Genomic DNA, 109950 nt, shown 5'->3' on the forward strand with positions numbered 1-109950 from the left:
GGGGCTGAAGCCTTTACCACGCCGTGGACCCACGACCCCCGCATCCGCGCCGTCGTCTCGGCCGCTCCTGCGCTTGGCTATACCTTCAAGGCCGAAAGCCTCAAGGCGCTCACCCAGCCCGTGCAGCTATGGCGCGCCGCCGATGACGAGATCCTGCCCGATCCGTTCCATGCCAGCGCCGTCAAGGCCGCCCTGCCCGCCAGCGTCGACTATCACGTCGTGGCCAAGGCTCGGCACTTCGACTTCCTGACGCCGTGCGACGACTACGCGCGCAAGAACCTGCCGGTTCTGTGCGCCAGCAATCCCGACTTCGACCGTGCGGCGTTCCACCACACCTTCAATGCCGCGGTCACGGCGTTTTTCACCGCCAGGCTCGCCCTAACACATCCCTAATTTCATGGCTGGTTAACGCTGAAGGTCGAGGATGGAACCTCACCATCGAGAACCGATTTGCGTAGCCTGATCGCCGCCATCGAACGTATCGACCCGCTGACCATTTCCGGTCGCGTCGCCGCCGTGAACGGCCTCCTGATCGAGGCTCGCGGCGGTCTGACGCGCCTGGCGGTCGGGGCCCGGGTCGAGATCGACCGGTTGGGCCTGCCGGTCCTGCCGGCCGAGGTCGTCGGCTTCCGCGAAACCCGCGCCCTGCTGATGCCCTTCGGTCCCGTCGAAGGCGTGGCCCCCGGCGCCGAGATCCGCATCATGCCCGAAGGCGCCGCCGTGCGCCCGACCAAAGCCTGGCTTGGCCGGATCATCAACGCCTTTGGCGAGCCCATCGACGGGCTTGGCCCGCTGCCCCAGGGCGAAGTGCCCTACCCCCTCAAGACCTCGCCCCCTCCCGCCCACGCGCGCGGCCGGGTCGGCGAGCGCCTGGACCTGGGCGTGCGGTCGATGAACGTCTTCACCACCACCTGCCGGGGCCAGCGCCTGGGCATCTTCGCCGGCTCGGGCGTCGGCAAGTCGGTGCTGCTGTCCATGCTCGCCAAGGAAGCCACCTGCGACGCCGTCGTGGTCGGGCTGATCGGCGAACGGGGCCGCGAGGTGCGCGAGTTCATCGAGGAGACCCTCGGCGAGGAAGGCCTCAAGCGGGCCATCGTCGTGGTCGCCACCTCGGACGAGCCCGCCCTGACCCGGCGCCAGGCCGCCTACATGACCCTGGCGGTCAGCGAATATCTGCGCGACCAGGACCTGGAAGTGCTCTGCCTGATGGACTCGGTGACGCGCTTCGCCATGGCCCAGCGCGAGATCGGCCTCGCCGCCGGCGAGCCGCCGACCACCAAGGGCTATACGCCCACCGTCTTCACAGAACTGCCCAAACTTCTTGAGCGGGCTGGACCTGGACCGATCCGCCCCGACGGCAGCACGGCCGCGCCGATCACCGCCCTGTTCACCGTGCTGGTGGACGGCGACGACCACAACGAGCCCATCGCCGACGCCACGCGCGGTATTCTCGACGGCCACATCGTCATGGAACGGGCCATCGCCGAGCGCGGCCGCTTCCCGGCGATCAATGTGCTGAAGTCGATCAGCCGGACCATGCCGGGCTGCCAGTACGACCACGAGCGCATGATCGTCAAAGGCGCCCGCCAGGTGATGGCCGCCTACGCCAACATGGAAGAGCTGATCCGCATCGGCGCCTATCGCGCCGGGGCCGATCCGATCGTCGACCGCGCCATTCGGCTCAATCCGGCGATCGAAGAGTTCCTCAGCCAGGACAAGGACGAGGCCACCAGCCTCGACGATTCCTTCGCGCACCTGGGTAGTATCCTCGAGAGTGACTACGCATGACCAAGTGGGCCGCTTCCCTGATCCGCATCTCGACCCACGAGGTCGAGACCCTGCAGAAGCGACTGGCCGACGTCGTCGAGCGCCGGATGGCCGCCGAGCTGCGCGTGGCCATGCTGGACGCCGAAGCCGAAGCCGAAGCCAAGCTGGCCGAGGCCTGCAGCGACACAGCCTGGATGATGACCAGCTACCGCGAAGGCTCCAAGCGCCTGCGCGCCCACATGATGCTGCAGATTGAGCAGTGCCAGATCGAGGAACAGGGCGCGCGCGATGCGCTGTCCGTCGCCTTCGAGGCGCTGAAGAAGTACGAGCACGTGGCCGAGGCGGCCAAGGTCCTGCAGACCAAGAAGATGGACAAGTATGAGTCCGCCCAGCTGGACGAACTGGGCCTGCGCCGGACCGGGACGTACCGGCGGTAGGCACGGCTCCCGAAAAGCCTGATCCGTATGCGCTCTTAAACCGTCATCGCCACCGCAAGGGCGGAAGTTCACCGGACCGACAATTTCTGACGGTAGATATCTGAAGGTCAGCTTTCGGCAAGGTCGCCCATTTTCGCTCCCGACCCATAGCGGCCCTTGAACATCGCAACACCTGACAGCGCGTTTCACTGCAATCGGTTCAGGTCTCGCGGCTTTTCAGGAGCTTTGATTGCTCTTAGGGCTCATCGACCGAAAATCATAAAAATCGCGGCGAAGGCGCCCATGCCGCAAACTACCGCGACCCCGTTCACGTAATTAACCGAATCCTTGAAAAAACGGCTGCGCCTTTCCGATAAATCTGCCGCTTGAGCCGCTTTTCGCGTCTCAAGTGCGACAATCTCAGGGCGGGGCTTGCTGAATAGGGAGGGCTTCGGATTTGGCCAGATCGGTTGATGCTTCATGCTCGCTCCAAGTGCTCGCGCGGCAGGGTGGATCAATATCACCATCTACTTCCCCGTCACGTTACGCACGTGACAAATGTCATGTCGCCAAGCGTATCTTGGGACGACAGCCACAGTCATGGCCAACGTGGCGGGGAGCGGCGATCCACCCTGAACAGACGATCAGCAGGTCCGCTCTCGCCGGCGGCACTTGCCAGCGCCGGTTTATCCCCGCCGTTTCAGGGCGTGATGACGGAGATCTGGTCTGGCTCAGTCCTGCCGAGGCGCCGGCGGGCGGGGACGGATCGCGGCGTGATCGGCGTCGCTGGTTTGGCGCAGGGCGCGCAGGTCTTCGCTGATCCGGAAGATCGCCACGTAGAATTCGCAGAAGGCGCGCCACAGCAGCACCATGGCGCCGGCGACCAGCAGGCCCGCGATCAGCACTGGGAAGGCCAGAAGGAGCGAGCCGATGCCGGGCTCCTTCAGCGCCAGGCCGACGGCCGCGCCGACCACCGAAAAGCCGAACAGGGCTACGACGCCCAGGCCGGCCCAATAGATCAGGTGAATCACCGGGCCCGTCACGAGCCGGTCGAAGGTCAGGAGGTCCCAGAACAGGGCGCCGCTGGATTTTGTCTTCTTGGCCGGAGGCATACGAACATACCCAAATCGGCGAAAAAACCGCCGCCTTGGCGCATCGCTAGCAGCGCGAAGCCCGCTCGGCAATGCCGAGCGGGCCACAGCTTTCAAAGGAATGAAGTCGTTACCGGGGCTTGGCGCCCGCCAGGGTGGCGTCGATCTGGGCCTTGGTGGCGGTGGTGCTCAGCACGCCGGCTTTGGAAGACAGGCTGGCGCTGGGCAGGGCGAACTTCACCGCGCCATGGGTGATCACCACATTGACCGAGCCGTCGGCGGCGGCGCTGGTGCCGGAAATCGTGCCGATGCTCAGGCCGGCCGGATCCATGACTTCCGAGCCGACCTTGAAGTCGCTGGCGACGACCGCCGAGGCGGGTGCGGCGCCGGTGTCGGCATTGGGCGCGGCGGGTGGCGTGGTCGCCGTGGCCGCCGGCGCCGAGGTCGTCGTGGTGGTGGTGGTCGATGCTTCAGCCGGCGGAACCGGGGTCGTCATCGGCGCGGTCGGTGTGGCCATGGGCGAAGCGGTTTGCGGAACTTGCTGACCGGGGGTCAGAGTGGTTTGCGCGAAAGCCGCCCCGGCGAAGGTCAGGGTTGCGGCGGCGGCGAAAAAAGCGATTCTGTTGCTGTTCATGTGAAGGCTCCGTCGGTGTCGTCAGCCCCTACCCTGGGAAACTAACGTCGTCGCGCGGGGGCGGTTCCGACCGGTAGCCGACACTTCAGGTTGTTGCGACAGTCGGGCGGCGAGCCGTCAGACCATGCCCACGGTCTTCAGACGGGCGCGCGGGTGGATCTCGTTCTGGCTCATCACCACCGTCTGGCCCCGGAAGCGCTCGATGATCGAACGCACATAGGGGCGCACGCCGGGGCTGGTGAGCAGGACGGCGGCCTCGCCTTGCAAAGCGGCGCGCTCGAAGGCTTCGCGGACGCCGCGGATGAACTCCTGCAGGCGCGAGGGGGCCAGGGCCAGCTGCTTGTCGTCGCCGGGACCGACCAGGGCTTCAGCGAAGGCCTGCTCCCACTCGGCCGACAGGGTGATGATCGGCAGGGCGCCGTCGTCGCCGCGATTGGCCCAGCACAGCTGACGGGCCAGACGGGCGCGGACCTGCTCGACCAGCTGGGTGACGGAGCTCGTATGCGGCGCGGCCTCGCCGATGCCTTCCAGGATCTGCGGCAGGTCGCGGATCGAGACGCGCTCCTTGAGCAGGGCCTGCAGCACGCGCTGCACCGTGGTGGCGGTGGCGACACTCGGGATCAGGTCGTCGACCAGCTTCTTCTGGCCCTCGGGCAGGTCCTTCAACAGCTTCTGCACTTCCGAATAGGAAAGCAGGTCGGCCATGTTTTCTTTCAGGATCTCGGTCAGGTGCGTGGTCAGCACGGTGGCCGGATCGACGATGGTGTAGCCCCGGAAGGTGGCTTCCTCGCGCAGGTCGTCGGCGACCCAGGTGGCGGGCAGGCCAAAGGCCGGCTCGCGCACGTGCTCGCCGGGCAGCTCGACCTGGCCGCCGCGCGGGTCCATAGCCATCAACATACCCAGGCGAACCTCGCCGGCCCCGGCCTCCATCTCCTTGATGCGGATCGCATAGCCTTGGTTGGCCAGGCGCATGTTGTCGAGAATGCGCACCGGCGGCATCACGAAGCCGAACTCGGTGGCGAGCGTCTTGCGAAGGGCGCGGATCTGGTCGGTCAGGCGACGGCCGTCCAGGTCGTTGATCAGAGTCAGCAGGCCGTAGCCCAGCTCGATTTTGACGTCGTCGATGGCCAGCGAGGCGCTGATCGGCTCTTCTTCCGGCTCACTGGCGGCCGCTTCCGCCAGCTCGGGATCGATCGGCTGCGGCAGCTTGGCGGTCATCGCGCGGCGATAGGCCAGGAAGCCCGCGCCCAGCGATAGGGCCGCGAACGGCAGGATGGGCATGCCCGGGATCAGCGCCATGACGCCCGATGACGCCGAGACCATGCCCAGAGCGACGGGGTTCATCGACAGCTGCTTGGTCAGGGCGGCGTTGGCTGAGCCCTCGACGCCGGCCTTGGACACGACCATGCCGGCCGCGATCGAGATGATCAGGGCCGGGATCTGGCTGACCAGGCCGTCGCCGATGGTCATCAGCGTATAGGTGGCCGAGGCCTCGCCGATCGGGATCTTGTGCTGGAGAACCCCGATCAGGATGCCGCCGACGATATTGATGCCGGTGATGATCAGGCCGGCGACCGCGTCGCCCTTCACGAACTTGCTGGCGCCGTCCATGGCTCCGAAGAAGGTGCTTTCCTGCTCCAGATCCTTGCGGCGCTGCTTGGCGGTGTCCTGGTCGATCAAGCCGGTCGACAGGTCGGCGTCGATGGCCATCTGCTTGCCGGGCATGGCGTCCAGGGTGAAGCGGGCCGCGACTTCGGCGATCCGGCCCGAACCCTTGGTTACAACCATGAAGTTTACCACCACCAGGATGATGAAGACGATCACCCCGATGACGAAATTGCCCTGCATCATCAGGTTGCCGAACGCCTCGATGACCGCGCCGGCGCCGTGCGGGCCTTCGTGGCCATGGCCCAGGATCAGGCGCGTGGAGGCGATGTTCAGGCCCAGGCGATACAGGGTCGCCACCAGCAGAACCGTCGGGAAAGAGGTGAATTCCAGCGGCTTCTTGATCAGCACCGCCGTCATCAGGATCAGGACCGAGCCCGTCAGCGAGACCGCCAGCAGCAGGTCCAGCAACATCGGCGGGACCGGCAGGATCAGCAGGACGATAATGCCGACAACGCCGACCGCCAGGCCCATTTCGCCGCGCAGAATCCCCGCCCACAGCGAGCTGGCGCTAGGCATCGAGGTGCTGGTCTTGGGCAGGGCGGCGTCAGCCATTCAGAGCCTGGATCCTGTTCCTGGTCTCCCTCGCGCTTGAAGCGATTTGCGCGGGGTCGCCAATTCCTTAATTCAAATTAGCCATGTCTGGCGCCGGACCGATGGTCGCGGCGCCAAGCGTGGTCTCAGGCGGCGGCGGAGGAGCCCATGCCGCCCTGGGGCGGCGGCACCGAAACGCCGGCGTCGCCGTATTCCTTGAGCTTGTTGCGCAGGGTCCGGATCGAGATGCCCAGGATGTTAGCCGCGTGGGTGCGGTTGCCCAGGCAGTGTTCCAGGGTGTCGATGATCAGGTGCTGCTCGACCTCGGCCACCGTCGAGCCGACGAAGGCGCGAGAGACGGCGTCGGCGGCGATCTGGGCCCCGCGGGCGACCGCGGCGCCAGGATTGGGAGCCATTGGCTGGCCGTCCGGCAGGCGGATGGCGAATTCCTCGATCTCGGCGCCGGGCGACAGCAGCACCGCGCGGTGCATGGCGTTTTCCAGTTCGCGGACGTTGCCGGGCCAGCGATGGCCGATCAGGCGGCGCTTGGCCTCGGCCGAAATCGGCTTTTCCGCCACGCCATTGGCCGCCGAGTACTTCTTGATGAAGAACTCGCAGAGGCTCATCACGTCGGCCGGGCGCTCGCGCAGGGGCGGCAGGCGCAGGTTCACGACATTGAGGCGATAGAGCAGGTCTTCGCGGAACGTCCCGTCCTTCACGGCCTGGGTCAGGTCACGGTTGGACGTGGCGAGGATGCGGATGTCCACCTTGACCGGCTTGGAGCCGCCGACGCGGTCGATCTCGCGCTCCTGGATGGCGCGCAGTAGCTTGGCCTGCAGGCGGGTGTCCATCTCGCTGATTTCGTCCAGCAGCAGGGTGCCGCCGTTGGCTTCCTCGAACTTACCGATGCGACGCGCCATGGCGCCGGTGAAGGAGCCCTTCTCGTGGCCGAACAGCTCGCTTTCCAGCAGGTTCTCGGGGATGGCCGCGCAGTTGACGCTGATGAACGGCGCCTTGGCGCGGCGCGACTTGCCGTGGAGGTAACGGGCCATCACCTCCTTGCCCGAGCCGCTTTCGCCGGTGATCAGGATCGAGGCGTCGGACGGGGCGACCTGGTCGGCCAAGCGGATGACGCTTTCCATCGACGGATCGCGAACGATCATCGGGCGCTCGTCGTCGGTGACGGCGGCCAGGACAGCGGCGATCAGCTCGGCATCCGGCGGCAGGGGGATGAATTCCTTGGCCCCGGCCTTGATCGCGGCGGCGGCGCGCATGGGATCGGCGTCGACCCCGCAGGCCACCACCGGCACCCGGATGCGCTCGGACTCGTTGGCCGCGATCAGGCCCGCGATGTCCAGCGAGTAGTCGACCATCAAGAGGTCGGCGCCCTGCCCTGCGCGCAGGGCGTGGGTCGCCTGCTCGATGGTTTCGACGTGCGAGACCTTGGCGCCCGTGTTCATCGCCATCTTCACGGCGACGGAGAGCTGTCCGTTCAGTTTACCAACGACGAGAAGCCGCATGATCTTGTCCTCCTTGACGCGTCAGGCTCAGCCCGCCGCGTCGCCGTCCTTGATGATTTCCGTCATGGTCACGCCAAGGCGTTCGTCGACGACGACGACCTCGCCCCGGGCCACCAGCCGGTTGTTCACATAGATGTCGATCGCCTCGCCGACCTTGCGGTCCAGCTCGAGGATGCTGCCCTGGGTCAGTTGCAGCAGCTGGGCGACGGACATGTGGGCGCGCCCAAGGACGGCCGAGATATTGACGGGAACGTCGAACACCGTCGCCAGGTCGGAGGCGATCTTGTCGCTCATTTCGACGGGCATCTCCGAGGCCAGCATCTGGCCTCCGAATTCGTCGAGCGTGAGATTTTCTTCGGACATGGCGGTCAGCTTTCGCTAGCGGGAAGCAGGGGTTCGGCGTGGAGGCCCTCGGCGGCGATGGCCGCCTCGAGGGCTTCGGAGACGCGGCGGGTCGCCTCGTCGGGATCGAAGGACGCCCGGCCTTCACCCCAGTCGAAGGTGAAGGCTGCGGGCGGCATGTGAGGGTCGGCGCGGACCACGATCTGGCCGGGAAAGCCGATGGCGTGAGCGGTCTCTTCGAGCGCCGCCTGGGTGCGCTCGACCAGATCCTGGGACACCCGCACGGTGATGCGCGGCTGGGCCTCGACTTCGCGCGCCAAGGCCACCAGGGCCGCGCTGGCGGGCGCTTCGGGGAAGCGCTCGAGGGCGGCGTCGGCGATCTTGCGGCCGGCGGCCAGGGCCAGGATGGCCGAGCCCGAACGGTGCTCGTGAGCCACGGCGGTCAGAGTCGAGAAGGCCTCCTGCACGGCGCGGGCAATATCGGCCAGGGCGTTGGCGGCGTGCTGTTCGGCGCGGGCGATGGCAGAGCGCTCGCCCTGGGCATGGCCTTCCGCGCGGGCGGCCTCGACTTCTTCGGGAGTGAAGGCGCGCTTGGGGCGGGGCGGAGGCTCGCGCATGCCGCCTTGGCTGTCGAAGACGGTGTCGAAGCCGAAGCGCTTATGGGGGATGTCGGTCATTTTGCCATCCTCCTCAGTAGATCAGCTCGTCGTCGCTGCCCGAACCGGCCAGCATGATTTCACCTTTTGCGGCCAGATCCTTGGCGACCTGGACCATGGCGACCTGGGCCTGGTCGACGTCCTTCAGACGCACCGGACCCATGCTTTCCATGTCTTCGCGCATGATCTTGGCGGCGCGTTCCGACATGTTGGAGAAGAACATCTCGCGCAGCTTGTCCGAGGCGCCCTTCAGGGCCAGGGCCAACTGTTCCTTGGCGGTGGCGCGCAGCAGGGTCTGGACGCCGCCCGGATCTAGCTTGGACAGGTCTTCGAACACGAACATCAGGGCGCGGATGCGCTCGGCCGCTTCGCGGTTGCGCTCTTCCAGGGCCGCGATGAAGCGGGCCTCGGTCTGGCGGTCGAAGTTGTTGAAGATTTCGGCCATCATCTCGTGGCTGTCGCGCTTGGACGTGCGCGCCAGGTTCGACATGAATTCGGTGCGCAGGGTCTGTTCGATCTTGTCGAGGATTTCGCGCTGCACCGGCTCCATCCGCAGCATGCGGGTGACGCATTCCAGGGCGAAGTCTTCCGGCAGGGAGGCCAGCACGCGGGCGGCGTGGTCGGACTTCACCTTGGACAGCACGACGGCGACGGTCTGGGGGTATTCGTTCTTCAGATAGTTGGCGAGCACCGCCTCGTTCACATTGCCCAGCTTGTCCCACATGGTGCGACCCGCGGGACCGCGGATCTCTTCCATCAGGGCGTCCACCTTTTCAGGCGCCATGAAGGAGTTCAGAAGGCGTTGGGTCTGCTCGTAGGAGCCCATGATCGCGCCGGTCGCGCTCATGCCCGAGACGAACTCGACCAGCAGCTCTTCCACCACGCTGGCGGAGACCGTGCCCAGGCCGGCCATGGCCTGGGAGACTTCCTTGATCTCCTCGTCGTCCAGGGCTTCCCAGATGCGGGTGTGATCCTCGCCAAGCGACAGCAAGACGATGGCGGCCTTTTCCGGACCGGCCAGCTTGCTGACGTCGTTGATGGACGCTTTCATGGCCATCAGGTCGACTCGTGCAGCCAGGTGCGCAGGATGGCGACCGACTCGTCAGGATGCTTGTCGACGAACTCCGACACCCGCTTGATCGACGAAGCCTTCACCTGGCCCTCGATCTTGGCGATGTCGATGCGCTGGTCGATGTCGGCGCCGGGCCCTGCGATGGCGATCGGCTCGCCCGACCGATCGATAACGACCTCCTGGGTCGAACCGTCCGACAGGGTGACCATGCGGGTCACCTGCGGGGCGCCCAGAGCCCCTTGGGCCGGCGCGGGCGACATCATGTTCTTCAAGAACGGGCGGACAGCAAACAGCAGGATCAGGATGGCGACGATGGCCAGCACGCCCAGTTCGGCGATGCGCATGATGTCGTTTTTGTCGAAGGCCGCCAGCAGGCCGGACTTGCCCAGGGCCTGATCTTCGGGCTGCGGGAAGCGGATATTGGTCACCTTCACCTGGTCGCCGCGCTGGCCGTCGAAGCCGATAGCGGTCTTGACCAGCTCTTCCAACTGGGCGCGCTCCTGCTCGGTGCGAGGCGTATAGGCGCCGGGCTTCCCGTCCTTGCCGGCCGGGGCGGTGACGCCGTCGATGGCCACGGCCACAGCGACTTTCTTGAGGGCGCCCGGCTCGGTCACTTCGGTGCGGACCGACTTGGAGATCTCGTAGTTGGTGACGCTCTCGTTGTTGCCCGAGCGCGAGCCCAGTTGCTGGAAGCCGTTGGCGCCGTTTGCGCCGGGAATGTTCTGGGTCGCGGTGACGCCGCCGTTTTCGTCGTTCTTGGTTTCGCTGGTGTTGGCTTCGTTGACGCTTTCCGAGCGGATCACCTGGCCATCGGGATCGAACTTTTCTTCCTGGACGGTGACCCGGTTCAGGTCGAGTTCGGCGGTGACGTTGACCCGCGCCTTGCCCGGCCCAAGGACGCCTTCAAGCATGTCCTTGACGGTCTTGGCGATGCGGGCCTCGGCCTCGGTCTTGCGGTCCTGGGCCAGTTGGCCCGCCAGGCTCTCGTCGGTGGCGGCCGACAGGGTCTTGCCGTGCTGGTCGATGACATTGACCTTTTCCGGCTTCATGCCGGCGACCGAGCCGCCCACCAGGTTCTGGACGGCGCGGACCATCTCGGCTGACGGTTCGCGACCGCCCGTGCCGATGGTGACGGCGGCCGAGGGTTGCTCGGCGTCTTCCTCGAAGATCTGGCGCTTGGGCAGAACCAGGTGAACGCGGACGCTGTTGACGCCCTGCCAGCCCTTGATGGTCCGCTCCAGCTCGCCCTGCAGGGCGCGCTGGCGGTTCAACTGCTGGACGAAGTCGGTCTGGCCAAGAGCGTTGCTGCTGTCGAAGATTTCGTAGCCGATGGAGCCGGAGGTCACGAGGCCCTTGCCGGCGACCAGCAGGCGGGCCGAGGCGACCTTGTCGCGGGCCACCATGATGGTCGAGCCGTCGCCCTTGGTCTCGTACTTCACGCCGGCCTGATCCAGGGCCTGGGTGACTTCCGAAGCTTCCTTCAGGTCGAGGTTGGAATACAGGAGCTCGGTCGGCTCTTTGCCCAGGAACATGATCAGAGCGACAAGGATCGCGACAACGCCAGCGCCGACGCCGATCAGGGCGGCGAGCCGGCCGACGCCGAACCTCTGTATCGCGCTCAGAAACCTATCCACTTAAGGCCCATCCCCCAGAAAGCCCCCCGACGGGGGACAATAGCGTCGGTTGCGGTGAGGCTTCCGACGCTAGGCAGGATTTACCCAGTTCAAGGTAAACGAGGCGTTTATATTTGGGCCGCCAAGACGCTTACGAAAGCGCCAAAACGTCGCGGCCGCGCCCCGGGAAGGGCGCGGCCGCTGAACGTTCCAGAGCGGCCTTTCAACCGCGAACGGTCGAAAACCCATATCTTTCAAGCCCGCTGCTTAGCGGTATTGCTGGAGCCGCGTGGTCCGAAGACCCGCCAGACCATGCTTGTCGATCGATTGCTGCCAATTGAGGAATTCCTCGTTGGTAAGCCTGTATCGATCGCAAGCCTCGTCGAGCGAGAGCAGACCACCGCGAACGGCGGCGACCACTTCGGCTTTACGCCGGATCACCCAACGCTGGGTTTCCGGAGGCGGCAAGTCGGAGAGAGTTAGAGGCGCACCGGTCGGACCGATAACGTACTTCTCACCCCGGCTGTTCGTGCGCTGCTGCTGCAACATGGCTTTACGCCTTTCCCACAACCATCACTGTTGAAGGCCACCATAGGCGCCAGCCAATAACAGCGGCTTAATTCCAATAGTAAAGAAAGGCCTAAACACGCGACTGATCCGTGTAGTCTTTAGTGTGCCGATGTGGAACACCGCTATTAAATCGGGTTAATACCTATAACTATCGCTTAATGCTCAAGAGTTCCTCAAGCATCTGGTCAGCTGTAGTGATGATCTTGGCCGAGGCGGAATAGGCTCGCTGCGTCGTGATCAGGCCCGTGAACTCAGTCGACAGGTCGACGGTCGAGGCTTCGAGGGTCGAAGGCGCGATAACACCGGCGCCGCCCTGCCCTGGAGTCTTTAGGCTGTAGGTGCCGCTCTCGTTGGTCACGCGGTAAGCGTTGCCGTTGACGCCCTTCAGGCCGTTTGCGTTCGAGAAGGTCGCCACGGCCACCTGGGCGATCCGGCGGGTCACGCCGTTGTCGAAGATGGCCGAGACATAGCCCTCGTCATCGACTTCGATATTGGTCAGGTTGCCGAAGGCCGTGCCGTTGGTGTTGACCGACTGGACGACCGACTGGCTGTTGAACTGCGTCAGGCCGCCGGCCGCGTTGGCCAGGTCGATCTGGATGCTCTGGGAGTCGATGCCCAGACCGTCGGCCCAGCGCGGCGGCTCGGGGGTCGGAGGAACGGTCGGCACGAACACATAGGTCGGATCCGACGCGCCGATAGCGATCGAGGTCGGGTTGGTCCCACCAAACAGGTTGCCGACGCTGGACAGCTTGCCATCGGTGGTGAAGGTCACCTTGCCGGAGCTGATCTGGCCGTTGGGGTAGTTGTCGAGATCGCCGGGCTTGGCGCGGATTTCAGCGAACCATTCGTTGGGACCGTTGCCCTTCAGCAGCGACAGGGTGACCGTGCGCTGACCACCCTTGGAGTCCGAGACCGGGATCTGGATCTCGAAGTCCGGCTTGACGCCCGTGAGTGGGTCAAGAGCGTAGTCGGCCATGGAGTTGTTGCCGGCATCGTAGATGTTGCCGGCGATGACTTCGGTATCGTTATTCATGCCGAAGGCAGTGAGCGTCACGGTCGGCGTGGCCGCGCCCGTGCCGCTGGTTTGGACGTTTGGCATGGTGCCGGGCAGGCTGCTGCTGATGAAGGCGCCGGTGGTGGTGTCATAGACGTTCTGTCCGGAGGCGACGAGCACGCCAGCCTTGCGGATTTCGACATCATACGTGCCGTCGGTGCCGGTGGCAGCATAGGCGACGCTGTAGCTGGCGGTCGCCGCGGCGCTGTCAACGACGGTCGGCTTGTTCAGGACGACCTTGGACTGGGGCGAAATCGGCTGTTCCGAGCGCAGGTTGGCGTTGACGGCCGCGCGGGTGGTCTTCTCGGCCGTGCCGCCGACGGTGCCGACATTGATCGAGTCCAGCTGGGTCAGGTCTGACGGGTCGGGCGTGATGTCGCCGGTCACCGGATCGGCCAGCCAGCCCTGCAGATAGAGGCCGGCGTCGTTCTTCAGGTAGCCCAGATTGTCCAGCTGGAACGACCCGGCGCGGGTGAACGAGCGGGTGTCGGTGGCGGTCAGGCCTTCCGGCTTTTCGGTGCCGACGAAGAAGCCCGCGCCAGAAATCGACAGGTCGAGGTTCGACGTCGATGACTGGGTAAGACCCTGCTGCGTTATGAACTGGTGGGTCAGGGCTTTGACGCCGCCCGCGCTATAGGTCGCGTTCTTGCTCTGCGAGGTGACTAGCGTCGAGAAGTTGGCGGTCGAGCGCTTGTAGCCAACCGTGTTGACGTTGGCGATGTTGTCCGAGATCGCGGCCAGGGCGGAGGAGTTGGCGATCAGGCCCGAGACGCCCGAAAGCATGGCGCTGTTGATGCTCATGACGGAATTCCTGCGTTGAATGTCAAATGACTGTAGGGTTCAGCGCGGTTTGCGTTTGGGCTCGCCGGAAAATCATTTCCGAAGGAGAGCCGCGTCGGCGTCATTCTGACGCCCGGTTCATCGGGTGGTGACGGGTTAGGCTGCGGCCGCCGTCGTGGGAGTGGTGGTCGTGCTGGCCGTCGGAGCCGGAGCCGGAGCCGGAGCCGGAGCGTTGGTGACGCCGATCACGGAGTCGATCGGGTACTTCGTGCCCCCGATGGTCACCATATTCTGGCCGTCCTCATTGGTGATGGCGGTGACGATGCCCTCGACACGGCCTTTGGCCGTCGCGGGGATCTTGCTGCCTTCGCTGTCGAGGGCGGTGATCCTCAACGTATAGGCGCCGCCGGCGGGCTGGACGTTTCCGTCCTCGCTCTTGCCGTTCCACTCGATGGTGTGGTCGCCTTTGGCCATGTCCTGGGGCAGGATCGTCTTGATGGTCTTGCCGAACTTGTCGAGGACCTCGATCTTTACGCTCATGGCGGCGCGGCTCTGTTCGTAGGACCAGCTGGCCTCGCCGTTCTTGAGAACAGCCTTGTCGGTTTCGACCGTGGCCAGCTTGTCCATCATGTTGACGGCTTCGGTCATGCCGCCGTCGTTCATGCCGACCAGGGCGGCCAGCAGGTCGTTGGTGACCAGCTGCTGCTCGACGCCGGTCATCTGGACGATCTGGCCCGTGAAGGCGTTGGAATCCATTGGCGACAACGGATCCTGGTTCTTCATCTGGGTGGTCAGCAGCTTCAGGAACGTCTCCTTGCTGCTGGCCAGGGTGTTGCGCGAGTTGTTGATCTTGTCGAGCGTGGCGTTGGAGCCCGAAACTGCGGCAGTGCTCATGTCGGGGCCTCTAGATTCTGATGTCCAGACCGCTGTCCGGGGCCATTCGCAGGCCGGGCAGCAGGTCTGAAGTGGAAAGGATGGGAGCGTCGTCGTTCTGGGCGGACTGGAAAGCCTTGCCCGACCAGGCCCGGCGGCCGTCTTGGCCGTCGTTGAAATGGAAGAAGGGGTTCTGGCCGTTCTGGCCGCCCTGGCTCGACACGTCGAAGCGCAGGGCGTTGTCGGCGACCGTGAAGCCGGCCTGCGCCAAGGCCTGACGCAGTTCGGCCGACTTGCCGCGCAGTTCGGCCGCCGCCTGGGCGGTGTCAAAGGCCATTGAGGCGGTCAGCGCGCCGTGGCGGCCGATCTCGATGCGGATATCGACCTTGCCCAGCCCGTCCGGCGTCAGGGCGACATCGAAGCGGGTGGTTTGGGCGTCGAGCTTCTTGAGGATCTCGGCCGAAAGCTGGGCCACCGTTTCCGGGGAACCGCGCACCTCGGCCCGCAGCGGCGCCGCGACCTCGGCGGAGGCGGCGGCCGGCGTGGACGTCGCCTGCGAGATCGTCGGCGCTTCCGGCTCCGCGGCGCCATCCGTGGCGGCGACGATCAGAGCCTCGGCGGTAGCTTCGCCCCCACCTTGGCTGGTTTGGCCCTGCTGGCCGGCCTGGCCCTGATCGGCGCCGGCCTGGTCGGCGAGCGAAGCGGTCGGGACGCCTGCGATCTTGACGGCTTCGACCTCGGTCGGAGCGGCGGGCTCGGCGTCGTTGGCGGCGACAGCGGCTGTCGCCACCTTCACGGCGGGCTCGGCCGCGGCCTGGGCGACGACCTGAACGGTCGCGGCGGTCGCGGGAGCGGTTTCAACGACGGGCGCGGCGACGAGCGGCGGCGCTTCGACCTCGGCGGCAACAATGACCGGCTCGGCGGCGATCGGTTGGGCGGTCGAGGGCGTCGCGGCGACCGGAGCGGTCTTGGGCGCGGGCTTGGCGGCGGCGGTCGATGTCGCGGCGATCTGGGCGGCCAGGGCGGCGACATCGACGCCGGCCTCTTCCGCCGTGATCGGCGTTTCCAGCAGCGCGGCTTCGGGAATCTCGACCGTGGCGGCCGGGGCCGGCGCGGCCACCTTCACGTCGGCGACCGGGGCCGCCAGGGCAGGCGCCATGGCGAGGCCGGGCGCCGGGGTGGTGTCGTCAGCGACGGCGGGCGCGATCAGCGACGCGGCGTCCAGAGCAGCGGAGGCCGCGTCCAGTGCGGTCTCGACCGGCGCGGCGACGGCGCCTGCATCGGCCGGCGGCGCGACGACACCGGAAAGGATCGGGGTCGGGGCGGTGAGGTCGACTTCTGGAAGGGCGCCGGCGGCGAAGGTCTCTTCCGTCTGCGGCATCATCGCCGCGACTAGGTTGGCGGCGGCCAATGCGGCGGCGTCGGCTTGGGCGGCGGCGGCGTCGTCGCTGTCCGATGCGGCGTCCTGGGCGGCGTCGGAAGCCAGGGCCGCAGCGGCGTCAGCCTCGCCGGCCTTGGCGGACGCCGTAGCGGTCTTGTCGGCCAGATCGGCCTTGTCTGTGGATCTGTCGGGGGACTTGTCAGCGACCTTGTTGGCCGGCTTGTCGGCGCCCTTGGTCGGGGCGGTTCTGGCGGGCGCCGGCTTGTCGTTTCCCGTTGCAACGGCGAGCAGCGCTTCGAAGCCTTGATCCACGCCTTGACCACCAGCGCCCGACGAGGGGCTGACGGAAGGTGGGGCGGCGGTGGCGGCGATCACGGTCATTCGTGGGCTCGGTCCGTTGAGTGCGGCGGTCCATGACGAACACGCCTTTGTCGGAACTTCCTTCAGCAACCGTCGGGCCAACTCGCGATTACGAGCCTATATCATTGTATTTGTTGATTTTAATGCCTTGTTTACGACTTGAAATCGTCGGTCGGCGGCGCTTTTTGCCGAGTCGAATGGCGTTGTCAGGGGCGTGGCTTGCCGCGTCGCCCGGTCGCGCCCCGACTTGGCGCCCTCCTTGCGCATCACACCTTGCCGAATACCCGGCGCTTGGAATGAAACGCCATGAATTTCAGTGGCTTGGCATATATTGAGGGCACTGATCCCTCCCCCGCCCGGCAGTTTTCGCCGGGCAAGGGCGCGTCGCGTGGTTCGCGGATTGCCGAGCTGACGGGAGCAGTCGCATGTCTCTAAACGCTATCATGAACACGGCGAGTTCGGGGATGATGGCGGCCCAGACGGGCCTGCGCGTCGTCTCGGACAACATCGCCAACGTCAATACCAAGGGCTACGTCCGCAAGACGATCGCGCAGTCGAACCTGATCGCCAACGGCATGGGCGTCGGCGTCAGCATCGACGCCATCAAGCGCGCGACCGACCGCTTCCTGCAATCGGCCAGCCTGAACGCCGTGTCGGACGCGGGCCGCGCCTCGGCCCTGGCCGACGCCATGAACACGGCCCAGAACCTGTTTGGCGATCCCAGCGGCGACAACAGCTATTTTGGCAAGCTGGACGATATCTTCTCGGCCTTCTCGAAGGCCTCGGACGACCCGTCCTCGAGCTTGGCGCGCACCCAGGCCCTGACACGCGTCGACGATTTCCTCGGCGAGTCGAGCCGGATCACCGCGGCGCTCTCCAACTTGGGCAAGGACGCCGACAACCGGATCGTTTCCGACGTCGAACGCGTCAACGAACTGCTCCAGCAGATCAACACGCTCAATACCGACATCACCCGGGCCAAGGTGTCCGGCTCCGATGGCACGGGCTCGGAGAACGTTCAGAGCGGCCTGATCGACGAGCTGTCGACCCTGATGAACATCCAGGTCAGCCAGCGCGCCAACGGCGGCGTCATCGTGCGCTCGACCGAGGGGCTCAGCCTGGCCGGTGACGGCGCAGCCGTAGTCTCGTACCAGAAGTCCAGCACAGCGACCGGCTTCCTGCAGGTCATCCAGGCCAATGGCTCCGACACGCCAGTGGCGCTCAATATCTCCAGCGGCGAGCTCAAAGGCCTGCTGGACCTGCGCAACACCGAACTGCCTAACCTGTCCGACCAGCTGGGCGAGTTCGTCACTCGCTCGTCGGAAGAACTGAACCGCGCTTCCAACGCCGCGTCTTCAGTGCCGGCGCCCGCTGTTCTGACCGGCCGCAATACTGGCCTGGACGAGGCGACGGCAATCGACCGCTTTACCGGCAAGACGACCATCGCCATCACCGACTCGAGCGGCGTCATCCAGCGTCGGGTCGAGGTCGACTTCGACCTGGGCACGATGACGGTCAATGGCGCGGCCGGCCCCAGCTTCACCAACACCGACTTCATCGCCCAGCTGAACTCCGCCCTGGGCGGCCAAGGCACGGCCGCGTTCGGCAACGGCGCCTTGAGTCTCAGCGCCAGCGCCGGCAACGGGGTGGTGGTCGCCGACGATCCAACCACGCCATCCAGCAAGGTCGGCAAGGGTTTCAGCCACTTCTTCGGCCTCAACGACATCGTCCAGACCAAGGGTTTCTCGCCCTACGAAACGGGCCTGACCGCCGCCGATCCCCACGGCTTCACGCCTGGCGACGCCATCACCCTGCGCCTGACCGACACCGAAGGCGGCCGGATCCGGGACGTCAACGTCTCCGTGCCGGCCGGCGCCACGATGCAGGATCTGATGGACTCGCTGAACGCCCGCAACGGCGGCGTGGGTCTTTATGGAACCTTCGCACTGGACGCCAAGGGCGCGATGAACTTCACGTCCTATCCCGGCTCGACGGTGGGCCTTTCGGTGGCCTCGGACAACACCGAGCGCGGTACGGGCGGTCCCTCGATCACCCAGCTGTTCGGCGTCGGCCCTGCCGAGCGCAGCACGCGGGGCGAGCGTTTCGTCGTCAATCCGACTATGAGCCAGACCCCGGCTCGCCTACCCTTCGCCAAGCTGAACCTTTCAGCCGCCCCCGGGGCCATCGCCCTGGCCATCGGCGATGGTCGCGGCGCCCTGGCCCTGGCCAAGGCCGGCGACACCACCGCCGACTTCTCCGCCGTGGGCGGCGCCTCGGCGGCCAAGACCAGCCTGCTGCGCTACGCCGCCGACTTTGGCGGTTCGATCGCCCGCAAGGCGGCCGCCGCCGAAAGCCGCAAGGACGCCGCTGAAGCGGTGTCCATCGAGGTCAACACCCAGCGCCAGGCGCAAGAGGGCGTCAATCTCGACGAAGAACTGATCAACTTGACCACCTACCAGCAGGCGTTCAACGCCTCCGCCCGCCTGATCCAGGCCACCAAGGACATGTTCGACGTCCTGACCAATATCGTCTGAGGCTAAAGCGATGACCCGCGTCTCCACCGGCTCCAACTACAGCATCATGACCAGCAACCTGATGCGCGCCCAGCTGCGCCAGAACGTGCTGGGCGAACAGGTCGCCAGCCAGAAGGTCGCCAACGACCTGAAGGGCTATTCCAAGAACGCCGAGGTGCTGACCGCCATGCGCAGCGCCCAGGCCAAGATCGACGGCCTGATCGACCAGACCAAGCTGGTCTCCAACCGGCTCGACATGCAGGACACGGGTATCGAGCAGGTCGCCGACGGCGTGGTGAACGGGCGCGATGCGATCCAGAACGCCATGGCGGCCGGCGGCGGCGCTACGCTGATGCAGGAGTTGGAAGCGGCGTTCAGCAAGGTCAGCCAGGGCGTGAACACCAAGTCCAACGGTCGCTATGTGTTCGCCGGCGCCCTGACCGACACCGCGCCGACCACGGCCCGCACCCTGGCCGACCTGACCGCTGCGGCAACGACCGCCGACCTCTTCAAGAACGACACCTATATCGCCGCCAACCGCATCGACGAACAGACCACGGTCCAGACCGGGGTGCTGGGCGACGCTCTGGCCACCAAAGCCTTCGACGCATTCAAGCAGGTCCAAGCCTATGTCGAGGCCAATGGCCCGTTCGGCAGCCCCATGACCAGCGGCCAGAACGACTTCCTCCAGTCGATGGTGGTGATCTTCAAGGACGCCCATGCCGACACGATCAACACCCAGGGCAAGAACGGCCTCGTGCAACAGCGTTTCGACAAGGCCCAGGTCGAGCTGAAGGACCAGGCCGACACCCTGACCGGCATGGTCGGCGGCATCGTCGATGTCGACATGGCCGAGGCGGTCACGCAGCTGGAGGCCGCCCAGCTTGCGGTCCAAGCCGCCGCTCAGGTGTTCGCCAGCCTGCAAAGCTCGTCGCTGCTCAACGTCCTGAAATAGGCCAAACCTCGCAATGCGGACCCCGAGGCGCTATATGGCCGCGATGGACGCCGATATTCTGCATCATGCCCCCCCCGGGGCCTTGGCCGACCGCGCGGTCGAGATGGCCCGCGACGCCGTGGGTCTGCCCGCCGGCGCGCGCGTCGTCGTGGCCATGTCCGGCGGCGTGGATTCCACGGTCACTGCGGCCCTGCTGGCCCGCGCCGGCTATGACGTCGTCGGCGTCACCCTGCAGCTCTATGACCACGGCGCGGCGATCGCCAAGAAGGGCGCCTGCTGCGCCGGCCAGGATATCCTGGACGCCCGCATGGCCGCCGAGCGCATCGGCATCCCGCACTATGTCCTGGACTACGAAAGCCGCTTCAAGGAGCAGGTGATCGAGGAGTTCGCCGACGCCTATCTGCGCGGCGAGACGCCGATCCCGTGCGTGCGCTGCAACCAGACGGTCAAGTTCCGCGACCTGCTGGATGTGGCCCGCGACCTGGGCGCCGAGGCGATGGCGACGGGGCACTACGTCCAGCGCAGCCCTCCTTCTTCTCTTGAGGGGTCGGGCAACCGGCCGCAGCTGCGCCGGGCCGGCGATCCGTCTAAGGACCAGAGCTATTTCCTGTTCGCCACCACGCGCGACCAGCTGGACTTCCTGCGCTTCCCGCTGGGCGACATGCCAAAGAGCGAGGTGCGCCGCGTCGCGACCGAGCTGGGCCTGGCCATCGCCGACAAGCCCGACAGCCAGGACATCTGTTTCGTCCCCGAGGGCAAGTACACCACGGTGATCGACCGCATCCGGCCGCACGGCGCTATCCCGGGCGACATCGTGCACATGGACGGCCGGGTGTTGGGAAAGCACGAGGGCGTCACCCGCTACACCATCGGCCAGCGCCGGGGCCTCAACATCGCCGTGGGCGATCCGCTGTTCGTGGTCCGCATCGACGCCGACCAGCGCCAGGTGATCGTCGGCCCTCGCGAGGCGCTGCTTACGGCGTCCTTGGTGCTTAAGGAAGGCAACTGGCTGGGCGGCCAGGACAGCCTGGAAACCGCCGCCGAGGCCGGTCAACCCGTGCTGGCCCGCGTCCGCTCGACCCGCGAACCCGTGCCGGGCCGTCTGGCCATGGTGGACGGCGACCTGCGTGTGGTGTTCGACACCCATGAGGAAGGCGTCGCGCCGGGCCAGGCCTGCGTGCTCTACGACCCGGCAGATCCGGATTGGGTGCTGGGCGGCGGGTTTATCGCAAGCACTGTGCGGGCGGAGTTGGCGCTCTAACCTCGGGCCGGCGCGCTCGAACAGTCCGCCGCTCTTTCGGAAACAGGGCATGTGATGAAGACCGGCCCCTTGGCGGCCGAAGGTGTCGCCCGAGTTGGAACCCCGGTTGACGGGGCGCGGACTGAACTGGCAGATGTTTGAAAACTAACCGGGGATTGTGATGCTGCCTACGCTTTCGCAAAGCGAGATCCTGTCCGCCATCATCCAACCCAATGCGCGTTGGACTGGGCCGACGATCACCTTCAGCATTCCTGGCCCTAACAGTACGTGGGCCGAATATCCGGCCGGAAGCTATCCGTCCTTTGCGGAATACGGGACGCTCAACGCAGTCCAGGGGACCAATTTCCGCCATGCTGTTCAGCTCGTTTCGGACCTGATCGCCAAGCCGATCGTCGAGACGGACGACGCCTCCAACACGGGCGGCATCCGGGTGGCCTTCAGCAAGACCGAACCCTATGGGGGAGTGGCCTATTATCCGCCGTTTACAGATGGAAGCTCGAATGGCGTGTCCGGCGATATCTGGCTGAACGGCAGGTTCAAGGAGTCTTCCTGGGGTCCCGCCGACGGGTACGACTTCGAGACCGTGCTGCACGAACTGGGACATGCCTTGGGCTTGCGGCATGTGAACGATGGCGCCGACGCGATTCCCGAAACCTCCACGGGCCGCCTGTTCACGGTCATGGCCTCGAGCAACCTGGATACATTCGTCGCCCGGTTCGCCGCGGACGCGAACTTTCCCGGCAAGGTCAGCTACGACTCCCAGCGTGTCCTGATCACGCAGCCGATGGTCTACGACGTGCTAGCGCTGCAGATGCTCTACGGCGCCAACCCGAACACGGCGGCGGGCGACAACGCCTACACTTGGAGCGCCGACCAGGCCTACTATCGCACGATCTATGACGCTGGCGGCGTCGACACCATAGACCTGAAAGGTCACACGCGCGGATCCGAGATCGATCTGCGCCCTGGCGCCTACAGCAGCATCGACTACTTCTCCAAGGAGGATCAGCGAGTTTACTGGCTGGAGCGCTTTCCGACCGACCAGGCACAAATCCACAAGTTCTTCGACGACCCAGGACGGGCAGCCTTCTACGAGTGGCGCAACAATGTCGGCATCGCCTACGGCGTAACGATCGAGAACGCTATCGCGGGCGAAGGCCACGACTTCGTCATCGGTAACGCTGCGGCCAACCGACTGCTGGGCAACGGCGGGCAGGACACCCTGTGGGGCGGCGAAGGCGACGACATCATCGAGGGCGCCGCCGACTTCGACCAGATCAACGGCAATCAGGGCGACGACACCGCGCATGGCGGCGAGGGCGACGACTGGGTGGTCGGCGGCAAGGACCAGGACCTTCTGTACGGCGACGCCGGCTTCGACGTCGTCTACGGCAATCTCGGCAATGACACCTGCAACGGAGGAGAAGGTGCGGACTGGGTGCGGGGCGGTCAGGGCGACGACGTGATCGATGGCGGGGCCGGCAACGACTGGATGGCCGGAGATCGCGGCGCCGACACCGTCACCGGCGGCGCGGGCGCCGACAAGTTCTACTTCTTCAGCGGCGCGGGGATCGACCGGGTGACCGACTTCTCCAGCGCCGGGGGTGATCGGGTGCAACTGGACAAGGGCCAGGCCTACGCTCTGAGCTACACTGCCGACGGCGCGGTGATCGACCTGGGCAATGGCGACCAGATGGTCCTGGTCGGCGTGACCTCAGCCTCGATCGGCGATTGGCTGATCTTCAGCTGAGGCGCAGGCGGGTCGCCGTTCGCCCCTACCCCAGCCCCTGAAGCCCATCCTCGTCGAACCAGATGCGAGCCGCGCGCTGGGCGGCGGTCTGTTTGGCGCCGTTGCGGGCGATGGCGATGGCGGCTTCTTCGGCGAGGTAGCCCGCGACACTGGCGGCCGGCATCGGGCGGGCGAAGTGATAGCCCTGCATGACGACCCCGCCCAGCGAGGCCACCTTGTCGAGCTGCTCCTGGGTCTCGACCCCCTCGACGATGCAGTCGATGCGCAGGTTGCGGCACAGCTGCAGCACGGTCTTGACGATGTCCTCGCTGGCCGCGTGGTGCTCGATGTCGGAGATGAAGCTGGCGTCGATCTTCAGCTTGTCCAGCGGCAGCAGGCGCACGTGGCTGAGGCTGGAATGGCCGGTGCCGAAATCGTCCAGGGCGGTGTGCACGCCCAGGGCGTGGAAGGTCATCAGGGCGGCGCGGGCCTGATCGAAGTCGCAGACGATGGCCGTCTCGGTGATCTCGAAATCGATGCGGTGCGGCGCGACCTGGCTTTCCAGCACGATGTCGACGATGCGGCCGACGGTTTCCATCGAGGCGATGTCGCGGGCCGACAGGTTGATCGAGACCCGCATGTCCATGGGCCATGCGCTGACGGCGCGCAGGGTCTTGGCGACCAGTACGCGGGTGATCTCGACGATCTGGCCCGAGCGTTCGGCGGCGTTGATGAACACGCCGGGCGGCACCTCGCCCAGCTCCGGACTGGACCAGCGCGCCAGGGCCTCGAAGGCGACGGTGCGCTTGACCCCGGTGTCGATAATGGGCTGGAAATGGATGTGCATCTCCGCGTCCAGATCGGCGCGGCGCAGGGCCTGCTCGACCCGGCCCAGTTCGCGGATGTCGGCCTCGTGGCGCTCGTCGAACACCACGGCCGAACCCTTCAGGTTCTGCTTGGCATGATAGAGGGCGTAGTCGGCGCGCTCGAACAACTGCTCGCTGGTCTGGCCGCCGGCCGGGAACGGGCAGAAGCCGATTGAGCCGCCGATCTGGGCTGTGACCCCCGGCAGCCGATAGGGCGTGCGCAGCAACCCGCACAGATCGCGACCCAGGGTCTGCAGCGCCGCCGGCGTCAGGGGCGCGTCGATGATCAGGCCAAATTCGTCGCCGCCCAGCCGGGCCGCGAAAATCGGCGGCGAGCCGAAAGCCTGCAGGCGACGGCCCACCTCGGTCAGCAGACGATCGCCCGTGGCGTGGCCGAAGGCGTCGTTGATCGGCTTGAAGCCGTCCAGGTCGATGAGCCCGATCACCAGGGTGCGGTCATGACGCCGGGCGCGGGTGACGTGAGCTTCCAGTTCGGTGAAGAAGCGGCGGCGATTGGGCAGACCGGTCAGGCTGTCCAGATTGGCCAGGCGGTCGTTCTCGTCGGAAAGCTGCTGGGCTTGGGCGGCCTTCTCGATCAGGGCGCCCCGCGACTCCACCAGGTCGGCGAATTCCTTGTAGTGGATCAGCAGGATGACGATCATCACGGCGACGACCACCACCACATTAATCGAGATGGCCTCGAACACCGGATTGCCGGTCAGGCCGAAGAACAGGGTCATGGGGCCGAGCACGCAGACCGTGACGATCAGCGCCGCCGCCCGCAGGTGCATCAGGCAGAAGATGCAGGCGATCACGGTAATGGCCATGTAGAAGGCCACATGGCTCTGCTGGTAGGCGTCGCCATAAGGGTAAAGCGACAGCGACCAGCCGGCAAAGGCGATGGACAGCACGGCCGCCGACGTCACGCTCTCGCCCAGCATCCTGGCCGCGCTCGCGGCGTCCATGCTCTTCCTGCGCAACCGCCGCCAGACCGCCACCCGCCAGCCGCAAGACAGCATCAGCGCCACTGGGCCACCAATGGTCAGGATCGGAGGCGCGGAATGGAAGTGAGTGACGGCCAGCGCGACCGCATTGACCAGGACCACCAAGTACATCATCGGCACTTGGCGCGAGAAAGCCGTCGCCTGGGCGATCAGTAGTTCCGGACGGTCCTTGCGGATCGCGAAAATTCCCGCGACGGTCTTTAATAGCGCCATCTATGCCTGCCCCCGGGCTTCCGCTCACGGTGCGGGGCAAGCACTAAAAATTCGGTAAGCTTGATTTCAACTCAGGGTGCGGCAAATCGACCTGCACGCCTCTAATCTACTCGGCGGCGATCTTCACCGCTTCCAGGGCCTCGCCGACGGTCTGGGAGGTTTCGTGGACCACCCGGCTCAGATCGCGGCGATCGATTACCTCACTGCAGGCCTCGCAGGCCAGGCGGGGATGGAAGTCGCAGCCGCAGGTCTTGTGCACGAAATGCACCGGACCTTTGCCGACGCCATAGACGTGCTGGTCGCCCCACTCGGCCATCGTCAGCAGCACTGGACTGAGATCCAGCCCCTTGGCTGTCAGCACATATTCCTGGCGTGGCGGACGCTCCGAATAGCGTTGAGCCTCCATCACGCCATGCGCGACCAGGGTCTTGAGCCGCGAGGCCAGCACGTTGCGGGCGACGCCCAGGCGCTCCTGCCACTGCTCGAAGCGCTTCACCCCGGCGAAGGCGTCGCGGAGGATCAGCAAGGTCCACGGATCGCCCACGACCTCGAGGGTGGCGGCAATGCTGCAGCGTTCGTTCGTATAGTCGGCGGTGCGGCCCATGACGCAAAGGTGAGGCGTTCCTCCGGGGAAAGCAAGAGAGCGTTGCGTTTCAGGATGAACGGCGTTAGTTTTTAATCACAACTGACTCTCTCGGTTGCGCTTTGGGAGGCGGCAGGTCGGCGCTGCATCGCCGCTGTCGCCTCCCCTTTCCGCAAACCCCTTGCGCGGCGCGGCGGTAGCGGAGCCTATTCCGCCCTGAATTCCTTAAGTCCGGAGCCCCCATGTCCGCTGATCCCGTCGTCATCGTTTCGTTCGCCCGCACTCCGATGGGGGGCTTCCAGGGCGCGCTGGGTGGGGTCAAGGCGACCGAACTGGGCGCGGCGGCGGTGAAGGCCGCCATCGAACGGGCCGGGGTTTCGGGCGATCTGGTCGAGCAGATCATCATGGGCTGCGTGCTGCCCGCCGGCCTTGGCCAGGCCCCTGCGCGCCAGGCGGCGGTGGGCGCGGGCCTGCCGATGTCGGTCGAGGCCACCACGGTCAACAAGATGTGCGGCAGCGGCATGCAGGCGGCGATCATGGCCCATGACGCTCTGGCGGCCGGCAGCGTCGACCTGATCGTGGCCGGCGGCATGGAGAGCATGACCGGCGCGCCCTACCTGATGAGCAAGCACCGCAGCGGGGCCCGCATCGGCCACGATCAGATGTGGGACTCGATGTACCTGGATGGCCTGGAGGACGCCTATACCCCCGGCAAGCTTATGGGCGCCTTTGCCGAGGATTCGGCGGCCACCTATCAGTTCAGCCGCGAGGCCATGGACGACTACGCGACCAAGGGCTTGATGAAAGCCAAGGCCGCCATCCAGAGCGGCGCCTTCGAGGCCGAGATCACCCCAGTGACCGTCACGACCCGCGCCGGGACGCAGGTCGTCTCCCAGGACGAGCAACCGCTGAAGGCCGATCCGGCCAAGATCCCGACCCTTCGCCCAGCCTTCAGCCGCGACGGCGGCATCACGGCGGCCAATTCCAGCTCGATCAGCGACGGCGCCGCCGCCCTGGTGATGACGCGCGAAAGCGTCGCCAGACGCCTGGGCCTGCCCATCGTCGCCCGCGTGGTCAGCCACGCCGCCCACGCCCATGAGCCCGGCCTGTTCACCACCGCCCCGGTGCCGGCCATGAAGAAGGCCCTCAAGAAAGCCGGCTGGGAGGTTTCCGACGTCGATCTCTGGGAGGTCAATGAGGCCTTTGCCGTCGTGGCCATGATCGCCCAGCAGGAACTGGGTTTCTCGCCCGACAGGCTGAACGTCAACGGCGGCGCCTGCGCCCTGGGCCATCCGATCGGCGCGTCTGGCGCGCGCATCCTGTGCACCCTGATCTCGGCCCTGCAGGCCAGCGGCGGCAAGAAGGGCATGGCGTCCTTGTGCATCGGCGGCGGCGAGGCCACGGCGATGGCGGTGGAGCTGGTCTAAAATCCTCCCCCTACCGGGGGAGGTGTCTGCAAAGCCGACGGAGGGGGAAGTGACGGCTAAATCATTGCAGTCTCCCCCCACCGGCCTTCGGCCGCCTCCCCCTTCAGGGGGAGGATTTTAGGGCAACGGCCTGCCCTTTCCCGCGTTGGGACTTTCATGAGCGACACCTTCCGACACAACCCCGAACTCAGCCGCTATGAGCTGGAGGTCGATGGCCTGCTGGCCGTGGCCGACTATCAGCGCAGCGGCCAGCGTCTGGTGATCCCCCATGTCGAGGCCGACCCGGCCCTGCGCGGGACGGGCGCCGCGGGACGGCTTATGCAGCAGATCGCCCAGACGGCGCGGTCCGAGGGTATGCGCATCACCCCCCTATGCTCTTACGCCGCCGCCTGGTTGAAGCGGAATGACCCGGACCTGATCGTCTAGAGCATTTTCCGATAAGTGTGAAACGGTTATCGGATCGAAAAATGCTCTAAACCTCTGATTTAGAGCTCTTTTCGCCCAACCCCGATGAAGCCATCAGGTCGGAAAGGGCTCTAGGGCTTGGGCGCCGCCGCGACCGGCGGTGGACTCTCAAACGATCCGGCCGCGCCCGGAAACACGACAGGGCTCTCCCAGCCGTCCTTGCTCACCGACGAGACACCGAAGAACCAGTCGTCGATCACCACGTCCTTGAGGACGGCCGAGGTCCCGGCCGGCGCCCAGCGGCTATAGCGCCAGGTCGGATCGGTGGTGCCGCGCCACCAGACGCGATGACCCGCCGCACCCGGTGTCGCCACCCAAGAGACCTTGGTGTCGGGGCTGACCGCGCCCTCGATCCTGACGCCCGAAGGCGGGGCGGGCGCCGAGGCCAGTGAGGCCATGGCCACGGTGTTGAGCCGTGTCACCTGGGCCAGATAGGCGAAGTCGACGCCTTCGATGGTGTCGCCATAGACCCGGCCCTTTTCGGTGCGCAGGTCCTGATGCTGGCGGTCGTAGTTCTCGGCGGCCTCGGTCACCCGCACGGCCGGATAGCCGGCTTCCAGCAGCGGCACCTGATCCCCGCCCCGGCCGTAACGGTCGGTGCGATAGACCATCACCACGTCGAAATTGGCCAGATAACGCTCGGCCAGACCGTCCAGATAGCGGCCCAGGTTGCGCGAGGGGCTGTCGACCTCGCCGCCGTTGTATCGCCGGCTATTGGCCTGTTCGGGCGTCTCGACCGCCTTGGTGCCTTCGGAAAACACCCGCACCTGGGTGTTATTCATCACTCCGCTCTGGCCCCGGCTGTTGCCGATGATGTCGTTGTTGAGGTCGGCCTCGACCTTCCAGCCATTGGCCCGCGCGTAGCTTGCCAAGACCTTGCCGCCATAGAGCCCTTGCTCCTCGCCCGACAGGGCCGCGAACACCAGGGTGGCGGCGAACCTATGCTTGGATAGCACCCTGGCCGCCTCGATCACCGCCGCCACGCCCGAGGCGTCGTCATTGGCTCCGGGGGCGTCGCTGGTGAAGTCCATGACGTCACTCACCCGGCTGTCGAGGTGGCCGGCGATGATGATCACCCGGTCTGGATCGGTGGTCCCCTTCTGGATGGCCAAGACGTTCATCACCTCGGTCGGGGTCGGCACGCGGCGGCCAGTGACCACTTCCGACGGCGTTTCCACGGTCAGGCAACCGCCGCAGTCCTTGCTGATCGCCTCGAACTGCGTCTTCACCCAGCGACGGGCGGCCCCGATGCCGCGTGTATTCGACTTGGTGTCCGACAGGGTGTGGCGGGTGCCGAAGCCGACCAACGAGCGGATCGTGCTCTCCAGCGCCTTGGCGTCGACCTCAGCGGCGACGGCCCGCAGAAGGGGCTGGTCGCTGGAGGGCGCAGGGACCTCGGCGGCGAAGGTCGGCGTGGCCAGGAGCAAACTGGCGGCGAGGACGAGAGGCAGGCGCATGGCGACTCCGGGAAACGCAGAGCGCGACGTTGCCGTCCGGAGACGTTCCCCGCAAGCGGTTAGCCGGCGCGGAGCGATCCGCGCCGGCACAAGGGCTTGCTAGGACAGCACCATCACCACAACGCGGCGGTTCTGGGCGCGGTTCTCGCGGGTGTCGTTGGCGACCACCGGGGCTTCCTCGCCATACGAGATGGTGGCCATGCGGTTCAGCGCGATGCCGTGCGTGCTGAGGAACTTGCGCACGGCCTCCGCGCGCTTGGCGCCCAGGCTGTCGTTATAGGCGGGGTCGCCGACATTGTCGGTATGGCCCTGGATCTCGAGATAGACGTTCTTGTTCTCGCCCTTGAGCTTCTCGGAGAACTCGGTCAGCCGCTGCTCGGCTTCCGGCGAGAGATTGGCGGCGTCGACCGGGAACTTCACGGAATCGTCGCTCAGCACCATCGAGTACATGAACTTGCCTTCGGCCAGCTTGCCAGCGGCCGTGGCGCGGTCGAGGGCCTCGCGGGATGTCTTGTCCAGTTCACCGATCTGGGCGCCCTGCTGGCTGACCTGGCTCTGCACGCCGCCGACCTTGGTCTTCACATAGTCCTTGGTGGCGCAGCCGCTGAGGGCCAGGCCGCCTATGACCATCGCGCAGGCCGCAATCTTCCTGAGGGCTGGCATCTTGAGGGATTGCATCATTGTTCGGGGTCTCGTCGTTGATCCGGTGGCGCGTCGAGATGCGCCAGGCGATCAAACCGCCAGCACATTTGGGCCAAAAATGGGCCTCTTCTGGGCCGCTTTGGCGCCAAGCTTCAGCATAGAATTCAAGGACTTCTATACCCCGCGCAAGCGCGGAAGCCGTCGCTTGGTTCCCGGATTTATTTGCGTAAGAGTCCGGGTGCACGGCCTGTTGCGCGCAGTTATTCACAGGCTCCAGCGAGGCCGGACCCGCCCATCGAGGCAGGCCAGACCACTGAGTCCAGTACAGGAGCGCGCTTCACCAGCGCTCGGGTGGCAGCTCAGAATCCTCTTCCGGTGGGGGCGGATCACGGCTTTCGTAGCGATCACGTTCGCGCGCATCTTCCCAACGTCGACGATCACTCGCCTCCCGTTCCCAGGCCGCACGTTCGTCGCGCGCTTCCCGCGCCAGCGCCTCTTCCTCCTGACGCCGGAGCTGAGCCTGCTCGAACCGGTCGCGCCGCCGGGCTTCGCGTTCCCGTCGATCATCAACCAGTTCCGGCGGCGGCGGGATGTCCTCCGCCTCGTCGGCCTGGGCGTCCTGAACGGGTGCGGCGCGAGGCCGGGAAGCCGGCGCAGGCGCGGGCGCGGGGGGTATGCGAACGAAGAGCGCCTCACGGCCCTCGGCCATGGCCTGCGCGACGTCGGACAGGCCGACATCCAGAAGACCGGACGCCGTGATCGCCGCCCTGGGCGGCTCGACAACGCGGATGCTCAGGCCGTCGTCACCGACCTTTTCCAGTGGTGGCTCCGGTCGGACGAGCGCGGGCCAAACGACCAGGGCGGCCGTCAGGACCCCAAGCGCGACGAGGCCGGCGGCGAGGGCAATTCTATTCTTGGGCAGGTCCACTTGGGCGCTCCGGAGAGAGGCCCCTCGATGGGTATGGGAACGGCGTGAAGGAGCGCTGGTTCCGACTACGTCGGCGCGCCGATCGGCGGTCTCTTTCCCCGCGCTATGCGAGGGAAGAAAACACAGTCTGCAGCGGCTTACTGCAGCACGGCCTTGCCCACCGCCAGCGCCCCATCCTGAACGCCGACAGCGATAACCCCGCCGTCCTCCAGCTCTCCGGCCAGCAGCCGCCGCGCGATGGGATCGACCAGTTCCTTCTGGATCACGCGCTTCAGCGGGCGCGCGCCATAGACCGGGTCATAGCCCTTTTCGCCCAGCCACAGCAGGGCCTCGGCGTCGATGGCCAGGGTCATGCGGCGGTCGGCCAGCAGCTTCTCGACGCGTTGCAGCTGGATGCGGACAATGTCGGCCATGTTGGCGCGGCCCAGGCGCTTGAACAGGATGATCTCGTCGATCCGGTTGAGGAACTCAGGCCGGAAGTGGCCTCGCACAACGTTCATCACCTGGGGGCGCACGGCGTCGACGTCTTCCCCGTCTTCCTGATTGGCTAGGAATTCTGACCCCAGGTTGCTGGTCATGATGATCAGCGTGTTGCGGAAGTCGACCGTGCGGCCCTGACCATCGGTCAGGCGACCGTCGTCCAGCACTTGCAGCAGCACGTTGAAGACATCCGGGTGAGCCTTCTCGACCTCGTCGAACAGCACCACCTGATAGGGCCTGCGCCGCACAGCCTCGGTCAGGGCGCCGCCCTCATCGTAGCCGACATAGCCGGGAGGAGCACCGATCAGGCGGCTGACCGAGTGCTTTTCCATGTATTCCGACATGTCCATCCGGGTGATGGCGTGCTCGTCGGCGAACATGAACTCGGCCAGGGCCTTGGTCAGCTCGGTCTTGCCGACGCCCGTAGGACCAAGGAACAGGAAGCTGCCGATCGGGCGCGCCGGGTCCTGCAATCCTGCCCGGGCGCGGCGGACCGCGTCGGAGACGGCTTCCAGGGCCTCGTCCTGGCCGACTACGCGGCCGCGCAGGGCCAGCTCCATCTGGAGCAGCTTTTCACGCTCGCCTTCCAGCATCTTCTCAACCGGCACGCCGGTCCAGCGGCTGACCACGGCGGCGATCTGCTCGGCGTCGACGACCTCGGGGGTCAGCGACTTCTGGGCCGCGCCATCGACGGACTCGGCCGCCGCCAGACGGGCTTCCAGAGCCGGAATCTCCCCGTACTGGATCTGGCCGGCGCGGGCGAAGTCGCCGGCCCGCTGGGCGGTGGCGAGGTCGGCGCGCAGGCGGTCGAGGGCTTCACGCGCTTGCGCGGCGCCGCCGACCTTGTCCTTTTCGGCCTTCCAGCGAGCGGTCATCGCATCGGACTGGCCCTGCAGGTCGTCGATTTCATCTTCAAGTTTTTCCAGGCGCTGGCGCGAGGCCGCGTCGGTTTCCTTGGACAGCGCCTCGCGCTCGATCTTCAGCTGCACCAGGCGGCGGTCGATCTCGTCGAGTTCTTCCGGCTTGGAGTCGATGGCCATGCGCACGCGGCTGGAGGCCTCGTCGATCAGGTCGATGGCCTTGTCGGGCAGGAAGCGGTCGGCGATGTAGCGGTTGCTGAGCGTGGCGGCGGCGACGATGGCGCTGTCCGAGATACGCACCCCGTGGTGAACCTCGTACTTCTCCTTCAGGCCGCGCAAGATCGAGACGGTGTCCTCCACCGTCGGCTCGCTGACGAATACGGGCTGAAACCGGCGAGCCAGGGCGGCGTCCTTTTCCACGTGCTTGCGATACTCGTCCAGCGTGGTCGCGCCCACGCAGTGCAGCTCGCCGCGCGCCAAAGCGGGCTTCAGCAGGTTGGAGGCGTCCATCGCCCCCTCGCCCTTGCCGGCCCCGACCAGCGTGTGCATCTCGTCGATGAACAGGATGATCGAGCCCTCGGCGGCGGTGACCTCGCCCAGGACCGCCTTCAGGCGTTCCTCGAACTCGCCGCGGTATTTCGCGCCCGCGATCAGGCTGCCCATGTCCAGCGAATAGAGCTTCTTGTCCTTCAGGCTTTCGGGCACGTCGCCATTGATGATGCGCAGCGCCAGGCCTTCGACGATGGCGGTCTTGCCGACGCCGGGCTCGCCGATCAGCACGGGGTTGTTCTTGGTGCGGCGGCTCAGCACCTGGATCGTGCGGCGGATTTCCTCGTCGCGGCCGATCACCGGATCCAGCTTGCCGTCGCGGGCGGCGGCGGTCAGGTCGCGGGCGTAGCGTTTCAGAGCCTCATAGCCTTCCTCGGCATTGGCGCTGTCGGCGGTGCGGCCCTTGCGGATGGCGTTGGCGGCGTCTTCCAGAGCCTTGGGCGTGGCGCCGGCCTCCTTCAGCAGTTTGGCGGTGTCGCCGCCTTCCTTGGCGATGGCGATCAGCAGGCGCTCGGTGGTGACGAAGGCGTCGCCGGCCGCCTTGGCGCCCTTCTCGGCCTCGGCGAACACCCGGGCCGTATCGGGCTTCATGTAGAGTTGGCCGCCGGCCCCGTCGACGCGGGCGGTCTTGGCCAGCAGGGCCTCGGTGGCGGCGTCGACCGCGTCGGGTCGGCCGCCGGCGCTGGTGATCAGGGCGCGGCTCAGGCCGTCCTTTTCCTCAAGCAGGACCTTCAGAAGGTGCTCGGGCGCGAACTGCTGGTGCCCCCTCGCGAGGGCCAGGCTTTGACCGGACTGCACGGCGTGCTTGGCGCGGTCGGAATAGAGATCGATATTCATGATGTCCCCTTCTTAGGCGCATCGGGACGCATCGCCTTGATCAAGCACGACGCTTCCACGTCGGGGATGTAGGTGTGGCTCTTTAGCCACACAAGGTGTCACCAGCCCTTGCTGGAAATATAGGCCTCCAGCGCGGCGATGCGCGAGGCGTCCGAAGGGTGGGTCGAAGCGATTTCCGGCTGGCCGGAGGCGCCGCCCTGAACTTGCATCTTCCGCCACAGGGTGACAGCCTCGCGCGGCTTGTAGCCAGCGCGCTGCATGAAATCGACGCCCAGCCGGTCGGCCTCCAGCTCGTGCTTGCGCGAGAACGGCAGCAGGAAGAGATACTTTGTGGCGTCGCCTCCGTAGGAGCCAAGGCTCCTGCCCAGGTCGGTCGAGCCTCCGGCCGCCGCTCCGGCCACGCCCAACAGCAGTTTGGAGGTCATGGTCTGGGAATAGCGCTCGGCGGCGTGCTGGGCGACGACGTGGCCGGCCTCGTGGCCGATCACGGCGGCCAGCTGGTCGTCATTATCGACCATGTCGAGCAGGCCGACCGTCACCCCGACATGACCGCCGGGCAGCACGAAGGCGTTGGGCGCCTCGTCGATCAGCACGGCATAGTCCCACGGCCGGTTGTTGAGCCCGGCGGCGGCCACCACTCGCCCGCCCACCGCCCGCACCCGCGCATTGCGGCGCGGATCGCTGGAGATGTGGCCGGTCAGCAGCGTCTGGGCCCAGGCCTTTTCGCCTTGAGCAGCTAGGCCGGAGTCGTTGACGATCAGCATTTGCTGACGGCCAAGATCGGCGTTGTAGGCGCAGGCCGACAGGCTCAGCGCGGCCAGCAGCAACAGGGGCAGGCGGGGAAGCAGGGCCATGATCTTGTTCGCACCTCGACGGGAGTTCCATAGCTTTATCCCCGCCCTCTCGCTCACATGCAACTGCGCGACGCGGCGCGGCGTCAGCGGACCGATCCGCATGCGTCCTGAACACACCCGCGTAGCCATCGATGAGCCGGGTCGGCGTCCAGTCGCGGATGCCACAGCAGGGCGACCGTGATCTCCGGCGCGGCGAACGGCAGGGGAAAGCTGAACAGGCCGGCTCGCAGACAGGCGGTGTGGCGTTCGGGAACGCTGGCGATCAGGTCGGACTGCCGCGCCAAAGCCAGGGCGGTGGAAAACCCACCGACAATGACCGCGATCCGTCGCTCCAGCCCCAGAGGCTGCAAGGCCTCGTCGACCGGTCCCCGCTCGAGGCCCCGTCGCGAGACGCCGACATGGTCGCCGGCCGCATAGCGCTCTGACGTGATTTGGCCCAGATTCAGCGGGTGACCCGCGCGCACAACGCCGATGAAGCGGTCCCGAAACAAGGCCTGAGCGCGCACTTCCGGCCCTGTCGCCTGGCCGACGACGCCGGTTTCCAGGTCGACGGTCCCGTCGCGCAGGGACGCGCTGTCCTTGTCGGGCTTCTGCACGAAGCACAGTCGCACCCCAGGCGCATCCTGGCCGACCCGCGCGATGAGCCTTGGCCCAAAGGCCTCAGCGAACCCTTCGCTGGTGCGCAGGGTGAAGGTGCGGACCAGGCGCGCAAGGTCCAGAGCCTCGGCCGGGCGCAGCACGCCTCTGGCCTCCTGCACCAGCCGGGCGACCGGCTCGCGCAATTCCAGCGCCCGGGGCGTGGGAACCAGACCGCGTCCAGCCCGGACCAGCAAGGGATCGCCCGTCGTCTCGCGCAGGCGCGCCAGAGACCGGCTCATCGCCGAGGGGCTGAGGCGCAACCGCTTAGCCGCACGCGCAACGCTGCCCTCAGCCAGCAGCACATCCAGGGTTATCAGCAGGTTGAGATCGGGCATCGACATGACCGACCCTAGCACGGCCTGGCGCAAGCATGGCGTCAAACGCAGCTATTGAGTGCAAACAGTGCGCATTCCGACACATAATCCATTGGCATAGGAAAGCCCCGTTCCGGCGTCGCCAGAAAGCGGAGATCCTATGCAACCCCTTGACGAAGCGCGCAGCCAACCCACTGCGGTCCCCGCGCCCTTGCCGCCGTCAGCCCAATGGGCGCTGGCCGGCCTTTGTCTGTCGATGCTGATGTCCTCGCTCGACACCAGCATCGCCCATGCGGGCCTGCCGACCCTGACCCAAGCGTTCTCGGCCACCTTTCAAGACGTGCAGTGGGTCGTTTTGGCCTATCTGCTGGCGATCACCGCCCTGATCGTAAGCGTCGGACGGCTGGGCGATCTGATCGGCCGTCGCCGGTTGCTGCTGGGCGGCATTGGTCTGTTCACGTTGGCGTCGTTCCTCTGCGGCGTCGCGCCCAGCCTCTGGCTGCTGGTCGCCGCCCGGGGCGTGCAGGGCATTGGCGCGGCGATCATGATGGCGCTCACCGTGGCCTTTGTCGGCGAGACGGTCCCCAAGGCCAGGATCGGCGGCGCCATGGGCCTGCTGGGTACGATGTCGGCGCTGGGCACCACCCTGGGTCCGTCCCTGGGCGGCGTGCTGATGGCCGGACTGGGCTGGCGGGCTATCTTCCTGGTGAATGTGCCGTTGGGCGTGCTGAACTTCCTGCTGGCCCAGCGCTTCCTGCCGCGGGATCGCCCCCTGACCAAGACTGGCGCTGGGAGTTTCGACGCCTTCGGCGCCCTGCTTCTGGCCCTGACCCTGACAGCCTACGCCCTGGCTATGACGGTCGGACATGGCCGGTTTGGCCCGCTCAACATCGCCCTGCTGCTGGCCGCCGTATTTGGGCTGGGTCTGTTCCTGGCCTTCGAGGCTCGCACGCCCTCGCCCATGTTGCGTCTGACGATGTTTCGCGATCCGGCGCTGAGCGGCAGCCTGGCCATGAGCGCGCTGGTCTCTACGGTGATGATGGCCACCTTGGTCATCGGACCTTTCCATCTATCGCGGGCGCTGGGGCTTGAGACAGCGCTGGTCGGCCTGGCCCTGTCGGCGGGACCGCTGGTCGCCGCCCTGATCGGCGCCCCGGCCGGCCGTCTGGTCGACAGGATGGGCGCGCGGCGCATGACCGTGATCGGACTGGTGGGCATGACAACCGGCTGCCTGACCCTGTGCGTCGCCCCTGTGAGCCTCGGAGTCGCCGGCTACATCGCCCCGATCGTGCTCGTCACCGCCGGCTACGCAACGTTCCAGGCAGCCAACAACACGGCCACCATGACCGATGTCGGCCCGGACGAACGGGGCGTGGTGTCGGGTATGCTCAGCCTGTCGCGCAACGTCGGACTGATCACCGGGGCGTCGGTCATGGGCGCAGTTTTCGCCTTGGCCACAGGCGCGCCCGACATGGCGACCGCCCGGCCCGAGGCCGTGGCTAGCGGCATGCGCGGCGCCTTTGCGGTCGCCGCGATCCTGATCGTCGCCGCCCTGATCATCGGCCTTAGAACCCTGCGCAGGGAGGACGCCCGCCTTTAGAGCCCTTTCCGACCTGATGGCTTCATCAGGGTCGAGCGAAAAGGGCTCTAAATCAAAAGTTTAGAGCATTTTTCGATCCGATAACCGTTTCACACTGATCGGAAAATGCTCTAGGCTTCGCCCAAAGAAAAAGGAGCCGCTTTCACGGCTCCCTCTCAAGATCGATCGAAGTCGCGGACTACGCGTCTTCGGAAGCCGGCGGAGCGCCTTCGCCGCCTTCGACGCTGCGCGGGGCGCGGCGACGACGGGGCTTCTTGGCTTCTTCGCCTTCCGCGGCGGCCGGAGCCGGCGTTTCGGCGGCGACCGAACGACCCAGGAAGGCCGGGGCGTGGCTAACGTCGCCATCCTGGGCGCGCAGCATGGGCGAGCTCTTGCTGGCGACCGGCTCGCTGACCAACGGCGTGGCCTGCGGCTCGATCACGGCCATCGGATCGCGGTCGCCCTGAGTACGGTCCCGGGGCGCACGTTCGCGACGCGGCGCGCGTTCGCGGCGGCCTTCGGCGATGGGCGCCTCGGTGGCGGTTTCGGCGACGGCGGCGACGGCGGCGACGGCGGGGCGCTCTTCGCGCGGACGGTCATCTCGAGGCCGGTCATCTCGGGGGCGGTCGTCACGAGGACGATCATCGCGGGGACGCTCGTCGCGGAAGCGGTCTTCCCGAGGGCGGTCGTCCCTCGGGCGATCATCACGGGGGCGATCATCACGGGGGCGGTCGTCTCTAGGCCGATCATCGCGCGGCCGGTCATCCCTGGGACGGTCGTCGCGAGCACGGTCTTCCCGAGGGCGATCGTCACGGTCGCGCCAACGGTCGCGGCGGCCCTGGCCCTGGCCCTGGCCCTGGCCCTGGCCCTGGCCTTGATTGTCGAAACGGGGGCGATCTTCGCGAGGACGGTCGTCCCTGGGGCGGTCATCGCGGGGACGATCATCGCGCTGGCGGCCCTCGAAGCGGTCGCGAGGACGCTCGCCCTGCTGGCCTTCGCCCTCGCCGCCGTCGTTGTTCTCGGCGGCGGGCATCTCGACGACTTCGGGAGCCTCTTCAGGCTCGGCCTCGAAGTCGATCTCGTAAGCCGAATAGGCGTCCTTGCCGATGATGTCGCTGACGGGGCGATTCGGCTGGATGGCTCGCAGGACGCGGAAATAGTGCTCTGCGTGCTGCAGGTAGTTCTCGGCCAGAACCCGGTCGCCGGACGACGTCGCGTCGCGGGCCAGCTGCTGGTACTTCTCGTAAACGCCCTGGGCCGCGCCGCGCACCTTGACGCCTTCGGGGCCGTTCGAATCGAAGGCCCGGTTGGCGTTGTGCTGCTGAGGCTTGCCGCCGGTATTGCTGCCGCCGCGATTATTGCGGCCGCGCTGGCGCTTCATGCCCTTGAAATCTCTCATGTTCTCTCTGAACCTGTCCGGAAGTCAGTCTGAGCTGAGGCATCCGGCCTTGTTGGTCTCTAGACGGGGCCGAACCCCTGGAAATTCTGGAGACACTGGTTTCCGTAGAGCCCCCGTCCTGGTTCTGGCGCGGCGACCGGCTTAGGACCGTGCGCGCCTGCCGGAGGAGCTTTGCGAACGTCATCGACGCCCGCTTTTCCCGTCACCCGGCATTTTGGAAGGAGACCACTTTCGTCTAGCCTCTCACGCGGGGGTTTCCAAGGGATTTTTCACCCCGGTCACGACGCGGTCGTGGGTCGACAGATCCTTGATGGTCTGGACGTTGCTCGCGCCGGCCTGCCGGAACAGCGCCTCGACATCGGCCGACTGGTCGTACCCGATCTCGACGGCGAACATGCCGCCCGGCTTGAGCACCCGCAGGATCTCGGGCGCCAGCTGGCGATAGGCGTCCAGACCATCGGGGCCGCCGTCGAGCGCCACACGCGGTTCGTGGTCGCGGACCTCCGGCTCCAGGGTCTCGATCACGTGGCTGGCGATATAGGGCGGGTTGGAGACCACCAGATCGAAGCCTTCGTCGCCCAGGCCCGTCGTCCAGTCGCCGCGCAACAGGGCGACGCGGTTGTCGAGATCCAGGCTGGCGGCGTTGTCGCGGGCCACGGCCAGGGCCTCTTCCGAGACATCGACGCCCAGCCCCTTGGCGGCTGGCCGCTCGGCCAGAACCGCCAGCAGGATCGTGCCCGAGCCGACGCCCAGGTCAAGCATGCTGAAGCTCATGTTTTCGGGGAAGGCCTTGAGCACTTCGTCGACGATGACCTCTGTCTCGGGGCGCGGGGTCAGGACGTTCTTGTTCACCTGCAGCAGGATCTTCCAGAAGCCCTTGCGACCGATGATGTGGCTGACCGGCTCGCGACGCGCGCGGCGGTTCAGATAGTCGTCCAGCGTCGCCCACTGCTCAGCGGTCAGCATGCGGTAGGGATCGTTGACGATATCGGTGCGGGTGACGTCGGCGGCCACCTCCAGCATCAGACGCGCGTCGATGGCGGGCTGATCGATGCCGGCGTCCTTCAGACGCTCCTTGGCGGCGGTCCAGGCTTTGACGAGGGTCAGGGTCATGGGCGGTCACATAGCGCTTTGGCGCGGCGAGCGCGAGATTGAGTATGATACCAGTTTTTGGTACTGCGGTCGCAGCAGGGAGCCGACGATGAGCAAGAATACGTCTGTCAGTCTGGGCGATCACTTCCAAGGCTTTATCGAAGGCCAAGTCGCCGAAGGCCGCTATGGCTCAGCCAGTGAAGTCGTGCGTGCGGGCCTAAGGCTGCTGGAAGACAGGGCAACCAGACTGGCCGCCTTGCGGGCAGCGCTGGATGAAGGAGAACAGAGCGGGTTCATCGAAGATTTCGATTTCGACACCTTCCTGGCTGAACTCAACGCCGAACACGATCACCTGCCGTGATCGGTTTCGACCTTTCGTCCCTGGCCCGCCTGGATTTGCGACAGATCTGGGTCTTTACTGCGGAAAAGTGGGGACGGCGCAAAGCCAACAATTACCTTGATGAGATCAGGGCGGCGATTGAGGCAGTCGCGCGGGACCGTGATCTGGGATCCTTCACCGATCATCTGGACGCCGACTATCGAAAGATGGTCGTCGGATCTCACGCGATTTTCTATCGATTGGTCGGCGGCAAAGTCTGGATCATTCGCGTTCTGCATCAAGCTATGGACGCCGCCAATCATCTGAACTGATCAGCTCCAACGCCGCCTCGTCCCCCTCCGCCACCCGCCCGCCTTGCGTCACGTTCAGATAGATCCCGCAGAACATGTGGCCGTAGTTGTCGAACAGCGCCTTCACCAGTTCGATATCCCGCTCGGCCGTGACCGGATCGACGTGGATCGCCGCGCAACGCACAATGGGTTTCAGCACCTCGGTCGTCGCCTCGCCGAGCTTCAGCGTCCGGCCCGTCCAGTCGTTTTCGACCCAGGCGGGCCAGCCCTCGACATAGAGGTTGGCGCGGAAACGTAAGGGATCGAGCGGACGCCCCAACCGCGCCTCCAGATCACGCACGCTGGCCAGGTTAACGATGGAGACGTAGCCCGAGCGGCTGTCCATGAAGCGATAGGCTCCCGGCCCCTCGATCACGCGCAGCGGACCCGACAGTTCCTCGCCCAGCAGGCCACTCAGCCAGGCTTCCAGCCCTGCCCGGCCCGCACCGGTGCGCAGGTCGCCGGCGAAATCCGGCTGGCCCTCGGCGCTGGCCGTCAGCAGGCTGCTCGCCTCGTCATAGGCCGTGCGGGCCCTGGCCACGGCCGGGAACTTGGCCAGGACCGTGAACTTCATCTTCGAGATATGGGCCGGCGCCGCCGGATCGAAGCCGCTGGGGCCGTTCTCAACCGCATAAAGCCGGTCGCACGGAAAGCACGCTCCGGCGACAAGATCGGCCCCTGACAAGCGTTCGGGCGTGAATCCCTTGACGGGGTGGCGATAGATGGCGGCGATGCGGGCTTCCATAGGCCAAGGTCGGCGACGACTCGGGCGGGCGCAAGAGTGTCGCCCAGAAGAGCGTTGGGGAACGTCCCCTGTGCTCACGCTTTCCTTCGGCGGGAGACTGCATGACCGACAAGCCAGAGCCTAAAAAACCCCTGCGCGCTTGGCTGGCCTCGCGCCCCTACGGCCTGACGCCGTGGATCGTGCTGCTGGCGCTGGCGCCATTCGCCTTTGCCAAGCCTGTCGTCCGCGCGCCGCCGCCCGGGCTGTCGGAAGACCGCGTCCTGCCGCCAGACGATTTCGATGCGGTCGAGCCCATGCGCGGCCGGGCCGCCAAGCATCCACGCCACATCCCCCTGCTGGGCTGGCGCGACATCCTGTGGCGCACCTGGCGCGAGATCACGGTCGACCGCCTGCCCGCCGTGGCCGGGGGTGTCACCTTCTACACCCTGTTGGCCCTGTTCCCGGCCATCGGCGCCTTCGTCTCGCTGTATGGCCTGTTCGCCGATGTCGCGGCCGTCCAGAAACAGCTGAGCGAGATGTCGGGGATCTTTCCCGCCAGCGTCATCCAGATCGTCGGCGAGCAGATGCTGCGGCTGGCCAGCCAGGAGCAGGCCAAGCTGGGCGTGGCCTTCGCCGTCAGCCTGCTGCTGTCGGTGTGGAGCGCCAGCGCCAGCATGAGGGTGCTCTTCGACGGGTTGAACATCGCCTATGACGAGGAGGAGAAGCGCAACGTCGTCGCCCGCACGGCGCTGACCTATGTCTTCACCTTCTGCGCCGTTCTGTATGCGGCCCTCGCCGCCGTCATTCTCATCGCCACGCCGGTCCTGCTGGAGCGAGCGCACCTGTCTGCCCTGATGGAGATCTGGGCTCCCATCCGCTGGATGCTGGTCTGGCTGATGACGGCCGGCGCCTTCGCCATCCTCTATCGCTTCGCCCCCTGCCGCGCCCGGGCCCGCTGGCGCTGGGTGGTGATCGGGTCGCTGCTGGCGTCCGGCGGCTGGTTGGTGGGGTCGCTGGGCTTCTCGGTCTATGTGAGCCAGGTGGCTCACTTCGACGCCACCTACGGCACGCTGGGGGCAGTGATCGCCTTCATGGTCTGGGTTTGGTTCTCGATCATGGCCGTGCTGGTGGGGGCCGAGTTGAACGCCGAGATCGAGCATCAGACTGCCATCGACTCCACCACCGGGCCCGAGCGGCCGATGGGCGAGCGCGGCGCGGCCATGGCCGACACGGTGGGCCTGGCCTTCCATCCCTGGGAGATGATCAAGCGCGAAACCGGTGTGGCGCGCCGCGTCGCCGGCCAGGCCTGGGGCAAGGTGCGCCGGTCTGGACAAGCGCCGCCGGAAGGCTAGCGTGCCGGCCCGTTTGCCGGAGCCCCGCATGCTGCTCGTCGCCGCCCAGGACCACGACCTTCCCGCCATCGCCGATCTTGTCAACTTGGCCTATCGCGGCTCGAGCGCCGAGAAGGGCTGGACCAGCGAGACCCACCTGCTGGGCGGCCAGCGCACCGACCTGGAAACCCTGCGCGCCGATCTGGCGACCAAGCCGGGCTCCACCATCCTGACCCTGCGCGAGACCGCCTCGGCCGCGCCCCTCGCCTGTATCTGGGTCGAGCCCCTGCCGGGCGATGTCTGGATGATCGGCATGGTCACGGTCGATCCCGAGCGCCAGGACGAGGGCCTTGGCCGCCAGCTGATCGAGGCGGCTGAAAATCACGCCCGCACCCATGGCGGCAAGACCGGCAAGATGACCGTCATCGAAGGCCGCGACACCCTGATCGCCTGGTATGGCCGTCGGGGCTATCAGCCGACCGGCGATCGCGAACCCTTCCCCTATGGCGATGCGCGCTTTGGCGAGCCCAAGGTCGAGGGCCTGAAGTTCCTGGTGCTGAAGAAGGCGCTGTAACCCCGCCATTGCCGATTGCCTTGGTCCCCAGCCTGGGTGAGGCTTCGATCTGGCTCGAGAGCGTTTCCTGAAGGTTTTGCAGACATTGGTCCCCGGCAGTTTTCGCTTCGAGCGCTTTATCCTCGATCCCCATGACCGCCAGCTGCGGCGGGACGAGACGCCCGTCGCGCTGAACCCGCGCTATCTCGACGCCCTGATCCTGCTGGTGCGCGAGCACGGGCAGCTGGTCTCGAAGGACCGCTTTCCGGACGAGGTCTGGCGTGGCGCGTCCGTCACTGACGAGGCCCTCACCCAGTGCATCCGGACCCTGCGCAAGCAGTTGGGCGACGACGCCGCCAGCCCGCGCTTCATCGCCACCGCGCCCAGGCACGGCTACCGTTTCGTCGCACCGGTGAAGTGGGTGGAGCATGCGCCCAGGACCCCGGCCGCAGCGACGGCTCCCCTCAACGTCCCGCCCTCCCTGCCCGACCGGCGGCTCCTGCGGCTCGGCGCGGCCGGGATGATCGGCGGCGGGGCGGCAGGGGCGCTGGGCGGCCTGGCCTATGGTCTGGCGAGCGCCGCGCAGTCGCCCCACGGCGGGGTCAGCGGCCTTTCCGTGCTGTTGGTCCTGGTGTGCCTGACCCTGTTCGTCGGCCTGCTGGGGGGCGCGGGCGTGGGCTTTGGCATAGCGGCGACCAGCCAGGCCGGTGGTCGGCTGGGTCCGTGGAGCATACTGGGCGGCGGGGCCGGCGGACTGATCGTGGGCGCGGTGGTCAAGCTGTTTGGCCTGGACGCCTTCGACCTGCTGTTTGGCCGCACGCCGGGCGACATCACAGGGGCTTTCGAGGGCGCGCTGCTGGGCGGCGCGATCGGGCTGGGCGCCTGGCTGGGCAGCCGAGGACCAAGCCCCGTCTCGCTGCGACGCGCCATGGCTGCCGCGGGCCTGGCCGGGGCCGGGGCCTGCGCGCTGATCCCCCAGTTGGGCGGGCGACTGATGGGCGGGAGTCTGGATTTGCTGATCCGCCAGTTCCCCGGCTCGCGCCTGCGCCTGGATCAGATCGGCGCCCTGTTTGGCGAAAACGGCCTTGGCCCGCTCAGCCAGATCGTCACCAGCAGCCTGGAGGGCGGCCTGTTCGGCGCCTTCGTCGTCGGGGCGATGATCCTGGCGCGGCGGAGGGGTTGGACGGGGGTGTATGGGTAGGTGGGTTAACCGCCGCCCGCTTTCACCAAGCCGTCACACCGCGAACAAGTCGCGGGATGACGGGATTGCTCAGAGCCAACCTTCGGTATTCGGCAAAGGGTGGGTTGCGGACCTGGTGGACATCGAGGGGGTCCGCTTGCCTGCGCAACGATCGTGGACGGGCGTAGGTTATCCACAGTTCAGCGCCGTCGCGCGGCGTCCAAGCTCGCTATCACCGCGGCGCGGACGAGAGGGTCCAGGGACAACGGCGGCGGCTCTCCTCTGGCAATGTGCGGACGGACCGCGGCATACGGGATATCGACAATCGAAAAGCGGGCTGCTTGGCGGAGGTCCGGCGTAATGGCGCCGAACAGTCGATAGGTGATGGCGTCGAGACCCTCTTCCAACGCTGTGCCTAGCCGTCGGGCTTCCGCAGCCATGTCCTGCGGCCATCCGGCGCCTTCAAACTCCGCACGCCGGTGCGTAATCACGATGCGCGCCGCCTCCGGATCCAAGCGCACCCAGTTCAGGACGAAGTGCGCCGCCCCGATCGCCGCTTCCTGGGGCGCCTCGTGAGCGAGGGCCGCGAGCGCGCCGGTTTGAAAGGCCGCGATCTTGTCCAGCCATAGGCGGCCGAGGAGTTCATCGCGCGAGGCGAACCGATGGTAAATAGATCCGGACGGGGCTTTCAGTGCGTGGGCGATAGCACCCATGGTGGCGGCCGGCGGCCCTCCGACAGCGACAATCCTTGCGGCGGCGTCAAGGATTTCTCGCGAGGTGAACTTGGCGGGACGTGGCATCCATTCTTGATAATAGACTCCACTATCTAAAACAAGTAGCACGCTAACATCGAGAATTTGGGGGTCGTTATGGCGCGGGAAGAAATTCGAGGCCTGCCACCGGGGCAGCACGCCCTGACCGGTTTTCCACGGTTCGGGTCGAGCCGCTATGCGGCCCGCTTCCCTTCAGATCCGGACCATGTGCGCCTCGTCGTGCGCCAGGATGGACGAACGCTGACCGAACTGGACTCGGAGTGCTGGGCGAAGCTGCCACGACGGAGCCAGGTCAGCGACTTTCACTGCGTTACGACCTGGAGCAGCCTCGGGCATCGCTGGGACGGGGTAGGATTCGCGGACTTTTGTTCCGCCCTTGGCATCACGGTCTTTGACCCGACAAGGCTCGTCGTACTCCGAGGCGGCGACGGATACCACGCAGCTCTGCCGCTATCCGATCTTCTGCGCGAGGATGTACTGCTCGCCGATCGGCTGGATGGCGAGCAGCTTCCCTTGGCGCACGGCGCGCCGCTGCGCCTCGTGGCGCCGGCGCACTACGGCTATAAGAGCGTCAAGCATCTGACGGCTATCGAGTTCGACATCGACCCCCGCAGCTATCGTGCCCCGGGGCCGCGGTTCATGATCCACCCGCGCGCGCGAGTGGATCATGAGGAACGCGGCGTGGGCTTGCCGGGCGGGTTCCTGCGGTTCGTCTATCGCCCCTTGATCGCGCCCACGGCAGCCCGTTTTGCGCGGGCGCTCCACGCGAGGCCCAAGAAGGCGGGTCAAGTGAATGATCCGAAGAGCGGCGCCGCCTCGGACCCTACGCCTTCGCCACCAGCTTCGAGGTAATCAGCTCCGCCGCATTCACGCGGTCGCCGCCGGGTTCCATGACTTCCAGATGCACATGGTCGATGATGCCGGGATAGTGGCCCTGCAGACTCTCGACGCGGCCGATGGCTTGGCCCAGGCGCACGGTCTGGCCGACCTCGACGCCGGGCGAGATGTAGAAGGCGCGGGCGACGTAGCCCAGGGCCGGATTGGTGATCTCGACGAACTTCAGATCGGCCGAACCCGAATAGGCATAGCCGATCTTGGTGACATAGCCCGAGATCGGAGCCGCTACTTTCTGGCCGGCGATGGCAGTGTAGTCGACGCCCTCGTGGCTGCGCGAGCCGCCGTCCCGGCGGGCGCCGAACTCGCCGTCGCCGAAGTCGTCGTGGCCGCGCGGGGCCGCGCCGGTCGGGTTGACGAAGTCGGCCGCGCCGTCGCCGTCGACGTCGGCGCCGCTCCAGACCAGCTCCTTGCGGACCGGCCTATGGGGCTTGGCGGCGATCTCGGCCAGCAGGCGTCGGACGATGGGCGTGGAGTTGGGGCGAGCAGCGTCGGGATGCTCCATGGCCGCCACGACCATGGGCGCGAACACTGTCGCCAGACCGATCACGCAACGCGCCGCAGGGGTGATGTTCTTCGCGGCGGCAGCGTGCATCAAGTGACCTTCAGTCGTTGTTGGATCATTTTCGAATTTGGGCGGTGCAGGGCGACCTAGCGTTCAGATATGGCGAAGACGTGGCGATATTTGCAGCGCGGCCTTTTACCTCATCTCAAGCTAAAGCTAACGCTTACAAAGCCGCGCCGTACATTTCGCCACGAACATCAATCGATACTTTAGATCGAATAATGCCTCGCTCGCGCCGAGTCCGGACATGCAACGCCAGCGCGATTTTTACGAGAGGACGCGCATTGATAAAATCGGCTACCTAGCGCAAAGTTACGGTCAAGTCGGAGCGTCAAATGTCGCGTGATTTCGCCCGCCAGGGCATAGGCCTTGCGCTGATCGCGACGACAGGCTTTCGACTGGGACACCCTGCTGCCGCACGAGCCGCATCGGACGTCCGGCCCGCCGCCAAGCGTCCGGCGGGTAAAGCGGTTATCTCCCCAAGCCCTTACGACCGCCGCGCGCAGTCCTGGTCGCTACCGGCGCCCGCCGCTCCCCTGTCCGCTCCCGCCCCGCCGCCGCCACAGCAGCCAACGCGGCCAGCGCCGGCCGAACCTCTGAGCCTGGTCGTCAAAGCGCAAATTAGACTCACCGCGCTCGGCTACATCGTAGGCCCGATCGACGGGCGACCCGGCGGGCAGACCGAGCTGGCGGTGCGCGCGTTCCAGAGATCGGTGGGCTTGGCCGACACCGGTGTGCTCGACAGCCAGACCTTGGTGGAGTTGGGCCTGATCGCGCCGCCGCCGGTCCATCTGATCGGCCCCCGGTTCCGCCCGCCGACCTGGCGGGTCACGCCCAACCCGCAAGACTATGCGGGCTACTATCCAGAGACGGCCCGAATCCACCGAATCCCCGGCCAAGCGATGATCCGCTGCGCGATCGGCGAGGACGGCACGCTGAACCTGTGCATTACTCTATCGCAACAGCCGGAAGGCTACGGCTTCGGCGGCGCGGCCCTTGGCCTGTCACGGCTCTTCCGGGTGGAGACCATCGACGTCGAGGGCCGCTCCGTAGTGGGTCATATGGTCGCGGTGCCGATCATCTTCCAGGTTCAGTAGCGACGCCTCAACCCGCAATCAGGTCCGCCCGCTCATCGGCCGTCAGCGGCCGCCAGTAGCCCTCGGGCATATCCCCCAGGGTCAGGGACCCGACCCGCACACGGAATAGGTCAACGATCTTCCATTCCAGCAGTTCGCACATTCGGCGGATCTGGCGGTTGCGACCTTCCTGAAGGATGACGCGCAGGCGTTGATCAGAGATGAGTTCGACATGGGCGGGACGCAGCTCGCGGCCGTCCAGTTCGAGGCCAAAGCGCATCAGCTCCAGCTTCTCCTCGGTGATCTCGCCCATGATGGCGACGCGGTATTCCTTTTCCAGCTCCGACTGCGGGCCGATCACGGCCTTGGCCACGACGCCATCCTCCGAGAGGATCAGCAGGCCGCGCGAGTCCATGTCCAGCCGGCCCACCGGAGCCAGCCGGTTGCTGAAGTTGGGGATCGTCGCTTCGTGGGCCCACAGGTTCTCGCGCTTAAGCAGGCGCACGGCCGGGATCTGGCCGGGATCGGGCTGGGACGAGACGATGCCGACCGGCTTGTGGATCATGATCGTCAGGCTGGAATCCAGCTTGGCGGTGGCGCGGTCGGCCAGGACGAGCGTTTGGCCCGGCAGGATCTTGCGACCCACATCCTCCACGGTCTCGCCGTCGATGGACACCAGGCCGTCGGCGATCAGGGCCTCGGCCTCGCGGCGCGAGCAGACACCGCTTTGCGCCAGCCACTTGTTGACCCGCTGGGGTTCGTCCTCGTCGTAAGTGCGCGTGAAGGCCATCAGTTGTAGCCGTCTTCGAGGGTGGCCAAGCGCGCGGCCTGGTCCTCGGCGATCAGCGGCTTGATCACGTCGTCCAAGGCCTCGCCCTCCATCACCTTGCCCAGATTGTAGAGGGTGAGATTGATGCGGTGATCGGTGACCCGGCCTTGCGGGAAGTTGTAGGTGCGGATGCGTTCGGAGCGGTCGCCGCTGCCGACCTGGCTCTTGCGGGCGTCGGAGCGGGCGGTGTCGAGGGCCTCGCGCTGCATGTCGTACAGGCGGGCCTTCAGGTTCTTCATGGCCCGGGCGCGGTTCTGGTGCTGGCTCTTTTCCGACGAGGTCACCACCACGCCCGTGGGCAAGTGGGTGATCCGCACGGCCGAGTCGGTCTTGTTGACGTGCTGGCCGCCGGCGCCCGACGAGCGGTAGGTGTCGATGCGGATGTCGCTGTCGTTGATCTCGATCTCGACATCCTCGGCCTCGGGCAGCACCGCGACGGTGGCGGCCGAGGTGTGGATGCGGCCTTGGGCTTCGGTCTCGGGAACGCGCTGCACGCGGTGCACGCCGCTCTCGAACTTCAGCCGGCCAAACACCCCGTCGCCGGTGATCGAGGCGATGATTTCCTTGTAGCCGCCCATCTCGCCCTCGGAGATGCTGTCGACCTCGACGCGCCAACCCTGGCTGACGGCGTAGCGCTGGTACATGCGGAACAGGTCGCCGGCGAACAGGGCCGCCTCGTCGCCGCCGGTGCCGGCCCGGACTTCGAGAATGGCCGAGGCGTTCTCGTCCTTGTCCTTGGGGGCCAGCATCAGGGCCAGCTCGTGCTCAAGGACGGGTAGTTTCTCGTCCAGCGCCTGCATCTCGTCGCGGACCATGGCGGCCATTTCCGGGTCGCTGGCCATTTCTTCCAGATCGGCGCGCTCAGCGGCCAGCTTGGCCAGGGTCTCGACGGCCTCGGCCACCGGCCGCAGTTCGGCGTGCTCCTTGGAGAGCTTGACGATCTCGGCTCCGTCCGACGCAGCGCCCATGCGGGCCTCCACTTCGCGGAAACGGTCGAGAACCTGGTCGAGTCGGGCCTGGGGCAGTCGCAAGGGGTGACGTCACGCATTTGAGGGGGATCGGGCGGTCTCTGTACCTCCCGCGGAGGGCGGCGTCACCCCAGGAGGCTGTGTGACCTTTAGCCTTTCCAGTCCCGCAGCGGCGTCAGTTTGCAACGCGCCAAGGAATGACTGGCTCTGCGGCTGTCGCTGCCTGCGGGATTAGGAGATCAGAAGCCATCCGGGCCAGCCGCGTTACGGCGATAGCGCACCGTGATCTCCACGCCGTCCGGGCGTTCGGCCAGGGCCTTGCGGACCATGGCCAGCAGGGTGTCGGCCGAGACGTGCAGATCGATCACCTGGCCGGCCTCTTCATACACGAGGTGCGAATGGGGTTCGGCGACGGTGTCGAACACCAGGTCGGTGGTGGTTGTGGGCAGTCGACCGATCAGGCCATGGTCGGCCAGAGATTCCAGGTGGCGGGTCAGGTCGGTCAGAGTCACCGCCAGGCCGGTCTCGGCGGCGATGTCGGCCACCTCCGGCAGGGTAAGGTGGGTCTCGGACGCGCCACGCAATAGCGCCAGAAGACGCGGCAGCGGCCCATGGCCGGGCAGGCCAGCACGGCGCAGCTCCTCGCGGAACGCAGCTTCCACGGCGTGGGGCATCCAGGTCTCCTCCCAAGGCGCCGGGGTGATCGCGGTCGTGCGTCGCCGTGATCTGGCCCCGACCTTGAAGTCTAGACGCGGCTGGGGTCAGCCGCGTCCAGTCCCATTCCTCACCGATCAGGCGAGGTCGAAGCGGTCCAAGTTCATCACCTTGGTCCAGGCCGCCACGAAGTCGGTGACGAACTTTTCCTTGGAGTCGCTCTGGGCATAGACCTCGGCCAGGGCCCGCAGTTGCGAGTTGGACCCGAACACCAGATCCACCCGCGTGCCGGTCCACTGGCGCTCGCCCGTGGTGCGGTCGCGGCCTTCGAACTCGGCTTCGTCCTCCGACGTTGCGGCCCACACCGTGCGCATGTCGAGCAGGTTGACGAAGAAGTCGTTCGTCAACGCACCCGGCTGCGCGGTCAAGACACCGTGCGACGACTGGTCGGTATTGGCGTTCAGCACCCGCAGGCCGCCAACCAGCACCGTCATTTCGGGCGAGGTCAGGGTCAGCAGTTGCGCCCGGTCGATCAACAGTTCCTCGGCCGTCAGGGTGTATTCGGTCTTCAGATAGTTGCGGAACCCATCGGCAGTGGGCTCAAGCACTGAGAACGACTCGATGTCGGTCTGGGCCTGGGAGGCGTCGGTGCGGCCCGGCGTAAAGGCGACCTCCACCTCTTGACCGGCGGCCCTGGCGGCCAATTCGACAGCCGCCGAGCCCGCCAGCACGATCAGATCGGCCAGGGACACCTTCTTGCCGCCGGTCTGGCTGGCGTTGAACGCCGCCTGGATGCCTTCCAGCGTGGCCAGCACGGTTACCAGCTGGGCAGGCTGGTTGACCGCCCAGTTGCGCTGCGGCTCCAGGCGAATGCGGGCGCCGTTGGCGCCGCCGCGCTTGTCCGAGCCACGGAAGGTCGAGGCCGAGGCCCAGGCCGTTCCGACCAGTTGCGAGACCGACAGGCCCGAGGCCAGCACCTTGGCCTTCAGGTCGCGGATGTCGGCCGCATTGATCAGCGGGTGATCCACGGCCGGAACCGGGTCCTGCCAGATCAGCTCTTCCTGGGGCACCAGCGGGCCGCGATAGCGGGCGATCGGGCCCATGTCGCGGTGGGTCAGCTTGAACCAGGCCCGGGCAAAGGCGTCCTGGAACTGGTCAGGGTTCTCATGAAACCGTTTGGAGATCGCGGCATAGGAGAGATCGACCCGCAAGGCGATGTCGGTGGTGGCCATCATCGGGGCGTGGCGACGGCTGGGATCGTGCGCGTCCGGCACCAGGGTGCGGGCGGCCGGGTCCTTGGGCGTCCACTGCTGGGCGCCGGCCGGGCTGCGGGTCAGCTCCCACTCGTGGCCGAACAGGGTGTCGAAATAGCCATTGTCCCACGCGATAGGATTGGGCGTCCAGGCGCCTTCCAGGCCACTGGTGATGGCGTGAACGCCCTTGCCGCTCTCCCAGACGTTACGCCAGCCCAGGCCCTGCTCGACGATGCCAGCACCTTCGGGTTCGACCCCGACATGCGCCGCATCGCCCGCGCCGTGGGCCTTGCCGAAGGTATGGCCGCCCGCAATCAGGGCCACCGTCTCTTCGTCGTTCATGGCCATGCGCGCGAAGGTTTCGCGGATGTCATGGGCCGAGGCCTGCGGATCGGGCACCGCGTTGGGACCCTCGGGATTGACGTAGATCAGACCCATCTGGACAGCGGCCAGCGGCTTGTCCAGCTGGCGCTCGCCCTTGTAGCGGTCGTCGCCCAGCCAGGTATCCTCGGCCCCCCAATGGACGTCTTCTTCCGGCTCCCAGACATCTTCGCGGCCGAAACCAAAGCCGAAGGTCTTGAAGCCCATGGTTTCCATGCCGACGTCGGCAGCAAGGATCATCAAGTCGGCCCAGCTGATCTGGTTGCCGTACTTCTGCTTGATCGGCCAGATCAGGCGGCGGGCCTTGTCGAGGTTGCCGTTATCGGGCCAGCTGTTGAGCGGCGCGAAGCGCTGCGTGCCCGAGCCTGCGCCCCCGCGACCATCGCCGGTGCGGTAGGTGCCTGCGCTGTGCCAGGCCATGCGAACAAAGAACGGACCGTAGTGCCCATAGTCGGCCGGCCACCACTCTTGCGAGTCGGTCATCAGCGCCGCCAGGTCCTTCTTGAGGGCCTCGACATCCAACTTCTCGACCTGCTCGGCATAGCTGAAGGTCGGCGAGAACGGGCTGACCAGCGACGAATGCTGCGACAGGATCTTCAGGTTCAATTGGTTGGGCCACCAGTCGCGGTTCGACCGGCCGCCAAAACTGGTGTGGAACCGTACGCCGTGCTTGAGGGGGCACTTGCTCGTGGGTTCGACGATGTCGCTTCCGTCCATATCTGGCTCCGATATTGGCTGCTGTAACTGACGTGGCCTCTCTGATAGGGGCCGCGACGATTTCGGAAGACAGACCCGCTTCCTGACGGGGGACACACGAACCCTGAGATGACCGCCGTCCAGCCGCCGCCACACCGGGAGTGTGGCCTTGCTGTCGCGGCGACGGGCGCGCCGAAGTCCAGGTTGGTGTCGTGTTTACTGTTGCGCCTCCCTGGTGGCGCTCTCTGGGGACCGCCTGGCCAAGCTAGTATTTGCCCATCCACACGATAAAGAGAAGCGCCAAAACTCGATCGATGCGATAGGCATAGCCTATGGTGAAATTTCGAGTGCGCCGATGAACCTTCGAGACCTTCGCTACCTTCTCGCCGTGGTCGAGCATGAGCATTTCGGTCAGGCGGCCAGAGCCTGCGGCGTCAGCCAGCCGACGCTTTCGGTCCAGATCCGGAAACTCGAGGAGCTGGTCGGCGTCTCCCTGTTCGAGCGCGCCAGCAAGGCGGTAACCCCGACGGTGGCCTGCTTGCAGCTGATCGGCCACGCCCGCGCCGCGGTGACGGCAGCCGAGGCGATCCTCTCCACAGCGCGCAATCTTCGCGATCCCATGGCCGGACGCTTCCGGGTGGGGATCATCCCGACACTGGCTCCTTACCTGCTGCCCCTGGTGTTTGCGCCGCTGCGTGAGGCCTTGCCTCACCTTGAGGTCGAGCCTTGGGAGGACCAGACCAGCGCGCTGCTTGAAAGACTGCGCGCCCATAACCTGGACGCCGCGCTGCTGGCCACCGAGACTGACGGGCCAGACCTGATCAGTCAGCCCCTGTTTGACGAGCCGTTCCTCGCGGCCCTGCCGCCGGACCACCCGCTGGCCGACCGGGCGGTGGTTAGCGAGAGCGATCTCGCGCGCGACATCCTGGTGCTGGCCGATGGCCACTGCCTGCGCGACCAGACCCTGGCGGCCTGCGGGCAAAGCGGTGCGCTGAGCGGCCCGCTGCGCGCCGCCAGCCTGTCGACCCTGCTCAACATGGTGGCGGCGGGCTATGGCACAACGCTGGTCCCAGGCCTGGCGGCCGGGGCTGCGCAGGATGCGGGGATTGTCCTTCGCCCGCTAGCCGAGCAAACGAGCCGGACGGTGCGGATTGTCTGGCGCGCCAATTTCCCGGGCCGCCCGGCCGTGGAAGCTGTGGGCGAGATCATCGCCCAGCGCCTGCGCGGCTTCGCCCAAGGCGCCGCCGCTGGCATGGTCTAGGGCGTTTTCCGATAAGCGTGAAACGGTTATCGGATCGACAAACGCTCTAAACTTCTGATTTAGAGACCTTTTCGCCCGACCCTGATGAAGCCATCAGGTCGGAAAGGGCTCTAGAAGCCGGCCTTGACCTCGACCGCCACCACGCCCTTGGGCGATCGCGAGTTCCGCAGGTCGCCGTCAACCACCACGCGGTACGGCCCCTCCCGGGCGTCAAGCGGCTTGCCGCCCGCCGTGTCGGCCAGGATCACCGGATTGGCGCGATAGACCGGGTCGGTTTCGGCGATCGACAGGATGCTGGAAAAGCCGTCGGCGGCGCGCAGCACGACGATCTGGTTCAGATAGCGGCCCATCAGCCGCTCGCCCGAAACCACGCCAGCCTTGAGCAGGGCCCCGTGCAGCACCGCGCCTTCATAGACCACCGGCTGGCCCTTCACCTGGATCGTCGCCTTGGCGCGCGGCAGAGCCTTCACCTCGGCGGGCGTCAGCACCACCGTGTCGCGGCCCGCTACGGTGACCTTGAGGTCCTGAGCGATGACGGGCGAGGCAAGCAGGGCGAGGGTTGCCGCGAGGGCGAGGAGGATGCGCATGCCGTCAGCGTGGCGCCCCTCCCCGGTTCTGTCACGCCTTCAGCTGGGTCATCAGCGGATACAGCGACGCCACCAGCAGCACGGCCATGCTCACATTGAAGGTCCGCAGGATAGCTGGCCGGTCCAGAAACCGCCGCAGGCCCTGGCCAAAGCCCGCCCAGGCGGCGCTGCACGGCGCGCCGTGCAGCATGAAGGTCCCGGCCAGAATCAGCACGGTCAGGCTGCCACTGCCTTCCGGCGTGTAGGTGGTGGCGGCGCCCAGCGCCATAGCCCAGGCCTTGGGGTTCAGCCACTGGAAGGCGGCGGCCTCCAGGAAGGTCATCGGCTGGCCGGTGGGGGACTTGTCATTGATTCCCGTGGCCGTAGCGATCTTCCAGGCCAGCCACAGCATGTAGGCCGCCCCGGCCCATTTGAGGATCTCGTGCAGGATTGGGAAGGTCTTGAACGCCCCCGACAGCCCCCAGCCCATCGCCACCACCATCACACCCAGGCCCGCGCTGATCCCCAGGATGTGCAGGATGGTGCGGCGGAACCCGAAGTTCGCGCCCGAAGCCAGCAGCATCATGTTGTTAGGGCCGGGCGTCCCGGCGGTGGCGAAGGCGAACAGAACGGAGGCGAGCAGCAGGTCGGGCGTCATGGCGGGACTCCGGGATCGAGAATGTCACAGAGATGTTCTCGATTGATCCATGAGTCAAAAAGCGTATTGTTATGGTGACAATATCGGAGCGCGCATGCCCCCTCCAGCCCTGCCCTCGCTGACCCTTGTAGACTGGACCCCATCGCTGACGCCCGGCGATGCGCCGATCTATGAGCGCCTGCTGGAGGCTCTGCGCGCCGACATCGAGGCCGGCGCCCTGGCCGCCGGGGCGCGCCTGCCGCCGCAGCGCGATCTGGCCCATCGCCTAGGCCTGGGTCTGGGCACGGTCACCCGCGCCTATGTTGAGGCCGAAAAGGCCGGGCTGGTTGAGGCTCATGTGGGACGGGGCAGCTTCGTGCGCGGCGGGACGCGGGCCCAGGCGCGCGCCAACGACCACGGCGGCCTGATCAATCTGTCGCAGAACATCGCGCCGGACGCTCCCGCCCGGGCGCGGTTGGCCGACACCCTGACCCGGCTGCGGCGGCGAGGCGACCTGCTCGACCATCTGGACTATGCGCCCTCGGCAGGGCTGGAGGTCCAGCGCCGCGCGGGGGCAGCCTGGCTGGAGCGCAGCGGCGGCCTGGCTGGCGCCGACTGGACCCGTCTGGTCTGCACCGCCGGCGCCCAGCAGGCCCTGGCCCTGGCCTTCGGAGCCGTAGCGCGGTGGGGCGATACGGTGCTGTGCGAGGCCTCGACCTTCTATGGCGTCAAGGCCTTGGCCGAGCACATGGGCTATGGGCTCAAGGGCCTTGCCATGGACGCCCAGGGCCTGCGCCCCGACGCCCTGGACGAGGCCGCCGCCACCGGCGCCTTCAAGGCCGTGACCATCCAGCCGACCCTGCAAAACCCCACGGGCCGGATCATGAGCGCCGGCCGCCGCGCCCAGATCGTCGCCGCGGCTCGCAAGCACGACCTTATGATCATCGAGGACGACATCTATGCGGTCTATGCGCCGGACGCCCCGCCGCCCTTCGCGGCGCTGGCGCCGGAGCGGACCTTCCACGTCTCGGGCGTTTCGAAGTCCCTGGCCCCCGGCCTGCGCACCGGCTTCCTGATCGTCCCGCCCGGCGACCCTATGGACCGGGTCCTGCGCACCGTCCGCGCCCTCAGCTACGCCCCGCCCAATTTCGGCGGGCTGATCGCTACACAGTGGATCGAGGACGGCACGGCCGACGCCATCGTCGCCGAGGTTCAGGCCGAGATGACCGCCCGCCTGGCGATGGCGCGTGAGATCCTGGGCGACGCCATCGAGACCCCGATGTCGGCCAGCGCCCCGCATGTCTGGCTGCCGATGTCGGAACTGGACGCCGAGCGGCTCGCGGGTCGGGCCTTGCGCGGCGGGGTGGAACTGACACCACCCTCCGCTCCGGTGGTGGCGCCGGGCCTGACGACGGGCGTGCGCCTGTGCCTGGGCGCGGCGCGGGATCGCGAAGAACTCGAACGAGCCTTGCGGATCGTCGCGGCGGCGGTGGCGGATGTGGACGAGCGGTCGCGGGCGGTGATCTAAGGTCGCTTCGCAGACCCAGCCCGGAACCTCCCACGGCCACTGCAACCGCCCACATCGGTGAAGCAAGGGCGGGGTCCCGATCCAGACCGCGCTGGGCTGAAACGGCTAGTACAGCAGCACCTTCACGACCGCCGAGCCGTCTGGAAGCGGAGAGACCACCTTGACCATCACCTGACTGTCCTTGGCCAGCCAGAAGCGGGTCGGGGGGAAGTCCGAGCGGTTATAGTCGGTGGTCATCACCCAGCAGTCGATCCTGCCGCCGGCCGGGGTGGTCAGCACCTCCGAGCCTGTCACCTTGAACAGGTAGGGCGCGGGGGCGCCCCCGCCGGGATGCAGGAAAATTGATACTGGCCTCAAAGCCGTCCTTCAACGGCAGGGCCTGCAACAGCTCCGTATCGGTCTCGAAGTTGAAGGTCCTGACCGGCGCGGCGACGTCATAGGTCTTGGCCGCGTTGTCGGGCAGATCGACCAGGCCGACGACGCGATCCGCCGTGAAGGCGTAACCCTCGACCTTGGTCTGGCCGTCTTTGGTGAAGCGGCGAACGTGGGTGATCGGCGCGAAGGTCCCGACCTCGAACCAGGAATTCATCGTCTTGGCCGCCGGCGTCGTGCCGCTGTCCCAGTGCTGGACGATGTGCAGTCGCGGCTGGCCGTCCTGGGTCTCGATACGGATTTCGCGAGTCCAGATGTCAGCCGGGGTCCAGGTCCCGCCCGCCTGCTTGTAGCGCAGATAGCGGTGGACGCCGGGCTTGATCTTGCCGAACCGGGCCAGGGGCTGACCGACCTTGACCTCGACCGGCGCGGCCTGGGCGGAGGCGGCGCCGACGGCGAGCCCAAGCGCCACGCCCAGCAGGGCGCGCGCGACGATATGCATGTGTAAAGACCCCGGGCGGTTCGAACGATCGCATCTGACCCCAGTGGCGAAACCCTTGCCACTTAAGGTTCGGTAATCCGCGACCGTCCGCCTGGGCCGGCTACTTTTCTTTTGTGTAGGGTACGAACTGGCCCAAGCTCACCGAAGCCCGCGAACCCGCCGAGCCCTTGCCACCGCGATCGACCATGGCCACCGCATCGCCCCGGCACAGCCGCACCCCGTTGGTGCGGGGGTTGATGATGGAGTCGTGATCCAGCGCGGCCACGCCCATCTCCGGACGGTTCACATAGACAATGCCGGCCGGCATCCGAATGACGATCGCCGTCTTGTCGATGACATCGATCATCAGGGAGCGGCGTGGATCGATGCAGTCGATCGGCTCCCCCGCCACGCGCCCCTCGACCATCTTGGCCAGGCTGCGTTCGCCCTTTGCGTTGCCCTCGTCGCCCGCGAGCGCGCTTGAGGCCCCCGCGAGAACCGCAACCGCCATCAGTCCTGTAAGCCATGAACGCATGTAAGCCCCCTCCTGCCACCGTCAGACGCGACGGCGTGAACCATCAGTAGTTCTTCGGGGCATACTCAACCCGAATTAGCAGATGTCAACAGACTTGCCACCTTCGGTAGAAGCGCGCGTCGTGGCCTTTGACGCCACTCCTGGCCCTACTCCGCCGCGATGGCCTCGGCCTCAGCGGCGGCCTTCAGCTCGGCCGCGCGCCTTTCGACCAGCTCGACGATGTGGTCTACCATGCCGTCGTTGGACTGCTTGTGGTCGGCCCTGCCGGCCATATAGACCATGCCCGAGCCCGCTCCGCCGCCGGTGAAGCCCAGGTCGGTCATCAGGGCCTCGCCTGGGCCGTTGACCACGCAACCGATGATCGACAGCGACATCGGCTGGCTGATGTGGGCCAGGCGCTCTTCCAGGGCCTCCACCGTCTTGATGACGTTGAAGCCCTGACGGGCGCAGGACGGGCAGGCGATGATGTTGACGCCCCGATGGCGCAGGCCCAGCGACTTGAGGATATCGAAGCCGACCTTGATCTCTTCCACCGGGTCGGCGGCGAGGCTGACGCGGATGGTGTCGCCAATGCCGGCCCACAGCATCGAGCCGATGCCGATGGACGACTTGACCGTGCCGGTGCGCAGGGCCCCGGCCTCGGTGACGCCCAGGTGCAGCGGGCAGTCGATGCGCTCGGCCAACTGGTGATAGGCCGCCACCGTCATGAACGGGTCTGACGCCTTTACCGAAATCTTGAACTCGTGAAAGTCGTGGTCCTGCAGGATGCGGGCGTGGTTCAGGGCGCTCTCGACCATGGCGTCGGGGCACGGCTCGCCGTACTTTTCCAGCAGTTCGCGCTCCAGCGAGCCGGCGTTGACGCCGATCCGCATCGAGCAGCCATAGTCGCGCGCCGCCTGGATCACGTCGCGAACCCGGTCGGCCGAGCCGATATTGCCCGGATTGATCCGCAGGCAGGCCGCGCCAGCCTGGGCCGCTTCGATGCCGCGCTTGTAGTGGAAATGGATGTCGGCCACGAGCGGCACGCGGGACTCGCGGGCGATGGTCTTGAAGGCAGCCGTGGAGTCGGTGTCAGGACAGCTGACGCGGACGATGTCGGCGCCGGCCTCTTCCAGCTGACGGATCTGCTCCAGCGTCGCGGCGGCGTCGCTGGTCAGGGTGTTTGTCATGGACTGGACGGTAATGGGCGCGTCGCCCCCGACCTCGACATTGCCGACGCGGATCTTGCGCGACACGCGGCGCTCGATGGAGCGCCAGGGGCGAATGTGAGTGTGGTCTGCGGCCATGGCGGCAATCTAGGGCTTTTGCGCGCGGAACCCAAGGCTATCCTTACCCCAATCCTCCTCTCCCCGGCGAAGGCCGGGGCCCATATTCAGCTTGAGTGTCTGGGATGGCGCGCCATTCGACGGCGCCGATATCGGGAAGTCTCTGGATCCGATCTGGGTCCCGGCTTTCGCCGGGAAGAGCGGTCAGGGCTGAACCGGAGCCGCCGCCGGCTTGACCAGCTTGCTCAGACCGGTCTGGCTGGCGACGAGGCGACCGGTCAGCACGCCGCCCGAATAGACGTCGAAATTGCTCGGATCGGAGACGTCGGCGGTCAGGCCTGTCGTGCGGGGCGCACGGAAGGCTTCGCCGGCATTGAGCTGGCGGGCGAAATGGACCGAGCCGTCGGCGCCGCGAACCACCAGGGTGGCGGCCTTGCGCGCCAGCAGGATGACGCCGGAGCTGTCGGCGACGGCGGCGCCGTGCACCGCGCCGCGCGGCTTGAAGCTGGAGCCCAGGGCCGCGACATGGGCGGCGTCGATCACGCCTTCACCGGCCGCAAGGGCAGTGGCGCGCGCCTTGGAGGCGGCGTTGGCGGCGTCGGCCGAACCTCCATTGGCGGCGGCATCGTCCAGACCGGGGGTTTTGTAGGGCTCGGGCGTGGTCGACTCGACCGGAGCCGGCAGGGGCGCGCCCAGCGACACCGCCGAACCGGCAGGCGCCGAGGCCGAACGCGGAGCAGCGGTATTTTCGGCGATCTGGCTGGTGGGAGCGTCCTTTTCCATGGCGCGCTGCGCCACGTTCCACAGCACGATGGCGCCGACCATCAGCATGCCGGCGATCAGGATCAGGGCCAGGCGCGGATCGCGCTCGTGTCGCACGCCGACCGGCGCGCGCAGTTCGCCGCCTTCGTCGGGCGCGTCGCTCTTAAAGCGCAGCACGGCCGCTTCGCCGTCCAAGCCCAGCAGCTGGGCATAGGCGCGAACATAGCCGATGGTGAACGGACGCGAGGGCAGCTCTTCCAGCCGCAGATCCTCGAGGGCGTCGATATAGCTCTGGCGGATGCGCGTGGCGTCGGCCACGTCCTGGGTGGTGAGACCGCGGAAGGTCCGGGCGGCGCGCAAGGCGGCGCCGATATCGACGCCCTCGTCGACCGACGGCTGACCCACCGCAACGAAGCCCTCATCGGGTTCGGCGTCCGAGACCAGATGCAAGTGCCTGACACTGCCCGTATCCAGCGGCATTGCGGCTATATCACCCCAAAAAATCGCGTAACGCGCGAACGCGCGCCCCACCCCACTTCGTCTTGCACGAAGTTCTTAACAATCCTTTGTGGATATCAAACTAAGTAGCGGTATTCAATACACTAAAAAGCCAAGCTTGGTTAATCGACCATCAAATCAAATGGCGACGTAGAGTTTGCGCGCCAGGGTTTCAATCTCTCCTCGGAGCGATCCGCCCGATCCCTTCAGCAGGGCTTCTACATTTCGCCGGGCGGCCTCGCGATCGCAGGACAGCACCATCTGCTTGACCGGTCCGATGCCGGCCGGCGGCATCGACAGACGGTCGAAACCCAGGGCCACCAGGGCGAAAGCCTCCAGCGGCCGCCCCGCCATTTCACCGCATACGGACACCGGCGTGCCGGTATCGGCGCAGGCCTGCTGGATGGTCTTCAGCGCCCGCAGGGCCGCCGGCGACAGCGGATCATAGCGGTCGGCCATGCGCGGATTGCCCCGGTCGGCGGCGAACAGGTACTGCATCAGGTCGTTGGTGCCGACCGACACAAAGTCGGTCATCGGCAAAAGCGCGTCCAGGTGCCACAGCAGCGAGGGCGCCTCGATCATCGCACCGACATCCAGACGGGCCGGTGCGGGGCGGCCGCGCTTCAGGGCCCAGGCCACTTCCTGGTCGACAAAGGCGCGGGCGGCGCGGAACTCGTCCACACTGGCCACCAGCGGGAACATGATCCGCAGTTCGCGACCCCGCGAGGCCTTGATCAGCGCCCGGATCTGCATGCGCAGCAGGGCCGGACGATCCAGGCCCATGCGGATGGCGCGCCAGCCCAGGGCCGGATTGTCCTCGCGCTCCATCTCCATGTACGGCAGCAGCTTGTCGCCGCCCAGATCCAGGGTCCGGAAGGTCACCGGCATGCCGTTGGCGGCTTCCAGAACCTTCTCATAGAGCGCCGTCTGAGCCTCCAGGCGAGGCATCTCCTCGGCGACCATGAACTGGAACTCGGTGCGGAACAGGCCGATGCCCTCGGCGCCGGTTTCGCTCAGAATGTCGAGATCGACGGCCAGACCCGCATTCATCAGCAGGGTGACCTTGGCGCCGTCCTTGGTGAAGGCCGGCGTATCGCGCAGGCGGGCGAACTCGACCTTCCGCTGGGCGCGGACCTCCATCCGGGCCCGCAGCGATTTCACCACATCGGGACGCGGACGCAGCCAAGCTTCGGCGGTCTCGGCGTCGACGACCACGGGGTCGCCCTCGCTGACCCGGTCGCGCAGACCCGCCAGACGGCCCACGCAGGGAATATCCAGCGCTCGGGCCACGATGCCCGCATGGCTGGCGGCCGAGCCTTCCTCGAGCAGAATGCCCTTCAGCTTGGTGCGGTCATATTCCAGCAGATCGGCGGGACCCAGGTTCCGGGCGATCAGAATGGCGTCGTCGGGCAGCTTGCGCACGGCGTGGACATCACCCGACAGGTGGCGCAGCAAGCGGTCGTTCAGGTCTTCCAGATCGTGCAGGCGCTCGCGCAGATAGGGGTCACGGGCCTGGCCAAGACGGGCGCGGTGCTCGGAACGCACGCGCTCCACCGCCGCCTCGGCGGTCAGCCCCGAGCGCACGGCCTCTTCCAGACCCCGGTTCCAGCCCCGGTCGTGGGCGAACAGGCGGTAGGTGTCGAGCACCTCATACGATGCCCCGACCAGGCCGCCCTGACCGTCCAGCATCTCGTCGATCTGGCTCTGCAGGGCGGTGACGGCCACCTTCAGCCGAGCCTCTTCCGCCACCGGATCGTCTGACAGAAGCTGCTCGGGCGCCACCGGCTGCTCGTGCAGCACGGCCACGCCATAGGCCAGACCCTCGGCGAAGCGTGCGCCCTTCAGCCGCTCGGGCTTGTGGGGCGCGATCTCGACGTCCTTGAGCTCGGCCAGACCCAGAAGCTCACTGGAGCTGACCATCTCGGCCAGCACCATGGCGATGATCTGCAGGTCCTCGACCTCTTCCTCGCCATAGACCCGCTCGGTGCGGTTCTGGACGACCAGCACGCCGATCGAGCGGCCGCCGCGCAGCAGGGGCACAGCCAGGAAGGCGTGGTAGGGATCTTCGCCGGTTTCCGGGCGATAGGCGAAGGCCGGGTGGTTGGGAGCGTCCGACAGGTTCAGCGGCCGGCCGATGCGCATGGTCTCGCCCACCAGACCCTCGCCGGGCTTCAGCCGGGTGACGTGGACGGCCTCGGGGGACAGACCTTCGGTGGCGAACAGTTCCAGATCGCCAGAGGCGCGGCGCAGATAGATCGAGCAAACCTCGGCCACCATCGAGATGGCGATGGTGCGCACCACCATGTCGAGCTTGGACTGGGCGAGCGCGCCCCCGGCCATGGCCTCGCGAATCTGCCGAAGCAGGCTGCGCGGTCCTCGAACGGCGATACCGGATGCCGCCATGCGCTCTCCCTCTGTCCGGAGCGATCTAACCCGACTGAAAGCGCGATGGGTTAAGAAGCCGCTTCGGCTCTTAAGCGCGCTATAGCAGATTTCGCGGATCGAACAGCGGTCGCGGCGACCTTGCGTAAAGATTGTCTCGCGTCAGGCGCGAAAAAGCGCCGCCCCCTGATGAAGGGAGCGGCGCAAGTCTTCGCCGTGGGGTGGGATCAGTCCCTAGCGGCGGTTGTCTTGACCGTAGTAGCGGGGCTCATAGCCGCTCTGACCGTAACGGCTGTCATAGCCGGCCTGGCCGTAGGGGGCGTCATAGGCGCTCTGGCCGTAGCGGCTGTCGTAGCCGGCCTGATTGTAGCGGCTGTCGTAGCCGGCCTGGCTGTAGCGGGTGTCGTAGCCGCGCTGGCTGTAGCGGGTGTCGTAGCCGGCTTGGCTGTAGCGGGTGTCGTAGCCGCGCTGGCCGTAACGGTTGTCACGGTTGTCGCGCTGGTCACGGACCTGGTAGCCCTGCGAGTAGTTGTTGTAGGCCGGACGCGAGCGATAGCTGCTGTTGTAGCGGCGATCGTCCTTGTCCTTGGCGGTCGAGGCCCCGATGGCCGCGCCAGCGGCGGCGCCGATGACGACAGCGCCCTTGTTGCCGTCACCCAGGGCCGCACCGGCGAGGCCGCCGATCACGGCGCCAAGAATGGCCTTGTTGGTCTTTTCGCCGGCAAACGCGCCCGAGGCGGGCAGGACCATGGCGGCGGTGATGGCGCCAGCGATCAGGGTCTTGGAAACGGTGTTCATGGCAGTGCTCCTTTCGGGAAGCGTCGCCAGATCCGGAAAGTCCGGTGCGGCGCTGTTGATGTCCGTTTTAGGAGCCGCCGCTTGAACCCGATCTGAACGCGCGTGTTCAGGTGGTGGTCATGTTGGGGCTGCCGCCGACGGCCGGTGCAGCGACACCGACCACAGCACCCCGGCCAGCATCAGGGCGATGGCGACGCTCTCCAGCGGACGCGGCCAGCGGCCTTCGTGCAGGAAGCCGTAGAGCAGGGCGAACAGGGTCTCGAACACGATCAACTGGCCAGACAGGCTGAGCGGCAGCAGCCGACTGGCGGCGTTCCACAGGCCGTTGCCGATCACCGAGGCGCCCAAGGCCACGGCCAGACTGATACCCCAAAACAGGGTCCAGGCGCTGGACCCATGCCCCGCCCCGCCAACAAGGAAAGCCGGGACGATCAGCACCAGCGACAGCGCGCCGGTGACCACCCCGGTCAACAGCGACCACTCGTGGCTGTTGAAATTCGGCGTCGAGGCCAGCCTGCGGGCGTTCCAGACGGCGTAGACCGTCCAGCAGGCAAGGGCGAGCACCGCGCCCAGCACCCCCAGGATCAGGCGCGGCGCGGGCGCCCCCTCCCCGCTCCTGAACACGTCGATATTGATGCAGACTACCCCCGTCGCCAGCAGGGCCAGCGGCGCGGCCAGACGCCGAAGCGGCACGCCCTCGCCCCCGAGTCCATTTGGCCTGGCGCCGACCAGGGTCACCGTCACCGGCAGCAGCCCGATGATCAGCGACGCCGCCGCCACCCCGGCGTTCTGCACCGCCACGGCCAGGCCGACATAATAGATCAGGTTGCCCAGCAGGCTCAGCAAGGCCAGATCCCGCCAGTCCCGGCCCGTCATCCGCCCAAACACCGCCAGGGCCGTGGGCGCCAGCAACACCAGCGACGCCAGGCCATAGGCCAGATAGCGCCCGGCGGTCATCTGCAGCGGCGTGAAGTCGGCCAGCACCAACGGCGCCAGAAACACCCCGCCCCAAAAGGCGCCGGCGATCAGGCCGCACAGCAGGCCCAGGGTGAGGCGGCGGGGGTCGGTCATGGGGCTGGGTTAGCAGGTGGCCGGGGTGGTTGGCTTGGCGAAAGCTCCTGAAGTTTGGGCGGGGGTTCTCGTGGGTTGAGCTTGCCACCCGCAACCCAACCTAAGCATGGTGAAGTTCCTAAAGGGTGAGGTGGATTTTGATCACAGTCGTCGGCACCAGTCGCATTGGCGGCAAAACAGTCTGCAACGCATGTGGTGCCGGCGGCTTGATATCGTTCAACTGGCCCTACGCCTTGGAGCGCGGGGATTCGGATGATCGACGCCGTCGAAAGGCCCTCAAACCTAAGACTATTTTGAGGAGCGGTCAGTTATTCCAGTGTTCGGTCTGTTCTCATCACTGGTATTTGGACGGCGCAGCCGAAACGATGTCGATAGTTTCTGAAGATCGACTTCAGGTCGTACAGGTCTGGAACAACGCTCCGCTACCTCTACCTTTGCATATCGAGGTGAAGGCAGACGCTATCCGTCGGACGCCTCCCGACCTTTACGGCAACGGCCGCCAGTATGGGTGCACGCCGTGCGGCGTCATCATCAAAGGTGGTGAAAAACTCGATCTAGCCTATATTTGCGTTCAACGTGACGCCCCCGTGGAAGACTGGCGCACGACCCGCCTCGCTTCTGAAGTTCTGGACATTTACCCCAGCCCCCATGCCCTTCCCATCGAGGTGAGAATAGCAACCGCGCAGGCGGAGGAGGTGAGAATGGGCTACGCTCCCACCCTTATCGAAATGCCGGATGGGAAACAGTTCATCCTGAACTGGACACAGAGCTTCCTGATCCTGCCCGGCTATGTCGCATCAGAGGCTAGGGTCGTGCGAGGTCGGCCTGATCCTGGAGCAACGTTCGTGGAATCTCCGGAAAAGATCACCTATTTCGTGGCTGATCGATAGCGCTCTCAGCGCGCGACTTCCGCCACACCCCCGGCGTCACCCCCAGCGCCCCGCGCATCCGGCGCGTCAGGGCGCTCTGGTCCCAGTGCCCCGTCCGCACCGCGATCTCGGCGATGGAGAGCCGGGTGTCCGACAGCAGCCGCTGGGCCGCCCGCAGCCGCGCATCGGCCAATCAGCCGTGCGGCGTCCGGCCCCAGGGCCGCGCGGAAGGCGGCGAAGAAGCGGCTCTGGCTCATGCCGGCTTCGAGGGCCAAGTCGGCCACCGTCAGGGGCTTGGCGTAGCGGGTTTCGATCATCGCCAGGACGCGTGACAGGCGCGGGTCGAGGCTGGGCGGAGCCGCGCTCAGGCCGCGCAGCAGCAGCGGGTCCACAGGATGGCGACGCCGCTGTCGATGGGTGCGGCCGCTTCGCCCGCCAGGAAATCCAGCAGGCCGCGCACCGCGCCGGTGACCGGGGCGAAGGGTCGGTCGCGCAGGCGCTCGAAGGGCGCCATCAGGGCCGAGCCGATGTCGGCGACCACGAACAGGTTCTCGCCGCTGGCCGCGAAGGCGTGGCGGGCGCCGGGGCCGACGATGGCGGCGTGGCCGGGATCCACCCGGCCGCCGCGGCCGTCGATCTCCATTTCCAGCACGCCCCGACGCGGCAGGACGATCTGGTCGAAAGCGTGGGCGTGCGGCGGAGCGTCCTGCCCGTACCGGCGGAACGACAGTTGCGCGGGGGCGGTCAGACCGTGGTCCATGGCCCCACTATGGGACCTTAGCCGTGCCCGGGCAAAGCCAGGGGTTCGCCGGCGTCCTCGACCAGGCGACGAGCCTGTTCCAGGGCCGCGTCGATGTCGGTCTCGATGAACTCGATCTGCTCGTCGGTCAGGGGATGGGGCGCGGCGATGGTCTCGCGCAGATAGTTGCGGCGCTCGGGCTCGGTCATGCTCCACCAGCCCACGGTGTGGCCTTCCTCGATCACGGCGTCGCCCATGGCCAGCAGGTCGTCGGTGTCGAAGATCGGCTGGCCGGGACGTTCGGGGAACCACTGGCCGTCGTCCGGCAGGGCCTGGTCGAGCTGCTTGAGCAGCGCCGCCAGCCACGGGCTGACCAGAAGCGGCTTTTCATACCCATCGCCGAACTTGGCGCGCAGCAGCAGATCGTAGAGCAGCTCCAGGCCCGCATCGCCGTGGAAGGTGACGGTCTTGGCGGCGGGGTCGAACTTGAAGACGTCGGACATGGGAGTACTCGTGTTCGGGCTATCGCCTGATAACCCGACTCGGCGACGTTTGGCCTACAGCTGATCCAGCCCGTACACCGCGTGCAGGGCGCGAACGGCCAGTTCGGTATAGGCCGCGTCGATCAGGACGCTGATCTTGATTTCCGAGGTCGAGATGACCTGGATGTTGATGTTCTTCTCGGCCAAGGCCTGGAACATCGACTGGGCCACGCCGGCGTGCGACCGCATGCCGACGCCGATCACCGAGACCTTCGAGACGTCCTCGTTGATAGCCACGTCCTCGAAGCCGATCTCGGCCTTGGCGGCCTGGACAATCTCGACGGCGCGCTGGGCGTCGCGCTTGCCGACCGTGAACTCCATGTTGGCGGTGTCGGCGCTGCGGGCGCGCGACTGCACGATCATGTCGACGTTGACATTGGCGTCGGCGAGACGGCCGAAGATCTGCGAGGAAACGCCCGGATGGTCGGGCAGGCCCAGCAGGGTGATCTTGGCTTCGTCGCGGCTATAGGCGACGCCCGAGACGATGCGCTTTTCCATGATTTCTTCCTCGTCGCAGACGATCGTACCTTGGCCGGGAGCTTCCCCGGGTTCGACGAAACTCGACAGCACCCGCACCGGGACGCGATGGGCCATGGCCATCTCGACCGAACGGGTCTGCAGCACCTTGGCCCCCAGCGAGGCCATTTCCAGCATTTCTTCGTAAGAGATCTTGGCCAGGCGCCGGGCCTTCTTCTCGATACGCGGATCGGTCGTATAGACCCCGTCCACGTCGGTATAGATGTCGCACGAGCCCTTCACCGCCGCCGCGATGGCCACGGCGCTGGTGTCCGAGCCGCCCCGGCCCAGGGTGGTGATGCGGCCATCGGCGGTGACGCCCTGGAAGCCGGCGATCACGGCGATCTGGCCGGCCGCGAAACAGGCCTCCAGATTGGCCGGCGGAATGTCTTCGATGCGAGCGCGGCCGTGGGCGTTGTCGGTCAGGATCGGCACCTGCCAGCCCAGGAACGAACGCGCGTCCAGGCCCATATTGCGCAGGGTCATGGCCAGCAGGCCGGCGGTGACCTGCTCGCCCGATGCGACGATGGCGTCATATTCGTCGTCCGACTCGGGAAGGCCAGGCGCGGCACGGCCGGCGCCGTCGGTCCAGGCGACCAGTTCGTTGGTCTTGCCGGACATGGCCGAGACCACCACCGCCACCTGCTTGCCGGTCGCGACCTCGGCGGCGACCAGACGGCCCACCCGCCGGATGCGCTCTAGGTCGGCCACCGAGGTGCCGCCGAACTTCATCACCAGACGAGACACGTCTTCAAACCCTCAAGTGATAGCGGTTTTTTCTTGCGCCCACCCGGCCGGATCACTCCCCGCCGCGCAAGCTCCGGCCTTCTAGCGGCGCAATGGCGCAACGGCAATGTCGCGGGCCTGTCTTTTTTCGACGGCGATGTCGCACGACCAAGACCATGGTAAAGAGGCGACATGAGCCAAGCCCCTTCGCCCGACACCGCGCGCCCCTCGTGGAGCATCGACCCCGCCGACGTGGCGCGGTTCTCGGCCATCGCCGCCGAGTGGTGGGACCCCAGGGGCAAGTTCGCGCCGCTGCACGTGTTCAACCCTTGCCGGCTGGCCTTCATCCGCGAGCAGGCCCTGGCGCGGTTCGACCGCGACGGCAATCTGCGCCAGCCGTTCGAGGGGCTCTCCCTGCTCGACATCGGCTGCGGCGGCGGGCTGCTCAGCGAGCCGATGGCCCGGCTGGGCTTCGACGTCACCGCCATCGACGCCTCGGAAAAGAACATCAAGACCGCCGCCACCCACGCCGCCGAACAGGGGCTGGAGATCGGCTACCGCCCCGCCACCGCCGAACAGCTGCTGGCCGAGGGCGCGGGACCGTTCGATGTGGTCCTGACCATGGAGGTCATCGAGCACGTGGCCGATCCGGGCGAGTTTCTGCGGACCTGCTCGCGCCTGCTGGCCCCCGGCGGCCTGCTGATCGTCGCCACCCTGAACCGCACGCTGAAGGCGCTGGCCCTGGCCAAGATCGGCGCCGAATATGTGCTGCGCTGGGTGCCGCCGGGCACCCATGACTGGAAACAGTTCCTCAAGCCGGAAGAGCTTCGCGCCTTTCTGGCGGGCGAGCCGGTGGAGATGCAGGGGCCGTTTGGCGTGGCCTATAACCCCCTCACCGGGCGGTGGAGCCGGTCCTCCGATACCGACATCAATTACATGATGACCGCGACCAAGGCTTGAGACTCGGAACCTGTAGCTTCGCCAGGGCTTATGCTTGGCACAGGGACCTTGTTAAGGATCGGCGACCCCGTTGGGGGAGGGTTGATCCGTCTCAACGAGCGGAGAACATCAATGACCTCGAAATATATTGCCGTGCTGCTGGCGACAACGGTCGCGTGCGCCGCCGCCGCCCCGGCCTTGGCCCAAACCGCCAGCGCGCAAGCAGCCTATCAGCAGCGTCTGAACACCTATCAGGACCAGCGCTCCAACTATAACGAACAGGTCTCCGACTACAGCGCCCAGCAGCGCGCCTATGAGTCAGACCGCGCCAATTACGAGCAGGCGCGCCGCGACTACGACCGTCGCTACGGCGTCGGCGCCTATGACCGTCGCTACCCGCAATATGCGACGCGCTATTCCTCGGCGACCTATCGCGACAGCGCCGCCTATCGGGCCGAGCAGGTCGCGTTCGAACGCGAACGCGCTCAGTACGAACGCGATCGCCGCGTGTACGACCGCCGGCGCGGCGCCGGCGCCTATGACCGCAGCCACCCCACCCTGGCGGCGCGCTTCAATGTCGACGGCCGCGGCTATGCCGGCACGGGCAACTACGACGCTCAGCGCCAGCAGTGGGAACGCGACCGCGCCGACTACGAGCGCGCGCGTATAGATTATGACCGTCGCTATGGCTCCGGCTCCTATGACCGTCGCAATCCCGAATATGCCACGCGTTACAGCGCCTACACCCAGACCTCGGTCGGGGCAGGGTATGACAATCAGCGCCAGCAGTGGGAACGCGACCGCGCCGAATATGAGCGGGCCCGGGGCGACTATGACCGTCGCTACGGCAATGGCGCCTATGACCGTAGCAACCCGGAATACGCCACGCGCTACAGCGCCCCGTATGCCGGTGGTCAGTACGGGGCCAACGTCTCGTACAACGAGCCCTGCCGTCACGACGCCAAGAAGAACGCCACAGTCGGCGGCGTGATCGGCGCCCTGGCCGGCGGTGTGGTCGGCTCCAACGTCGCCGCACGCAATGCCAAGCCGGAAGGCACGGTTCTGGGCGCCCTGGTCGGAGCCGGTATCGGCGCCGCCATCGGCAACGCCTCGGCCAAAACCAAGTGCGACACCCGCGGCAATTACTGGACCTATGACGACACGGTTCCCTACCGCGAGGCCTCTTACAACGGCAGCAACTATGACAGCCGCGCCAACGAGCGTTGCCGCCTGGCCCCCGCGCCTACGGAATACAACGGTCGCACGGAGACGCGTTACATTCGCGTCTGCCCCGACGCCGAAGGCCGCTTCCGCGTCGAAAGCTAGTCTGGCTGGTGACGGAGGGCTTCTCGCTCTTCGTCACCAATTAGCGTCGGAATCCCGACCTTCGCCATAGAACTGACACGAGTCCTGGACGTTATGACGGCCAGGGACACCACAAAAAATTCAATCGGAGCCCGCCATGCGCGCCCAGACCAAAGCTATCGTTATCGCTCTTTCTCTGGCCTTCACCGCCTCCACGGTGGCGGTCACCGCAGCTGAGGCCCAATCCGGCTCGCGCTATCGCGTGAAGGTCTGCAACAAGACCAAAGGCACCAAGGGCACCGTCATCGGCGGCCTGACCGGCGGCACGCTCGGCGCCGCTGTCGCTGGCGGCGGCAACAAGACTGAAGGCGCCATCCTTGGCGGCGTGGTCGGCGCAGTCGCCGGCAACCAGATCGCCAAGAAGAAGAACTGCCACTACGAGTATCGCTATCGCCGCTAGAGCCCTTTCCGACCTGATGGTTTCATCAGGGTTGGGCGAAAAGGGCTCTAAATCAAAAGTTTAGAGCCTTGGCCATCGACGAACATAACGCCCCGGTGAAAGCCGGGGCGTTTTTCGCTCAACATAGACGGCGGGGCGACATCGTCCGCCCCTTCAGCGCTCCAGGTCGCTGGCCATCGCGGTGGCGATTCGGCCTATCTGGGTCAGACCGGAACCATCATCCCGGACGCTATAGATCCCGCGCAGATAGGCCAGATCGAAGGCCGTGAGGCGCTTGGCCAAGTCTCCAGATGAGCCCGGCGCGAAGAGATTCAGGATCGAATTGTACCCAGTCAGGTCAGCTTCCTGCTTGACGTCTGTCAGGGACACGAGTGCGATATAGTCGCTGATCGCCCCCACCTCGACACCGTCGGCCTGACTGGCGTCCACCACGATCAGCGAGCCCCGGATGGCGCTGCGGGTAGGTTGTTCTATCCGGCTGCCCGGGCTCTTTATCTCGAGGGCCGCGTCAGGATCCCCAACGACCGACGCGGATCCCCAACTTGGGATCACGACCACGCTGTTCCACCAGCGCACGGGCCGGGTGTTCGCCATGAAGCGCTGGATCTGAACCGGCGTCGCCGGTTCAAAATAGATTTTCCGGCGATCGCGGGCCTTCTGGAGCATCACCTGGGGCTCTCGCGAGAACAGCACCAGAAGGTTGGGGCGGCAGGCCTTCTTCTCGAACTGCACGCCAACCTGCGCGCCCACTTCACGAATGCGGGCGGTCACATAAGTATTCACCTCTATCGAAGCGCCAGATACTAGAGGACACAGCCGATTTGGTCGCCGCGAGACTTGGCAGTCGGACGACAGCGCCGACGCGGCTCGAACGAACTCCAGCAGGTTTTTTCGATTTGTCGCGCGAACAGTGATGCTATCGACAGTCGCTTGCGGCGCCGTTTAATTCGTTTGGGCCTGCACAGGCCCGCCGTTCAACAAAACCACGCCGCCCAGGAGGATCAAAAACAATCTCATCATGCCGGTCCCGCGACAGCGCCCTTAGAGAGCAACGCAAGGTAGGCACGATCTGTGGTTGCTCTCAAATGCGCTCCAAAGCCATCTTCCGATTGACGCAAGCAGCCCTCAGTTCATTTCCGTCTTCTTCGGCGCCGCCGGCGGCAGGGGCGCGACCTTGATGCCGTCTGCGATGAGCGCCTTGGCCTCGGCCGGCGTCGCCTGGCCGTAGATGCCGCGCTCTTCGGACCTGCCCTCGTGGATGTCGCGAGCCTCCTTGGCGAAGGCGTCGCCTACATTGTCGAAACTTTCCTCGACGTGCCGGCGGACCTCGCCCATGGCCGTCATCATCATCTCGCGCATCTTCGGATCGACGGCCGGCGCATCGGCCCGGTCCTTGGTTCTGGCGACGGCGGGCGACATGATCTGCTTGGACACTGTTTGCGAGCCGCAGAGCGGGCAGTCGACAAGGCCCCGCGCGCTTTGGTCGTCATAGTCGGACGACGAGCCAAACCACCCCTCGAAGGTGTGGGCCCGATCGCACTGGAGCGCATACTTGATCATGACTTGCGGTTGATGATGGTCACGGCCCGACGAAAGCACGGGCATTTTTGAGGGCGGGAATGGCCGCACGCGCGGCGAGCGCGGCGGCCAGGTCGATATCGGCCACAAGCACGCCCGGCTCATCATGGTCAAGCAGGCCAATGACCTCACCCCACGGCCCGACGATGATGGAGCGACCCCAGGTGCCCCGTCCGTCCTCGTGGAAACCGCCCTGGGCGGCCGCCAGCACGAACGAGCCGGTCTCGATGGCCCGGGCGCGCAGCAGGATCTCCCAATGCGCCTGGCCGGTCGGCCGGGTGAAGGCGGCGGGCACGGTCAGGATCGTCGCGCCCTTCAACGCCAGAGCGCGGTGCAGGGCCGGAAAGCGCATGTCGTAGCAGATGGTCAGGCCGAACACGCCCAGAGGCGTCTCCACGACCACCGCGCGGTCGCCCGGCTCGTAGGTCGCCGATTCCCGCGCCGTCTCGCCAGTCGGCAAGGTGACGTCGAACATATGCAGCTTGTCGTAGGTCGCCACGATGGAGCCGGCCGGGTCGATCACCGCCTGGCGATTCGCGGCTTTGCCGCCATCTGGGCCGCCATCTGGGCCATCCTTGCGCAGCACCAGGGCCGAGCCGACATCGATCCAGACGCCCAACTCGACGGCCAGCTCGCGCAGGCCACGCACCACGATGTCGTCCTCGAGGGTTCGCAGGCTGGGCAGCAGCCTGTCGCGATCCTTCTGCAGGACGTTAACGCCTTCGGGCGTCAGGATGAACTGCGCGCCCCGGGCCGCCGCCTCGCGAACCAGCGGCGCGACATGGGCCAACGCCGCCTCATGGGTGGCGGGCGTCCGCGTCTGGATCAGGCCGACACGCAAGCTCATGCGACTTGCCTCCTAGGCGGCAAGAAGAGCGTCCAGCTTGCCCGCACGCTCCAGAGCCATCATGTCGTCGCAGCCGCCGATGTGGCTGTCACCGACAAATATCTGCGGAAAGGTCGTGCGGCCCGAGCGGTCCATCATTTCCTGGCGCAGCTTGGGATCCATGCCGGCCTCGACTTCTGTGAAGTCGGCGCCCTTGTCGCCCAGCACCTTCAGGGCCCGGGCGCAGTAGCCGCAGAACGGGCGAGTATAGATCGTGACTTTGGCCATGGGGATAACGAGTCGCTCCTTGTCCGCCCTCATATAGGACGCGCTTGCATCTCTGTAACGCGCGCGACGACAGCGAGGGTCACCGAGGCGGCGCCTGCCGCCATTAACGCCCTCGCGCAGCCCTCCGCCGTGGCTCCGGTGGTCAGCACGTCATCGACCAGCACGATCCTGCGTCCGATCACGCGATGGCGACGCGACTCGGGCACGACGAAGGCGGCGGCGACGTTGCGGCGGCGACCAGACGCCGACTTGCCGCCCTGGCTGACCGTGTCGCGCTGACGGATCAGGGCGTCGGGCAGATAGGCGACACCGCTGGTCCGCGCCAGCGGCCGGGCGATCTCGGCGGCCTGGTTGTAGCGGCGGCGCAGCAAACGCCCGGGGTGCATCGGCACGGGGGCGATGGCGTCGGCCTCCTCCAGCAGCGGGGCCGCGGCGCGCGACAGCCATCGGGCCATCAAGCCCGAGAGATCGGTGCGGTCGGCGTGCTTGAGCTTCAGGATCAGGTCGCGGGAGTGCTCGTCATAGACACAGGCGGCGCGCGCCCGGACAAAGGCCCTTGGCCTGGCCTGACAGAGGGGGCAGCGCTCGGGCGCGCCGCTGTCGAACGGCAGGGCCGAGCCGCAGCCGTCACAGACCGGATCATCCAGAAAGGTGACGCGGCTCCAGCTCTCGGCCGACAGACCCCGGGTCTGGGCCGGGCCGCCCTCGAACGTCCGGGGCGGCAGGACAAGGTCGAGCAGACCCCTTCCGAGACCTCTCAGGCGCGGCCCCGCTTTCCATATCGGTTCGAAATCGCCATGTTCCGCCCGCATGACCGCCTCGCCCCTCCTCTTCGACCGCGACCTTCTCAAGGTCCGTCTCGACCGCGCCGCGCCTGACTACGCCAGCGCCGACTTCCTCAAGCGCCGGGTGGCGGAGGATGTCGTCATGCGCCTGGAGACGATCCTGCGACGCTTTCCTGTCGCCGTCGATCTGGGATCGAGAAACGGGGCTTTCTCGCAGGCGCTCGCCGCCAGCGATGCGGCGGCCAATATCGACGTGCTGTTCGAGACCGACCTGTCGGCCCGGATGTTGGGCGCCGGCAATGGCCTCAAGATCGTGGCCGACGAGGAACGCCTGCCGTTTGGCGATGACACCTTGGATCTGGCGGTCTCGACGCTCTCCCTCCACTGGACCAACGACTTGGTCGGCGCCCTGATCCAGATCCGCCGCGCTCTGCGGCCCGATGGCCTGTTCATCGGCGCGCTCTTCGGCGGGGCCACCCTGACCGAACTGCGCCAGGCCCTGCTGCAGGCCGAGGACGAGATCAGCGGCGGCGCGTCCTTGCGCGTCTCGCCCTTCGCCGACGCCATCGACGCGGCGGGCCTGCTGCAACGGGCGGGCTTCGCCCTGCCGGTGGCCGACGTGGATCGTGTGAAGGTGCGCTACGGCCATCCCATCGAACTGCTGCGCGATCTTCGGCGCATGGGCGAAACCAGCGTGCTGCTGGACCGCTCGCGCAAGCCGTTGAGCCGGCGTGTGCTGGCGCGGGCGATGGAGCTCTATGTCGAGCGCTTCGCTGAAGCCGACGGCCGCGTTCCGGCGACGTTCGAGATCGTGGCGGTTACGGGCTGGGCGCCGCACGAGAGCCAGCAAAAGCCGCTACGTCCCGGCTCGGCCAAGATGCGGCTGGCCGACGCCCTGGGTGTTCAGGAGCAGTCGGCGGGCGAGAAGCCGGCCTAGCTGCCGCTGTTGGCCGTGCTCATCGCGGTCGAGGTCTTGTTGAAGCTGGTGCTGATCCCGCCGCTCAGGGCAGACACGGCGGTGATGATGGCGATGCAGAGGCAGGCGACCAGCAGGCCCACTTCGACGGCGGTGGCGGCGCTCTCATCGGTCCAGAAACGCTTCAGAGCAGATCGCGCAGCCACGCCACGAGCGGGACGTCCGCCGGCGGCATCGGATAGTCCGCCAGTTTGTCCGGCTTCACCCATGCCAGCGCCTCATGTTCCTTGCGCGTGACCAGGCCTTCCCAGCGGCGCAAGAGGTAGAGTGGCATCAGGAGGTGAAAAGACTCGTAACTGTGCGACGCGAAAACAAACGGCGCTAGGCAGGATTGAGCGACCTTGATCCCGAGTTCTTCTTGCAGCTCGCGGATCAGGCATTCTTCCGGCGTCTCGCCAAGCTCTACCTTGCCGCCAGGAAACTCCCACAGCCCCGCAAGTTGCTTGCCCTGGGGCCGCTGACAGATCAGCACGCGGCCATCGACATCAATCATGGCGGCGGCGGCGACAAGGACGGTGGGCTTGCTCATGAGCCGGGTTTCGCGCGGGGCGCTTACGGTTGCAAGGCCCTCTCCGCCCCTCTGTCTTGAAGAGCCCCAGGCCCTACCGCCGGAGCCACGGCCCCAGCCGATCCTGCACCGGCTGATCCACATAGGTGTGGAACGCCCACGCAGCCCCGTAGGCCAGCGGGAACCCGGCCAGCCACATCAACCACTGCCAGCCGATGCCTATCGGCACGGTGTCGATCAGCTTGTGAACGGCGCTCCAGTAAATCACCCCGACCAGGATGTGGGTGATGAACAGGGCGAAGGACAGCTTGGCGCCCTCCTCGATCCAGGCGCGGGGACGCTTCACCGGCAGACGGCCCGCGCCCAGGATGATGCAGGCGATGGCGGCAAGGCTGGGCAGGTCGAACCACAGCACATTGGGCAGGGCGTAGCGGTCGAAGGCCTGCCAGCCGACCAGCACGACGACGCCGCCGTAAAGCAGCGCCTTGGCCGCTTTCTCCGAAGGCCAGTCCATCTCGACCGCTCGGGCCAAACAGACGCCGAGCACGAACAGCGGCAGGGCGCGCACCACTCCGAATTGGAACTGCAGGTCGGCCAGGGCGTGGTCGAACCCGAACCGCGCGATGACCTCGAAAGCGATAATCGTTGCTACCCCCACCAGCGGCAGCACCACCGCGTGGCGCACCTTGTCGGCCGCTCGCCACATGAACGGGAAGATCGCGTAGCAGACGATCAGGGCCGACAGCGACCAGCTGGGCAGGTTCCAGCCGTCGCTGGGAAAGCCCCAGGCGTGGATCAGCAGGGCCTGGACTGGAAGCTGGTCCCAGGCAAACCGCGACGGCTTGTGAGCATCGGTGCCGATGGCGTTGAGGACCAGCACCAGCACGGCCATGGCCGCCAGCACCATCAGGTGTCCCGGCCACACTCGCGCGGCGCGGCGCACCCAGAACCGGCCCGGCGTGATGTGGCCCGACAGGGTCGAGGCGCCATAGGCGCGACCCAGCACATAGCCCGACAGGATCAGGAAGAAGTCCGTCGCCAAAAACCCGCGAGAGAACACCTGGTGGAAGCGCTCGATCCGCAGCGGGCTCTCGGCACCATAGTGGTAGAGCACGATCAGCAGCGAGGCGAGGAACCGCAGGAAGTCCAGGGCCCCTCCCCGCACGGCGCGGCGCGCGCGGGCCATCACCGGCGTTTCGACCGGGGCGGACGCGTTGGGGGGTGAAGCGGAACTGGACACGGCCATGGCCATAACAAAGCCGGCCGCGCGGGAAAAGCCGTCGCGTGTCGCCATCTTGTGGCGAGAGGCAGCGCTGCCTATCTGTAACTTATACTGTTTCCAAAGAGCTTCCCATGACCCGCATGCCCGCCCTGTTCGTCGGCCACGGCTCGCCGATGAACGCTATCGATGACAACGCCTGGAGCCGGGCCTGGGCCCAGATGGGTCGCGACCTGCCCCGTCCGCGCGCCATCGCCATGGTCAGCGCCCATTGGGAGACACGCGGCGCCACCGCCGTGGGCGCCGCCGAACACCCGGAGACGATCCACGATTTCGGCGGCTTCCCGCAGGCCCTGTTCGATGTCCGGTACACCGCGCCGGGCGATCCGACCCTGGCGGCGCGGATCGGCGCGCTGCTGTCGCCCGACCCCGTGGTCCAGCATCCCAGCCGCGGCCTCGACCACGGCGCCTGGGGCGTGTTGAAACCCATGTATCCGGACGCCGACATCCCCGTGGTGCAGATCAGCATCGATCGCGGCCGCTCCAACCGCTGGCACTACGAGGCTGGCCGCCGCCTGTCCGCCTTGCGCGACGAGGGCGTCCTGCTGATGGGCAGCGGCGACATCGTCCACAACCTGCGCGCCGCCGACTTCCGCCGGCCCGAAGCGCCGGAATGGGCGGACCGCTTCAACGAGACCGCCAAGGCGCTGATCCTTGCGGGAGATCACGGCCCGCTGATCGACTGGGAGAGCCTTGGCCCCGACGCCGAGATCTCGATCAACAGCGCCGAACACTACCTGCCGCTACTCTATGTGCTGGGCGCGCAGGGCGCCGGTGAGACGGCGAGCTTCTTCACCGATGACGTCTTCGCGGCGATCTCGATGACGGGGGTGCGGGTGGGTTAGGCCACCTGCGTCGCCGTCCCCGCCACTATGTACCAGGTCAGCAGCAGGCCGCAGATCACTGTCGCGGCGGCATAGCCGCCGGTGCGCTTCCAGGTGAAGACGCCGACCACCGCCATCAGGGCCGTAAGTGGCAGGAACTGAATGGCCACCACGGTCGACAGCGGGTCGAAGGCCGTCGGCAGACGACCCGTCAGGAACAGCGCGCCGTAGTCGAGGATGAGCAGCAGGGCGAAGCCGCCGCTCAGGGCCAGGACCGCGCCGGCATAGCGGGCCAGGTTGCTTTCGCCCGCCACCGGGATGCGGGCCAGCAGGGTGCGCAGGGTGACGCCGAAGGCCAGGGTCAGGGGCAGCAAATAGACCAGCGCTTGGCCGGCCTGGGCGAGACTCAGACGCTTCAGGGCCACGACCCAGAACCGGAAATCGACCAGGAACAGGCGGTGGACCAGTTCCAGAGCGCCATAAACCACCGCGACACTGAGCAGGCCGATCAGCAGCGAAAGCCGCCAGCGATTAGGGAAGACCGGCTTGTCCCGCTTGCCCACAGCGGCCACACCCAGGGTGATCAGGGCGGTCAGAACGGCCCAGGTCAGGACCTGGTTGGTGATCCCCTGCTTGAGGATCCCGTTGGGCGGCAGGGCGACCATGCCCAGGATGAAGAACGGGAAATAGGTCAGGGCCGGCAGCAGGGCGGTCAGGGCGACACCGCTCCACCAGCCCCGGTCGCGGCGGGCGACGGTGGGCTGGACGGGTTGGCGCAGGGGCGAAAACAGCGGCAGGGCCAGCAATAGCTGGAACGTCCCCAGCAGCAGCACGACCGCGCCGACCAAGGCGACGCCCGTGCCAACTTCCTTCCACATCCAGATCTGGTCGCTGGCGGGGCGTGGGGTTCCGCCCGTGAGGGTGAGCGCGAACCAGTCCAGCGCGTGGCCGATGGCGGCGGGCGAGATGTGATCGCCGGGATGGGTGGTGGCTGGCGTTTGCAGCACGCGCGCCGTGCCGTCGGCGACCGAGCCATAGACCTTGCCCGGTTGCACCGGCGCGGGCGTCCCGAACACGGCCTGCAGCTTGGGACTGCCCGTCACGTCCCGGGCGCGGTCGACGCCCCACATCAGCTTGGAGAACTCGTCGTACTGGCTGAATACCAGGGCCAGGTTGCGCGGCCAGGTGGGCGAGCCCTCGGCGGCGAACGGCTTGCCGGTCGAGGAGCCTTCCAGCACCACAGCCTTGTAGGCGTCCGGCAGGGTCGCGGCGGCGGCCAGCACCGTCCAGCCGCCCATGCTGTGACCTTCCAGCCCGATATTGGCCGGATCGACGGTCTTCAGGCCGCGCAGATAGTTCAGGCCATCGGGACCACCGAAGCCGTTGGAGAAGGCCGCGCCGCCGCTATAGCCGTGGCCGGTCTGGTCCAGGGCCAGCACCACATAGCCGCGGCGGGCGAACTCTATGGCGAAGCCGCTCTGGGTCTCGCGGGAATTGATGTAGCCGTGCACGGCCAGCACGCCGGGCGCAGGCGTCGCGGCCGTGGCGTTGGGAGGCGTGTAGAGCAGGCCGCTCATCGGCGTGCCGCCGGTTCCGGGGAAGCTAACCTCGGTGACCTTGATCCCGCCGGCCGTCTGGATCTTCCAGGCCAGCGCGCTTCCGCCCAGAACCAGGGCAAGGCCCAGCACCAACAACAGCCATGGTTTGCGCATGACATCCCCTCCCCCGCGCCGGTCGTTCGCCGGCTTTGGAGGGAGGGTAGTGCGTCAACACACAGTCGTCATCCCGGAAGCTTCGCAGACGCCATCCGGGATGCAGAGCTGACCTAAACCAGCGCCCCGGCCTTCTCCGCCGCCGCCAGCCGCTCGTCCATCCCCTGGCCGTAGATCCGCCGCACCCGCTCCAGAACCTTGGCCGGAGCGGTCTCGGGTCGGCCGGCGTTGAACGGCGGGGCCGGCGCATATTCCACCGCCAGCTGGATCGCCTGGGCCACCTCCTCGCCGGCGATCTCGGCGGCGATGGTCAAGGCGAAGTCGATGCCCGCCGTGACGCCGCCGCCGGTGAAGACATTGCCGTCGCGCGCCACGCGGCTGGGATCGGGGATAGCGCCAAACAGGGGCAGCTGGTCGCGCCACGCCCAGTGGCACGCGGCTCGCTTGCCCTTCAACAGCCCCGCCGCGCCCAGCACCAGCGAGCCGGTGCAGACCGAGGTCACGTAGCGCGCGCCCCAGGCCAGGCGGCGGATTTCGCCAAGGAAGGCCTCGTTGGCCATCGCTTCCGTCGTCCCGAAACCGCCGGGCACGACCAGCACATCGCACGCCTCGACATCCGACAGACGCGGCAGATGCGCGAAAATCAGGCCGTCGGCCTCGATCTCGCCGCCGTCGAGGCTGGCCACCGTGACTTTCGCGCCGGGAAGGCGGCACAGGATCTGGTGCGGACCAGTGAAGTCGAGATGGGTGACGCCCGGGAACAGGGCGAAGACGATATTCAGGGGTTCGTGATCTCTGGAAGTGAGGGGGGCCATGGGGATATCTCCGTTTGACGCCACATCATCCCGCGCCTAGCGTCTGGCTGAAATGACATAATTCCCTCGGATTACGCCAATGCCCCGCACCATCGGCTTCCTGGTCTATCCCGACTTCCAGCTGCTGGACGCAACCGGGCCTATCGCGACCTTCGAGATCGCCGCGCGGTTCTCGCCGGGGGCTTACCGGCTGGTCTTTCTGTCGAAGGACGGCGGCATGGTCGCCAGCTCGTCGGGGCTGACCATGGCGACCACCGCCCTGTCCGAGGCGCCGCTGCTGGACACCCTGATCGTGGCGGGCGGCGACGGCGTTCAAACTCCCGCGACCTGCGCCGCGACCTTGGCCTATGTGCGTGACACGGCCAAGACGGCCCGCCGCGTCGCCAGCGTCTGTTCGGGAACCTACATCCTGGCCGAGGCCGGCTTGCTGGACGGCAAGCGCGCCACCACGCACTGGAGCCGCACCAAGGATATCCAGAAGCGCTATCCGGCCATCCGGCTGGAGCCCGACAAGATCTTTGTCCAGGACGGCATGATCTGGAGTTCGGCGGGGATCACCGCCGGCATCGACCTGTCGCTGGCCCTGGTCGGGGCCGACGAAGGCGAGCCCGTGGCCCGGCGCACGGCCCAGCAGCTGGTGGTCTATCACCGCCGCCCCGGGGGCCAGTCGCAGTTCTCGGCCCTGATCGACATCAAGACCCGACGCTTCGACGCCCTGCTGGCCTGGGCGCGCGAAAACCTGGCCGAAGCCTTGAGCGTCGAACAGCTGGCCGACCGGGCCGCCATGAGCCCGCGCAACTTCGCCCGCCTGTTCACCGCCGAAACCGGAGTCACCCCGGCCAAGGCGGTGGAACGGCTGCGCGTCGAGGCCGCCCGCGCCCTGCTGGACAGTCAGCCGCTGCAGGTCGAGGATGTGGCTCTGGAAACCGGCTTCGGCGATCCAGAGCGCATGCGCCGCGCCTTTATCCGAGCGTTTGGTCAGCCACCACAGGCGCTGCGACGACGCGCCAAGGCGGGTTAGGGCCATGAGCGAACGAGACGCCCCCTACTCCGGCGGCTGCCTTTGTGGCGCGCTGCGTTACGAAGCGACCGGCGAGCCCTCGATGATGGGTCATTGCTACTGCGCTGACTGCCGCAAGGCGTCGGGCTCGGGGTTCATCCCCTTCATGAGTTTTCCGGCCAGCGCCATCCGTTTCAGCGGCCAGACGCGGCGGTTCCGGTTGCCGTCGTTCCGGGGAACCGAGGCCCTGCGCAATTCCTGTCCCACCTGCGGCGGTCTGGTCTTCGGCGGCGAGGTGGGCAAGGACGACTCCCACACGATCTATGCGGGCTCGCTGGACGACGCGTCCCGCTCCAGGCCGCAGATAGCGATCTTCGACCGCGACCGCCCAGCCTGGGCTGCGTTGCCGCCGAAGATCGCCGTCTTCGACACCCTGCCCGCCTGACGAGACGATCACGAGGCGCCCGCCCCGCGGGATCGAGCCTGTCGCTCAGTGCCCGCCGCCCCGGGCCGGATGCGGAATCCTGGCGACATCCGCCGGCGTCACCGGCTTGGCGTAGGCATTGCCGAAATTGGTCCGGATATAGGTCACGACCTCAGCGATCTGGGTGTCGTCCAGCGGCCCCGCCAGGCTGGGCATGCCGCCCTTGCCCAGCACGACGGCCGAGATCGGATAGGCGGCGCCGGCAAGACGCGGATTGGACGCCAGGGCCGGAATGGTCCCTGCCCCCACGCCACCCTTGGCGTCGGCCATGTGGCAGGCCTGGCAGACGGCTTCATAGACCTGCTTGCCCGTCACCGGCTTGACGACACGGACGACGCCGCCGCCCGTGTCACCGCCGGGAGGGGCCTGGGCGACGGCGGGCGCGGCGACGGCCAGCAGGACCGCGGCCAGGGCCGGGGTCATGGCGGAAAGACGGATGGTCATGCTCAGGCCTCCAGGGCGCGCTTGTGCAGGCGGGTGACAGCGTCGATCGAGGACAGCAGCGCCCCCTCCATCCAGCAGCCGACATAGGAGGCATGCTCGCCGGCCAGGACGATGCGGCGGTCCATGCCCACCAGGGTCTGGTAGTGTTCCTTGCGGGTCTCCTCGGTCCAGCGGGCGCAGCAGCCAAGGGCCCAGGGCGCCCGGCTCCAGGCCATCGAGGCGCCGTTGCTGAACTCCTTGCGATAGCTGGCCGGGTGCAGCACCGAGCCCTGCTGAAGAGCGACCTCGATCCGCTGCTGCGGCGTCATTCCGGCCAGGCGATAGGCCCCCATCTCACGGGCGAAGGCTCCCAGCAGCACAGCCGGTCCGTCGCCCAGCAGGTTGTTGTTGGGATAGGAGATCAGGGCGATTTCCTGGTCGGTGAAGCTGTGGCCGCCATAGATGGAGTCTTCCTCCTCCCAGAAGCGGCGCTTCATCTCCAGGCCGATCTTGACCTGGCCCGAATAGGGCACGGCCTTGATGGCGGCCATCATCTCGTCGGTAACCTGGGTGTCGATCTGGCCGAGCACCGACAGCGGGATGGTGCAGACGCACCAGTCGGCCTCAGCGGTGGCGACCTTGCCCGTCACCGTGTCGGCATAGGTGACGGCCACGCCCTTGTCGTCCTGGGCGATCTTGCTGACCTTGGCGTTGTACGTGATCTGGCCCTCCACCTGTTTGGCGAAGGCCTTGCCGATCATGTCCATCCCGCCCACCGGCTGGAACATGGTGGTCTGCATCTCGTGGCCCATGAAGAAGGCCATCGAGTTCCAGACCTGCGGGTCCAGCACGTCGTGCAGGTCGTACAGGGCCGAGGGGATCGGCGCGCCATTGATCCCGCCGCCGGGCGGGCGGTCATAGCCCCGATGCGAGGCCGAGCGCAGGTTCGAGGCGTACCTGTAGTCCTTGTCCAGCATTCCCCAGCCCTTCAGGGCCTCCAGCAAGCGCTCGCGGTCTTCCGGCGTGACCTGCTGGTCCAGCGCGTTCTGGTTGATCGACTTGGCCAGCAGCTCGGCGACATTGCCCTCGAAGTCCGCGGCCGCGGCCTTGAAGCGCACGGGCTTGCCGCCGAACGCCTGCGACGAGTGGATCCAGGTGTTGTGGTTGAACTGAATAAACGGCTCCAGCGCCACGCCGAACGACTTGCAGTAGTGCAGCAGAGTGCGGTGATGGTGCGGGATCCGCCAGGGGCCGGGATTGAAGTAATTGCCAGGCGCGTAGCCGACCTTCTGGGTGGCCCCGCCCAGCTCGGTATAGGTATCGCCGCCCCGCAGCGACCAGTTCCGGCCGCCGGCCCGGTCCTGATATTCGAGGATCTGGACCTTGTAGCCGGCCTTGGTCAGCTCATGGGCGGCCAGCATACCGGCCAGACCCGCCCCCAGCACGATCACCGAAGCGCCCTTGCGCGCGCCGGCCAGGTTGGGCGGCCCGGCGAACTGGGTCTCGGCCGCGTGACCCAGCGAGGTCATGGCCTGATAGAGCGCCGCCGTGCCCCCGACAGCGGCGATGGCCGACAGCAGCTGCCGCCTTGTGGGTGTTCGCGCGCCCAGTTCCATCCGACGAAATCTCCTCGCGCCGTCCGTTCGACGGCTGTTGGGGTCGAGCTAACAGCGCGTCGCGAGGCATGGCGCGCGGGATGTGGGTGAAGGGTCGCAGCGCCATGCAGCCTCGGCTATTTCGGGCGCCTGAGGGACGACGCTGCGCAGGAAGTATGCAGACCTCTTGGCCGACGCAGGGACGCCCCCTCCGTCACGCTGCGTATTCGCAGCGCGCCACCTCCCCCGCAAGCGGGGCAGGAGGGTTAGGCTGTTCTTCTCCTGCCCCGTAGCGAAGCGTGCGGGGGAGGTGGCGCGGCGCCGCCCTCAAGCAAAGAATGGGAGGCGACGTGACGGAGGGGGCGTCGGGCGCCTGCAATCCTACCCCTTCGCGTCCAGCCTCACCGCCAACCGCTCCACCTGAGCCTCCAGACGCGCCAGGGACTCGGCATTCGCGCGGGCCAGGCCGGCGATGTCGTTGTCGCGCAGGGCGTCCAGCTTGTCATGCAGGTGCATGATCTCCAGCTCGGCCCGCAGATTAACGACATAGTCGTGCTCGGCGTTGGCGCGGTCCTTCGCCGCCTGGCGGTTCTGGCTCATCATGATCACCGGCGCCTGCAGGGCCGCGACAGTCGAGAGCAGCAGGTTGAGAAAGATGAACGGATAGGGATCGAAGGCCAGGTTCCAGGGCTTGAGGAACAGGTTCAGCGCCACCCAGCCCAGCAGCACCGCGCTGAACGAGCCGATGAAGGTCCAGGACCCGCCCACGGCCGCGACGCGGTCGGCCAGCCGATCCCAGAAGCTGCGATCGTCGGAAACCAGCGCCTTGTTCAGACCGGTCGGGGCCTCGGCGGCGATCAGGTCGATGACGCTGCGCTGGACGTCCTTGAGATCGCAATAGGGAACGGAAAGCAGTTTGCGAGACAGCTGGTCCAGGCGGTCGTCAAGATTCATAGAGATCTCCGGGCGTGGCCGCGATTGACACCGTCGCGCGGGGCGGGCGAGGCTGGGCTGTCTCGAAGACGCCACAGCCAATCCTTGCTCCCGGGAGACGACTATGGCCTACAAGTTCGTGATCAAGAAAGACGAGGCGGGCGAGTTCCGCGTTACCTTCGTCGCTTCCAATGGCGAGAGCATGTTCGCCACCGAGGGCTATTCGTCCAAGGCCTCGGCCAAGAACGCTATCGACTCCATGAAGAAGAACGGCCCCGACGCCGAGATCGACGACCAGACGGACTGAGCCCCACCGTCCACGGCTTCCGACTTACCTCCTTCATTGTCATCCCGGACGAGCCCGGCGAAGCCGGGTGAAGATCCGGGACCGATCTGGAACGCGGTGCTCAGGCGTCGGTCCCGGATCGGCGCGCTATGCGCTTGTCCGGGATGACAAATTGAGGGCGCCCCTAAAACAGGGTGCGTTGCGCCAAGGGCGGCGCGGCGGGTTCTTCGACCAGGCCGCGACGCCGCAGTTCGGTTTCGGCGGTGAAGCGGATGTCGGCGTCGCGATCACGACTCAAGGCGATCAGCCGTTCGGACGCGAGGCTTTCCCAGGACCTTCCGCGTTCCGGGCCTGTCGGCATACGGGGCAGCAAGCCTGGCTCGGCGCTCCACTCCAGAAGCTGCTCCAGCGATGCTTGATTGAGCATGTCGCGCAGATGGTGCGCGGTCACATAGGCGTCGGGCATCGCGCGATGGGCTGGCAGGCCGATGGCCTGGATCAGCCCCTCCGGCATCCGTTCGTAGCGAAGCATCTGGTTGGAAAAGCTCGGCAGGTGAGGCCACAGGCGCAGTGCGCACTTCCAGGTGCAGATCCATCGCGCTCCGCCCGTGAGCCTGGGCCGGCAGAAGTTCTGCTCGAACGAGGCGCGGTGAGCGGCAAGCGCCAGGACGCCGCCGGGCGGCTGCAGCACTGAGGGGGCGGCGTCTCTCCAGAACGGCGCGTCGGCGACGTCGGCGTCAAGGATGTGATGCACCGCCATCGTGGCCGGTGAGATCGGGCGCCCCGGATTGATCAGCAGCGCCCCGCGTTCTTCGCTGAGCGACCAGCGGCCGTCAGGTTCGGCGACCACGTCCTGCCAACCGACCTCGCAGACATCCTGCGCGGATGAGCCTGCGGTTTCCAGATCGATGACGCGGACGCGAGCGACGAACATGGTTCGAATATGGGCTTCAGGAGCGCAAATCCAAAGACCGGGCCGCCGCGCGCCGGACTTGACCCCTCCCCTCGCCCGGCGTCTGATCGCCGATAACAAATAAAGGGGAGGATCGCCGATGAGCGCCAGCGCTGAAGGCCGCAAGACCATCTTCATTACCGGCGCCGCCAGCGGCATCGGCCTGGCCAGTGCCAAGCGGTTCGCCGCGGCCGGCTGGTTTGTGGGACTGTCCGACATCGACGCGGCGGGCCTCACGGCCGCCCTGCTGGCCATCGGCCCTACCAATGGCGCCACCTTCAAACTGGACGTCCGCGACCGCCAGGCCTGGGACAACGCTCTCGGCGAGTTTGGCCGGTTGACCGGCGGCAAGCTGGACGCCCTGCTCAACAATGCCGGGGTGGCGCGGTTCGGATCGCTTGAGGACCTCAGCGATGCCGACTGCGACATCCAGATCGACATCAACATCAAGGGCGTGGTGCACGGCGCGCGGGCCGGCCTGCCGTTGCTGAAGGCCGGCGGCGGACGGCTGATCAATGTGGCCTCGTGTGCAGGGCTGTATGGTTCGCCCAAGCTGGCAGTCTATTCGGCCACCAAGTTCGCGGTGCGCGGCCTGTCCGAAGCCCTCGACATCGAATACGCCGCCCACGGGGTCAGCGTTGCCTGCGTGATGCCGTGGTTCATCGAGACGCCGATCCTCAACGCCGGGGCGTCAGGCAGCAACGAGAGCATGGCTGACGCCCTGCGCAAGGGCGGGCTGGAGATCTATCCCGTCGAGGACGCCGCCGAGGTGGTGTTCAAGGCCGCCTCGGGCAAGGAACTGCACTATCTGGTGGGCAAGCGGGCCAGGCAGATGCGCTTCGCCAGCAGCCACATGCCCGGCGCCGTCAGGAAGCAGTTGCGGTCGCGGTCCCCACTGACGGCCTGAGGACGTCAGCGGACGTCTTCTCGACCGCGGGCTTGGCGGGAGCCGAGGCCGGCTCGGTGGCCTGACCCAGAGGTCCGCCCATGCCGTTGCCGACCGGCGCGGTCTGGGCGACCGGCATGACGACGGCGTTGGCCGCATAGGCCACGCCGGCAGCCATCGGGCCGATGCCCTTGCCGTCGGCGGTGAGGCCGGCGATCTCGGGCGCGTTGGGCATGTCTTCCAGGGTCGAGGGACGCGGGGTCGACGAGAACGCCCCCGGCCCGCCGGCCCGGCCGCCGAAGCGGTAGAACACGTGCATGCCGACGTGGGCGACCTTGAGCAGGCGCGGACCCCAGCCGGGCGAGACGCCGGTGGTGTGAAAGTGGGTGGCCGAGCCGACCTCGTTCATCACCGCGCCGGTCAGGGCGCGCGAGGCGATCTTCTGGGCCCTGTTCCAGGCGCCGCGTTCGCGACCCCGGCTCATCGAGCCATCGCAGGCGAAGCTGAACTGGCAGCCGATCCTGCGGTGGGCGCCCTGGAACACCACGCCGCAGACCGACTTGGGGAACGAGGGGTGACGGACGCGGTTGAGGACCACCTGGGCCACGGCGGCCTGACCGCTGGGGGTCTCGCCACGGGCTTCGTAATAGACGGCCTCGGCGAGGCATTCGAGCTCGCGCGAGCTCTCCAGCACATTTCCAAGGCGGAAAGGCGAAGCAGCTGGATTGAACGGACCGCCAAAGCTGGCGCGCAGCATCAGGGGGCCGCTGCTGGGGTTGGGAACCGAGTCGGACGCCTGGCGGTTCTCCAGGCGGGCGACCAGCAGGGAAACCTGGCGGTCGCGCCGAGCGGCGCCCGCGACGGTGTAGGGGTCGTGACGACGGGCCACGGCGAGCGCGCCCTGGTCCATACGGGAAGCAGAATTGATCAGGGCGACGTCGGAGAACCCCTCCGAGGCGCCGTCTGCAAGGCGTGTAACGCGGGCGTGCTGGTTGGCGGTGTGGGCAAGCCCACCGGCCAGATAAACGGCGCCAAGAGCCAGGCCCGTAGCGGACCCGACCAATACGGCGCCGACCAGCGCGCGTGCGTCTGCGCGCGTCTGCGACTTGCTATACAAAACTCGTGTCCTGCGCGGCGAGGGCGTACCGCCCCCCGACAAAATCGCTTTAGGAACCCGGAAAACTCTCTTTCGGGCAGTCCTAAAAGCGGAGGTTCGACCGTTTCACGATGTGGTCGAATTCCTGCTTGTGACCGGCTTATGAACGATAATCGCTCGAGTCGCAAGCGCGTGCCGCAGTGCAGCATCAAATCCGGGCGGATCGGTCGCAGTCCAGATCGTTAACGTCTTGATTCGCAGGGAAAACCGGACAGTGGAAAATTTCTCTGCTCTGCCGCAGCGCGAAGCATTGGTTGGACTGTTCTAAAGCCCTTGATTCAGGGAGCGTCCGCTGGCCGAGCGCCGTTACTCAAGCCGGACAAATACCGTTAAAGAGGAGCGCTTCATGACCCTTAACCCTAATGCTCGCCGGGCTGTTTCCCCGGCTCCGTTGGCGGCTCTCGCAGCCCTCGCTCTGGGCGCCTGCGGGCACAACATGGAGCAGCGCGCGGCGACTGGCGCAGCGGCCGGCGCGGTGGTCGGCGGACCGGTTGGAGCGGTGGTCGGGGCCGGTGTTGGCGCGGTCGTCGATACGGCGTCGAAGCCGAAGAAATGACCCCGTCGCCTACTCGGTCGGAGCGGGCGGAAGCCCCCTAGTCCCGAGCCGACCTGACCAGGCGCCAGCCGTCGATCAGGATCTTGCCGCCGCAGATCGCGCCGCTGATCAGGACGCTGGCCTTGACCATATTGTCGACCGTCCCCTGCAGGGCGGCGACAGCTGCGGCGTCCGATCCGGCGAAGGTCACCAGCGGCAGGGCGGGCCACAGCGCGGCCAGGAAGGCTAGGCCGGCGATCGACAGCACAAGCTCGGCGGCGGCCCGGGGCCGTTCCCAGGCGGGGCGGATCACGACGATAAGGCTCGACACGACCTGGCCGACCGCCATCAACAGGATCGGCAGGTGCAGGCTCGCCAGGATCGGGTCCGGGATCACCCGCAGACCGTCATAGGTAGCCGGCAGGGCGGGATCGACCGGGAACTGCACCAGGCCGCTCCACCACAGGATAAACAGCACCGTGGCCGTCGCCTCGAACAGCGCATCGAAGCGGCTGGTGGCGAACGGTCGCTTCTTGGTTGCCAGCTGCGGCAGGTCGCTGGCCTTCCACTGACCAAAGTCGCCGGTCTTGATCCAGCCACGCTCGACGGCCGCCCCGATCAGGGTCGCCAGGCCGATCAGTTGCAGGGCCGTAGGAATGAAGTCGCCCAGCACATGGCCGATCACGCGCGAGACATGGGCCTCGCCCATCACCACCTGAATCGCCGCCGGGATGACGCTGGCGAAGACGGCGATAGCCAGGGCGACCTTCACCGCGAAGATGTAGAAGGGATAGAGCTCCACCCCGATCAGGGCGCGTTGCGGCCCATAGCGACCGGCCACGGCCAGCGGGTGGCCAAATTCGCGCAGCAGGGCCTCGGTTTCCTTCCTGTCGAGGCGGCGACCCAGTTGGCCTTCCTTCTCCTCGATACGGCTCATCAGAACGTCGCGCAGTTCGGCGACGATGTCGTCGCGCTGGGCAGCGGGCAGGAGGGCGGCGACGGCGCCCAGATAGCGGTCGAGCAGATCCATGATCCGTCCTCTCTTCAGAGCAGAGGTTGCAGGGTGTCGTTGATGGAGCGCCATTCGACGGCGAGGCGGGCCAGCACGGCCCCGCCTTCGCTCGACAGGCGGTAGAAACGCTTCTTGCGCTTGTCTTCCTCGCGCCACTCGCTGGAGAGCAGGCCCTGCCCTTCCAGACGGCGCAGCATTGGATAGAGCGCGCCTTCGTCGATCTCGACGCCTACCGAGGACAGCGCCTGACGCAGGCTGTAGCCGTAGCGCTCGACCCGAAGCTGGGCCAGCACGGCGAGGATCAGGGTGCCCCGCCTGAGCTCCTGGCGGAGCTGTTCGAAGATGTCGGTTTCCGTTGGCATAGTGTGCGCCGTATCGTGTGCGCCACATGGTGTGTGGCGCACACTGTGTGTCACACAGTGAATTGGGAGTCAAACGGCTGGCGGCGCGCGCCGCGCAAATCGCACGGAACGATAGACCCTTCCGGCTGTTGGCCTCGCAGGAACACTGCGCCGCCAGCGCCGGGCGATGAGGGCCGCATGCAAACGACCAGGTACGAATTCATTGGATGGGACGCGCTTCTGTACGAGTGGGCTCCCAAGGTGATCGCCGCGGCGCTGATCCTCATCGCCGCTTGGTTCATCGGCAAGGCCATCAAATGGTTGTTGGCCAGGGGCATCAACCGGATCCCAGGCGCGGCCAGGGCGACAGCCAGCGACGATCCCAAACACTCGATCGGCGCGAGCCTCGGCGACGTCGCCTTCTGGCTGATCCTGCTGTTCGGCGTCGTTGCAGCGCTCGGCGTGCTCAACCTCGGCCAGGTCGTGACGCCGCTGAATTCTCTGCTGATGCAGGTGGCGTCGTTCCTCCCGAACGTTCTGGGCGCGGTACTGATCTTCTTCATCGGCTTTGTGGTGGCCACCCTGGCCAAACGCGTCGTCGAGGCCGCCTTGCAGGCGGCCAACGCCGATCGTTGGCTGGAAAAGGCCGGCCTGACCAAGGCGACTGGATCGACAGGCGTGAGCACGGCGATCGGCACCCTGGTTTTCGTGCTGATCCTGATCCCGATCACCATCGCCGCCCTGGAGCAACTGGGCATCGAGTCGCTGACCGTTCCGGCCGTCGCCGTCCTTTCGACCGTGCTCTCGGCCATCCCGCGCGTGCTCGCAGCCGCCATTGTGTTGGCTGTCGGCTGGTTCATCGGCCGTTGGGTCGCTCAGCTCATCGAGCGCATCCTGCCGGCGACGGGGTTTGATCGCAGCATCTCCAGCCTTTCCAGCCTGACGGTCACCGCCGAGAAGGCGACCGAGCCCAAGCCGCTGACGGCGCCCTACGCCGGCGACGTCACGCCCGCCACGGCCCGAGCATTCGGCGGCGAAGCGCGTAAACCGATGACCGCCTCCGGCATGGTCGGCAAGATCGCCATGGTGGCTATCGTGGCGTTCACGGCCGTAGAGGCGGCCAAGCTCCTGCAGTTCGGCGCCATCGCCGTGACCCTGCAGGAAATTCTCGCGCTTGCCGGCCACGTCATTGTGGGCGGCGTGATCATTACCGCCGGCGTCCTGATCGCCGGGGTCCTCGCCAATCTGATCAACAGGGGCAGTGGCGGGGCCGACGGCTTCGCCTCCACTCTGGTGCGTTGGGCCACTATCGCCCTGGCTACCGCCATGGGCCTGCGCTTCATGGGCATAGCCGACGACATCGTGCTGCTCGCCTTCGGCTTGACCCTGGGGGCCGCCGCCGTCGCCGCGGCGCTGGCCTTCGGGCTCGGCGGCCGGGACGCCGCTGGTCGGATCGCCCAGACCTGGGCCGACAAGGTCACCAAGACGCCGCCTCCATAAACCCGACGGAAAAAGGCCGGCCCCTCACGGGGCCGGCCTCCCTCAGCGCGGTTCGACTCGCCTAATACTCGAAGCGAACGCCCATCTTGAAGGTCCGGCCGATCAGGCCGGGATAGTGGAAGGTGGTCAGGAAGTTCGGGGCGCTGGCATAGGCCCCCGGCGCGATCGGAGCCCGCTCGTCGAACAGGTTGCCGACGTGGCCATAGAGCGTGACGCCGTCGTTGATCTTCGCCGTCCCGTTCAGGTCGACATTGATGAACTTCTTGATGTTGCAGAACTGCTGGCCCAGCGCCGTATTGCCGGTCGCGTACTGGTTGGCGGTGACGCAGTCGGCGCTGGTCCGCTGGTCGGCGGCCACGGACTTGATCTTGCCGACATAGTAGGCGGTGGCCGACAGGCTGTAGCGGCCAAACTCCACCGAGTTCTGCCAGTTGCCGCGCCAGTCGGGCGTGCCGTTGCCGGACGACAGCTGGTAGGGGCCCAGCGTGCCCGCATATTTCTGCACGCCGCCACTGGTGTGGAGGTCGTACTTCAGCACGTGGGTGACCTCGACGCGGCTGGTCAGCTTGGTTTCACCGAAGTTGAACTTGCCGGTGGCCGAGAAGTCGACGCCCGAGGTCTTGGAATAGTCGGCGTTGACGAACGGCGCGTTGATGATCAGCACGCGCGGCAGGGCGTTGGGGAACAGCGGATCGACGGCGTCGATCAGGTTGCACGAATAGCCCGGACCTACGGCCGCCACGGCGGCGCAGGAGTCCGTCACGTTGGTCTTGGTGTAGTAGGCGTTGCGGGCATTGGCCAGCAGCGGTCCGGCCACGATCAGGTCCGACTTCTCGACGTCGTAATAGTCCAGCGTCGCCGAGAACCAGCGGGTGGGCTCGACGATCACGCCGGCGGTGAAGCTGCGCGACTTCTCCGGCTTCAGGTCCGGATTGCCCACATAGCCGCCGCCTAGAGAATAGGATTGGGCATAGGGGTTGGTGTTGCCGCCCGAGGTCAGGCCGCCGTGCGCCTGCTGGAAGGATGCCGGGGTGGTGAAGGTCGAGAAGCCCGCATACTGGCTGCGCGATCCGGCTTCGGCGAAGGTTGGGGCCCGGAAACCCTTGGAGTAGGTGCCCCGGAACGCCAGTTGACGCATCGGCGAGTATTTCGCGCCGAGCTTCGGAGAGAAGTGGCCGAAGCCTTCCGAGTAGTCGTCATAGCGACCCGAAACGTTGATCTCGAGGTCTTCGGTGACCGGGGCCAGCAGTTCGAAATAGCCGGCCGCGACCGTGTGCTCGCCGAACGCCGACGAGGTGGTCAGGCTATAGGTGTCCAGGCGGGCGTTCTGGTTGTTGTTGACCAGGGTTTCCTTGCGGATCTGGGCGCCGAGGGCCAGCTGCATGTCGCCGCCGGGCAGGGCCCAGAGCGACTTGGTCACCGAACCGTCCAGCGACAGCAGGGTCGAGTGCGACGGCGTTTTCACGTCGGGCGAGACGAAGTCGCGCACCGTCTCGGTATTGGCCGACGGATTGACGAAGTTGTAGCCGCCCGTGTTGATCGACTTCAGCAGGTTGGCGATGTTGAGGAAACCGTACTGGGTGATCTTCAGGTTGTCGCGCGCGGCGACCCCTTCGATCCGCCAGTCCCAGCCGTCACCGAAGCTGCCCTTGAGGCCCGCCGTGCCGCGGATCACGTCATTGCTGCGGTCGCTGCCGGCCGGGATGTCGCCGAACAGGTAGTAGATGCGCGCCGCGCCGTTGGCCGGATCGGCGGCGAAGGCAGTGGCGAACGGGTTGTTCGGGTTCAGGCGACGGTCGCCGGCCGTGGCGCAGTTGACGCCCGACGAGCAGACATAGACCGGCAGTACGATGCCCGGGTTCAGCGACGAGACGGCGGGCGAGCCGCCGAACGGCTGGGTGGCCCGGATGGTGCGCGGCTGGTTTTTGATCCGCACCTCGTCATGCGAGAAGCTGCCGGTGATGTAGCCCTCGATGTTCTCGTTCAGGCGCACGCTCAGGCGGCCATTGACCGCGTAGCGCTCCTGGAACGGCGCGAGCTGGTTATAGAGATCGACCATGTCGTACTTGCAGCTGGACCCCTGAGCCGCGCCGGTGGTCACGGTATAGGAGCCGTTGGCGCAGTTCAGGTTCAGGGCCTGGTACGAGGTGGTCAGCGGTGCGCCGATCATGCCCGACAGCGGGTTGTTCAGGTCACTCTGGTTGACGCGGGTGACGACGGCGGTGGGAGTGGCCGTAGTCAGGGTGCTGTCGGCGGTGTTCTGGTCCAGACCACCGATGCGGCTCAGGTCCTGAGTGTTATACGGGAAGCCCCGGCTGTGGCTCGTGACCCGGCCGTCCTTCTGGTACTCGCCGTTGACGTAGAAGTTCCAGCCGCTCTGCGCATAGTCGCCATAGCCGAGGGTCAGGTCGAACTGCTTGTGCTCGGCGTCGCCGCGATCGCTCTCGCCATATTCGGCGCTGCCGGCCACGCCGACGAATTGCTTCTTCAAGATCAGGTTGACCACGCCGCCGATGGCGTCGGCGCCGTAGCTGGACGAGGCCCCGTCCTTCAGCACCTCGATCCGGTCGATCAGGCTGAACGGGATCGAGTTCAGGTCGACATAGGCGTTGTGGCCGTCGTCATTGATCGGGAAGTTGGCCGAGCGCAGGCCATCGACCAGCACCAGGGTGGACGACACGCCCAGGCCGCGCAGCGAGACGGCCGAACCGCCGGCGCTGAAGCCGCTCTGGAAGCCCGTGCCGATCGAGCCCGCGCCATCGGCCGAGACCGAGCGAATGGCGTCGGTGGCCGTGGTGATGCCGGCCCGCTCCAGGCTTTCATTGGTGAGAACCGTGACCGGCGACGGGGTCTCGGTGTCGGTGCGGCGGAACAGCGAGCCGGTCACGACCACCGCTTCGATCTCGGTGGACTCAGGCTCCGGCGCCACGGTCTGGGCCGAGGCCTGGCCGGCGGCCAGCGCCGCCATGGCCACGCCGCAGATCATCGACGATCCCAGCAGGCGCTGTCGTATAGTCTTATATTGCTTCACGATAAATTCCCCTCTTTCGTCAATAAGACGATATCGAATACCGACAAACAGAAACGGCTCCCGATCTCACAGTAGAGTCGAGATGAATCCGACCTGTTGGTTGGAGAGGATTGCAATCCTGAAACGTCTTTTCCGTCGCATGACAAATTTCTAACTTGAAGTCATGCACGCACCGCCCTCTCTTCACTTCACGAATAGATGCAATGACTATTTGAAGATGGTCGCCACGGCTCTGGCCGCTGGCGCTGTGGCGCGTGGGGTATCGACACCGGGCGTTTCAGGCCGGGCGAAACCCGAAACCTGCCGGCTGTATCGGCGCTGCAACAGTCGCCTGTAGCCCCCTCCCGCCAGTCTGCTGACACTCGCCGTCAGCAGACCCCCTAGCCTTCGCGGGCCGGCGACCTTACTTTCCATGGATGCCAAGCACCCGAGATAGCGGCGTTTCCGACGTCTCCACGCCGTTCGTCATGGACCACTCATCCACCGATCCGGCCATGATCGCCCGGCAGACCCTGTGGACCCCGCACCGCCCCGAGCGGCCCGCCAAGTCCGAGGGCGGCCGGGCGTTCAAGCTGGTGTCAGAATACTCCCCCGCCGGCGACCAGCCGACCGCCATCGCCGAGCTCGTGCAGGGTCTGAGCAACGGCGATCAGGATCAGGTGCTGCTGGGCGTCACCGGCTCGGGCAAGACCTTCACCATGGCCAAGGTGATCGAGGCCACCCAGCGCCCGGCCCTGATCCTGGCCCCCAACAAGACCCTGGCCGCCCAGCTCTACAGCGAGATGCGGAGCTTCTTCCCGGAGAACGCGGTCGAATATTTCGTCAGCTATTACGACTACTACCAGCCCGAAGCCTACGTCCCGCGCACCGACACCTATATCGAGAAGGACAGCTCCATCAACGAGCAGATCGACCGGATGCGCCACTCGGCCACCCGGGCGATCCTGGAACGCGACGACGTGATCATCGTCGCCTCGGTCAGCTGCATCTACGGCATCGGCTCGGTCGAGACCTACACGGCCATGACCTTCACCCTGGAGGTCGGCCAGACGGTCAACGAGAAGCAGTTGATGGCTGACCTGGTGGCCCAGCAGTACAAGCGCAACGACTCCGCCTTCGAGCGCGGCACGTTCCGCCGCCGGGGCGACACGCTGGAAATCTTCCCCGCCCACTATGAAGACCGCGCCTGGCGCATCAGCCTGTTCGGCGACGAGGTCGAGGCCATCGCCGAGTTCGACCCGCTGACCGGCAAGAAGACCGCGGATCTCCCATCAATCAAAGTCTATGCGAATAGCCACCACGTCACGCCGCGCCCCACCCTGCGCCAGGCGATCATCGAGATCCGCGCCGAGCTCAAGGAGCGCCTGGCCTGGATGTACGAGAACGGCAAGCTGCTGGAGGCCCAGCGCCTGGAACAGCGCACCACCTTCGACCTGGAGATGATCGAGACCACCGGCTCCTGCGCCGGCATCGAGAACTACAGCCGCTACCTCTCGGGCCGCAAGCCGGGCGAGCCGCCGCCGACCTTCTTCGAATATATCCCCGACAACGCCCTGCTGTTCACCGACGAGAGCCACCAGACGGTTCCGCAGATCGGCGCCATGTACAAGGGCGACCGCAGCCGCAAATGGACCTTGGCCGAATACGGCTTTCGCCTGCCCAGCGCCCTCGACAACCGCCCCCTCAAGTTCGAGGAATGGGACGCCATGCGGCCCCAGTCGGTCCACGTCTCGGCCACCCCGGCCTCGTGGGAGCTGGAGCGTTCCGGCGGCGTCTTCGCCGAGCAGGTGATCCGCCCCACCGGCCTGATCGACCCGCCGGTCGAGGTCCGCCCGGTCAGCGCCAACAACGCCTCCCAGGTCGACGACGTCATCGACGAGATCCGCCAGACCAAGGCCAAGGGCTACCGCTCTCTGATCACCGTCCTGACCAAGAAGATGGCCGAGGACCTGACCGAATATATCAACGAGCAGGGCCTGGGCGTGCGCTACATGCACTCCGACGTCGACACCCTGGAGCGCATCGAGATCATCCGCGATCTGCGGCTGGGCAAGTTCGACGCGCTGGTGGGCATCAACCTGCTGCGCGAGGGCCTCGACATCCCCGAATGCGGCTTGGTGGCCATTCTCGACGCCGACAAGGAAGGCTTCCTGCGCTCGGAAACCAGCCTGATCCAGACCATCGGCCGCGCGGCGCGGAACATCGACGGCAAGGTCATCCTCTACGCCGACCGGATCACCGGCAGCATGGAGCGGGCCATGGGCGAGACCCAGCGCCGCCGCGACAAGCAGCACCAGTTCAACCTCGACAACGGCATCACCCCCGAGAGCGTCAAGCGCGACATCAAGGACATCCTCAACAGCCCGTTCGAGCGCGGCGACCGCGTCACCGTGCCGATCGGCGGCCTGCACGAGGGCGACGACAAGCCCTTCACCGGCGACAACTTCAAGGCCGCCCTCAAGGACCTCGAGGCCCGCATGCGCGAAGCCGCCTCCAACCTCGAGTTCGAGACCGCCGCCCGCCTGCGCGACGAGATCAAGCGCATGAAGATGATGGACCTGGAATTCGCCAACGAGATCCTCACCGCCCCGGGCGAGAAGGTCGACAAGGCCGCCCCGAAGCGGATCCGCCAGGAACTGCGGGCCGAGCAGGCCGAGGCATTCCGGAAGAGCCGGCTGTGAGGCTGGGCGTGGGGTAGCTCGTCCCCTCTGGGGGAGGTGGCCCCGAGGGCCGGAGGGGGCCAGCGCGGAGGGGGCGAGTCTGCCCGCTTTGAGAAACCCCGATTTTTGCCTACCGTCCGGCTCATGACCGAGCGCCAGATCACGCCCGACAAAGCCCTCGAAACCGACGCCGCCCGCGAGGCCCGGTACCGCGCCCTAGTTCAGGAAGGCCTGGACGAACTGGATCGCGGCGAAGCCAACGAAGTGACGGATGTCGGGGCCTGGCTAAATACGCTCGGCCGCGACGAGCCTGCCTGACGTGCGCACAGCCACGCGCCGGGGCGCGGATCGCGTTCAACACGCAGCCGGATAGTGATGTGGCGGCGGGGAGATGGATGGGGCGGTAGCCGAGAGGTGCATCGCATGCTATGTGTACGCCGACACGATTGGATACACATCATGCGCACCAATGTCGTTATCGATGACGTCCTGATGGCCCAGACCCTCAAGGCCACGGGCCTGAAGACCAAGCGCGAGGCCGTTGAGTTGGGCCTCAAGACCTTGCTGCGCCTTCGCCAGCAGGCCGCGATCCGCCAGTTGCGCGGCAAGCTGGCCTGGGAGGGCGATCTCGACGCCATGCGGACCGACGGGTGATCCTCGTCGATTCAAGCGTCTGGATCGACTACTTCCGGGGCGTCTCCACGCCCCAGTCCGACCGGCTGGACCAACTGCTCGGCGTCGAGCCCCTGGCCATCGGCGACCTGATCCTGACCGAAGTGCTGCAAGGCTTCACCCGCCAGCGCGACTTCGATCAGGCGCTGGAACTGCTGGGCGGCCTGACTCTGGTGGAGATCGGCGGTCAGGATATCGCCATCCAGGCCGCCCGCAACTTCCGGGCCCTGCGCGCGCTGGGCGTCACCGCCCGCAAGACCATCGACACTCTGATCGCCACCCGCTGCATCGAGAGCGGCTACCCCTTGCTGTCGAGCGATCGGGACTTTGAGCCGTTCGTCGAGCATCTGGGGTTGGTGTCGGGGATGGGGTGAGACAGGTGCCTTCGGTGAAGACATCTGGGTATTGTTAGATGCGGCGAATCTTGAGGCCGTATTTCCTTAACTGAACCCCGCGAGATCGGGAGGAAACTGGAAATGTCAGCATATGATTATGCTGGAGCAGTAGAAGCAAAAATGCTTTCCACTGATATCGATCAAGCTGAATGGGACGCTGCCCAACCGCTCATCGATAGCTTGATCGTTGATGCTGAGAATATCTTCGGACAACCGTTGCCGGCCGTTATCGGTGTTGCAAATACCCTGATGCGTCTGCTCGACGACGCGGAATTTCTTTCCTCAGCTGGTCGGTTCGATAGCGCTCTGTCCATTTCAGTGCTGGCGTTCGAAGAGGTCGGAAAGCTGATCGTTAGTGCGCTGAAGACACTCGGCGTAAAGAGCCGGCTGCGGGTGAGTTTCCATGACGACAAGCAAGTCGCAGTCGCTTGCATGATTGTCGCCCGGCATATCTCCGAGCGTGTTTCGCACCTCCCACGCGATGCGACGGGCGATGACAGGGCAAAAGGCGTTGACCTAGCTTTGGAGGAGATGCTGTCCTCGGGCGTTCTGGCTGACGTTGGGGAGATAGTTCGAGGTGATCTGAACCTAAAAAAGAAAGCTGGGTTCTATTTCGACTTCGAGGCGTCTCCAGACGACACCGGTAAAGCGACCCAGGCCGATGTCACTCACGTCATGCACCAGGCTAAGTATGCTTTCGTAGGACTCCTTGACCGAAATGCTATCCGCGCGTGTTCGGTGATCTATGGGTCGTTCGAGGGGATGCGCAGTCGCTAGGAACTCTTGGGCGCACATCGCGCCCCACCCCGCCCTTCATCTCATGGAGGCCAAGCGTGCCGGTCTGGACAGGTTGGTCAAGGACGGCCCTCCGGGCCGCCGCGGCGCGACCGGTCGCAGACCGGTGTCGGCGGAGCAACCTGTCCAGACCGGCGACCGTCTCGCCGTGAGATGAATGGCTGGCTCCCTTCGGCGCGAAGGGTGTCTGGCTAGGCAAGTCGTCATCAGGCTTTCGACCCCTCATCCGTCAGCCTGCGGCTGCCACCTTCTCCCGCAAGGGGAGAAGGATAGCGCCCGTCCCCTCTCCCCATGCGGGAGAGGGTGGGCCGCGACAGCGGCTCGGGTGAGGGGTCGCACAGCGAGCACCACCGCGTAGAGCGGGACGGCCGGGCGCCCAGCTGACAGGATTATCTACCCCTCATCCGTCGGCCTTCGGCCGCCACCTTCTCCCGCAAGGGGAGAAGGGTTTGGGGCGCAGGCGGCCAGGATCTGGTTCAGGACCGTTTCAGGGAAGCCCTGGATGGCCTTGTTGGTGAAGCGCAGGACGTGGAAGCCTTGAGCCCGCAGCCAGGCGTCTCTAACGGCGTCGGCCTCGGTGCGCTCTTCGTGGTGAGGGCCGTCCGCCTCGATGATCAGCCGATGACGCAGGCAGACGAAGTCCGCCACATAGCGACCGATCGGCAGTTGGCGGCGAAACTTCAGGCCGTCGAGACGGCGGTCGCGGAGGAGCGTCCATAGCAGGCGCTCGGTCATTGGGGGTTCGCGGCGCAGGGCGCGCGCGAAGGCGAGTTGTCGGGCTCGATCAACCATGATGAGAACAATACATGAACGTCTAGGCGCTGCAATCCCTCTCCCCATGCGGGAGAGGGTGGCCCGCGTAGCGGGTCGGGTGAGGGGTCGCGCGGGCGTTCCGACAGGCCTATCCACCCCTCATCCGTCGGCCTTCGGCCGCCACCTTCTCCCGCAAGGGGAGAAGGGCAAGATGCCCCCATGACCATCACCCGCCCCACCACCGACGCCGAGATCGCCGCCGCCTTCCCGGTGATGTCCCAGCTGCGTCCGCACTTGACGGCGGAGACCTATGTCGCCCGCATCCGGGGGCTGATGGCCAGCGACGGGTTTCGACTGGCCTGTTTGAGCCAGGACGGCGTGCCGCGCGCCGTGGCCGGGTATCGGATCCTGGACATGCTGTATTGCGGCCGGCTGCTGAGCGTTGACGACCTGGCCTCCGACGAGGCCGCGCGGTCGGGCGATCATGGCAAGGCGCCTGGCTGAAGGACGAGGCCCCCCTTGGTGGTTTTTGCGCGAGGGCTGCGCGCAGCTGGAGCTGATCTCCAACGTGGTCCGCGAGGGCGCGCACCGGTTTTACTTCCGCGAGGGGCTGGCGGTGGATGCGTTTCATTTCCGGGTGAAGGTGGACTGACCCTCTCTCATAGAGAGAGGGAGGGGCCCGCCGCGCAGCGGTGGGAGGGTGAGAGGTTTGCGAAGCCCTTCCGGACAAGGCAGGGGTTTTGGGTGCGACAGCGGCTGACGATGTAACCCCTCACCCTCCCACGCATGCGTGGGCCCCTCCCTCTCCCTATGGGAGAGGGTTGCGAGTATGGGGACCCACCACCCTCTATCCCCGTTCTTTTCGCCAAAAACCCCAGCCCCTCCAACGCCTTGTAAAAAAGTCCATCGCCCCGATCCTCGGCGCTCAAACCTGCCGCATACTTCTAGCCATCCCGTCGCGAGGGAGAGGGCTCTTGGATCCGGCCCGAGACGCGCGGCGTGGATGCGGTCGAGCGGGGCCGCCGGAGTCGCGGATGCGGGACCGGCCGGCTTGATGGGAGGGTGGGTGACGTAAACCCGCCTATCGGGAGGTCCGTCGGAGGACCCCCGCCCGCCCGAAGGTTCGCTCCGGGTCTCCGGGACGACCGTGGCTTGCAGCTTCAGGGCTGGGTCCGGTCGCGAAGGGGGTAAGCCCGGGTGGGGCAAAAGGCTGAACAAGGCCTGCGCACCCCGGCCAGAGGGATAACGACCGCGCGGGGCGTCAGGCTTCGTCGAAACGGTACATTGAACACAACAGATCCGGACGCTGTCCGGACGCCCCGCGCCTCTCCCGTTCTCACCCGCGCCGCGATCCGGCGCGGCGGCGCAGCTGTGCGCCTGCCCTCTTGGAGATCCGCCATGACCGACGCTTCACGCGACGCCAAGGTTACCGCCTGGCACATCGAGATGATCCGCAAGCTCGACGCCTTGCGCACGCAATGGGCGGACGAGGCGCAGGCCCAGGCCGCGCACCCGTCGAAAGCCCGCCGCAACACGGCCTCGCCTCGCCGCCGCCACACCGCCGGCCCGCCCGACGCCACCGAGCAGGCCCGCCAGGCAGAGAAGGCTCGCCAGCTGGCCGAGGTGCGGGCGGGGTGGCTGATCAGCATGGAGCGGACGGCGATGGATGTGGCGCTGATCGGACTGTAGTCGGCGCGGCTCGCCGCCACCCCTGAGCGGCTCCGCAGGTCGTCCGCCCCGGCGGGGGCCGATGAAGAGCGGGACTCAGCCCGCCTTGCTCGCCTCGGCGGCGGCGTCGGCCGCGTCGGCCGCGTCGGCGGCGGCCTTGGCCTTTTTCAGGCGTTCGCGATAGGCGGCCGAGCTCTTCACGAAGCCCTCGGCGTCGCCATAGTCGAGGAAGGTCGCATAGCGCTCGTGGCTGCCCTTGACCTTCAGGGCGTGCTTGATCGGGCACCAGTATTGCTCGGTGCGGGCGGTGATCTCGCGGGCATAGGCGATGACGCCGTTGCCATAGCCGCAATAGACGCAGTTGAGCTTCTGCACCGGGTTCAGATAGCTCAGCCGGTGGCGGTCGATGACCACATAGTCGCGGCGACGGACACGCTCGATCCCCCAGGCGGTGAAGCAGCCCAGCTGATAGATGCTGACCGCCAGGTCCATCAGGGCCATCGGAATGACCATGCCGTAGATCAGCGGCAGGGTCAGCAGGGTGGGCCACGGCGTCTTGAAGACGTCGATGCGGCGCTTGTGGCCGCGCTGGCTGGCGCGCACCTCGGGGCCAAAGCGCGGCTTGCCGCTCTTCAGGTCCAGGCCATGGGCTGCGGCCCCGGCCGCGAAGGCGGCCTCCAGCTGCTCCTCAAGCGCCCGCAGGCGGTCGATCATCGTCTCGATCGAATCGGCCATCGTGGTCCCCTCGCCTGTCGGGCCTTCATCGGCCATCGGGAGCGGGGGGGCCAGTGATGGTTGCGCGACGTCAGCCGACCATCGCCGCCAGCCGGCCCCGGATGATCGTCTCGGCCTCGCTGACGATGCGGTCGACCAGCTCGCGCACAGTGGGGATGTCGTGGATCAGGCCCTGGACCATGCCGGCCGACCAGATGCCGCCGTCGGTGTCGCCTTTAGCCAAGGCGTCGCGGCCCCGCGTGCCGGCCACCAAATGGGCGACGTCTTCGAACTTGGCGCCGCCGGCCCGCTCGATCTGCACCACTTCCTGGCTGACGGCGTTGCGCATCACGCGCGCTGTATTGTGCAGGGTGCGGAAGATCAGGTCGGTCTGGCGCTCGTCATTGGCGACCATCTGCTCCTTGAAGGCCATCGGGATCGGGGCCTCCTGGGTGACACAGAAGCGGGTGCCCATATTGATGCCGTCGGCGCCGAGGGCCAGGGCCGCCACCAGGCCGCGCGCATCGGCGATGCCGCCGGAGGCCAGCATGGGGATCTTCACCTTGTCGGCGGCGACGGCGATCAGGATCAGGCCGGGGATATCGTCCTCGCCCGGATGGCCGGCGCATTCGAAGCCGTCGATGCTGATGGCGTCCACCCCCATCCGCTCGGCGCTCAGGGCATGGCGAACGGCGGTGCACTTGTGGATCACCTTGACGCCGTGGGCCCGCAGGTCATCGACATGCTCCTGGGGCTTGTAACCCGCGGTCTCGACGATCTTGATCCCGCTCTCGATGATCGCGGCCCTGAACTCGGCATAGGGCGGGGGGGTCATGGTGGGCAGGATGGTCAGGTTGACGCCGAACGGCTTGTCGGTGAGATCGCGGGTGCGGGCGATCTCCTTGGCCAAGGCCTCGGGGTTGGGCTGGGTCAGGGCGGTCAGGAAGCCGAGCGCCCCGGCATTGGCGACGGCGCTGACCAGCTCGGCCTTGCCGACCCACTGCATGCCGCCCTGGGCGATGGGGTGCTCGACGCCGAACATCTCGGTAAAGCGGGTCTTGATGGCCATGGCGTTTCACTCCCCTTGGGGAGCTCCCTCTGGATATCGAGGGGCTATGCGGGAATGACCCTAGCGTCAGGCAAGAGGGCTCAGCTCCACTTGCGGAACACTTCCAGCTCGTCGGCGCGCTCATCGGTGCGGTCCAGGACGCATTGCTGGGCCTCGACCCGGGCCATCGTGCCCCAGTCCTCGTCCAGATAGCTGGCGCAATCGGCGTCGCGGAAGGCCATCCAGGCCCGCTGGGCTTTTTGCAGGGCGGCCTTCTGGCGGGGCCGCTCCAGCCGGGCCAGGGCGGCCTGATAGGCGCGGTTGAGGCGGGCGTCCTGCGCCTGGATTTCGACGCCCAGGCACTCGACCATGCCATAGGTCGTTTGCCCGTCCGGCCTGGCCAGGCAGCGGTCCAGCGCCGAGGTCGGCCTTGTGGGCTTGGATGGCGGCTGGGCCTGGGCCGCGCCAAAGCACAGGGTCGCCAGGATCAGGCTCGCGCCAAGGGCTCGGATCATGACGTCCTCCAGAGGTTCGGCGGCGAGCCTAGCGCGGTTCGCCGCCGAAGCGCCACTATGGAGGGCGGTTAGTGACCCGAGACCTGCAGGCGGTTCCACAGGTTGATCATGGCGATGGCCGACGTCAGGGCGCTGACCTCGGCGTCGCTGAAATGCTCGCGCAGTTCCGCCCGCAGCGGGGCCAGATCGGCCTTGGGATCCAGCGCCGTCAAGGCCTCGGTCCAGGCCAAAGCGGCCTTCTCGGCGGGGGTGAAATCGGCGACGTGGCGCCAGACGATCAGGCGGTCCAGGCGATCGCTGGTCTCGCCGTCATGACGGGCTTCCTTGGCGTGCAACTTCACGCAGAGGCCGCACTGATTGTTCTACGAGGCCCGCAGCTTGACCAGATGGATCAGGCTCCTGGGCAGGCCGGCGGCGAGGATCGCGCCCTCGGCGGCGATGAAGGCCTGGTAGACGGCGGGGACATTGAGATCGTGACGGAAGGCGGCTGTGGCGGCCATGGCTTGCTCCTTGGGACCGCAGATCGGTCCTTCGCCAGCAAGACGAGATGGGGCGGGCGGATGTGACATCCGTCGTCAGGAAAGTCGCAGGGCTACTGCAGACCCACGCGGCCGATGGCGTAGAAACGGTCCGAGCGCTGCTTCTTCAAAGCGGCGGCGTCGAGCGGGGACAGGGCCTTCAGCTCTTCCTCGACCGCGTCGCCGACGGCCTTCAGGGCGGCTTCGCGATCGGAGTGGGCGCCGCCGGCGGGTTCCTCGATGATCCTGTCGACGATGCCGATCTTGATCAGGTCCTGCGCTGTGATCCGCATCTGGGTGGCCGCATCCTTGGCCCGGGCGCCGTCGCGCCACAGGATCGAGGCCGCGCCTTCGGGGCTGATCACCGAATAGATCGAGTGCTCGAGGATCAGCACCTTGTTGGCGCCGGCCAGGGCGATGGCCCCGCCGGAGCCGCCCTCGCCGACGATGGTGGCGATCATTGGCGTGCCCAGGGTCAGGCAGCGCTCGGTCGAGCGGGCGATGGCCTCGGCCTGACCCCGCTCCTCGGCGCCCAGGCCCGGATAGGCGCCGGCGGTGTCGACGAAGGTCAGGACCGGCAGGCTGAACCGCTCGGCCATATCCATCAGGCGCACGGCCTTGCGGTAGCCCTCGGGCCGGGCCATGCCGAAATTGTGCTTCAGGCGCGTGGTCGTATCGTGACCTTTCTCGTGGCCCATGACCACGACGGGCTGCCCCCGGAAGCGTCCCAGGCCGCCGACGATGGCCTGGTCGTCGGCAAACTTGCGGTCGCCGCGCAGCTCAACGAACTCGTCGATCAGGCCCGCGACATAATCGCGCAGGTGGGGCCGCTGGGGGTGGCGGGCGACCATGGTCTTCTGCCAGGCGTCGAGGTTGGCATAGGCATCGACCCGCAGCTCCTGGGCGCGGTCGCGCAGGGCCTGGATCTCGCTCTCGAACGCGCCCGGCCCAGCGGTCTCGGAGAGCTTGCTCAGCTCCTCGATCTTGCTTTCCAGATCAGCGATTGGGCGTTCGAAATCGAGATAGTGGGCGGCCATGGAGTCTCAACGTCGCCGTTTACGAAAGGGTGCGAACCTAGTGGCTAAGCCATAAAAAGGGAACCGGGTTTGGAACGTTCCTCAGCCGAGCGAATTCATCCCCAGGACCGTCCCCAAATGGATCGCCAGAGAGTCTCTTTTGAAGACTCATTTTTATGGTGAATCGCGACATTTGGTCCTATGGTCGTTTCTAGCTGGTCGCGAACAAGAACCAGCGCCCGCGGCCCCCGCCCATCGAATGTGGCTCGGACCCGCCTGTAGAGGACGAGGGATCCCCATGCAGGTGTTCACCTTCTTCTGTGTCGAATCCGACGGCTCTGTTCCGCGTTTCGACGTTGCTCCATATGCAGATGATCAAGCCGCCCGCCGCCGCGCGTTTGAGCTGATCGACATGCATCACCGCTGCGATCTGATCGAGGTCTGGCGCGGCGCGACGCGCGTGTTCGATGTGCCTGCCCGGCGCCTGGCGGCTGCCTGATTCCCCAAACCGCAATTTTCATCGAACGATGAATTATTGCGGCGCAGCATGCATAGTGCTAGGAGATGCTTCCGGCAGAGGGCTTGGTCCCTTGGTCCGGAGGTTTACATGGACGCTCTCACCGCGCCGTCGCCGCTGATCGTACCGCCCGCGCCCAAGGTGCATGCCCGCCCTATCGGGAATCTCCGGGCGATCTGGGAAATGAGCCGTAGCCTGGTCGGCAGCTGGTCTGAAGCCGACTTCGACGACCTTCTAACCCCCTATGTTTTCCTGGGCCAGCCGGGCCTGGTCGTCAGCGACCCGGCCGGGGTGCGCCATGTCATGGGCTCCCACGCCCATAACTACCGGCGGCCGGGCAAGTCAGCGCGGCCGATCCGCGCCCTGGTCGGCGGTGGCCTGCTGCTGACCGAGGGGGAAACCTGGCGGCGACAGCGCAAGTCGCTGGCCCCGGCCTTCACCCCGGCGGCGATCGGAGCCTTGCTTCCGCACTTCACGGCCGCCGGAGCGGCCCTGGCCGACCGCCTGACGGGGTGCGATCGCGCCAATCTGGCGGAGGCCTTTCATCAGACGGCCCTGGACGCAGTGCTACGGGCCCTGTTCTCGCGCAATGCCGACGCCGACGGCGCGGAGATGGCTCGCCTGGCGCGACGCTATCTGGAGGGACCAGCGCACCTCAACCTGTTCGACTTCCTGGCCAAGGGCGCCGACGATCTGGCAATGGGCGACACAGCTCGCCGTCGCATCGGCGGCCAGTGGTTCGCCGCCGTCGAGGCCCTGATCGCCGAACGCCACGCCAACCCTCGTCCTGACTGTCACGACCTGTTGGGCCGCCTGCTGGCCGCCCGCAACGAGGACGGCGCTCCGCTCGGCGATGCCGAGATCCGCGACCAGTGCGGCACCATGCTGGCGGCCGGTTTCGAGACCACCTCGCGGCTACTGTTCTGGACTGCCTATCTGCTGACCCTGGACACCGCGACCCAGGATCGCGTCCGCGCCGAGATCGTTGCTTTTCCGCCGGAGCGGGTGACCAGCCTCGACGACCTGAAGGCCTGGCCGTTGATGCGCTCGGTGCTGATGGAGGCCCTACGCCTCTATCCGCCCGTACCGTTGATCGCGCGCGAAGTGGTAACTGCCGACGAGATTCTGGGCTGTAGGGTCGAGCCGGGCCACATGATCATGATCAGTCCGTGGCTGATCCATCGACATCGCAAGCTCTGGGACCAGCCCCTGGCGTTCCAGCCCGAGCGGTTCATCGACCAGCCTCATCCGTGGGGGATCGACGCCTTCATCCCGTTCGGCGCCGGGCCGCGTGTGTGTATCGGCGCCAGCTTCGCCTTGGCCGAGGCGCAAATCATCTTGGCCAGCCTCCTGGAGCGCTTTAACATCGCCCTGCCCGCCGGCGCCCGGCCAGTTCTGCCCAAGGCCGGCATCTCGCTGGCGGCCGACCACGAGCCCAACTTCGACCTGACGCCCATAGCGTGATTTTCGACAAGCCAGGCGCGGTCCATCCCGGCATTCTCCTCAAGCTTGAAACCGGAGACAGCCATGACCGACGCCCCTCGCCCCAGCGCCATCGCCGACGACAGCGGCCATGGCGGCCTGCAGATGTTCGTCACCGCCGGTCCGACCAGTCTGGTGGCGGATGTGAAGGTCGCGGGCGGCGGCCTGGACCTCGGTCCCGATCCGCACGACCTGGTCGCGGCGGGTCTGGCGGCCTGCACCACCATGACCCTGCGGCTCTACGCCAAGCGCAAGAACTGGGCGCTGGGCGCGGTGCGCGTCGAGGTGCGCAGTTCGCGGGAGGCCGACATGACGCCGCCTGAGCGGTTCGATCGCGAGATCACGCTGGATGGGGATCTGGATGCCGAGCAGCGCCAGCGGTTGATGGAAATCGCCGAGATGTGCCCGGTCCACCGGCTGCTGACGCAAGGGGCGCGGGTGGTGACGACGGTGGGAAAAGCCCGTAGATCCTCCCCCTGAAGGGGGAGGCGGCCGGAGGCCGGAAGGGGAAGACCGCAATGAGTCAGAGGTTGATCCCCCCTCCGTCGCCTACGGCGACACCTCCCCCGCTAGGAGGAGGGTCTAAAACCCGTACAGCGCCGCATAATCCGCATCCTTGCCCGCGATCTGCCGCGCGCAGTCGACCATGACCTTGGCCTGTTTCCAGGTCGCGTCGTCCTGCATCTTGCCGTCCAGCATCGCCACGCCGGTGCCGTCCGGCATGGCTTCGAGGATACGTTTGGCGAAGATCACCTCGTCCGGGGCCGGGCTGAACACCTGTTTGGCGATGGCGATCTGGCTGGGGTGCAGGCTCCAGGCGCCGGCGCAGCCCATCAGGAAGGCGTTGCGGAACTGCTGCTCGCAGGCGACCGGATCATCGATGGCGCCAAACGGCCCGTAGAACGGCTTGATGCCGTGGGCGGCGCAGGCGTCGACCATCTTGGCGAAGGTGTAGTGCCACAGGTCCTGCTGCACCGAAGCGCGGGCCGAGCCGTCCGGGTGCGGATCCTCGATGACCCGATAGCCCGGATGACCACCGCCCACGCGGGTGGTCTTCATGGCGCGGCTGGCGGCGAGATCGGCCGGGCCGAGCGAAATCCCCTGCATGCGCGGACTGGCCGCGGCGATGGCCTCGACATTCATCACGCCCTCGGCAGTTTCGAGGATGGCGTGGAGCAGGATCGGCCGGGTGACGCCATGCTTGGCCTCCAGCGAAGCCAGCAACTGGTCCATGTAGAAGATGTCCCACGGCCCCTCGACCTTGGGCACCATTATGACGTCGATCTTGTCGCCGGCCTTCTCGACGATGGTCGAGACCTCGTCCAGGTGCCACGGCGAGTTCAGGCAGTTGATCCGCGTCCAGAACCCCACGCCCAAGGCCTTGAAGTCGACTTCGCGGGACATGGCGATCAGGCCGGCCAGGGCCGCGCCCTTGGCGTCGGCGGGGATGGCGTCTTCCAGATTGGCGAGGATCACATCGACAGTCGGAGCGATCTCAGGGACCTTGGCGCGGACCTTTTCCAGGTGCGGCGGCACGAAATGGATCATCCGCTCCACACGGGCCGGCAGGTCGCGATAGGGCGCGGGCGCGCCGATGGCCAAGGGTTTGAAAAAGCCTCGCGCGGTCTTCATCCGCAGTCTCCCCATAGTCTTCTTTTCGCAGTTGCGAGAAGATTGCGGCGGCGCGGCAGACGCGTCAAGGGCTCAGCTTATCAACGTTCAGAAACCTCAGCCCTTGGGCGCAGGAGTCGGCGGCGGCATCGGCGGATCGTCGGGATCCTCGCGCTCGAGGTCCAGAGCCGCGTCGTTACTGGACCCGGGCTTGGCGGCCTTGGCCTTGCCCCGACGGCGGGCGGCGGGTTCGAGCTTCAGGCTGGTCAAAGCGTCCTCGCCCTCCTCGCCGAACAGGCCGCGCACCCGGATATCGCGCTGCGGATAGGGGATCTCGATCCGGGCCTCGCGCAGGGCGTCATCGATCGCCCAGGTGTAGGCCGCGAAGATCGCCGCCGGACGCCGAACAGCCTCTACGGTGGGCCAGACGACCAGCTCGAACTTCAAGGCGTGCTCGCCATAGCCGACCAGCCACACCTGAGTGCGGCGCACGGAATCGTCGGCCGAGGTGAAGGACACCGACTTGGCCGCCTTCAGCACGGCCTCGCGCACCTTCTGCTTGTCGACCCCGAAGGCGGTGACGAACGGCACACGGATGCGGCGGTTGGTGTTGCGCAGGGTCCAGTTGATGACGAGGTCGTTGACCAGAACCGAGTTGGGCACGATCAGGTCGGTGCTGTCATTGGTGCGGATGCGGGTGGCGCGGGGGCCAACCTCGTGGACCACGCCGCGCTGTCCGCTGGGCAATTCGACAAAATCGCCCACCGCCACCAGCCGCTCGAACACGAGGCTAATGCCCGAGGCGAAATCCTTGACCATGCCCTGCAAGCCCAGGCCGACACCCACGCCAAGGGCGCCGGCGAACACGGCCAGCGAGGTCAGGTCCAGGCCCATGGTCGACAAGCCGGCCACGAACCCGATGATCACCAGGCCATAGGTCAGCACCTTCTCGACGATGTACAGCGAAGCGGCGCTGCCGGCCGCCCGGGCGCGAAGGCGCTGCAGACCAGCCGCTGTAAGGCGCGAGGCGATCAGGGCGGCGGCGATGATGAACAGGGCCGCCGCCAGTCCGCCGACCGTCACCGAAGCCTTGCCCAGCTTGAGCAGCTCGAAGGTGTCCAGGCGTTCCAGCGGATTCTCGACCATGGGCCTACTCTGAGCCGCGCCGTATCACCGGATCAAGGGGCGAGGCGCTACATCTCCGCCTTCGGCGTCCAGCCGTCGGCGCCGCGCAGATACGCCGGCATCGACCACTTCGCCGTCTGCGCCTTGGTCAGTTGATGGGTCCACGGCTCGCGCGCGTTCAGGTTCGCGCCCGCCCCTCTGGAGCGATACTCGGCGAAATAGGCCGTCTTCCAGGTTTCGGTCTTGCCGGGGGTCCATTCGCGCCAGCCCTTGGACTCCAGTCCCCTGCCCAGCTTGGCGTTGAGGAACACCACAGTGGCGTAGGGCCGCCAGGCTCGCCCCAGGAACACGCCGGTGGCCTTGGGATCGACGGTCACCTTGGCGCGGTCGAAGATATAGCCGCTGTCCTGCTCTGGCGTCAGTCGACTCTGGGCGGTGAAGAACACGCCGTCATGGCCGATGGCGTGCAGATGACAGCGCTCGAACACCGTCTTGCCGTCGCCGAAGATGAAGTCGATGTGGCCCTCGATATAGGTATTCCGGAAATACTGCCGGCTGTTTTGGCAGGCCGCGCCGGGCGCGCATTTGCGATGGCCGGCATAGAGCGTGTCCTGGGCGCCCAGCAGACGCAGGCGATCAAAGACCGCCCGGTCGCCGTTCACGAACAGCGCCACGGCCTGGGAGGGGACGGCCGCCTTCTGGTGATAGTCGTTGGCGATGGTCAGGTTTCTGGCCTGGAAGTCATCTCCGGTGATCGTCACCGAGGCGCTCTTGAAAGTGCCGCCGACGGTGGCCGAGGCGTCGCCCCAGACCAGCACCACGTCGTCAGGCTTCTTGCCCAGTCCCTTGAAGCGAACATGGGTCCGGGAGACGGTCAGCTTCTCGCGATAGACGCCCGGCGCGATCTCGATGACACCGCCTTGGGCCGGCAGGGCATCGACGGCCGCCTGCACACTGGTGAACG

At 66.6% G+C, this 109950-nt stretch carries 112 protein-coding genes and 1 pseudogene (2 of these 113 cut by a window edge); 41 read left to right on the top strand and 72 right to left on the bottom strand.

The genetic code is table 11. The annotated features are described in order from the left end of the window. The 3 genes in view from ACP69S_RS05680 to ACP69S_RS05690 are tightly spaced (at most 57 nt apart) and all read left to right on the top strand, a layout consistent with a single transcriptional unit that may run on beyond the window. Positions 1-393, top strand: partial view of an alpha/beta hydrolase family protein gene (locus ACP69S_RS05680; RefSeq protein WP_425995598.1) — the 3' portion only. Its footprint begins 597 nt before the window's first position; 393 of the gene's 990 nt are visible here — the last part of the coding sequence; its start codon lies off the left edge, out of view; it ends in the stop codon at positions 391-393. A 57-nt stretch (positions 394-450) separates the two neighbouring features. Beyond that, the gene (fliI, locus tag ACP69S_RS05685) at positions 451-1788 is read left to right on the top strand and encodes a flagellar protein export ATPase FliI (protein ID WP_425995599.1); all 1338 of its coding nucleotides are present in this window, start codon (positions 451-453) and stop codon (positions 1786-1788) included. Then, positions 1785-2204: a flagellar export protein FliJ gene (locus tag ACP69S_RS05690; protein ID WP_425995600.1), complete on the top strand. Its 420-nt coding sequence runs from the start codon at positions 1785-1787 to the stop codon at positions 2202-2204. Before fliI ends, ACP69S_RS05690 begins: the two co-directional genes overlap by 4 nt. Positions 2205-2446: 242 nt before the next feature. Here ACP69S_RS05690 and ACP69S_RS05695 read toward each other — a convergent pair whose 3' ends face one another. The 13 genes from ACP69S_RS05695 to ACP69S_RS05755 all read right to left on the bottom strand — a co-directional run bounded on the left by ACP69S_RS05695 (position 2447) and on the right by ACP69S_RS05755 (position 16349). Then, positions 2447-2665 carry a hypothetical protein gene (locus ACP69S_RS05695; RefSeq protein WP_425995601.1) on the bottom strand — a complete coding sequence of 73 codons (219 nt, stop codon included), beginning with the start codon at positions 2663-2665 and terminating at the stop codon, positions 2447-2449. 249 nt (positions 2666-2914) lie between these two features. Further along, on the bottom strand, positions 2915-3295 hold the full coding sequence (locus ACP69S_RS05700) for a DUF4282 domain-containing protein (RefSeq protein WP_425995602.1): 381 nt from the start codon (positions 3293-3295) through the stop codon (positions 2915-2917). 109 nt (positions 3296-3404) lie between these two features. Next, entirely contained in the window at positions 3405-3908 is a 504-nt protein-coding gene (locus ACP69S_RS05705; RefSeq protein ID WP_425995603.1) for a hypothetical protein, read from the bottom strand. A gap of 117 nt (positions 3909-4025) precedes the next feature. Next, the gene (gene flhA, locus ACP69S_RS05710) at positions 4026-6128 is read right to left on the bottom strand and encodes a flagellar biosynthesis protein FlhA (RefSeq protein ID WP_425995604.1); all 2103 of its coding nucleotides are present in this window, start codon (positions 6126-6128) and stop codon (positions 4026-4028) included. A 125-nt stretch (positions 6129-6253) separates the two neighbouring features. Further along, entirely contained in the window at positions 6254-7627 is a 1374-nt protein-coding gene (locus tag ACP69S_RS05715; RefSeq protein ID WP_425995605.1) for a sigma-54 interaction domain-containing protein, read from the bottom strand. Positions 7628-7654: 27 nt separating this feature from the next. Further along, positions 7655-7990, bottom strand: a complete 336-nt coding sequence (fliN, locus tag ACP69S_RS05720; protein WP_425995606.1) for a flagellar motor switch protein FliN — start codon at positions 7988-7990, stop codon at positions 7655-7657. A gap of 5 nt (positions 7991-7995) precedes the next feature. After that, entirely contained in the window at positions 7996-8646 is a 651-nt protein-coding gene (locus ACP69S_RS05725) for a flagellar assembly protein FliH (RefSeq protein WP_425995607.1), read from the bottom strand. Between the two features lie 13 nt (positions 8647-8659). Beyond that, complete coding sequence (fliG, locus tag ACP69S_RS05730; RefSeq protein ID WP_425995608.1) at positions 8660-9682, bottom strand: flagellar motor switch protein FliG; 1023 nt, start codon at positions 9680-9682, stop codon at positions 8660-8662. Further along, positions 9682-11331, bottom strand: coding sequence for a flagellar basal-body MS-ring/collar protein FliF (gene fliF / locus ACP69S_RS05735; RefSeq protein ID WP_425995609.1), 1650 nt, complete (start codon positions 11329-11331; stop codon positions 9682-9684). The genes fliG and fliF overlap by 1 nt, the downstream gene beginning before the upstream one ends. 246 nt (positions 11332-11577) lie before the next feature. Beyond that, a complete protein-coding gene (locus ACP69S_RS05740) occupies positions 11578-11859 on the bottom strand; it encodes a DUF1153 domain-containing protein (RefSeq protein ID WP_425995610.1) in 282 nt (93 codons plus the stop codon). A 169-nt stretch (positions 11860-12028) separates the two neighbouring features. Beyond that, positions 12029-13735, bottom strand: coding sequence for a flagellar hook protein FlgE (gene flgE, locus ACP69S_RS05745; protein WP_425995611.1), 1707 nt, complete (start codon positions 13733-13735; stop codon positions 12029-12031). A 135-nt stretch (positions 13736-13870) separates the two neighbouring features. After that, entirely contained in the window at positions 13871-14608 is a 738-nt protein-coding gene (locus tag ACP69S_RS05750; protein ID WP_425995612.1) for a flagellar hook assembly protein FlgD, read from the bottom strand. A 10-nt stretch (positions 14609-14618) separates the two neighbouring features. After that, complete coding sequence (locus ACP69S_RS05755) at positions 14619-16349, bottom strand: flagellar hook-length control protein FliK (protein ID WP_425995613.1); 1731 nt, start codon at positions 16347-16349, stop codon at positions 14619-14621. A 404-nt stretch (positions 16350-16753) separates the two neighbouring features. On the opposite strand from ACP69S_RS05755, the gene flgK reads away from it, so the two are divergent. From flgK to ACP69S_RS05775, 4 genes are all read left to right on the top strand, one after another. Beyond that, a complete protein-coding gene (flgK, locus tag ACP69S_RS05760; protein WP_425995614.1) occupies positions 16754-18862 on the top strand; it encodes a flagellar hook-associated protein FlgK in 2109 nt (702 codons plus the stop codon). A gap of 10 nt (positions 18863-18872) precedes the next feature. Next, entirely contained in the window at positions 18873-19796 is a 924-nt protein-coding gene (locus tag ACP69S_RS05765) for a flagellin (protein ID WP_425995615.1), read from the top strand. A 34-nt stretch (positions 19797-19830) separates the two neighbouring features. Next, positions 19831-21057 (top strand): tRNA 2-thiouridine(34) synthase MnmA, encoded by a 1227-nt coding sequence (mnmA, locus tag ACP69S_RS05770; RefSeq protein ID WP_425995616.1) that lies wholly within the window; start codon positions 19831-19833, stop codon positions 21055-21057. A gap of 160 nt (positions 21058-21217) precedes the next feature. Beyond that, positions 21218-22807: a M10 family metallopeptidase C-terminal domain-containing protein gene (locus ACP69S_RS05775; RefSeq protein WP_425995617.1), complete on the top strand. Its 1590-nt coding sequence runs from the start codon at positions 21218-21220 to the stop codon at positions 22805-22807. 25 nt (positions 22808-22832) lie between these two features. Here ACP69S_RS05775 and ACP69S_RS05780 read toward each other — a convergent pair whose 3' ends face one another. Further along, positions 22833-24869: a putative bifunctional diguanylate cyclase/phosphodiesterase gene (locus tag ACP69S_RS05780; protein WP_425995618.1), complete on the bottom strand. Its 2037-nt coding sequence runs from the start codon at positions 24867-24869 to the stop codon at positions 22833-22835. 106 nt (positions 24870-24975) lie between these two features. Continuing rightward, positions 24976-25473 (bottom strand): winged helix-turn-helix transcriptional regulator, encoded by a 498-nt coding sequence (locus tag ACP69S_RS05785; protein WP_425995619.1) that lies wholly within the window; start codon positions 25471-25473, stop codon positions 24976-24978. Positions 25474-25694: 221 nt separating this feature from the next. Between ACP69S_RS05785 and ACP69S_RS05790 the strand changes: the two genes are divergently transcribed. Both ACP69S_RS05790 and ACP69S_RS05795 read left to right on the top strand, forming a co-directional pair. Next, positions 25695-26879: an acetyl-CoA C-acyltransferase gene (locus ACP69S_RS05790; RefSeq protein ID WP_425995620.1), complete on the top strand. Its 1185-nt coding sequence runs from the start codon at positions 25695-25697 to the stop codon at positions 26877-26879. 156 nt (positions 26880-27035) lie between these two features. Next, positions 27036-27305, top strand: a complete 270-nt coding sequence (locus ACP69S_RS05795; RefSeq protein WP_425995621.1) for a GNAT family N-acetyltransferase — start codon at positions 27036-27038, stop codon at positions 27303-27305. Positions 27306-27415: 110 nt separating this feature from the next. On the opposite strand, the gene ACP69S_RS05800 is transcribed toward ACP69S_RS05795, so the two are convergent. From ACP69S_RS05800 to ACP69S_RS05825, 6 genes are all read right to left on the bottom strand, one after another. Then, a complete protein-coding gene (locus ACP69S_RS05800) occupies positions 27416-28801 on the bottom strand; it encodes a M20/M25/M40 family metallo-hydrolase (protein WP_425995622.1) in 1386 nt (461 codons plus the stop codon). A gap of 99 nt (positions 28802-28900) precedes the next feature. Beyond that, on the bottom strand, positions 28901-29479 hold the full coding sequence (locus tag ACP69S_RS05805) for an OmpA family protein (RefSeq protein ID WP_425995744.1): 579 nt from the start codon (positions 29477-29479) through the stop codon (positions 28901-28903). Between the two features lie 301 nt (positions 29480-29780). Beyond that, positions 29781-30371, bottom strand: coding sequence for a hypothetical protein (locus tag ACP69S_RS05810; protein ID WP_425995623.1), 591 nt, complete (start codon positions 30369-30371; stop codon positions 29781-29783). A 137-nt stretch (positions 30372-30508) separates the two neighbouring features. Further along, entirely contained in the window at positions 30509-33097 is a 2589-nt protein-coding gene (gene clpB / locus ACP69S_RS05815) for an ATP-dependent chaperone ClpB (protein ID WP_425995624.1), read from the bottom strand. Between the two features lie 98 nt (positions 33098-33195). Continuing rightward, positions 33196-33951, bottom strand: a complete 756-nt coding sequence (locus ACP69S_RS05820; RefSeq protein ID WP_425995625.1) for a M48 family metallopeptidase — start codon at positions 33949-33951, stop codon at positions 33196-33198. A gap of 83 nt (positions 33952-34034) precedes the next feature. Continuing rightward, positions 34035-34931 carry a LysR family transcriptional regulator gene (locus ACP69S_RS05825; RefSeq protein ID WP_425995626.1) on the bottom strand — a complete coding sequence of 299 codons (897 nt, stop codon included), beginning with the start codon at positions 34929-34931 and terminating at the stop codon, positions 34035-34037. Positions 34932-35064: 133 nt separating this feature from the next. Between ACP69S_RS05825 and ACP69S_RS05830 the strand changes: the two genes are divergently transcribed. Further along, the gene (locus ACP69S_RS05830) at positions 35065-36504 is read left to right on the top strand and encodes an MFS transporter (protein ID WP_425995627.1); all 1440 of its coding nucleotides are present in this window, start codon (positions 35065-35067) and stop codon (positions 36502-36504) included. A gap of 178 nt (positions 36505-36682) precedes the next feature. Here the strand turns inward: ACP69S_RS05830 and ACP69S_RS05835 are convergent, their stop codons facing one another. Further along, a complete protein-coding gene (locus ACP69S_RS05835) occupies positions 36683-37882 on the bottom strand; it encodes a DUF4167 domain-containing protein (protein ID WP_425995628.1) in 1200 nt (399 codons plus the stop codon). A 243-nt stretch (positions 37883-38125) separates the two neighbouring features. Then, a complete protein-coding gene (gene prmC, locus ACP69S_RS05840; RefSeq protein ID WP_425995629.1) occupies positions 38126-38995 on the bottom strand; it encodes a peptide chain release factor N(5)-glutamine methyltransferase in 870 nt (289 codons plus the stop codon). 88 nt (positions 38996-39083) lie between these two features. On the opposite strand from prmC, the gene ACP69S_RS05845 reads away from it, so the two are divergent. Both ACP69S_RS05845 and ACP69S_RS05850 read left to right on the top strand, forming a co-directional pair. Then, positions 39084-39335: a type II toxin-antitoxin system ParD family antitoxin gene (locus ACP69S_RS05845; protein WP_425995630.1), complete on the top strand. Its 252-nt coding sequence runs from the start codon at positions 39084-39086 to the stop codon at positions 39333-39335. Next, positions 39332-39625 carry a type II toxin-antitoxin system RelE/ParE family toxin gene (locus tag ACP69S_RS05850; RefSeq protein WP_425995631.1) on the top strand — a complete coding sequence of 98 codons (294 nt, stop codon included), beginning with the start codon at positions 39332-39334 and terminating at the stop codon, positions 39623-39625. The genes ACP69S_RS05845 and ACP69S_RS05850 overlap by 4 nt, the downstream gene beginning before the upstream one ends. On the opposite strand, the gene ACP69S_RS05855 is transcribed toward ACP69S_RS05850, so the two are convergent. Continuing rightward, a complete protein-coding gene (locus ACP69S_RS05855) occupies positions 39597-40388 on the bottom strand; it encodes an MOSC domain-containing protein (RefSeq protein ID WP_425995632.1) in 792 nt (263 codons plus the stop codon). The two genes, ACP69S_RS05850 and ACP69S_RS05855, sit on opposite strands and share 29 nt — an antisense overlap. A 101-nt stretch (positions 40389-40489) precedes the next feature. On the opposite strand from ACP69S_RS05855, the gene ACP69S_RS05860 reads away from it, so the two are divergent. The 3 genes from ACP69S_RS05860 to ACP69S_RS05870 all read left to right on the top strand — a co-directional run bounded on the left by ACP69S_RS05860 (position 40490) and on the right by ACP69S_RS05870 (position 43452). After that, positions 40490-41719, top strand: a complete 1230-nt coding sequence (locus ACP69S_RS05860; RefSeq protein WP_425995633.1) for a YihY/virulence factor BrkB family protein — start codon at positions 40490-40492, stop codon at positions 41717-41719. Positions 41720-41747: 28 nt separating this feature from the next. Beyond that, on the top strand, positions 41748-42272 hold the full coding sequence (locus ACP69S_RS05865; protein ID WP_425995634.1) for a GNAT family N-acetyltransferase: 525 nt from the start codon (positions 41748-41750) through the stop codon (positions 42270-42272). A gap of 76 nt (positions 42273-42348) precedes the next feature. Then, positions 42349-43452, top strand: a complete 1104-nt coding sequence (locus ACP69S_RS05870) for a winged helix-turn-helix domain-containing protein (protein ID WP_425995635.1) — start codon at positions 42349-42351, stop codon at positions 43450-43452. 179 nt (positions 43453-43631) lie between these two features. On the opposite strand, the gene ACP69S_RS05875 is transcribed toward ACP69S_RS05870, so the two are convergent. Beyond that, entirely contained in the window at positions 43632-44231 is a 600-nt protein-coding gene (locus ACP69S_RS05875; RefSeq protein WP_425995636.1) for a TetR/AcrR family transcriptional regulator, read from the bottom strand. 69 nt (positions 44232-44300) lie between these two features. Here ACP69S_RS05875 and ACP69S_RS05880 point away from each other — a divergent pair, with 69 nt between their 5' ends. Then, positions 44301-45056, top strand: a complete 756-nt coding sequence (locus tag ACP69S_RS05880) for a molybdopterin-dependent oxidoreductase (protein WP_425995637.1) — start codon at positions 44301-44303, stop codon at positions 45054-45056. Here the strand turns inward: ACP69S_RS05880 and ACP69S_RS05885 are convergent. Next, positions 45028-45693: a M23 family metallopeptidase gene (locus tag ACP69S_RS05885; protein ID WP_425995638.1), complete on the bottom strand. Its 666-nt coding sequence runs from the start codon at positions 45691-45693 to the stop codon at positions 45028-45030. The genes ACP69S_RS05880 and ACP69S_RS05885 overlap by 29 nt on opposite strands. Positions 45694-45998: 305 nt before the next feature. On the opposite strand from ACP69S_RS05885, the gene ACP69S_RS05890 reads away from it, so the two are divergent. Further along, positions 45999-46760 (top strand): peptidoglycan-binding domain-containing protein, encoded by a 762-nt coding sequence (locus ACP69S_RS05890; protein WP_425995639.1) that lies wholly within the window; start codon positions 45999-46001, stop codon positions 46758-46760. Between the two features lie 7 nt (positions 46761-46767). Here the strand turns inward: ACP69S_RS05890 and ACP69S_RS05895 are convergent, their stop codons facing one another. The 4 genes from ACP69S_RS05895 to katG form a co-directional block, all read right to left on the bottom strand. Next, on the bottom strand, positions 46768-47529 hold the full coding sequence (locus ACP69S_RS05895; RefSeq protein ID WP_425995640.1) for a pseudouridine synthase: 762 nt from the start codon (positions 47527-47529) through the stop codon (positions 46768-46770). Beyond that, positions 47529-48599 (bottom strand): peptide chain release factor 1, encoded by a 1071-nt coding sequence (prfA, locus tag ACP69S_RS05900; RefSeq protein ID WP_425995641.1) that lies wholly within the window; start codon positions 48597-48599, stop codon positions 47529-47531. The genes ACP69S_RS05895 and prfA overlap by 1 nt, the downstream gene beginning before the upstream one ends. Positions 48600-48775: 176 nt before the next feature. Continuing rightward, positions 48776-49210 (bottom strand): transcriptional repressor, encoded by a 435-nt coding sequence (locus tag ACP69S_RS05905; RefSeq protein ID WP_425995642.1) that lies wholly within the window; start codon positions 49208-49210, stop codon positions 48776-48778. A gap of 117 nt (positions 49211-49327) precedes the next feature. Next, complete coding sequence (gene katG / locus ACP69S_RS05910; RefSeq protein ID WP_425995643.1) at positions 49328-51541, bottom strand: catalase/peroxidase HPI; 2214 nt, start codon at positions 51539-51541, stop codon at positions 49328-49330. A gap of 334 nt (positions 51542-51875) precedes the next feature. Here katG and ACP69S_RS05915 point away from each other — a divergent pair, with 334 nt between their 5' ends. Beyond that, on the top strand, positions 51876-52781 hold the full coding sequence (locus tag ACP69S_RS05915) for a LysR substrate-binding domain-containing protein (protein ID WP_425995644.1): 906 nt from the start codon (positions 51876-51878) through the stop codon (positions 52779-52781). Between the two features lie 110 nt (positions 52782-52891). Here ACP69S_RS05915 and ACP69S_RS05920 read toward each other — a convergent pair whose 3' ends face one another. Both ACP69S_RS05920 and ACP69S_RS05925 read right to left on the bottom strand, forming a co-directional pair. Then, on the bottom strand, positions 52892-53368 hold the full coding sequence (locus tag ACP69S_RS05920) for a molybdopterin-dependent oxidoreductase (protein ID WP_425995645.1): 477 nt from the start codon (positions 53366-53368) through the stop codon (positions 52892-52894). Between the two features lie 31 nt (positions 53369-53399). After that, positions 53400-54005: a LysE family translocator gene (locus ACP69S_RS05925; RefSeq protein ID WP_425995646.1), complete on the bottom strand. Its 606-nt coding sequence runs from the start codon at positions 54003-54005 to the stop codon at positions 53400-53402. Positions 54006-54099: 94 nt separating this feature from the next. Here ACP69S_RS05925 and ACP69S_RS05930 point away from each other — a divergent pair, with 94 nt between their 5' ends. After that, entirely contained in the window at positions 54100-55512 is a 1413-nt protein-coding gene (locus ACP69S_RS05930) for a PLP-dependent aminotransferase family protein (protein ID WP_425995647.1), read from the top strand. A gap of 105 nt (positions 55513-55617) precedes the next feature. Here ACP69S_RS05930 and ACP69S_RS05935 read toward each other — a convergent pair whose 3' ends face one another. From ACP69S_RS05935 to ACP69S_RS05970, 8 genes are all read right to left on the bottom strand, one after another. After that, on the bottom strand, positions 55618-55749 hold the full coding sequence (locus ACP69S_RS05935) for a hypothetical protein (protein WP_425995648.1): 132 nt from the start codon (positions 55747-55749) through the stop codon (positions 55618-55620). Further along, positions 55733-56386 (bottom strand): hypothetical protein, encoded by a 654-nt coding sequence (locus tag ACP69S_RS05940; RefSeq protein ID WP_425995649.1) that lies wholly within the window; start codon positions 56384-56386, stop codon positions 55733-55735. Before ACP69S_RS05940 ends, ACP69S_RS05935 begins: the two co-directional genes overlap by 17 nt. Before the next feature lie 100 nt (positions 56387-56486). After that, a complete protein-coding gene (locus ACP69S_RS05945; protein ID WP_425995650.1) occupies positions 56487-56900 on the bottom strand; it encodes a hypothetical protein in 414 nt (137 codons plus the stop codon). A 146-nt stretch (positions 56901-57046) separates the two neighbouring features. Continuing rightward, complete coding sequence (gene ispG / locus ACP69S_RS05950) at positions 57047-58186, bottom strand: flavodoxin-dependent (E)-4-hydroxy-3-methylbut-2-enyl-diphosphate synthase (RefSeq protein WP_425995651.1); 1140 nt, start codon at positions 58184-58186, stop codon at positions 57047-57049. Between the two features lie 183 nt (positions 58187-58369). Then, entirely contained in the window at positions 58370-59407 is a 1038-nt protein-coding gene (locus tag ACP69S_RS05955) for a helix-turn-helix domain-containing protein (protein ID WP_425995652.1), read from the bottom strand. Between the two features lie 156 nt (positions 59408-59563). Next, entirely contained in the window at positions 59564-61828 is a 2265-nt protein-coding gene (ptsP, locus tag ACP69S_RS05960; protein ID WP_425995653.1) for a phosphoenolpyruvate--protein phosphotransferase, read from the bottom strand. A 213-nt stretch (positions 61829-62041) separates the two neighbouring features. Continuing rightward, a complete protein-coding gene (locus ACP69S_RS05965) occupies positions 62042-62605 on the bottom strand; it encodes a glycine zipper 2TM domain-containing protein (protein WP_425995654.1) in 564 nt (187 codons plus the stop codon). Between the two features lie 117 nt (positions 62606-62722). Continuing rightward, the gene (locus ACP69S_RS05970) at positions 62723-63676 is read right to left on the bottom strand and encodes a DMT family transporter (protein WP_425995655.1); all 954 of its coding nucleotides are present in this window, start codon (positions 63674-63676) and stop codon (positions 62723-62725) included. Positions 63677-63813: 137 nt separating this feature from the next. On the opposite strand from ACP69S_RS05970, the gene ACP69S_RS05975 reads away from it, so the two are divergent. Next, complete coding sequence (locus ACP69S_RS05975; protein WP_425995656.1) at positions 63814-64566, top strand: hypothetical protein; 753 nt, start codon at positions 63814-63816, stop codon at positions 64564-64566. Here the strand turns inward: ACP69S_RS05975 and ACP69S_RS05980 are convergent. The 4 genes from ACP69S_RS05980 to ACP69S_RS05995 all read right to left on the bottom strand — a co-directional run bounded on the left by ACP69S_RS05980 (position 64541) and on the right by ACP69S_RS05995 (position 67089). Then, positions 64541-64738 carry a helix-turn-helix domain-containing protein gene (locus tag ACP69S_RS05980; RefSeq protein ID WP_425995657.1) on the bottom strand — a complete coding sequence of 66 codons (198 nt, stop codon included), beginning with the start codon at positions 64736-64738 and terminating at the stop codon, positions 64541-64543. The genes ACP69S_RS05975 and ACP69S_RS05980 overlap by 26 nt on opposite strands. Before the next feature lie 171 nt (positions 64739-64909). Next, positions 64910-65305 (bottom strand): hypothetical protein, encoded by a 396-nt coding sequence (locus ACP69S_RS05985; protein WP_425995658.1) that lies wholly within the window; start codon positions 65303-65305, stop codon positions 64910-64912. A 17-nt stretch (positions 65306-65322) separates the two neighbouring features. Next, the gene (locus tag ACP69S_RS05990; RefSeq protein ID WP_425995659.1) at positions 65323-65787 is read right to left on the bottom strand and encodes a hypothetical protein; all 465 of its coding nucleotides are present in this window, start codon (positions 65785-65787) and stop codon (positions 65323-65325) included. A 54-nt stretch (positions 65788-65841) separates the two neighbouring features. Then, positions 65842-67089, bottom strand: coding sequence for an aspartate kinase (locus tag ACP69S_RS05995; protein ID WP_425995660.1), 1248 nt, complete (start codon positions 67087-67089; stop codon positions 65842-65844). A 171-nt stretch (positions 67090-67260) separates the two neighbouring features. Between ACP69S_RS05995 and ubiG the strand changes: the two genes are divergently transcribed. The 3 genes from ubiG (at position 67261) to ACP69S_RS06010 (ending at position 69772) form a co-directional block, all read left to right on the top strand. Continuing rightward, the gene (gene ubiG, locus ACP69S_RS06000) at positions 67261-68028 is read left to right on the top strand and encodes a bifunctional 2-polyprenyl-6-hydroxyphenol methylase/3-demethylubiquinol 3-O-methyltransferase UbiG (protein WP_425995661.1); all 768 of its coding nucleotides are present in this window, start codon (positions 67261-67263) and stop codon (positions 68026-68028) included. A 111-nt stretch (positions 68029-68139) separates the two neighbouring features. Next, entirely contained in the window at positions 68140-69333 is a 1194-nt protein-coding gene (locus ACP69S_RS06005) for a glycine zipper 2TM domain-containing protein (RefSeq protein WP_425995662.1), read from the top strand. 136 nt (positions 69334-69469) lie between these two features. Further along, the gene (locus tag ACP69S_RS06010; protein ID WP_425995663.1) at positions 69470-69772 is read left to right on the top strand and encodes a glycine zipper 2TM domain-containing protein; all 303 of its coding nucleotides are present in this window, start codon (positions 69470-69472) and stop codon (positions 69770-69772) included. A gap of 153 nt (positions 69773-69925) precedes the next feature. Here the strand turns inward: ACP69S_RS06010 and ACP69S_RS06015 are convergent, their stop codons facing one another. The 5 genes from ACP69S_RS06015 to ACP69S_RS06035 form a co-directional block, all read right to left on the bottom strand. Further along, complete coding sequence (locus ACP69S_RS06015; protein ID WP_425995664.1) at positions 69926-70543, bottom strand: hypothetical protein; 618 nt, start codon at positions 70541-70543, stop codon at positions 69926-69928. A gap of 354 nt (positions 70544-70897) precedes the next feature. After that, positions 70898-71332: a DUF1178 family protein gene (locus tag ACP69S_RS06020; protein ID WP_425995665.1), complete on the bottom strand. Its 435-nt coding sequence runs from the start codon at positions 71330-71332 to the stop codon at positions 70898-70900. 19 nt (positions 71333-71351) lie between these two features. Continuing rightward, a complete protein-coding gene (locus tag ACP69S_RS06025) occupies positions 71352-72197 on the bottom strand; it encodes a carbon-nitrogen hydrolase family protein (RefSeq protein ID WP_425995666.1) in 846 nt (281 codons plus the stop codon). A gap of 12 nt (positions 72198-72209) precedes the next feature. Next, a complete protein-coding gene (gene grxC / locus ACP69S_RS06030) occupies positions 72210-72464 on the bottom strand; it encodes a glutaredoxin 3 (RefSeq protein WP_425995667.1) in 255 nt (84 codons plus the stop codon). 29 nt (positions 72465-72493) lie between these two features. Beyond that, positions 72494-73276, bottom strand: a complete 783-nt coding sequence (locus ACP69S_RS06035) for a ComF family protein (protein WP_425995668.1) — start codon at positions 73274-73276, stop codon at positions 72494-72496. Between ACP69S_RS06035 and ACP69S_RS06040 the strand changes: the two genes are divergently transcribed. Further along, positions 73275-74186 (top strand): methyltransferase domain-containing protein, encoded by a 912-nt coding sequence (locus ACP69S_RS06040; protein WP_425995669.1) that lies wholly within the window; start codon positions 73275-73277, stop codon positions 74184-74186. The genes ACP69S_RS06035 and ACP69S_RS06040 overlap by 2 nt on opposite strands. Here the strand turns inward: ACP69S_RS06040 and ACP69S_RS06045 are convergent. From ACP69S_RS06045 to ACP69S_RS06055, 3 genes are all read right to left on the bottom strand, one after another. Then, positions 74183-74371: a Flp family type IVb pilin gene (locus ACP69S_RS06045; protein WP_425995670.1), complete on the bottom strand. Its 189-nt coding sequence runs from the start codon at positions 74369-74371 to the stop codon at positions 74183-74185. The two genes, ACP69S_RS06040 and ACP69S_RS06045, sit on opposite strands and share 4 nt — an antisense overlap. Further along, complete coding sequence (mutT, locus tag ACP69S_RS06050; RefSeq protein WP_425995671.1) at positions 74350-74754, bottom strand: 8-oxo-dGTP diphosphatase MutT; 405 nt, start codon at positions 74752-74754, stop codon at positions 74350-74352. The genes ACP69S_RS06045 and mutT overlap by 22 nt, the downstream gene beginning before the upstream one ends. Positions 74755-74827: 73 nt before the next feature. Continuing rightward, positions 74828-75919 (bottom strand): acyltransferase family protein, encoded by a 1092-nt coding sequence (locus tag ACP69S_RS06055; protein ID WP_425995745.1) that lies wholly within the window; start codon positions 75917-75919, stop codon positions 74828-74830. Positions 75920-76086: 167 nt separating this feature from the next. On the opposite strand from ACP69S_RS06055, the gene ygiD reads away from it, so the two are divergent. Beyond that, positions 76087-76857 carry a 4,5-DOPA dioxygenase extradiol gene (gene ygiD, locus ACP69S_RS06060; RefSeq protein WP_425995672.1) on the top strand — a complete coding sequence of 257 codons (771 nt, stop codon included), beginning with the start codon at positions 76087-76089 and terminating at the stop codon, positions 76855-76857. On the opposite strand, the gene ACP69S_RS06065 is transcribed toward ygiD, so the two are convergent. Further along, on the bottom strand, positions 76854-78548 hold the full coding sequence (locus ACP69S_RS06065; RefSeq protein ID WP_425995673.1) for an alpha/beta hydrolase family protein: 1695 nt from the start codon (positions 78546-78548) through the stop codon (positions 76854-76856). The two genes, ygiD and ACP69S_RS06065, sit on opposite strands and share 4 nt — an antisense overlap. Before the next feature lie 113 nt (positions 78549-78661). Next, positions 78662-79363, bottom strand: coding sequence for a DJ-1/PfpI family protein (locus ACP69S_RS06070; protein WP_425995674.1), 702 nt, complete (start codon positions 79361-79363; stop codon positions 78662-78664). Positions 79364-79442: 79 nt separating this feature from the next. Here ACP69S_RS06070 and ACP69S_RS06075 point away from each other — a divergent pair, with 79 nt between their 5' ends. Together ACP69S_RS06075 and ACP69S_RS06080 are read left to right on the top strand one after the other, a co-directional pair. Continuing rightward, complete coding sequence (locus ACP69S_RS06075) at positions 79443-80384, top strand: GlxA family transcriptional regulator (protein ID WP_425995675.1); 942 nt, start codon at positions 79443-79445, stop codon at positions 80382-80384. A gap of 4 nt (positions 80385-80388) precedes the next feature. Next, the gene (locus ACP69S_RS06080) at positions 80389-80808 is read left to right on the top strand and encodes a GFA family protein (protein WP_425995676.1); all 420 of its coding nucleotides are present in this window, start codon (positions 80389-80391) and stop codon (positions 80806-80808) included. A 45-nt stretch (positions 80809-80853) separates the two neighbouring features. On the opposite strand, the gene ACP69S_RS06085 is transcribed toward ACP69S_RS06080, so the two are convergent. The 3 genes from ACP69S_RS06085 to ACP69S_RS06095 all read right to left on the bottom strand — a co-directional run bounded on the left by ACP69S_RS06085 (position 80854) and on the right by ACP69S_RS06095 (position 83819). Next, positions 80854-81291 (bottom strand): c-type cytochrome, encoded by a 438-nt coding sequence (locus ACP69S_RS06085; protein WP_425995677.1) that lies wholly within the window; start codon positions 81289-81291, stop codon positions 80854-80856. 2 nt (positions 81292-81293) lie between these two features. Next, positions 81294-82886 carry a flavin monoamine oxidase family protein gene (locus ACP69S_RS06090; RefSeq protein ID WP_425995678.1) on the bottom strand — a complete coding sequence of 531 codons (1593 nt, stop codon included), beginning with the start codon at positions 82884-82886 and terminating at the stop codon, positions 81294-81296. Between the two features lie 360 nt (positions 82887-83246). Next, complete coding sequence (locus tag ACP69S_RS06095) at positions 83247-83819, bottom strand: DUF1003 domain-containing protein (RefSeq protein ID WP_425995679.1); 573 nt, start codon at positions 83817-83819, stop codon at positions 83247-83249. 103 nt (positions 83820-83922) lie between these two features. Here ACP69S_RS06095 and ACP69S_RS06100 point away from each other — a divergent pair, with 103 nt between their 5' ends. Beyond that, positions 83923-84105, top strand: coding sequence for a YegP family protein (locus tag ACP69S_RS06100; protein ID WP_425995680.1), 183 nt, complete (start codon positions 83923-83925; stop codon positions 84103-84105). A gap of 163 nt (positions 84106-84268) precedes the next feature. Here the strand turns inward: ACP69S_RS06100 and ACP69S_RS06105 are convergent, their stop codons facing one another. Further along, positions 84269-85018, bottom strand: coding sequence for a DNA polymerase III subunit epsilon (locus tag ACP69S_RS06105; protein WP_425995681.1), 750 nt, complete (start codon positions 85016-85018; stop codon positions 84269-84271). 118 nt (positions 85019-85136) lie between these two features. On the opposite strand from ACP69S_RS06105, the gene ACP69S_RS06110 reads away from it, so the two are divergent. Beyond that, positions 85137-85943, top strand: coding sequence for an SDR family oxidoreductase (locus ACP69S_RS06110; RefSeq protein ID WP_425995682.1), 807 nt, complete (start codon positions 85137-85139; stop codon positions 85941-85943). On the opposite strand, the gene ACP69S_RS06115 is transcribed toward ACP69S_RS06110, so the two are convergent. Beyond that, the gene (locus ACP69S_RS06115) at positions 85903-87039 is read right to left on the bottom strand and encodes a cell wall hydrolase (RefSeq protein ID WP_425995683.1); all 1137 of its coding nucleotides are present in this window, start codon (positions 87037-87039) and stop codon (positions 85903-85905) included. The two genes, ACP69S_RS06110 and ACP69S_RS06115, sit on opposite strands and share 41 nt — an antisense overlap. 385 nt (positions 87040-87424) lie before the next feature. Between ACP69S_RS06115 and ACP69S_RS06120 the strand changes: the two genes are divergently transcribed. Further along, the gene (locus tag ACP69S_RS06120) at positions 87425-87634 is read left to right on the top strand and encodes a hypothetical protein (protein WP_425995684.1); all 210 of its coding nucleotides are present in this window, start codon (positions 87425-87427) and stop codon (positions 87632-87634) included. Positions 87635-87671: 37 nt separating this feature from the next. Here the strand turns inward: ACP69S_RS06120 and ACP69S_RS06125 are convergent, their stop codons facing one another. Both ACP69S_RS06125 and ACP69S_RS06130 read right to left on the bottom strand, forming a co-directional pair. Continuing rightward, positions 87672-88643, bottom strand: coding sequence for an HAAS signaling domain-containing protein (locus ACP69S_RS06125; RefSeq protein WP_425995685.1), 972 nt, complete (start codon positions 88641-88643; stop codon positions 87672-87674). Positions 88644-88657: 14 nt separating this feature from the next. Beyond that, the gene (locus ACP69S_RS06130; RefSeq protein WP_425995686.1) at positions 88658-88987 is read right to left on the bottom strand and encodes a PadR family transcriptional regulator; all 330 of its coding nucleotides are present in this window, start codon (positions 88985-88987) and stop codon (positions 88658-88660) included. A 177-nt stretch (positions 88988-89164) separates the two neighbouring features. On the opposite strand from ACP69S_RS06130, the gene ACP69S_RS06135 reads away from it, so the two are divergent. Beyond that, positions 89165-90466 (top strand): mechanosensitive ion channel, encoded by a 1302-nt coding sequence (locus tag ACP69S_RS06135; RefSeq protein WP_425995687.1) that lies wholly within the window; start codon positions 89165-89167, stop codon positions 90464-90466. Positions 90467-90527: 61 nt separating this feature from the next. Here the strand turns inward: ACP69S_RS06135 and ACP69S_RS06140 are convergent, their stop codons facing one another. After that, the gene (locus ACP69S_RS06140) at positions 90528-93452 is read right to left on the bottom strand and encodes a TonB-dependent receptor plug domain-containing protein (protein ID WP_425995746.1); all 2925 of its coding nucleotides are present in this window, start codon (positions 93450-93452) and stop codon (positions 90528-90530) included. Positions 93453-93913: 461 nt separating this feature from the next. On the opposite strand from ACP69S_RS06140, the gene uvrB reads away from it, so the two are divergent. From uvrB to ACP69S_RS06165, 5 genes are all read left to right on the top strand, one after another. Then, on the top strand, positions 93914-96178 hold the full coding sequence (gene uvrB, locus ACP69S_RS06145) for an excinuclease ABC subunit UvrB (protein ID WP_425995688.1): 2265 nt from the start codon (positions 93914-93916) through the stop codon (positions 96176-96178). 123 nt (positions 96179-96301) lie between these two features. Then, positions 96302-96475, top strand: coding sequence for a hypothetical protein (locus ACP69S_RS06150; RefSeq protein ID WP_425995689.1), 174 nt, complete (start codon positions 96302-96304; stop codon positions 96473-96475). A gap of 141 nt (positions 96476-96616) precedes the next feature. Further along, positions 96617-96811 carry a type II toxin-antitoxin system VapB family antitoxin gene (locus tag ACP69S_RS06155; RefSeq protein ID WP_425995690.1) on the top strand — a complete coding sequence of 65 codons (195 nt, stop codon included), beginning with the start codon at positions 96617-96619 and terminating at the stop codon, positions 96809-96811. Then, positions 96808-97203, top strand: coding sequence for a type II toxin-antitoxin system VapC family toxin (gene vapC / locus ACP69S_RS06160; RefSeq protein ID WP_425995691.1), 396 nt, complete (start codon positions 96808-96810; stop codon positions 97201-97203). Before ACP69S_RS06155 ends, vapC begins: the two co-directional genes overlap by 4 nt. Before the next feature lie 102 nt (positions 97204-97305). Then, positions 97306-98001 (top strand): AbiV family abortive infection protein, encoded by a 696-nt coding sequence (locus ACP69S_RS06165; RefSeq protein WP_425995692.1) that lies wholly within the window; start codon positions 97306-97308, stop codon positions 97999-98001. A 411-nt stretch (positions 98002-98412) separates the two neighbouring features. Here ACP69S_RS06165 and ACP69S_RS06170 read toward each other — a convergent pair whose 3' ends face one another. Continuing rightward, entirely contained in the window at positions 98413-98754 is a 342-nt protein-coding gene (locus ACP69S_RS06170; protein ID WP_425995693.1) for an endonuclease domain-containing protein, read from the bottom strand. Positions 98755-98991: 237 nt separating this feature from the next. Between ACP69S_RS06170 and ACP69S_RS06175 the strand changes: the two genes are divergently transcribed. Both ACP69S_RS06175 and ACP69S_RS06180 read left to right on the top strand, forming a co-directional pair. Next, positions 98992-99276, top strand: coding sequence for a hypothetical protein (locus ACP69S_RS06175; protein WP_425995694.1), 285 nt, complete (start codon positions 98992-98994; stop codon positions 99274-99276). Positions 99277-100170: 894 nt separating this feature from the next. Then, complete coding sequence (locus ACP69S_RS06180) at positions 100171-100461, top strand: hypothetical protein (RefSeq protein ID WP_425995695.1); 291 nt, start codon at positions 100171-100173, stop codon at positions 100459-100461. Between the two features lie 75 nt (positions 100462-100536). Here the strand turns inward: ACP69S_RS06180 and ACP69S_RS06185 are convergent, their stop codons facing one another. The 6 genes and pseudogenes from ACP69S_RS06185 to ACP69S_RS06210 form a co-directional block, all read right to left on the bottom strand. Next, the gene (locus ACP69S_RS06185; RefSeq protein WP_425995696.1) at positions 100537-101175 is read right to left on the bottom strand and encodes a hypothetical protein; all 639 of its coding nucleotides are present in this window, start codon (positions 101173-101175) and stop codon (positions 100537-100539) included. Between the two features lie 70 nt (positions 101176-101245). Further along, positions 101246-102223 carry an NAD(P)H-dependent flavin oxidoreductase gene (locus ACP69S_RS06190; protein WP_425995697.1) on the bottom strand — a complete coding sequence of 326 codons (978 nt, stop codon included), beginning with the start codon at positions 102221-102223 and terminating at the stop codon, positions 101246-101248. Between the two features lie 80 nt (positions 102224-102303). Beyond that, complete coding sequence (locus ACP69S_RS06195; RefSeq protein WP_425995698.1) at positions 102304-102717, bottom strand: lysozyme inhibitor LprI family protein; 414 nt, start codon at positions 102715-102717, stop codon at positions 102304-102306. Between the two features lie 68 nt (positions 102718-102785). Beyond that, positions 102786-103064: pseudogene (locus ACP69S_RS06200) on the bottom strand (carboxymuconolactone decarboxylase family protein); the annotation flags it as partial. 15 nt (positions 103065-103079) lie between these two features. Further along, complete coding sequence (locus ACP69S_RS06205; protein ID WP_425995699.1) at positions 103080-103217, bottom strand: hypothetical protein; 138 nt, start codon at positions 103215-103217, stop codon at positions 103080-103082. A gap of 92 nt (positions 103218-103309) precedes the next feature. Continuing rightward, entirely contained in the window at positions 103310-104272 is a 963-nt protein-coding gene (locus ACP69S_RS06210; RefSeq protein WP_425995700.1) for an acetyl-CoA carboxylase carboxyltransferase subunit alpha, read from the bottom strand. Between the two features lie 277 nt (positions 104273-104549). On the opposite strand from ACP69S_RS06210, the gene ACP69S_RS06215 reads away from it, so the two are divergent. The 3 genes from ACP69S_RS06215 to ACP69S_RS06225 all read left to right on the top strand — a co-directional run bounded on the left by ACP69S_RS06215 (position 104550) and on the right by ACP69S_RS06225 (position 106730). Continuing rightward, positions 104550-104750, top strand: a complete 201-nt coding sequence (locus ACP69S_RS06215) for a hypothetical protein (protein ID WP_425995701.1) — start codon at positions 104550-104552, stop codon at positions 104748-104750. A 108-nt stretch (positions 104751-104858) separates the two neighbouring features. Continuing rightward, positions 104859-106232 carry a cytochrome P450 gene (locus ACP69S_RS06220; RefSeq protein WP_425995702.1) on the top strand — a complete coding sequence of 458 codons (1374 nt, stop codon included), beginning with the start codon at positions 104859-104861 and terminating at the stop codon, positions 106230-106232. 63 nt (positions 106233-106295) lie between these two features. Beyond that, positions 106296-106730 carry an OsmC family protein gene (locus ACP69S_RS06225; protein WP_425995703.1) on the top strand — a complete coding sequence of 145 codons (435 nt, stop codon included), beginning with the start codon at positions 106296-106298 and terminating at the stop codon, positions 106728-106730. A 102-nt stretch (positions 106731-106832) separates the two neighbouring features. On the opposite strand, the gene ACP69S_RS06230 is transcribed toward ACP69S_RS06225, so the two are convergent. From ACP69S_RS06230 to ACP69S_RS06240, 3 genes are all read right to left on the bottom strand, one after another. After that, positions 106833-107882, bottom strand: a complete 1050-nt coding sequence (locus ACP69S_RS06230) for an HpcH/HpaI aldolase/citrate lyase family protein (RefSeq protein ID WP_425995704.1) — start codon at positions 107880-107882, stop codon at positions 106833-106835. A 96-nt stretch (positions 107883-107978) separates the two neighbouring features. Beyond that, positions 107979-109007, bottom strand: a complete 1029-nt coding sequence (locus ACP69S_RS06235; protein ID WP_425995705.1) for a mechanosensitive ion channel family protein — start codon at positions 109005-109007, stop codon at positions 107979-107981. A gap of 47 nt (positions 109008-109054) precedes the next feature. Further along, positions 109055-109950: the 3' portion of a pectinesterase family protein gene (locus tag ACP69S_RS06240; protein WP_425995706.1), read on the bottom strand. 97 nt of this gene lie beyond the right edge of the window; 896 of the gene's 993 nt are visible here — the last part of the coding sequence; its start codon lies beyond the right edge, outside the window; the stop codon is at positions 109055-109057.

Source organism: Caulobacter sp. DWR1-3-2b1, from assembly GCF_049895765.1.
GTDB lineage: Bacteria > Pseudomonadota > Alphaproteobacteria > Caulobacterales > Caulobacteraceae > Caulobacter.

Bases quoted from the DNA above. Each gene is read 5' to 3' on its own strand.
- ACP69S_RS05940 (WP_425995649.1), bottom strand. From the start codon at position 56,386: ATGCATATCGTCGCGCGCGCCCTGCTGGGCGTGGCGCTTGGGCTCGCC.
- ACP69S_RS05845 (WP_425995630.1), top strand. From the start codon at position 39,084: ATGAGCAAGAATACGTCTGTCAGTCTGGGCGATCACTTCCAAGGCTTT.
- ACP69S_RS06130 (WP_425995686.1), bottom strand. From the start codon at position 88,987: ATGCCAACGGAAACCGACATCTTCGAACAGCTCCGCCAGGAGCTCAGG.
- ACP69S_RS06170 (WP_425995693.1), bottom strand. From the start codon at position 98,754: ATGACCGAGCGCCTGCTATGGACGCTCCTCCGCGACCGCCGTCTCGAC.
- ACP69S_RS06065 (WP_425995673.1), bottom strand. From the start codon at position 78,548: ATGCGCAAACCATGGCTGTTGTTGGTGCTGGGCCTTGCCCTGGTTCTG.
- ACP69S_RS05750 (WP_425995612.1), bottom strand. From the start codon at position 14,608: ATGAGCACTGCCGCAGTTTCGGGCTCCAACGCCACGCTCGACAAGATC.
- ACP69S_RS05985 (WP_425995658.1), bottom strand. From the start codon at position 65,305: ATGGACCACGGTCTGACCGCCCCCGCGCAACTGTCGTTCCGCCGGTAC.
- ACP69S_RS06040 (WP_425995669.1), top strand. From the start codon at position 73,275: ATGACCGCCTCGCCCCTCCTCTTCGACCGCGACCTTCTCAAGGTCCGT.
- ACP69S_RS05925 (WP_425995646.1), bottom strand. From the start codon at position 54,005: ATGACGCCCGACCTGCTGCTCGCCTCCGTTCTGTTCGCCTTCGCCACC.
- ACP69S_RS05740 (WP_425995610.1), bottom strand. From the start codon at position 11,859: ATGTTGCAGCAGCAGCGCACGAACAGCCGGGGTGAGAAGTACGTTATC.
- ACP69S_RS05715 (WP_425995605.1), bottom strand. From the start codon at position 7,627: ATGCGGCTTCTCGTCGTTGGTAAACTGAACGGACAGCTCTCCGTCGCC.
- ACP69S_RS06075 (WP_425995675.1), top strand. From the start codon at position 79,443: ATGCCCCGCACCATCGGCTTCCTGGTCTATCCCGACTTCCAGCTGCTG.
- ACP69S_RS05790 (WP_425995620.1), top strand. From the start codon at position 25,695: ATGTCCGCTGATCCCGTCGTCATCGTTTCGTTCGCCCGCACTCCGATG.
- ACP69S_RS05990 (WP_425995659.1), bottom strand. From the start codon at position 65,787: ATGTCCGACGTCTTCAAGTTCGACCCCGCCGCCAAGACCGTCACCTTC.
- ACP69S_RS06190 (WP_425995697.1), bottom strand. From the start codon at position 102,223: ATGGCCATCAAGACCCGCTTTACCGAGATGTTCGGCGTCGAGCACCCC.
- ACP69S_RS05860 (WP_425995633.1), top strand. From the start codon at position 40,490: ATGACCGACAAGCCAGAGCCTAAAAAACCCCTGCGCGCTTGGCTGGCC.
- ACP69S_RS06080 (WP_425995676.1), top strand. From the start codon at position 80,389: ATGAGCGAACGAGACGCCCCCTACTCCGGCGGCTGCCTTTGTGGCGCG.
- prmC (WP_425995629.1), bottom strand. From the start codon at position 38,995: ATGACCCTGACCCTCGTCAAAGCCTGGACCGCCGCCAAGGAGCGTCTG.
- ACP69S_RS06235 (WP_425995705.1), bottom strand. From the start codon at position 109,007: ATGGTCGAGAATCCGCTGGAACGCCTGGACACCTTCGAGCTGCTCAAG.
- ACP69S_RS06225 (WP_425995703.1), top strand. From the start codon at position 106,296: ATGACCGACGCCCCTCGCCCCAGCGCCATCGCCGACGACAGCGGCCAT.
- ACP69S_RS05795 (WP_425995621.1), top strand. From the start codon at position 27,036: ATGAGCGACACCTTCCGACACAACCCCGAACTCAGCCGCTATGAGCTG.
- ACP69S_RS06230 (WP_425995704.1), bottom strand. From the start codon at position 107,882: ATGAAGACCGCGCGAGGCTTTTTCAAACCCTTGGCCATCGGCGCGCCC.
- fliN (WP_425995606.1), bottom strand. From the start codon at position 7,990: ATGTCCGAAGAAAATCTCACGCTCGACGAATTCGGAGGCCAGATGCTG.
- ACP69S_RS05930 (WP_425995647.1), top strand. From the start codon at position 54,100: ATGCCCCCTCCAGCCCTGCCCTCGCTGACCCTTGTAGACTGGACCCCA.
- ACP69S_RS05765 (WP_425995615.1), top strand. From the start codon at position 18,873: ATGACCCGCGTCTCCACCGGCTCCAACTACAGCATCATGACCAGCAAC.
- ACP69S_RS05690 (WP_425995600.1), top strand. From the start codon at position 1,785: ATGACCAAGTGGGCCGCTTCCCTGATCCGCATCTCGACCCACGAGGTC.
- ACP69S_RS05695 (WP_425995601.1), bottom strand. From the start codon at position 2,665: ATGAAGCATCAACCGATCTGGCCAAATCCGAAGCCCTCCCTATTCAGC.
- ACP69S_RS05890 (WP_425995639.1), top strand. From the start codon at position 45,999: ATGTCGCGTGATTTCGCCCGCCAGGGCATAGGCCTTGCGCTGATCGCG.
- ubiG (WP_425995661.1), top strand. From the start codon at position 67,261: ATGAGCCAAGCCCCTTCGCCCGACACCGCGCGCCCCTCGTGGAGCATC.
- ACP69S_RS06205 (WP_425995699.1), bottom strand. From the start codon at position 103,217: ATGGCCGCCACAGCCGCCTTCCGTCACGATCTCAATGTCCCCGCCGTC.
- flgK (WP_425995614.1), top strand. From the start codon at position 16,754: ATGTCTCTAAACGCTATCATGAACACGGCGAGTTCGGGGATGATGGCG.
- ACP69S_RS05785 (WP_425995619.1), bottom strand. From the start codon at position 25,473: ATGGGCCGCACCGCCGACTATACGAACGAACGCTGCAGCATTGCCGCC.
- ACP69S_RS05935 (WP_425995648.1), bottom strand. From the start codon at position 55,749: ATGACCACCGACTATAACCGCTCGGACTTCCCCCCGACCCGCTTCTGG.
- ACP69S_RS05955 (WP_425995652.1), bottom strand. From the start codon at position 59,407: ATGCCGCTGGATACGGGCAGTGTCAGGCACTTGCATCTGGTCTCGGAC.
- ACP69S_RS05755 (WP_425995613.1), bottom strand. From the start codon at position 16,349: ATGACCGTGATCGCCGCCACCGCCGCCCCACCTTCCGTCAGCCCCTCG.
- ACP69S_RS05865 (WP_425995634.1), top strand. From the start codon at position 41,748: ATGCTGCTCGTCGCCGCCCAGGACCACGACCTTCCCGCCATCGCCGAT.
- ACP69S_RS06175 (WP_425995694.1), top strand. From the start codon at position 98,992: ATGACCATCACCCGCCCCACCACCGACGCCGAGATCGCCGCCGCCTTC.
- ACP69S_RS06210 (WP_425995700.1), bottom strand. From the start codon at position 104,272: ATGGCCGCCCACTATCTCGATTTCGAACGCCCAATCGCTGATCTGGAA.
- ACP69S_RS05820 (WP_425995625.1), bottom strand. From the start codon at position 33,951: ATGGCCCTGCTTCCCCGCCTGCCCCTGTTGCTGCTGGCCGCGCTGAGC.
- katG (WP_425995643.1), bottom strand. From the start codon at position 51,541: ATGGACGGAAGCGACATCGTCGAACCCACGAGCAAGTGCCCCCTCAAG.
- ACP69S_RS06100 (WP_425995680.1), top strand. From the start codon at position 83,923: ATGGCCTACAAGTTCGTGATCAAGAAAGACGAGGCGGGCGAGTTCCGC.
- ispG (WP_425995651.1), bottom strand. From the start codon at position 58,186: ATGGCCGCAGACCACACTCACATTCGCCCCTGGCGCTCCATCGAGCGC.
- ACP69S_RS05970 (WP_425995655.1), bottom strand. From the start codon at position 63,676: ATGACCGACCCCCGCCGCCTCACCCTGGGCCTGCTGTGCGGCCTGATC.
- ACP69S_RS06020 (WP_425995665.1), bottom strand. From the start codon at position 71,332: ATGATCAAGTATGCGCTCCAGTGCGATCGGGCCCACACCTTCGAGGGG.
- ACP69S_RS06155 (WP_425995690.1), top strand. From the start codon at position 96,617: ATGCGCACCAATGTCGTTATCGATGACGTCCTGATGGCCCAGACCCTC.
- ACP69S_RS05895 (WP_425995640.1), bottom strand. From the start codon at position 47,529: ATGGCCTTCACGCGCACTTACGACGAGGACGAACCCCAGCGGGTCAAC.
- ACP69S_RS05915 (WP_425995644.1), top strand. From the start codon at position 51,876: ATGAACCTTCGAGACCTTCGCTACCTTCTCGCCGTGGTCGAGCATGAG.
- ACP69S_RS05835 (WP_425995628.1), bottom strand. From the start codon at position 37,882: ATGAGAGATTTCAAGGGCATGAAGCGCCAGCGCGGCCGCAATAATCGC.
- mnmA (WP_425995616.1), top strand. From the start codon at position 19,831: ATGGCCGCGATGGACGCCGATATTCTGCATCATGCCCCCCCCGGGGCC.
- ACP69S_RS06105 (WP_425995681.1), bottom strand. From the start codon at position 85,018: ATGTTCGTCGCTCGCGTCCGCGTCATCGATCTGGAAACCGCAGGCTCA.
- ACP69S_RS06085 (WP_425995677.1), bottom strand. From the start codon at position 81,291: ATGACCATCCGTCTTTCCGCCATGACCCCGGCCCTGGCCGCGGTCCTG.
- ACP69S_RS05825 (WP_425995626.1), bottom strand. From the start codon at position 34,931: ATGTCGATGCCCGATCTCAACCTGCTGATAACCCTGGATGTGCTGCTG.
- ACP69S_RS06055 (WP_425995745.1), bottom strand. From the start codon at position 75,919: ATGGCCCGCGCGCGCCGCGCCGTGCGGGGAGGGGCCCTGGACTTCCTG.
- ACP69S_RS06070 (WP_425995674.1), bottom strand. From the start codon at position 79,363: ATGGCCCCCCTCACTTCCAGAGATCACGAACCCCTGAATATCGTCTTC.
- ACP69S_RS06185 (WP_425995696.1), bottom strand. From the start codon at position 101,175: ATGGCCGATTCGATCGAGACGATGATCGACCGCCTGCGGGCGCTTGAG.
- ACP69S_RS05920 (WP_425995645.1), bottom strand. From the start codon at position 53,368: ATGCGCATCCTCCTCGCCCTCGCGGCAACCCTCGCCCTGCTTGCCTCG.
- uvrB (WP_425995688.1), top strand. From the start codon at position 93,914: ATGCCAAGCACCCGAGATAGCGGCGTTTCCGACGTCTCCACGCCGTTC.
- flgE (WP_425995611.1), bottom strand. From the start codon at position 13,735: ATGAGCATCAACAGCGCCATGCTTTCGGGCGTCTCGGGCCTGATCGCC.
- ACP69S_RS06220 (WP_425995702.1), top strand. From the start codon at position 104,859: ATGGACGCTCTCACCGCGCCGTCGCCGCTGATCGTACCGCCCGCGCCC.
- ACP69S_RS05880 (WP_425995637.1), top strand. From the start codon at position 44,301: ATGGCGCGGGAAGAAATTCGAGGCCTGCCACCGGGGCAGCACGCCCTG.
- ACP69S_RS06180 (WP_425995695.1), top strand. From the start codon at position 100,171: ATGACCGACGCTTCACGCGACGCCAAGGTTACCGCCTGGCACATCGAG.
- ACP69S_RS06095 (WP_425995679.1), bottom strand. From the start codon at position 83,819: ATGAATCTTGACGACCGCCTGGACCAGCTGTCTCGCAAACTGCTTTCC.
- ACP69S_RS05775 (WP_425995617.1), top strand. From the start codon at position 21,218: ATGCTGCCTACGCTTTCGCAAAGCGAGATCCTGTCCGCCATCATCCAA.
- ACP69S_RS06150 (WP_425995689.1), top strand. From the start codon at position 96,302: ATGACCGAGCGCCAGATCACGCCCGACAAAGCCCTCGAAACCGACGCC.
- ACP69S_RS06215 (WP_425995701.1), top strand. From the start codon at position 104,550: ATGCAGGTGTTCACCTTCTTCTGTGTCGAATCCGACGGCTCTGTTCCG.
- ACP69S_RS06135 (WP_425995687.1), top strand. From the start codon at position 89,165: ATGCAAACGACCAGGTACGAATTCATTGGATGGGACGCGCTTCTGTAC.
- ACP69S_RS06010 (WP_425995663.1), top strand. From the start codon at position 69,470: ATGCGCGCCCAGACCAAAGCTATCGTTATCGCTCTTTCTCTGGCCTTC.
- ACP69S_RS05705 (WP_425995603.1), bottom strand. From the start codon at position 3,908: ATGAACAGCAACAGAATCGCTTTTTTCGCCGCCGCCGCAACCCTGACC.
- ACP69S_RS05885 (WP_425995638.1), bottom strand. From the start codon at position 45,693: ATGCACGCTGCCGCCGCGAAGAACATCACCCCTGCGGCGCGTTGCGTG.
- ACP69S_RS06165 (WP_425995692.1), top strand. From the start codon at position 97,306: ATGTCAGCATATGATTATGCTGGAGCAGTAGAAGCAAAAATGCTTTCC.
- ACP69S_RS06005 (WP_425995662.1), top strand. From the start codon at position 68,140: ATGACCTCGAAATATATTGCCGTGCTGCTGGCGACAACGGTCGCGTGC.
- ptsP (WP_425995653.1), bottom strand. From the start codon at position 61,828: ATGGCGGCATCCGGTATCGCCGTTCGAGGACCGCGCAGCCTGCTTCGG.
- ACP69S_RS05700 (WP_425995602.1), bottom strand. From the start codon at position 3,295: ATGCCTCCGGCCAAGAAGACAAAATCCAGCGGCGCCCTGTTCTGGGAC.
- ACP69S_RS05875 (WP_425995636.1), bottom strand. From the start codon at position 44,231: ATGCCACGTCCCGCCAAGTTCACCTCGCGAGAAATCCTTGACGCCGCC.
- ACP69S_RS05805 (WP_425995744.1), bottom strand. From the start codon at position 29,479: ATGCAATCCCTCAAGATGCCAGCCCTCAGGAAGATTGCGGCCTGCGCG.
- mutT (WP_425995671.1), bottom strand. From the start codon at position 74,754: ATGAGCAAGCCCACCGTCCTTGTCGCCGCCGCCGCCATGATTGATGTC.
- ACP69S_RS05855 (WP_425995632.1), bottom strand. From the start codon at position 40,388: ATGGAAGCCCGCATCGCCGCCATCTATCGCCACCCCGTCAAGGGATTC.
- ygiD (WP_425995672.1), top strand. From the start codon at position 76,087: ATGACCCGCATGCCCGCCCTGTTCGTCGGCCACGGCTCGCCGATGAAC.
- clpB (WP_425995624.1), bottom strand. From the start codon at position 33,097: ATGAATATCGATCTCTATTCCGACCGCGCCAAGCACGCCGTGCAGTCC.
- grxC (WP_425995667.1), bottom strand. From the start codon at position 72,464: ATGGCCAAAGTCACGATCTATACTCGCCCGTTCTGCGGCTACTGCGCC.
- ACP69S_RS05965 (WP_425995654.1), bottom strand. From the start codon at position 62,605: ATGAACACCGTTTCCAAGACCCTGATCGCTGGCGCCATCACCGCCGCC.
- flhA (WP_425995604.1), bottom strand. From the start codon at position 6,128: ATGGCTGACGCCGCCCTGCCCAAGACCAGCACCTCGATGCCTAGCGCC.
- ACP69S_RS05800 (WP_425995622.1), bottom strand. From the start codon at position 28,801: ATGCGCCTGCCTCTCGTCCTCGCCGCCAGTTTGCTCCTGGCCACGCCG.
- ACP69S_RS06120 (WP_425995684.1), top strand. From the start codon at position 87,425: ATGACCCTTAACCCTAATGCTCGCCGGGCTGTTTCCCCGGCTCCGTTG.
- ACP69S_RS05780 (WP_425995618.1), bottom strand. From the start codon at position 24,869: ATGGCGCTATTAAAGACCGTCGCGGGAATTTTCGCGATCCGCAAGGAC.
- ACP69S_RS06125 (WP_425995685.1), bottom strand. From the start codon at position 88,643: ATGGATCTGCTCGACCGCTATCTGGGCGCCGTCGCCGCCCTCCTGCCC.
- ACP69S_RS05830 (WP_425995627.1), top strand. From the start codon at position 35,065: ATGCAACCCCTTGACGAAGCGCGCAGCCAACCCACTGCGGTCCCCGCG.
- ACP69S_RS05945 (WP_425995650.1), bottom strand. From the start codon at position 56,900: ATGCGTTCATGGCTTACAGGACTGATGGCGGTTGCGGTTCTCGCGGGG.
- ACP69S_RS05905 (WP_425995642.1), bottom strand. From the start codon at position 49,210: ATGCCCCACGCCGTGGAAGCTGCGTTCCGCGAGGAGCTGCGCCGTGCT.
- ACP69S_RS06140 (WP_425995746.1), bottom strand. From the start codon at position 93,452: ATGATCTGCGGCGTGGCCATGGCGGCGCTGGCCGCCGGCCAGGCCTCG.
- ACP69S_RS05725 (WP_425995607.1), bottom strand. From the start codon at position 8,646: ATGACCGACATCCCCCATAAGCGCTTCGGCTTCGACACCGTCTTCGAC.
- fliG (WP_425995608.1), bottom strand. From the start codon at position 9,682: ATGGCCATGAAAGCGTCCATCAACGACGTCAGCAAGCTGGCCGGTCCG.
- ACP69S_RS06110 (WP_425995682.1), top strand. From the start codon at position 85,137: ATGAGCGCCAGCGCTGAAGGCCGCAAGACCATCTTCATTACCGGCGCC.
- ACP69S_RS06035 (WP_425995668.1), bottom strand. From the start codon at position 73,276: ATGCGGGCGGAACATGGCGATTTCGAACCGATATGGAAAGCGGGGCCG.
- ACP69S_RS06195 (WP_425995698.1), bottom strand. From the start codon at position 102,717: ATGATCCGAGCCCTTGGCGCGAGCCTGATCCTGGCGACCCTGTGCTTT.
- ACP69S_RS06025 (WP_425995666.1), bottom strand. From the start codon at position 72,197: ATGAGCTTGCGTGTCGGCCTGATCCAGACGCGGACGCCCGCCACCCAT.
- ACP69S_RS06090 (WP_425995678.1), bottom strand. From the start codon at position 82,886: ATGGAACTGGGCGCGCGAACACCCACAAGGCGGCAGCTGCTGTCGGCC.